Below are 112,264 nucleotides of genomic sequence, written 5' to 3'. Positions count from 1 at the left end.
CATCCAGCCGATGTAGTCCTTGCCCTCGGGCAGGGTCTCGGTGACCGGGACCACCGCGATGCCGTTGTCGGTGGCAGCCTTCTTCAGTTGCTCGGTCTGCGGTCCGCTGGTCTGCTCGTTGTAGACCAGGGCCGCCACTTTCTTGCCGGTGAAGAGGGCGAGCGTCTCGGCCAGGACCTGCGGGGAGACGTCGTCGCCTTCCTCGATGGCCTCGGCGAACTCGTCGGGAGTGAGGTTCTTGAGCCCGGCCGCGTCCAGCAGATAGCCCGGGACGGGTTCGGTGATCGCCACAGCGGTGCCGCCCGCGTCGGCCGCGATCCGCGCCGTGCGGTCCTGCAGAGGCTGGAGCTTCTGCTTGAAGGTGTCGGCGTTGGCGGTGAAGGTGGCAGCGGAGGCGGGGTCGGCCTTGGCCAGGGCCGTGGCGATCTGGTCGGCGATCTTGGCGACGGACGGGAGGTCGTACCAGATGTGCTCGTTGAGCTCCTCGCCGGCGGGGGCCGTACGGCCGGAGACGGTGACGGCGTTGATGAGCTCGACCGAGGTGTTGCCGCTGGCCTTGAGCATGGTGTCGACGAAGTCGTCGTAGCCGCCGCCGTTCTCGACCACCACCTTGGCCTTGGACAGGGCGAGCTGGTTCTGGGTGTTGGCCTCGTAGGAGTGCGGGTCCTGACCGGGGTCGGAGATGATCGAGGTCACCTGGACCCGGTCACCGCCCACCTGCTGGACGATGTCGCCGTAGACGTTGGTGGACGCGACGACCGTGATGGCTTCGGGAGTGGCTGTCGGGGCTCCGGCCGGGGTCGCCGCGGGGGTGGTCGTCCCGCCGCAGGCGGTGAGGAGCAGGGCAAGGGCGCAGAGGGCGGCAGAGCGCAGGGGATGCATGCCGGGCCTTCCTAGATCAATAACGGTTTTCATTCACGACTGGCGCTTCGTTGGACAACCCTGTAGAAAACGAAAACCATTGTCAAGTTCCGAGGTGTCCGACATGCCCGAAATATTGAGATGGCACGTCCGGCTCGGCGAGGCGGGCGTGCGAGCGACCAGAAAACGCGTGCTGGTGCTCGAGGTGCTCGTGACCGAGCCCCGGCCGGTCACCGCCAGGCAGGTGCACGACGAACTGCTACGGCGAGGGGAGGCGGTCGGGCTGACGACGGTGTACCGGGCGATGTCCTCGCTGGTCGAGGCCGGTCTCGTGCATTCGTTCAATCAGGCGGGAGAGGCGACCTACCGGCTGTGCGGCCCGTCCCGGCACCATCACCTGATCTGCCGCGCCTGCGGGCTGGTCCTGGAACAGCGGTCCGAGGACCGCTCGGACGGCTTCGAGGTCGAGGCGGTCTACGGGGTGTGCGCCGGCTGCCCGGAAGGGCTAGCGGTACAGGAGACCGGCTCGGAGCGCCACGAGCCAGGCCGCCCCCGGAAGCGCCATGCACGCACCCAGCACGGGCATCAACGCCGACGGTCCCAGCATGTCGAGGAGGGCCCCGGAGACGACGGCGGAGACACCCAGTGAGGCCGTCGCGGTCGCGCTCCACAACGAGACCACCCGGCCGCGTAACTCGTTCGGGGAGTGGCCGAGCAGGATCGCCATCGACACGGGTCCGTAGACGACGTCCACGCAGGCGGCGGCTCCCCAGAGCACGAGCGCCCAGAGCGCGCTGGACGGCAGGCCCAGCGCGGCGGTGATCAGCCCCTCCCCGAGGCAGGACAGTCCGAGCGCGACCAGTCGCCGTTCCTCGGGCAGCCGCTTCAGCCGGGGCGCGGCGGCGAACAGCACGATCGCCCCGGCCAGGCCCTGCACCGCGTAGAACCAGCCCGTGCCGCCGTCGCCGAGGTCGTACACCTGCACAGCCAGGGCCGTCATGGCCGTGATCGAGCCGCCCAGGCCCAGGCAGAACACCGCCTCCAGGATGAGCAGAGCCGAGACGAGCCGGCTGCGCCGGACCGCGCCCAAGCCTTCACGGAAGGCCCGCAGGCCGCGCGGCGCGTCCGGCCGGGTGTCGCCACGCCGGTCCCCGCGCCGCACCTTGGCGGTGAAGAACAACGACACCAGGAACGACACCGCGTTGACCACGAACGCCCAGCGCCAGCCGGCCAGCGTGACGGCGGCGGCGCCGGCCAGCCCGCCGACGGCCTGGAACAGCAGGCCGTTGACCTGGACCGCCGCCGCGTAGAGAACGTTCTCCTCCGGGCGGACCAGCGATGGCATCCAGGCATTGCGCGCTGCCTGGAAGACGAAGCCCACGGCGGCCGAGGCGAAGGTCAGCGGGTAGGCGAGCCAGACCGTGCCGGGGCTGTCGGCCAGCAGGAAGGCCAGCGCCAGCGCCGCGAGCACTCCGTCGCCGACGAGCATGATCGTTCTACGGTCGAGCCGGTCGGCCAGCACGCCGCCCCAGGTTCCGAACAGGATGCCGGGCAGATAGCGCATGGCCAGTGAGGTTCCCGCCGCCACGGCCGCGCCGGTGTGTTCGTAGAGCATGGCGAAAACCGCGACGGCGGTGAACCAGCCGCCGCAGACACTGACCAGGTTGCCCAGCCACAGCAGCCGGAAGTCCCGGTTTTCGGCCAGCAGCGAACCCAGCCCGGTGGCACTTTGCTCCCTGATGTCGGTCACGCCAGGAACGTACCGTCTGAAGAAAATGAAAACCATCCCCAATGATGTGTTGACAATGAAAATCATTCTCGCCTAGCGTCTCTCCCGGCTCACCCGTCGGGAAGGAGGCGAAACGTGCTGGTTCAGCGGCGAATGCTGGGGTTGGCACGTGGCGCCGTCGGCCCCATGGCGATGACCGCCCTGCTTTCGCTCTCAGCATCGGCGGCGGGGGCGGGGCAGGCGGTCGCGCTCGTCGAGACGGTCCGGCGCGCCCTCATCTCCGGCGCGCCGGATCCGGCCGGTATCGGTGGGCCGCTGGCGGTGACGGGGCTCCTCGTCGTGCTGCGCAGCCTGCTGTTATGGGGCCGCGATCAGTCGGCGAACTGGACGGCGTCCCTCGTCCAGGCATGGTTACGGGCGCGACTGGCCGAGCGGCTGCTCGACCTGGGACCCGGTTACACCGTCACCCGCCCGGCCGGGACGCTGCGCACCACGATCGCCGACGGCGTGGAGGCGATCCGGGCCTACGTGGGCTTCTACCTGCCGCAGGTCGTCGTGAGCGTGGGCGGTCCGTTGGTGATCGTCGCGATTCTGACCTGGCAGGATCCGGTAGCAGGGGCGCTCGCTGGGGTCTGCGTGGTGCTGGTGCCCGCGTCCCGGCCGCTCTGGCGGCGGATCATGGGGACGCGGTCGCAGCGCCACTGGATCGCGTACGAGAACTTCTCCGCCCGGGTGCTGGACGCCCTCCAGGGCATGACCACGTTGAAGGCGCTGGGCGCGACCGGCCTCTACGGCAACCGGCTCCGGCGCGACGCCCTCGCGCTCTACCGCGCCACCATGGGCGACCTCGCCGCCTCCAGTTCCGTCTACGTCATCAGCGCGTTCCTCATGACGGCGGGCACCAGCCTGGCGGTGGTGGTCGCCGCGATCCGCTACTCCACCGGTCACCTCGACGCGGCCGGGCTGCTGCTCATCGCCTGGCTCACCGCCGAGGCATTCCGCCCGCTCCTGGAACTGCAGAATTACTGGCACGAGGGCTTTCACGGCCTGGCCGCCGGCAAGGGCGTCTTCGCCCTGCTGGACGCCGAGCCGCCCGCGCCGGCCGCGCCCACGACGGGCGAACCGGTGACCCGGCCACCCCGCCTGGCCCTGCGCGAGGTCACCTTCACCTATCCGGGCGCCGCCCGGCCCGCCCTGCGCGACGTCAGCCTGGTCGTCGAACCCGGGACGACGCTGGCGATCTCCGGGCGGTCGGGATCGGGCAAGTCGACTCTGGTCAACCTGCTCCAGCGCTACTTCGACCCCGCGACCGGCCGGATCCTCGCCGACGGCACCGACCTTCGTGACCTGGACCGCGACGCGGTCCGCGCGATGACCGCCGTGGTCAGCCAGGACACCTACCTCTTCCACGGCACGATCGCCGAGAACCTGCGCCTGGCGCGGCCGGACGCCGACCTCGCCACCCTCAGGCAGGCCGCCCGCCGCGCCAGGATCTTCGACTTCGTCGACGCACTGCCGGACGGCTTCGACACGGTCGTCGGCGAACGCGGAGCGCGCCTGTCGGGCGGGGAACGGCAGCGGATCGCCATCGCGCGGGCCCTGCTGAAGGACGCGCCGGTGCTCATCCTCGACGAGGCCACCTCGGCCGTCGACGGGGAGACCGAGGCGGCCCTGCGCGAGGCGCTCGCCGAACTGCGCGCCGGCCGCACCACGATCATGATCGCGCACCGCCTGTCCAGCCTGATCGACGCCGACACGGTGGCCGTCCTCGACGACGGCGAACTGATCGAGTACGGCAGCCCCGCCGACCTCGCCGCCCAGTCCGGAGCCTGGTCCGAGCTGGTGGCGGCCCAGAACGGAGGTGCGCCATGACGTCCGCGTCCGAGGCCGTCGCAGCCTGGGAGCACGGCCGGCCCGCCTCGATTCGGGGCGGGGGCACGAGGGGACTGCTGCACGTGCTGGCCGGGCACCTGCGCCCGTTCGGGATCTCGGTGCTGTTCGCGGTCGTCAACCAGGCGGCCGGAATGGCGGCGGTCGTGCTCGCCGCCGCCGCCGTCGGCCAGGCGCTCTCCGGGTCGGCCGGACTGTGGCCCATGTTCTGGTGGACCCTCGGTCTCACGGCCCTGCGCGCGGTGGCCAACTGGGTCGAGTCGTGGATCTCCCACGAGCTGTCCTTCCGCATTCTCGCCCAGGTGCGTCAGTGGCTCTACCAGGCCTTCGCCCGGATCGCCCCCGGTGGACTGGTCCGCAGGCGCGGCGGCGACCTCGTCGTCCGCGCGCTGCGGGACAGCGAGAGCCTGGAGATCTTCTACGCGCACACCTCGATCTACATCGCGGCCGCGCTGCTGGTCACCCCCGGGGCGGTCGTGGCGATGGCGGTGACCGGCGGCGGCTGGGCGGCCGCCGCGCTGGCGCCCTGGCTGGTGGCCTCGCTCGCGCTGCCCCTGGGGCTGCGCCGCGCGGGCCTGCGCCACGGCGGCGACCTCACCCGCGCGCTCACCGAGATGAACGTGGAAGTCACCGACCTGGTCCAGGGCCTGCGGGAGGTCATCTCCTTCGGCCGCGGCCCCGACCGGCTCGACCGGCTGCGGGAGGCCGACCGGCGCCTGGCGTCGGCGCAGCGCAGGCAGACCCTCCGCGCCGGGCTGGAGACGGTCACGGGTGGGATCGCGATCGGCGGCGCGACCCTGAGCGTCCTGGTGGCCGGGCTGAACACCGGGCCGGCCACGCCCGCCCTGCTGGCCTCGGTTGCGCTCGCGGGTGCCGCGTTCACCCCGATCACGATGCTGCTCAACGTCACCCGGGTGTGGGGGATCACCGCCTCCTCCGCCGACCGGGTCTTCGACCTCCTGGAGGAGCCCGCCGCCGTCGCCGACACCGGCGACGGCGCGCTCCCCGACCTGACCGAAGCCCCCGAGGTCGAGTTCGACCGGATCGTCTTCGGCTACGACGAAACACGTCCGGTGCTGCACGGCGTCTCGCTGACCATTCCCGCCGGGACCACACTCGCCCTGGCGGGGGCCACCGGCGCGGGCAAGTCGACCCTGGCCCACCTGCTGCTGCGCCACTTCGACCCGGCGTCCGGCGCCGTCCGGATCGGCGGGACCGACGTGCGGGACCTGCCGGTCGACGACCTGTCCCGGCTGGTCTGCCACGTGCCGCAGGAGGCGTTCCTCTTCCACGAGAGCCTGCGCGCCAACCTGGAGCTGGCCCGTCCCGAGGCGACCGCCGAGCAGATCACGCGGGCCTGCGACGACGCCCAGGTCACCCCGTTCCTGGACAAGCTGCCCGGCGGCCTCGACACCGTGGCCGGCGAACGGGGAGCCGCCCTGTCGGGCGGGGAACGGCAGCGGGTCGCCATCGCCAGGGCGCTGCTGCGCGACTGCCCGGTGCTGGTGCTGGACGAGTCCTCCAGCCAGCTCGACGCCCTGTCGGAGCGCGAGATGCGGGCGGCGCTCGACCGGGTCAGGCACGGGCGCACCACCCTGGTCATCGCCCACCGGCTCTCCACACTCCGGCACGCCGACCTGGTCGCCGTGCTCGACCACGGCCGCATCGCCGACCTCGGCGGACACGCCGAGCTCATGGAGCGGTGCGAGCCCTACCGGCGTCTCGTCCAGGCGCAGGCGGACGCCGCCGCGCTCCTGGGCGAGCGGCCCATCCCGCCGACGACGAAAGGAGGTGATTCGTGATGACCGTGAAGAAGCTGAAGGTCGCCCAGGTCAAGGCGAGCGTGCACTCGCACAACCACTCGACCGTGACCCGGTCCAGCGTGGCCTGGCGCTAGCCGGCCCTGAGCCCGGGCGGGGACGCGCGCGTATCGCGTCCCCGCCCGGGGTCCTCGCAGCGTAGAGCAGGAAGGAAGGCGCATGAACCCCACCAGCCGCTATGCCGGCGGGGTGTCGCTGGTCCCGGTGGAGGACGGCTGGCTGGTGCACACCCCCGGCGAGGACTTCCTCGTCGTGTCCGCCCCCGAGGGCGACCGCCCCGACCGTCCTCCGCTCGACGACCCCGGCTTGATGGAGGCCTTCGCCGAAGAGGGCGTACTGGAGCCGGTACCGGTCCGGCGGCAGGGCACGGTGGCCCTGACGGGCGAGGGGCCGCTGTTCGAAGCGGTCGGCCTCCTGCTCGGACAAACCGGCTTGATCATCGACGACGAGGACGCCGCCGTGCGGATCGCCGTCTCCCCGTGGCTTCGCGACGGCTGGTTCCGGCGGCTCGACGCCGAGGCCAGGGACGCCGGAACCGCGCTCCACCTCGGTTTCGCCGAAGGCCGGCGCTGGTACGCCGGCCCCTTCTGGACAGGCCCCGCGACCGCGTCCTACGAAGATCTGCGGGTACGGCGGCTGGCCGCGTCGCCGTGGCCGGAGGAACTGGCCGCTTACTGGGCGTGGCTCGACTCCGGCGGCGCTCCGGAGACCGGCCCGGAACACGGGGTGGGGGCGCACGTCGCCGCCGCCCTGATCGTCTCGGACGTACGGGCGTACCTCCACGGCGGGCAGGCCCCGGGAACGGGCGTCCAGGCGGGCTTCGACCCGGGGACCGGGCTGCTGCGGCGGCATCTCGTGCTGCCCGTGCCCGGCGGGCTCATGGTGGAGCAGCCGTGATCATGATCGACGTCCCGGTCGGCGGGCTCGTGGCCGACGTCTTCCTGCCGGACGAGGCGCCGGCGCCCGCCGTCGTGGTGCGCACCCCCTACGGGACGGCCGGATTGTGGCCCGAGGCCGCCGCGCTGATGGGCGCGGGCCTGGCCGTGGTGACGCAGGACCTGCGCGGGCGGTACCGCTCGACCGGCGAGTTCGAGGCCGGCGCCGACGAACTGGCAGACGGGCACACCCTCCTGGACTGGGTCGTCGCCCAGCCGTGGTCGGACGGCACCACCTACCTGTACGGCACGGCCTACGAGTCCTACGCCGCCTGGTGCGCCGTCGACCATCCGTCGGTACGGGGAGTCGCGAGCCGCCAGCCCTGGCCGCCGCTGGGCATGGCGGTCGACGAGGAGCTGTGGTGGCGCACCGAGATCGGCGGCGGACGCCACCTGCGCCCCGGGCTGTACGAGCTCGCCCTGGACGCGCCGGAGTGGCCGGTGCCGCTGGGCGCCTGGCCGCCCACGCCGAGCAGCTGGAAGCCGCAGGCCCGCAGGGTGCTGTCCCGCGTCCGCGCCGCGAAGCTGCCGACCCTGCACCTGGGAAGCTGGTACTGCGGTTCGGCGGCCACGACGCTGCGGCAGGCGAGCCTGGCCCGGCAGGCGACCGTGGTGATGGGTGGCTGGGCGTCCCCGCTGACCCACCGGCTCCGGCCGGAGTGCGCGATCGACGTCCCCGTCGCCCCTGACCCCGCCGACGTGGCGCTGTCCTGGCTCGCCGCGATCGCCTCCGGCGGCGAGCCGTCGGAGGCCCTGAACGACGACGCGTGGGGGACCTCCGCCTCGGGTCATCGCTGCCTGGTGCTGGGCGCCAACCGGTGGGAACCGAGGAATCCCCGGCCCTCCACGCGCTCGCCCCTGCGCACGCTGCCCATGGCCGGGGAGCCCGGGTCGATCAAACACGATCCGGCCGACCCCTACCCGTCGCTGGCGCACTCGGCCGACCTGTCGGTCATCGGGCCGCGCGCCGATGTCGTGCGCCTGAGCCTGACCGGCGGGGTCGCCTGGCACGGGGTGGCGCGGGTGCGCTGCCACGTCGAGGCCGATGGGAACGCCGAACTGGTGGCCACGCTCGTGCACGAGACCGCCGCGGGCGTGCGCACCCGGTTGAGCGACGGCACGGCGCCGGTCACCCCCGGCTGCGGGGTGGCGGAGATCCGCTGCGCGCCCGTGGCGGTCGACCTTCCGCCCGGCCACGTCTTGCACCTGGAGCTCACCGTCGGCAGGTATCCCCGGTACACCCCGCCGTCGACGCCGGTCACGGTGACCTTGTCCGCCGTCGAACCGCTGGTTCCGGGGAGCCGTCGATGACCCATCCGTCGACCCATCCGTTGCTGGATCCCCGCACCGGGATCATCACCCGCCTCGACCACGTGGCCGCCGAGCCGTGGTGGCCGTCCGGGCTGAACGTGTGCACGGCCGCGGTCTCGGCGATCTCGGCCCTCCTGCCCTGGCCGGCCGACCGGGTGGCGACCGGAACCGCGTTCCACGACCCCGATCGCGCCGTGCTGCGCGCGGCCGGTGAGGCGACCGAGCGGTACTGCGGCAACTTCGTCCCGGCGGGGTTGCGCCGGGCGACGTTCCGGGAACTGGCCGCCGCCGGAGAAAACGCTCTCGACCCGGCGACCCTCGCGCTGTACTCCGCGAGCCAGTACGCCGAGCCGGGATGTCCCTTCGTGCCCTTCACCGCCGACCTGCCGGTGCTCTGGATCCGGGGCACCACCCTGGACGGGCCCCCGGTGTGGGTGCCCGCGTCCCTCGTCTTCGTCAACTACCTCGTGCCGCCGCGCGAAGCCGAGCCCGCCACGAACTACGCGATGCTGGCCGGTCTGGCGGCCGGCCCCGACCTGCGCTTCGCGCTGACCTCGGGGCTGGAGGAGATCATCGAGAGGGACGCCACCGTCATCTGGTGGGCGAACCGGCTCCCGGCGGCCCCGGTGGACCTGGCCGACGCCCGGCTCGCCCACCTGCTGCGTCCCGCCGCCGACCTCGGCCCCGGCTGGGGGCGTCCGCACGGCGCCACCGGGGACCTGCGCTACCGCGTGGTGCGCATCCCCACGACGTTCGACGTCGCGGTGATCGGCGTCCTGCTCGACGATCCGGCGCTCGGCATCCACACCTTCGGCGTCGCCGCCCGGCCCGACCCGGTCAACGCGGTCGCCAAGGCGCTGGCCGAGGCGGTGACCCTGCGCATCTACTCCCTCGGCCTGCTGGAACCGGGCGGCGCGATCTACCAGGCCGTCGAGGACGGCGTGCTCAGCCAGGACATGCTCAAGCCGCACCGGCCCGACCGCGCCTACGCCCAGTCCTACCGCGGCGACTTCCGCGATGTGGTCGACCTGTCGTGCCACAGCCAGATCTGGCTCGACCCGGCGATGGCCAAAGAACTGGCGCCCATCACCGGCGAGACCGATCCGGTGCGCCTCGACGACCTTCCGGTGATCACCGGCGACGTCCGCCAGGCCTACCTGGACCGGGTCCGGGCGCTCGGACTCGACGCCCACGCCGTCGACCTGACCACCGCCGACGTGGCCGCGACCGGCGCCCGGGTGGTCCGGGTGGTCGTGCCCGGCGCCTACTCCAATCCGCCCGCCGCCTTCCCCTTCCTCGGCGGCGACCGGCTCTACACCGATCCGGTACGCCTCGGGCTGCGCGCCGTCCCGCTCGCGGAGGCCGACGTCAACCTCGTCCCGCTCCCGCACACCTGAGAGATCCGATGGACGTCCTGCTCGACCCCCGTACCGGGCTGGTCACCCGGCTGGTGGCGCGGCGCAGCCACGCCGTGCTCCACACCGTCACCGCCGAACTCGCCGCCACCGGCCGGTTCGCCCACACCCTCGGCAACCCGCTCGCCGGCGGCGCCTCCTTCACCGACCCCGGGCGCGCCCGGCGCAGGGCGCTGGGCGAGGCCGCCGAGCGGTACGCCGGTCACCTGGTCCCGCACGCCCGGCTCCGGCACGCGACCTGGCACGACCTCACCGACGCCGGGGAGGCCGCCGTCGACCCCGACCGGCTGGCCCTCTACTCCCCGGCCCAGCACGCGCGGCCCGGCTTCCCGTTCGCGGGCCTGCGCCGCGACGATTCGCTGGCCTGGGTGATCGGCCAGGCTGACGGCGGACGCCCGGTGTGGGTGCCCGCTTCGCTGGTCTGGCTGGCCCCCGGCGAGCACACGCTGGTCCGGGGCCGCCCGGCCCACCTGCCGATCGCCGCGGGCATCGCCGCCGGCCCCACCCTGGAGGCGGCCAGGCGATCGGCCCTCGCCGAGGTCCTGGAACGGCACGCCCTGGCCACCGCCTGGCACGGCGGAGCCGCCTTCCCCTCGATGGAGGGTCCGGCGCTGCCCGTTCCGGCCGGGGCGGCGCTCGCGTGGCATGCCGTCCCCAACGCGCTGGGCGTCCCGGTGGTGCTGTGCGCGGCGACGACGCCCGGCGGCTTGCTGGGCGTCGGCTGCGCGGCCATGTCGATTGAGCCGGCCAAGTCGGATGGATCGGTCGGATCGGTTGCCTCCCTCGAATCGGCCGGGGCGGCACGATCGGCCGCCGCCGAGGCGCTGCGCTCGCTGGACGCCCTCGCCGAGGTCGCCGGCGGCGTCCCCGAGTGGGAGCGCCCGGCTGGCCCGCTGATGCCGCACCGGGAGGACCGGCGGTATCTCGACTCCTACGCCCCCGACCTGAGTGATGCCACCGACCTGCTGTGCACGCTGCAACTCCTCGCCGACGGGCGCGTCGCCGCGGCCGTCCGGGATCGGCTCGGACGAGGCACCGCCGAGACCCCGTCCACCGCCCTCGACCTTGAGGTGATCACGGTCGACCTCACCACACCCGACCTGGCCGTCCTGGGGCTGCACGTCGCCCGGGTCGTGGTGCCCGGGCTGCGCTCCACCGGACCGGCCGCCTACCCCTTCCTGGGCGCGGGAGCCGAGCCGCTCCCCGGCCACGTGGAGAGATCGCCGGTGCCCCATGTCTAGCCCGTGGAACCTCGACCGGCCCGGCCGGAAGGCGGCCAGGACCGGCACCCACCGCGCCGCCACCCTGGCGGACACCTGGAACCGGCTCCGCCCGGCTCTCAAGGCCTGCGGGGTGACGCGGGTCTCCGACGTCACCGGGCTCGACCTCATCGGCATCCCGGTCGCCACCGCCTACCGGCCCAACGCCCGCAGCCTGTCGGTCAGCCAGGGCAAGGGTCTCAGCCGCGAGGCGAGCCGGGTGTCGGCGGCCATGGAGGCCGTCGAGCACGCGCACGCCGAGGTGATCGACCGCCCGCTGCGGCTGGCCCGGCCAGCGGAACTCGGCACCGGCGCGCTCGACCCCCGGCGCCTGCCCCGGACCGCCGACGGGGTGCTCGACGACGTCACTCCGCTGCTGTGGATCGACGGCGCCGACGTCCGGACCGGCGAGTCGAAGGCGGTGCCGTACGAGGCGGTGAGCCTGGACTTCACGCTGCCGCCCGCCCTGACGGGGCACGGGCTGTCGCGCGACAGCAACGGCCTGGCCGGCGGCAACAGCGCGCTGGAGGCGCTGGTCCACGGGCTGTGCGAACTGATCGAGCGGGACGCGGCGGCCCTGTGGGACCTGCGCGACGGCCTGGCCCAGGCCAAGGCCCGGATCGACGCCGCCACCCTGACCGGCCCCGAGACCGTCGGGCTGCTGGAACGCTACGACCGGGCCGGCGTCGAGGTGGCGCTGTTCGACATCACCTCCGACCTCGGCGTCCCGGCCGTCCTGTGTCACATCGTGGAGGCCGAACCGGACCCGTTCCGGCCGCTGCCCGCCGCGACCGGGCTGGGCTGCCATCCGTGCCCGCCCATCGCGGTCCAGCGGGCGCTGACCGAGGCGGCCCAGTCGCGGCTCATCACCATCTCGGGCGCCCGTGACGACGTCACCCGGGAACGCTACGCGCAGACCACCGACATCGGCGGCATCGAGGAATTCCGCGACGCGCTCCGCGAGAGCCTGCCCTACGCCCGGCCGTTCGAGGTGCCGGGCGCCGACCACGAACTGCTCGGCGACGACCTCGACTGGCTGCTCGATCGGCTGGCAGCGGCCGGGCTCGGCGACGTCACAGCGGTCGACCTGACCCGGCCGTCCCTGGGCATTCCGGTCGTCAAGGTACTGGTCCCAGGGCTGGAAGGGGCCGGGGCGCTGACCGGAGAACCGACCATCCCCGGGCCCAGAGCGCGCGCTTTCGAGGGGGAGTCCGACGATGCCTGAGATCGCCGTCTTCGCCGGCCCGACCGTTCCGGCCGCCGTCATCCGGGACCGCCTGCCGGGCCGCGACGTCGTGGTGCTGCCACCGGCGGGGCAGGGCGACGTGGCCGCGCTGGTCGCCGCCGCACGCCCCCGGGTGATCGCCATCATCGACGGAGCGTACGAGCGGATCCCCGCCGTGTGGCACAAGGAGATCCTCTGGGCGATGTCCGAGGGCGTCGCCGTCGCCGGGGCCGCCAGCATGGGCGCCCTGCGCGCCGCCGAACTCGCCCCGTACGGCATGACCGGCGTCGGCGAGATCTACGAGGCGATCGTCTCCGGCGTACTCACCGACGACGACGAGGTCGCGGTCGCCCATCTGGACGCCGAGGAGGGCTACCGCCCGGTCAACGAGGCGATGGTGTCCATCCGGGCCACGTTGCGCGCCGCCGTGGCCGATGGGGTGATCCCGGACGGGGAGGCGGCCGATCTGGTCGCCGCGGCGAAGGAGCTCCACTATCCCGACCGCCGCTGGCCCTCTCTGCTGGCCGGTCGTGCCGGCCCGCTGCGGGACTGGCTGCCCGCCGGGCGGCGCGACGTGAAACTCGCCGACGCCCTCACGCTGCTCGACCTGCTGGCCGCGGACGGGGTCCGGCCCGCCGAACGCGACTGGCACTTCGAACGGACCTCGCAGTGGCGGGCCGTGCGACCGGCCGGCCGGACCGCGCTCCCGCCCGCCGTCACCGAAGCCGTCCTGGACGGCCTGCGCGCCGAAGGCAGCTACGACGAGCTCGAACGCGCCGCCACCCTGCGCCTGGTGGCCGCCGCCACCGGGGCCCGCCCGCACGGCGACGCCCTCACCGAATGGATCGCCCTCGTGTCCGAACGCGTCCCGGCGGCCGACCTGGCCGACCTCGGCCCCGCCGGACTCGCCGCCTTCGCCGCCGACCAGGCCTGCCTGGTGGCCGCGACGACCGAGGTCGCCGGGGACGTGCCCACCGCGATCCTCGACACCCTGCGCGTCCGCGGCGAGTACGCCGCACGCATCGCCCCCAAGGAGAAACAGTGAAGAAACCCATAGTGTCGCTGGCCGTGATCGCCCTGCTGGCCGGCTGCGGCACGTCCGGCACCGAGGCGTCGGCCCCCGCCCCGGCCGCCACCGCGGCCGCGGCCGCTCCCGGTCCGGTCGAGGTGAGCAACTGCGGCACCGTCTACACCTACGCGCGGCCGCCGGAGCGCATCGTCACCTCCAGCACCGTCGCCACCGAGGTCGTGCTGGCCCTGGGCCTGAAGGACCGGATGGCCGGGACCGTCGCCGCCAACGACATCATGACGGAGTACGCCGCCGACCTGACCGGGATCAAGGTGATCTCCGAGTCGGCCTTCCCGCCGCCGTCCAAGGAGGTCGTCTACTCGGCCAACCCCGACCTGGTGGTGAGCGGTTACCCCGACGACTACGGCCCCAAGGCGATGGGCGACCGCGCCGTCCTCCAGAAGGAAGGCGTCAACAGCCACCTGCTGTCGGCGAGCTGCCCGGGTAACACCGCCAGCGTCGAGCAGACCTACGACGACCTCCGCGCGCTGGGCCGGGTCTTCGGCGTCCAGGACAAGGCCGAGCAGCTCGTCGGCGCGCTCAGGGCCGAGGTCGACGCCGTCACCCCCGTCACCCCCGCGCTGCGCGTCTTCGACTACGCCGGAGGCAAGGACAAGCCGCTGACCAGCGGCGCGAGCACCCTGGTGTACGACCTGGCCCGCCGGGCCGGCGGGGAGAACATCTTCCCCGAGACCAAGGAGTTCGGGCAGGTCTCCTGGGAGGAACTGGTCAAGCGCGACCCGCAGGTGATCATCGTCGAGGACCAGGCCTTCGAACCGGCCGACAAGTCCATCGAGTGGATGCGCTCCTACGCCCCGATCAAGGGCGTCACCGCCGTGAAGGAGAACCGGTTCGTCGTCATCCCCGTCAACGACCTGCAGCCCGGCCTGCGCAGCGGCCGCGCGCTCAAGGCGCTGGCCGAGGGCTTCGCCCCTTGACCGTACGCGTCGCCGCCCGGCGGGTCTCCACCGACCCGCCGGGCCGCCGGGTGACCCTGGCCGGCTCGGTGGCGCTGCTCGGCGTGGTGCTCGGAATCTCCCTGATCGCCGCCGTCGGGCTGGGGCCGGTCGACATCCCGTTCACGGACGTGTGGCGGATCGTCTTCGCCACCCGGGACGCGCCCACGGGGCCACTGGCCGTGATCGTGCGGGACATCCGGCTGCCCCGGGTCCTGCTCGGCGCGATCGTCGGCGCGGGCCTGGCCGTCACCGGCGCGGTGCTCCAGGGGGTTCTGCGCAACCCGCTGGCCGATCCCTATCTGATCGGGGCCAGTTCCGGGGCGTCTCTCGGTGCCGTACTGGCGCTGATGTCCGGTCTGTCGTGGCTGTTGCCGGTGGCGGCCTTCACCGGAGCGATGGTCACCTTCACGGTGGTGCTGCTGCTGGCGCGCAACGGTGGCCAGCTGGGAGTCACGCGGCTGATCCTTTCCGGCGTGGCGGTGGCCGCGCTGGCGGAGGCGGTGACCAACTTCATGGTGCTCAACTCACCTGACTCGCAACTGCGGTCGGCGCTGTTCTGGACTCTCGGCGGCCTGTCCGGCACCCAATGGGGCGATCTGGCCGTCCCGGCGATCGTGGTCGCGGTCTTCGTCGTGTGGTTCTGGCTGCGCTCGGCCGGGCTCAACGCCCTCGTGCTGGGTGAGGAGGGAGCCACGAGCCTCGGCGTCGAGGTGAACCGGCTGCGCATGCGACTGGTCATCGGTTCGGCGATCACGGTCGGCGCTGTCGTCTCGGTCAGCGGCGGAATCGGCTTCGTGGCGCTGATGGTCCCGCACGCCGTCCGCATGATCGTCGGCGGCGACAACCGGTGGGTGGTGCCGTTGAGCGCGCTGGCCGGCGCCCTGCTGATGGTGTGGGTCGACGTGGGGGCACGCCTGCTCAACCAGCCCGACGAGATCCCGATCGGCGTCATCACCGCGATGCTGGGAGCGCCGTTCTTCCTGGTGCTGCTGGCCCGCGCCAACCGGAGGGCGATGTCATGAGCCTGTCCCTGGACATCGAGGACGTCTCCTGGGCGCCGGTGCTCCACGACATCACGCTGTCGGCGGCGCCGGGGGAGATCCTGGGGCTGATCGGCCCCAACGGCGGCGGCAAGTCGAGCCTGCTGCGCTGTGTCTACCGGCGGCAGCGCCCCGACCGGGGCCGGATCACGGTGGACGGGCTGGACGTCTGGACCGCCGGGGCCGGCGAGGTCGCGCGCCGGGTGGCCGTCGTCACCCAGGAGCCGCCCGCCGACCTGGAGAACAGCGTCGAGCAGGTCGTCGCGCTGGGGCGAGTTCCGTACCTGGGCAGCCTGGGACGGCTCACGATCGCCGAGCACGACCTGATCGAGGACGCCATGGAGCGCTGCGCGGTGCGCGCCCTGGCCCGCCGGCCCTACGCCCAGTTGTCCGGCGGCGAACGCCAGCGGGTGCACCTGGCCAGGGCGCTGGTCCAGCAGCCCGGCCTGCTGCTGCTCGACGAGCCCACCAACCATCTGGACCTGCGGCACCAGGTGGAGCTGCTGCGGCTGATCCGATCCCTGGGCGTCACCGTCGTCGCCGCGCTGCACGACCTCCAGCTCGCCGGCGCCGCCTGCGACCGGCTGGCGGTGCTGAGCGGAGGCCGCCTGGTCGCCGACGGCCCGCCCGCGAAGGTGGTCACCACCGAACTTCTCACCGACGTGTACGGCGTGGACGCGGAAGTCACCCACGGTTCGGACGGGCTGCCGAGGATCAACCTGCCACTGGCCCGTCAGTCCGTCCCCTCGGGCAGGGTGTCGGCCATCATGGCGCCGTCACCCGGCAGGCCCGTCAGGTAGACGTGCTGGTGGCCGTTGCCGGCGTCGACGTTGATCTGGTCGAGCTGGGTCGCCGCGACCGACCAGGCCATGACGGAGGCCGACCGCTGCCGGGCGGCCAGATCGAGACACCTCTGCCGCACGTCGGTGGACAGCTCCTGGCAGGAGACGTACGCGTCGAGCGCGATCGACATCGTGTTCACGGCGTTGCGGAACCCACCCCGGGCGACGTTGGTCGCTGTCGTCCCGGACGGGGTCTCCGCATGCCGGTCAACGGCCTGCTTGATCAGTCGCTGCCACTCGGCGACCTCCCCGTCGGCGGGCGGCTGGGCGGCCAGCGCACCGCCGGGCGGAAGCGCCTTGGCCAGTCCCGCCAGCACCTTCTCCAGATCGGCGGCCGTCGTGCGGGCGGTGGACGTCAGCTCGGTGATCTGCCGCACGTCCCGCTTCGCCTCCGCCACGCGCATCTCGGCGATCGCGTTCTCGGTGGCGTCCGGGGCGCCGAACAGGTAGCCCAGGGAGCCCGCCACCAGCACGGCCACCGCCAGCCCTATCGCGGATCGCAGACGGTTCTGGCGGGGCGTGTCCCGGACAGGTGACGGGCGGGGTGATCTGGCGGTCTTGGAGGACATGCGGGAATCTCCGATCGCCCGTGATATGACATGGTCGACTTCTCGCGCGACCGTACAGTCTTGGGTGATTCGCGTCCATAGTGATCCTTCAGGCGATTCTTTGGGTCGAGCTGCGGTCCGCGGCGCCTTCTGCTGCTGACCTGTAAGCCCTGATCGGCGCGGTTCTCCGTGGAACGCGGGTAGCGACCCCGTACAGCACCGGCGTGCGGCCGCAGTTGGTAGGGCGGCCGGAGCCGTTGCTAGGCTCCGGCCATGAAGTGCACGAAGCGGACGATGCGCGGCCTGCGCTCGGCCCTGGTCGCACTCAGCACCACCGTGATCGCGGTCGTGGCCCACGCCGGCCACGGGACGACCCCGCCCCTGCTGGCCCTGGTCCCCGTGGTCCTGGCGGCCTGGGGCGTCGCCTACCTGCTGGCGGGCCGGAGGATCACCCGGTGGGAGCTGCTGGCGCTGCTCGGCGCCGCCCAGTTGGGCATCCACGGCCTCAGCGTCTACCTGGCGGACCCCGGTCACCACGATCCCGGCCACCACGGCGTCGGTGACACCTCGTCGCCGATGGTCCTCACGCACGCGGCGGCCACCGTGCTCACCGCGCTGCTGCTGGAGTACGGCGAGCGGATGTGGTGGGGCCTGCTCTCCCTGCTCGACGTCCGGTACCGCATGGTCCGCGTCCGCGATCTTCCGCCGCCGGTCCGGTGCCCGGTCCCGGTCGCCTCCCGCACAGTCCCCACGCTGACCCGGCTGTGCGCCGGCCCGGTCGGCACGCGCGCCCCGCCCCTCCTCACCCGGATCTGAGCCACCACGGGGACGAGAGGCCCCGCTTCCCCCGAACCGGACCCGAACGGGTTCGGTCATGATCTGTATTGAGGAGACCCCCCATGCGTTCTGCCCTGCGTAACACCCTGCGCGCCACCGCCGTCAGCACCGCCGCCCTCGGGCTGGTCCTGCTCGGCGCCGGCGCGGCGTCGGCCCACGTCACCGTCACCCCCTCCACCACCGCGGCCGGCAGCTACACCGTGCTGACCTTCTCCGTCCCGCACGGCTGCGACGGGTCGGCCACCACCTCGATCGCCATCTCGATGCCCGAGGAGATCATCGCGGTCACCCCGACGGTCAACCAGGGCTGGGATGTCGAGAAGAAGATGGAGAAGCTCGACACCCCGGTCGACGACGGCCACGGCGGCCAGTACACCGAGCGAGTCGACCAGATCGTCTACACCGCCAAGACCCCGCTGCCCGATGCCCTGCGCGACACGTTCGAGCTGTCGCTGAAGCTCCCGGAGAAGGAAGGCGCCAAGCTCGTCTTCCCGGCGGTCCAGAAGTGCGAGAAGGGTGAGACGCCCTGGACCGAGGTCGCCGCGGACGGCGCGGAGGAGCCGGAACACCCCGCCCCGTTCATCGTGCTGACCGCCGCCGAGGGGGAGGGGCACGGCGCGGCCGAGCCCACGCCGTCCGAGACCGCGATGTCGGTCGCCCCGGCGATCGACCCCTCGCGGGCGGCTTCCGACTCGGCGGCGTCCTCCGACTCGGGTGACCCGGGCGTCGTCGGCTGGGCCGGCCTGGTGCTGGGCGCGATCGGCGCGGTCGCGGGCGTGACCGCCCTGATGCGCGGCAGGAAGACCTCTTGACCCGTCAGGTCCGCCGCGGGACGCCGAGCTGGGCGCGGCCGACGGCCGCGCCCAGCTCGGCGGTCCTGCTCCTGGCCGCCCTCCTGGTCCTCCTCCTGCCGGGCACGGCCGACGCCCACGCCGTACTGAAAAGCACCGACCCCAAGGACGGCCAGGTCCTCGCTCAGGCGCCGCGCACCGTCACAGCCACCTTCAACGAGGCGATCAGCCTCGCTCCCAAGGGGAACCAGCTGCTCGACTCGGCCGGCCGCCCCGTCCCCGCCGACATCCGCTCGGTGAACGACACCGTCGTCTACACCCCGGCCTCAACCCTTGCCGAGGGCACGTACATCGTCAGCTGGCGGGTCATCTCCGCCGACACCCACCCGGTCGGCGGTGGGATCAGCTTCTCCGTCGGCAAACCGAGCGCGACCTCTGTCGCCGTCCCCGACCAGGTCGCCGACCGAGAGGTAAACCTGCTCAGGATCGGCTCCGAGGTGCTGCGGTACGGGGGAGTGCTCGGGTTCGCGGGCCTCACCGCCTTCGGCCTGTTCATCGCCGAGCCGAGCGTGCGCCGGTCCGCGGCGTTCGCCCGGAGGGTCCGGCGCACCCGTGACGCGCTGGCCGTTGCGGCCGTGTTCGGCGCCGCGGCCCTGGTCCCGCTGGTCAAGCTCTGGCAGGACGGTGCGGGCGTCGGCGAGCTGTTCTCCGCCTCGCTGTGGCCGGCGGCTCTGTCGGCGGCGCCCGCGGCCGCTGCTGCGCTGCTGGCCGCCGGCACCGCGATGGCTGTGGTCGCGGTGCGCCGCGGACTGCCGGTCGCCGCCGCGGCCGGGCTGGCGCTGGCGCTGGGCTCCCTCGCCGTGGTCGGCCACACCAGGGTGTACGGGCCGGGCTGGCTGGTGCTCGCCGCCGACCTCCTGCACCTGGCCACGGCGGCGCTGTGGTCCGGTGGGCTGCTCGGGTTGTGCCTGCTGTTCGTCCCCGACCGCCACCACAGGGTGGCCGAGGTCGCCTCGGCGGTCGGCCGCTTCTCGGGTGCGGCACTGTGGCTGGTGGCCGGGCTCGGCGCGAGTGCCGTCCTGCTGTGGTGGCGGATCGCCGACAGCGTGGACGGTCTGTGGACGACCGGCTACGGCCGTCTCGTCCTGGTCAAGCTCCTGCTGGTACTCGCCGTCGTCGGCGTCGCCGCCTGGAACCGGTACCGGCTCGTCCCCTCGGTGCTCTCCGGAGCGCGCCGCCAGGCCACCCTGGACGCGCTGCGCCGCACGGTCGGGATCGAGGCGGCGGGCTTGGCCGTGGTGGTGGCCGTCACCGGCGTGCTGGTCTCGCAGACGCCGCGCGAGGAGCCCGCCGCCGCGCCCGCGGCGGCGCCGTCCTCCGCCGGGCCCAAGACGCTCATCGCGGCCCTCGGCGAGGGCAAGGCCACCATGGTGATCAGCCCCGGTAAGCGGGGGGTCAACGCGCTCCAGCTGTCCCTGGTGGACGGCAAGGGTGTGCCGCTGGCGCCGCATGAGACGCCGGAGCTGTCGGTGCGGCTGCCCGCGTACGAGCTGGGGCCGTTCAAGAAGCCGCTGTCCACGACGGGCAAGGGCACCTACGAGGCGACGGTCGACTTCCCGCTGGACGGGACGTGGACGGTGACGCTGGTCGTGCGGCTGTCGGAGTTCGAGAGCCCGGTTGTCTCCCAGAAGGTGGTGATCCCGTGAGATCCGGTGTCTCCCGTGCGGTCCGGGCCGCCGGAGTGGCGCTGGCGGCGGCCGTGCTGGTGCTGCTCCCGGCCGCCCCGGCGCTGGCTCACGTGCTGCTGGAGTCCGCGCAGCCCAACGGGGACGGGTCGGTCACGCTCACCTTCTCCTTCGACCACGGATGCGACGGCGCGCCGACCGAGGCCCTTGTCGTCCGGATGCCGTCCGGGTCCTCGGCGCTGTCGGCCGGCCAGCCGGGCGGGTGGCGCGGCGCGGTGAAGGGGAACACGGTCGAGTGGACCGGCCCGGGGCTCGCCGACGGCACCAAGGCGTCCTTCACCGTGCGGGCGCGCCTGTCGGGGAAGGTCGGCGCGCCGCTGCTCTTTCCGACCACACAGCGGTGCACCGGCGGCAAGGCGTACGAGTGGATCGGCGCCGACGACGCGTCTCAAGAGCCCGCACCCCGGCTGATCGCCACGGCCGCCGTCCTGGACCCGGGCCTCAGCCCGGCCCCGCCCCCGGCCGTGGGCGCGGACGGCGCCGACGACGTTCAGGTGGCCGTGGCGCTGGGCGCCTTCACCGCCCTGGCGGCCCTGACCGCGCACCTGACCCGTCGGCGGCTCCGCCGCCCCTGACCTCGGCCCGATCGCCGCCGCCCGGCCACAAGATCATTGGTAGATCTGCCCTCCTTCGTGTAAAGATGTCGGAAAAGGCGAGCGCGGACGAGGAAACCGGTGCGAATCCGGCGCGGTCCCGCCACTGTGATCGGCGAGCGGACCCCCGAAACGCCACTGCCCCGGCCGGGGTGGGAAGGCGGGGGCGAGCCTCGACCCGAGAGCCAGGAGACTCACGCGGTCGCCTCCTCGAAGAACTGGGGCGGATCTCCCCGGAGAGGAGCGGGTCGGCGTGCCCGATGGGGTCATGAGAGCGCCGCGCGGCCGGGCCGCGCGGTCGCCGCGCCGGCGCATGCCCGGAATCGTGTCCCGGGTCTGTTCCCGCCGTCTTCCGACAGGGCCGCCCCATGGTGCAGTCACTGTGGAAGGAATCATCCATGACGGGCAGACGCCCCCTGTCTCTGCTGCTCGCCCTGTTGTCTGCCGTACTCCTCGCCGGCTGCGGCGGCACCCCCGCTGAGGTCGAGGCTTCCGCCCCGGCCTCCAGTGCCCCGGCCGTCGCCGGGTTCCCGGTCACCATCGACAACTGCGGGGTCACGACCACGTACCAGAAGTCGCCGCAGCGGGCGGTGTCGCTGAACCAGCACGCCACCGAGGTGCTGCTGGCGCTCGGCCTGGAGAAGTCGATGGCCGGCACCGGCTACCTGGACGACAAGATCCTCCCCGAGTACCAGGCCGCCTACGACAGCGTGAAGGTCCTGGCCAAGGAGTACCCCTCCTACGAGGCGCTGCTGGTCGAGGAGCCCGACTTCGTGTACGGCGGCTTCTCCAGCACCTTCGACGAGAAGGAAGGCCGCAGCCGCGACGCCCTGGCCAAGGCCGGCGTCAACACCTACCTCAACATCGAGGAATGCGCCGCAGGCCCAGTGACGATGGACCTGATGGACCAGGAGATCCGCAACCTCGCCAAGATCTTCGGCGTGCCCGACCGGGCCGAACCGCTCATCACCCGGCTGAACGCGACCCTGGACGGGGTGAAGGAGAAGCTGGCCGGCGTCCCCCCGGTCAAGCTGTTCGTCTACGACAGCGGCGACAAGACCGCGTTCACGGCCGGCGGCAAGGGCATCGGCAACGAGATCATCAAGCTGGCCGGGGCGGAGAACCTGTTCGCCGACGTGGACGACGCCTGGGGTGACGTCTCGTTCGAGCAGGTCGCCGAGCGCGCGCCCGAGTGGATCGTCATCTACGACTACGGCGACCAGCCGGTGGCCGACAAGGAGAAGTTCCTGCTGGCCAACCCGGCCCTGAAGGACGTACCGGCGATCAAGGAGAAGCGGTTCGCGGTGCTGCCGCTGTCCTCGGTGGTGCTCGGCGTCCGGGCTCCGTCGGCGGTGGAGTCCCTGGCCAAGCAGATCCACGCCGACCGATTCCAGTGATCGAACTGACCGAGACCGCCGGGGCCGCTCCGGCCGCCGTCCCCGGTCTGCCGTCGCGGCGTCCGGGGCCGCCGTACCCGCTGGTGATCGCCCTGCTCACGCTGCTGCTGGCCGGGGCGGTCACCGCGGGGATCGCGGCCGGGTCGATCAGCCTTCCGGCCGGTCAGGTGTGGGGCATCCTCCTGCACCGCATCCACCCGGCTCTGGCCGACCCGGCCTGGACGTCCGTCCGGGAGACCATCGTCATGGACGTACGGCTGCCGCGGGTCCTGCTGTGCGGGATCATCGGCGCCGGGCTGTCGGTCTGCGGCATGGCGTTGCAGGCCCTGGTCCGCAATCCGCTGGCCGATCCGATGCTGCTGGGCGTCTCCTCCGGCGCCAGCGTGGGCGCGGTGGCCGTGGTCGTGTCCGGCCTGGCCGTCCTCGGAGTCTTCACGCTGCCGGTCGCCGCGTTCGCCGGGGCGCTGGCGGCGCTGGCGGCGGTCTATTTCCTGGCCAGGTCGGGCGGGCGGATGACCACCGTACGGCTGGTGCTGGCCGGGGTGGCGATGGCCGAGGTGCTGTCGGCGGTGGCCAGCTTCCTGGTGGTGGTGTCCGCCGACCCGCACAAGGCGCAGTCGGCCGTGCGCTGGATGCTGGGCGGCCTGGCGGGCACGACCTGGACGATGGTCTGGATCCCCGTCGCCGCCGTCCTGCTCGGCACCGTCGCCCTGCTCGGAGTCTCCCGCCCGCTGAACCTGCTCCTGGCCGGGGAGGAGGCCGCCGCCTCACTGGGCCTGGACGTGCACCGGTTCCGGGCGGCGCTGTTCGTGCTGGTGGCGATCATGATCGGGACCATCGTCGCGGTCAGCGGAGCCATCGGCTTCGTCGGTCTGATCATGCCGCATGCCGTGCGCCTGCTTATCGGCTCCGACCACCGGCGGGCGCTCCCGGCCGCGGCGCTGCTCGGCGCGGCCTTCCTGATCGTCGCCGACCTGGTCGCGCGCACCCTGATCACCCCCGAGGAGATCCCCGTGGGCATCATCACCGCCCTGGTCGGCGGCCCGTTCTTCCTGTGGCTGATGCGGAGGCGGTCGCGGTGACCCTGGTGGTGGAGAACGTGTCGGTCCGCGTCGGCGGCAGGGACCTCGTCAGCGAGGTCTCGCTGGAGGTCGCCGAGGGCGAGGTGCTGGGCCTGGCCGGGCCGAACGGCGCGGGCAAGTCGACCCTGCTCCGCACCCTCTACCGGGCCCGCAGGCCCACCTCGGGCCGGGTGCTCCTGGACGGGCGGGACGTGTGGCGGCAACCCGCCGGCTGGCTGGCCCGCAGGCTCGCCGCGGTGCTCCAGGAGAGCGGCGGCGACTTCGAGCTGACCGTCTACGACGTCGTCGCCATGGGCCGCACGCCGCACAAACGCGCCTTCGACGGCGACAACCACGAGGACAAGGCGATCATCGCCGACGCGCTGGCCCGGCTCGACGTCGCCGGCCTGGCCTACGCCCCCTTCGACCGGCTGTCCGGCGGCGAGAAGCAGCGCGTGCTGATCGCCAGGGCGCTGGCCCAGCGGCCCGCCACGATGGTGCTGGACGAACCGACCAACCACCTGGACCTGCGCCATCAGCTGGACGCGCTGGAACTGGTGCGCGGGCTCGGGGTCACCGCCGTCATCGCCCTGCACGACCTCAACCTGGCCGCGGCCTTCTGTGACCGCGTCTGCGTCATGGACGGCGGGCGGGTGGTGGCCGTCGGCCCTCCCGCGGAGGTGCTCACCCCCGCCCTGCTGGCCGAGGTCTACCGGGTCCAGGCCGAGGTGACGGTGCATCCGGAGACCGGGGTGCCGCAGCTGAGCCTGCGGACGGGAGGGCGCCCCTGACCCTTCCCGAGTGATGACGGCTATTCGGCCATTTCGTCGTGCGATATTCACGAATGGAGCTCGGAGTAATGGAATCGGCATCCCCGGAATCGATCCGTACGGCCCTCGGCGAGATCGCCGCATTCGGTTCCTTCTTCGCCCCGCACATCGGCGGAGACCCCGCCGGATGGCACGACGTGAAATCCGACTATGAGAAAGGATTCACCGATCTCGTCAAGAGCACCGCCGCGCGATACGGCACGAGCGAGATCCGCATCGGGGCCTCCATCGCGCAGCTGAGCCACGCGGCCCGGCTCTGGTCCCCGGTCGTCGGCACCCTGCTCACCCATGGCGTGATCCCCGACCTGGCCCGCCTCGACCGTGCCGACGAGGACTCCAGAATCCGCCTGCCGGCTCTGAACGGCTGGAGCGGCGGCACGGAGAGCCAGGTCACGCGCCTCCTCTATGACATGGTGGTGTGCGGCCACCTCGAATCGCTCGCCCAGGGCCTGCGCGTCAAGATCGCCCCCGGCCTCCTGTACGGCAACGCCGCATCCGCTCTCGCCGAGGCCGGCCGTACGGTGGTGGCCAACCGTCCGGACCTGGCGGAGCCCGCCCTGCGCCTGGTCACCCGCCTGCTGGCACACGGGAAACTGACCGGCAAGGGGGTGATCACCTCTCCGCGACTGGAATTCCGGCGTACCACCTGCTGTCTTTATTACCGGGTCCCGGACGGCAGTAAATGCGGCGACTGCGCATTGGCGGAGAAGTGAATTCTTGAATTCTTGGCGAACACGCGCCGTTCGAGTGGCGTGAGGACGACGACGAGTAGATCCCCGTCCCACCCGGTCCCGGCCACCCCGAGGAGAGGAGTAACCATGATCCGCGAGGTGCGCCGGGACCGGCCCCGCGACCCGGTGGTGCCCAGCCTGGTGTCGTACTCCGCCTTCCCCGCGCGGGGAACCGAGGTGACCGGCGGCGCGGCCCTCGGCGACGACGAGGCGGCACGCCTGGCCGCGATCGGCGAGGCGATCGAACGCCACCGCGCCAACCAGGTGCCCGAGGGGTTGCTCCGGGCCGCCTACCGTGACCTGAAGGAACCCGCCGTCGACCCTCGCGAGTTCGCCCTCTACTCCGAGGCCCAGTACCGCGCGAAGGGCTTCCCGTTCGTCCCGATGGCGCCCGATCTGGAGATCGCCTGGGTGCCCGCCGAGGACATGGGCTCGGGTGGGCGTGTGCTGGTGCCGGCCTCGCTGGTGTACGTCAACTACTTCACCGGCCCCCGCCGCTCGGAGCCCCTGACCAACTACCCCATCCTCGCCGGGACCGCCGCCGCGACCACACCCGAGAAGGCCAGGGAGGCGGCCCTGCGTGAGGTGCTGGAACGCGACGCGGTCACCCGATGGTGGGCCGGAGACACCCCCGCCGCGCCAATCCAGGAACCCGGGAACGGCCCGCTGGCCACGGCCCTGCGCGAGGCGGCCGAATACGGGCTCACGGTCACCTTGCTCCGGATTCCCTCGGAGTTCGGCGCGACGGTCACCGGGGTCTTCGCCGAGGACCGCCAGCGCCGGATCGTCGGCTTCGGCAGCGCCTGCCGGGACACCGCCGAGCACGCCGCCGCCAAGGCGTTCACCGAGGCCGTCGGCACGTACGGGACCGGCCGCGCGCTGCTGCGCCTGGACCCCGGCCCGCCCTACCTGCCGCGCCGCGCCGACCGCCGCTACCTCGACGAACTCAAGCGCGGCTGGCGGGACGTCAACGACGTCCGCCTCCATCCGCAGATCTACCTGGACGATCGCCTCCAGGGTGAAGCCCTGGACCGGCTCCGGCACCCCACCGGCCACCCCACGGCCGCCACCGAGAACTTCCGCGCCTACGCCGTCGATCTCACCGTGCCCGGCGCGGACCTGCACGTCGCCCGGGTGATCGTGCCGGGCCTGTACTGCGACGCCCCGGCAGCCTTCCCGTTCCTCGGCGGAACCCGGCTGCCCGCCTCACCCGACCTCGTACGGCAACCGCTGCCGTTCGCCTGACCCCCGGAGGAACAATGCGGCTCGGACTGGCCATGGGCTACGGCGGAGAACCCATGGAGGAGGTGCTCCCGGTCATCCGGCACGCCGAGAGCATCGGCGTGGACTCGGTGTGGAGCGTCGAGGAGTACGGCCCGGACGCGGTCAGCGTGCTCGGCTACCTGGCCGCCGTGACCGAGCGCATCGAACTCGGCACCGCGATCATGCAGATCCCGGCGCGCACCCCCGCCGCCACCGCGATGGCCGCGATGACCCTCGACGTGCTGTCCCACGGCCGCTTCCAGCTCGGGCTTGGGCTGTCGGTGCCGTGGATCGTGGAAGGCTGGCACGGCCTGCCCTACGAGCGGCCGTTACGCCGTACCCGCGAATACGTCGAGATCGTGCGCAAGGCCGTCGCACGCGAGGAACGCGTCGCCTACGACGGGGAGCTCTACCGCCTGCCCTACACCGGACCCGGCTCGACCGGGCGGGCACGCCCGATCCGCTCGGAGATGACCCCCCTGCGCCCCCGCATTCCCCTCTACCTGGCCGCCATCGGCCCCGGGAACCTGAAGCTCACCGGCGAACTCGCCGACGGCTGGCTCTCGGGCATGTACGCCCCCGAACACGAGACCGCCATCCTCGCCCCGCTGGACGAGGGCATCGCCAGAGCCGGGCGTACCCAGGACGACGTGAAGATCTGCCCCATCCTGTACGTCGCCCACGCCCCCACCGCCGAGGAAGGCCGCGAGAAGCTCCGCCCCCTGTACGCCCACCTGATCGGCGCGGCCGCACCCGGAGTCCGCAACACCTACACCGACGTCGTCATCCAGATGGGCTACGAGGGCCCCGCCCACGACGTCCGCAAACACCTGGCCGAAGGAGACAAGGCCGCCGCGGCGAACGCCGTGCCGGACCGGCTGCTGGACGAGGTGGCGCTGATCGGCCCCATCGAGGCGATGGCCGAACGGCTGGCCGTGTGGAAGCGGTCGCGAGTGGACACGGTCATCCTGCTCGACCGCGACCCGCGGCTCCTGGAAGCGGCGCGGGCCACTCTGTGAGGCGGATGTGGGCGCTGACCGCGCCGCTGCTCGTGGCGGGGCTGACACAGATCATCGTCAACATCGTCGACACGATCATGCTGGCCCGCTACTCCACCACGGCCCTGGGCGCGTTCGCGCTGGCCGCGCCCGTCTACCTGATCGCCCTGGTGGTCGTACGCGGCTGGGCGACCGCGGTGCAGATCAAGGTCGCGCAGGCGCACGGCGCGGCGAATCCCGCAGCCGTGGCGCAGGCCGTCCGGGTGGGCCTGGGCACCTCGCTGCTGGCCGGAGCCGCCATCGGGGTCGTCCTGTACGCCGTCGCCGAGCCGGTGCTGACCGTCCTGGGCGCGCCCGCCGAACTGATCGGCCCGGGGGTCGCCTACCTGCGGGTGCTGGCGTTCGCGGTGCCGTTCGCCGCCGCCTCCTTCACGTTGCAGAGCGCCTGTTCCGGCGTCGGGGTGACCCGGGCATCCATGTACAACGCCTTGCTGGTGAACGCGGTGAACCTGCCGCTGGGCCTGTGGCTGATCTTCTCCGCCGATCTCGGCGTCACGGGAGCCGCGCTCGCCACCCTGGCCGCCACCGCCGCCGGAACCACCTTCCTCCTCCGGTATGCCAGAGCCCGGCTGCCGAAGATCCCCGGCGACGGCCTGCCCGTCGCCGGCACCCTGTGGAGGATCGGCTGGCCGGAGATGAGCGCCATGGGCGTCGGGTACCTCAACGAGGCTCTGATCGCGGGGTTCGCCGCCCGCATGGGCACCCCCGAACTGGCCGCCTACCGCATCGTCGACAACCTGCTGCTCGTCGTCTTCACCGTGATGGCCTCGGCCTCCGCGTCGGTCGCGATCCTGGCCGGACACGAGATCGGCGCGGGCGACCACGCGGCGGCCATCCGATGGCGCGCCACCGGAGTCCGGCTGCTCCTGATCGTGTACGCCGTGCCCTCGGCCCTGGTTCTCCTCGGGGGCACGACCCTGCTGACCCTGTTCACCGGCAACGCCGACGTGGTGGCCCTGGCCTGGCAGGTCGTACCGATCGCCGTGCTCAGCCTCGCGCCGATGGTGCCCGCCATGGCCTACGGCAGCTTCCTGCGCGCCCACGGCGACACCCGCTCCGTGATGATCGCGAGCATCGCCGGGGACTACCTGGTGCTCATCCCGCTGGCCTGGCTGCTCGGCCTCACTCTGGGCTTCGGCCTGACCGGCATCTACGTGGCCTGGATCGCCTTCACCGTCCTCCTGGCCGTGCTGCTCTGGCGCCGGACGAGGGCACATGTCTCCGCTGAGGCGGGACGGCCGGGGACGTGACCGGCCCGAGGCGCGGCTTCGGGCCGGTTCACGGCACCGATCAGACCGCTGCCCGGGCGTTGCGGGCGGCGATGACCATGTTGGCAAGCGCCGCTTCGGTCTCGGGGTAATCGCGTGTCTTCAGCCCGCAGTCGGGGTTGACCCACAAGCGGTCGGCCGGGACGGCCTGGAGGGCGTTGCGCAGGTTGGCCTCGATCTCCTCGGCGGTGGGGACGCGCGGGGAGTGGATGTCGTAGACGCCGGGGCCGATGCCGTTGGCGTAGCCGGCCGCGCGCAGGTAGGGCAGGAGTTCCATGTGGGAGCGGGCGGCCTCGATGCTGGTGACGTCGGCGTCCAGGTCGGCGATCGGGCTGAGGATCTCGCCGAACTCCGAGTAACACATGTGGGTGTGGATCTGGGTGGCGTCGGCTGCGCCGGAGGTGGCCAGCCGGAAGGCTTGGACCGCCCAGGCCAGATAGATCTCCTGGTCGGCTTCGCGGAGCGGCAGGAGTTCGCGCAGCGCCGGCTCGTCCACCTGGATGATGCCGATTCCGGCGTGCTCCAGGTCGGCGATCTCGTCGCGGAGCGCGAGGGCGACCTGGCGGGCGGTTTCGGCCAAGGGCTGGTCGTCGCGTACGAACGACCAGGCGAGCATCGTCACAGGCCCGGTGAGCATGCCCTTGACCGGTTTGGGGGTGAGGGACTGGGCGTAGGCCGTCCACTCCACCGACATGGGCCTGGGGCGGGAGACGTCGCCGTGCAGGATGGGCGGGCGTACGCAGCGGGTGCCGTAGGACTGGACCCAGCCGTGGTCGGTTGCGGCGTAGCCGTCGAGTCGCTCGGCGAAGTACTGGACCATGTCGTTGCGTTCGGGTTCGCCGTGGACGAGCACGTCCAGGCCGAGCCCTTCCTGGAGCCTGATCACACGGGCGATCTCATTCCGCATCGCCGCGATGTAGGCGTTCTCGTCGGTCCGTCCCGCCTTGTGGTCGGCGCGGGCCTGGCGGATCTCCGCGGTCTGCGGGAACGAGCCGATCGTCGTGGTGGCCAGGTCGGGCAGCCCCAGCTTGGCCCGCTGCGCCGCGAACCGGACCGCGCGATCGGAGCGCCGCGCGTCGCCGAGGGCGTCCAGCCGGGCCCGGACCTGCGGATCAGCCGGTACGGCGGGCAGCGGCGTGGCCCACGGGTCCTCCGACCTCAGGTCGGCGGCGAGGGCGACCAGTTCGGTGACCTTCTGCCGGGCGAACGCCAGCCGGGCCCGGACCGCCGGATCCAGGGCCGTCTCACTCTCCAGGTCGACCGGGACGTGCAGCAGCGAACAGGAGCTGCTCAGCTCCACCTTGTCGGCCAGCCCGAGCAGGACCGCGTACGTCGACTTCACCCGCGCCGGGTCGGCCCGCCAGACGTTCCTGCCGTCGACCACGCCCGCGACGACAATCTTGCGGGTCAGCCCGCCGGCCGAGGCCACCGATTCGATGTTGCCGGGCCCGGCGACGAAGTCGAGCCCGATCGCCTCGACCGCGGTGGCGGCGATCGCCCGCAACGACGCCGCGGTGACCGCGCCGAAGTAGGTGGCGAGCAGGATCTTCGGGCGGCTGGACAGTCCGCCGAGCCGCTGGTAGGCCCGCACGAGGGCGTCCGTCTCCCGGCCGCTCAGGTCGCGGGCCAGGACGGGCTCGTCGAACTGCACCCACTGCGCGCCCGCGCCGGCCAGCCGTTCCAGCAGTTCGGCGTAGGTCTCCACCAGGGAGTCCAGCAGGTCGAGCGGGGTGAATCCGTCAGGCGAGTCCGGCTTCGGCTTGGCCAGCAGCAGGTAGGTGAGCGGGCCGACGAGCACGGGCCGCGTCTCGATCCCCAGCTTCCTGGCCTCCACGTACTCGGCCACCGGTTTGGCGGCCGAGCCGTCGGCCAGCTGGAACCGGGCGTCCAGCGCCAGCTCCGGGACGATGTAGTGGTAGTTGGTGTCGAACCACTTGGTCATCTCCAGCGGCGGGAGCTCGGCGGTGCCGCGCGCCATGGCGAAATACCGGTCGAGCCCGGTCAGGTCCCGGTAACGCGCGGGCACGGCGTCGACCATGACCGTGGTGTCGAGCATCTGGTCGTAGAAGGAGAACGTGTTCGACGGGATCGTGTCCAGGCCCGCGTCGCGCAGTTCGGTCCAGACCGAGCCGCGCAGCGACCTGGCGGTCGCCTCCAGTTCCTCCGCGCTGATCCGGCCCGCCCAGTAGTTCTCGGTGGCGAACTTGAGCTCCCGGCGCGCGCCGATGCGCGGATAGCCCAAAATGGTCGTCCTCATGGCAGTTCCCTCGTCTCGCCAGTGTGCGGCAGGCAGGAGGGAGCGGCGCACGCGGAGGGACCCCGGCGGGCGCGTCCCAGGCCCTCCCACGAGGCCGCGGACCACCGCGTGCCGGGTGGCGCGCGGGTGGAGGCAGGTCTTCGGACTCGCGGGCACCATGCCTCAGGCATGACCTACTGGCCGTCGCTTCCCAGGCACGTGGCCCAGTGCTCGATGACGGCGGTCGTTCCCGCTCACCGCTGCGGGGCAGTCCCGGATTCCCACCGGGTTCCCTCTTACGACGCCCGCCCCCCGTGGGAGACGGCCGAACCATCCACACTCGAGAGCTTAACGGCCCGGCGGCCGGCTGTCTCCGCCGCTCAGGCCCGGTCGAGCGGGCGTTCCGCGGGTTGGCGGCGCGAATGACCGCTCTGGTTCCGGGTGATCCGGGCCCCGGGATGAGGGCATACGTCTCTCATGACGCACGACGATCAGGGGTATGCGGTCGCCCTGCCGCCGGAGGTCCGGCGCGTGGTGTCCCTCGTCCCCTCACTGACCGAGTCCGTGGCGGCCACCCGTCCCGGACTGGTCGTGGACGCCACCGACTGGTGCGCGCATCCTCCTGACCTCCAGGTCGTCCGCGTACGGGGAACCAAGAACCCGGACCTGGACCGCGTCCGCGCCCTGAACCCCGACGTGGTCCTGGCCAACTTCGAGGAGAACCGCCCGCAGGACCTGACCGCCCTGCGCGCGGCGGGCATCCCGGTGTGGACCACGGTCATCCGCACCGTGCCCGAGGCGATGGGGTCCCTGCACCGCATGCTGACCGTCGCCTGCCGCCTGCCCCGGCCACAGTGGCTCGACGACGCGGCGCGGGCTTGGGACTTCCCGGCACCGGCAGATCGGCGACGTGCCGCCGTTCTGGTATGGCGACGGCCCTGGATGGTCGCCGGGCGCGACACCTTCGCGGGTGACGTGCTGTCCCGGCTCGGTGTGGACAACGTGTTCGGCGGCCATTCCGAGCGATATGCCAGAGTCACACCTGAGGAGATCATCGCAGCCGGCGTCGACCTCGTCGTCCTGCCTGACGAGCCCTACCGGTTCACCGCAGACGACGGGCCGGAGAGCTTTCCCGGCGTCCCCGCCGCTCTGGTGAGCGGCCGGGACCTGACTTGGTACGGCCCCTCCCTGGTCCGGGCTCCGCGTCTCATGGACGCCTATCCGCCGCGCCGCGGCACCCGGTAGGCGAACTCCGAGAATCCTGGCCGCGGTACGGCGGCCGCTCGCCGATCACAGTGGCGGGACCGCGCCGGATTCGCACCGGCTTCCTCGTCGCCGCTCGCCTTTACATCATGATTACACGGATGGACATCCGGCGTGATCCTCATCTCAGCACGACATATGGGGTGTGACTTTTCCCGCGCCCCTATATATGGTGTCCCCTGCAGTCGGTTCGGCCGTCCATCCAGAACGGCCGAGGCAAGAGGGAACCCGGTGGGAATCCGGGACTGCCCCGCAGCGGTGAGTGGGAACGACCGCCGTCAGGCGCACTGGGCCACATGCCTGGGAAGCGACGGCCAGTAGGAGCGACGTGCCACGCCCACGAGTCCGAAGACCTGCCGCCTGTGCCGTGCGCGAGCGTGCGCACGGCCGCTCCGAGGCCGCGCGGGACGGCCGACGGCACCGGCGCCAGAGCTGAGCGGCGTCCCTGCCGGCGCCTCCTGCGCGCGTTTCGGTCAACGACCGAGTTCGCGAGGAGAGAGCTGTGACGGTCACCGGGGACACAGTGACAGACCTGACCAGTACGGCGCCGGGGACGGAGCCCGCGCCACGGCGCGCGCAGATGCAGGTGCGCAAGCGCAACGGCAGCGCCGAGCCCGTCGACGTCAACAAGATCGTCCGGGCGGTGGAGCGCTGGGCCGACGATCTCACCGACGTCGACCCGCTGCGAATCGCCACCAAGACCATCAGCGGCCTGTACGACGGGGCCACGACAGCCGAACTGGACCGGCTGTCCATCCAGACCGCCGCTGCGATGATCAACGAGGAGCCGCAGTACTCGCGCCTGGCCGCCCGCCTGCTGTCCGGCTACATCGACAAGGAGGTACGCGGCCTGGGGGTCGCCTCCTTCAGCCAGGCCATCCGCCTGGGCCACGAGCAGGGGCTCATCGGCGACGCGACGGCCGAGTTCGTCCACGCCAACGCCCGCAAACTGGACGACGCGATCGACCCGGCGGCCGACCTGCGCTTCGAGTACTTCGGCCTGCGCACGGTCTACGACCGCTACCTGCTGCGCCACCCGTCCACCCGGCTGGTCGTGGAGACGCCGCAGTACTGGCTGCTGCGCGTGGCCTGCGGGCTGGCCGAGAACCCCGCCGAAGCCATCGCCTTCTACCGGCTGATGTCCTCGCTGGCCTACCTGCCGAGTTCGCCGACCCTGTTCAACTCCGGCACCCGGCACACCCAGATGTCCTCCTGCTACCTGGTGGACTCCCCGCGCGACGACCTCGGCTCCATCTACGAGCGGTACGCCCAGGTCGCGCAGTTGTCGAAGTTCGCGGGCGGGATCGGCATCGCCTGGAGCCGGGTGCGCTCGCGGGGCGCGCTGATCCGCGGCACCAACGGGCACTCCAACGGGATCGTGCCGTGGCTGCGCACCCTGGACTCCTCGGTGGCCGCGGTCAACCAGGGCGGGCGGCGCAAGGGCGCGGCCTGCGTCTACCTGGAGCCGTGGCACCCGGACGTGGAGGAGTTCCTGGAACTGCGCGACAACACCGGCGAGGACGCCCGCCGTACCCACAACCTGAACCTCGCCAACTGGATCCCCGACGAGTTCATGCGCCGGGTCGAGGCCGACGGCATGTGGTCGCTGATCGACCCGAACGAGCTGCCGCAGCTGCCCGACCTGTGGGGCGCGGAGTTCGAGGACGCCTACCGCGCCGCCGAGCAGGCCGGCCGCTACGTGCGGCAGGTCCGCGCGCGTGACCTGTACGCGAAGATGATGCGCACTCTCGCCCAGACCGGCAACGGCTGGATGACCTTCAAGGACGCCGCCAACCGGCTCTGCAACCAGGCCGCCGAACCCGGCAACGTGGTCCACCTGTCCAACCTGTGCACCGAGATCATCGAAGTGTCCAGCGACACCGAGACCGCCGTCTGCAACCTCGGCTCGGTCAACCTGGCCGCCCACGTGGCGGGGGACGACCTGGACTGGGAGCGGCTGCGCGCCACCGTGCGCACCGCCGTCACCTTCCTGGACCGCGTGATCGACATCAACTACTACCCGACCGGGCCGGCCGCCGCGAGCAACCCGCGCTGGCGGCCGGTCGGCCTGGGCGTCATGGGACTCCAGGACGTGTTCTTCGCCCTGCGCCTGCCGTTCGACTCCGACGAGGCCAAGGAGTTGTCCACCCGGATCGCCGAAGAGATCTACCTGTCGGCGCTGGAGACCTCCGCCGACCTCGCCGCGCGTTTCGGTGCCCACCCCGCCTACGGCCAGACCTGGGCGGCCCGCGGCAAGCTCCAGCACGACCTGTGGGGCACCCCCGGCACCCAGGACGGCCGCTGGGCCGCGCTGCGCGAGCGGATCGCCGCCCACGGGCTGCGCAACTCGCTGCTGATCGCGGTCGCGCCGACCGCGACGATCGCCTCCATCGCCGGCTGCTACGAGTGCATCGAGCCGCAGGTGTCCAACCTGTTCAAGCGCGAGACGCTGAGCGGGGAGTTCCTGCAGATCAACAACGCGCTGGTGGCCGAGCTGAAGGCGCGCGGCCTGTGGACCGAGCCGATCAGGACGGCCATCAAACAGGCCGAGGGTTCCGTGCAGGGCATCGCGGAGCTGCCCGAGGACGTGCGGCGGCTGTTCCGCACCGCGTGGGAGCTGCCGCAGCGGGCGCTGATCGACATGGCGGCGGCGCGGTCGCCGTACATCGATCAGAGCCAGTCGCTCAACCTGTTCATGAGCGCCCCCACGATCGACAAGCTGTCCTCGATGTACCTGTACGCCTGGAAGTCGGGCCTGAAGACCACCTACTACCTGCGCTCGCGCCCGGCCACGCGGATCCAGCAGGCCACCGTGCCGGTCCAGGCCCCGCCCGCGAGCAAGTCGGAGGAGGCGCTCGCCTGCTCGCTGGAGAACCCCGAATCCTGCGAGGCGTGCCAGTGACCGCCGTCCACCCTGAGGAGAAGCCGATGCTGCTCGACCCGGGCATGAGCCTGACCCTGCGGCCCATGCGCTACCCGCTGTTCTTCGAACGCTACCGGGACGCGATCAAGAACACCTGGACGGTGGAGGAGGTGGACCTGCACTCCGATCTCAAGGACCTGCCCCGGCTGTCGGCCGCCGAGCGCCACCTGATCAGCCGCCTGGTCGCCTTCTTCGCCACCGGCGACACCATCGTGGCCAACAACCTGGTGCTCAACCTCTATCAGCACGTCAACGCCCCCGAGGCGCGCCTGTACCTGTCGCGGCAGCTCTTCGAGGAAGCCGTGCACGTGCAGTTCTACCTGAACCTGCTCGACACGTACGTGCCCGACGAGCAGGAGCGGTTCGCGGCGTTCGCGGCGGTGGAGAACATCCCGTCCATCCGGCGCAAGGCGGAGTTCTGCTTCCGCTGGATCGACTCCATCGGCGACCTGCGGCGGCTGGAGACCCGCGACGACCGGCGGGCGTTCCTGCTCAACCTGATCTGCTTCGCCGCCTGCATCGAGGGACTGTTCTTCTACGGCGCCTTCGCCTACGTCTACTTCCTGCGCTCCCGCGGCCTGCTGAATGGCCTGGCCTCCGGCACCAACTGGGTCTTCCGCGACGAGTCCATGCACATGGCCTTCGCCTTCGACGTGGTCGACGTCGTACGCAAGGAGGAGCCCGGCCTCTTCGACGACGAGATGGCCGCCCAGGTCAGTCAGATGCTGGCCGAGGCGGTCGACTGCGAGGCCCAGTTCGCCGAGGACCTGCTCGGCCAGGGCGTGCCCGGCATGTCCATCGCCGACATGCGCGCCTACCTGGAGCACGTCGCCGACCGGCGGCTGGCCCAGCTGGGCATCGAGCCGCTGTACGGATCGAAGAACCCCTTCGCCTTCATGGAACTCCAGGACGTGCAGGAGCTGGCGAACTTCTTCGAACGCCGCGTCTCGGCCTACCAGGTGGGCGTGACCGGGTCGGTCAGCTTCGACGCCGACTTCTGAACCGGACCGCTTGACAGTCCGCCCCGGAGAGGCGTCTCCTCCGGGGCGGAATCCGGCATCCGGACGCGGTTTTCCCCCGGACACGGTTGGGCCATAGGGTGGGAGCGCAGTCGGTTCGCCCTGCCGGCCAGGCAGGGCGTCGCAAGAGGGAACCCGGTGCGAATCCGGGACTGCCCCGCAGCGGTGAGTGGGAACGACCGCCGTCATCGAGCACTCGGCCTCAGGGCCGGGGAAGCGACGGCCAGTAGGAGTGCGCACGACGCCCACGAGTCCGAAGACCTGCCACTGTCCGCGCGCGTCCGCGCGCGGGAACGTCGACGGCCTCGAGGGCGGGCCGGAGGAGCAGGCGGACGCCGTACATGTGGTCCGTGCTGTGGCCGTGCCTTCGCTTGAGTGCCGCCGGATGTCTTCCGTGACTCGCGAAGGAGAGTTTCGTGACCGAGCGTCCGCTCGCCACCGTGTACGGCTACCCGCGTCAGGGTGCCGGCCGTGAACTGAAGAAGGCCATCGAGGGCTACTGGGCAGGCAAGGTGAGCGCCGACCAGCTGCGCTCCACCGCCGCGCAGCTTCGCCGGACCACCTGGCGTGAACTGGCCGACGCCGGCCTGGACGAGGTGCCCTCCGGCGACTTCTCGCTGTACGACCACGTGCTGGACACCAGCGTCATGGTGGGCGCCGTCCCCGAGCGGCACCGGGCCGCCGTCGAGGCCGACGCCCTGGACGGCTACTTCGCCATGGCCAGGGGCACCCAGGATCTCGCCCCGCTGGAGATGACCAAGTGGTTCGACACCAACTACCACTACCTGGTGCCCGAACTCGGACCCGAGACCGTGTTCACCGCCGATCCCGCCAAGCAGCTCGGCGAACTGAACGAGGCGCTGAGCCAGGGGCACACGCCCCGGCCGGTGCTGGTCGGCCCGGTCACCTACCTGCTGCTGTCCAAGCCCGCCCCCGGCGTCGCCTCGGACTTCGACCCGCTCTCGCTCCTTGACCAGCTGCTTCCCGTCTACGCGGAGGTGCTCACCGCCCTGCGCCAGGCGGGTGCCGAGTGGGTGCAGCTCGATGAGCTGGCATTCGTCCAAGACCAGCCGCAGCCGGCCCTGGACGCACTGGCCGGCGCCTACCAGCTGCTGGGAGGCTTGGCGGAGCGTCCCAAGATCCTGGTCACGAGCTACTTCGACCGCCTCGGCGCGGCCCTTCCCGTCCTGTCCGCCGCGCCCGTCGACGGCCTCGGCCTGGACTTCACCGGCGCGGCGGCGGCCAACCTGGACGACCTGGCCGCCGTCGGCGGCCTGCCCGGCAAGCGCCTGGTCGCCGGGGTCGTGGACGGACGGAACATCTGGATCAACGACTTCGAGCGGTCCCTGGCGACGCTGTCGGCGCTGGCCGGCCTCGCCGGCCGCGTGGACGTCGCCGCTTCCTGCTCCCTCCTGCACGTACCGCACGACGTCGAGCTGGAGAGCGACCTGGACCCGGAGGTCAAGCGCTGGCTGGCCTTCGCCCGGCAGAAGACCGCCGAGGTCGTCACCCTCGCCCGGGGCCTCGCCGGCGGTCCGGACGCCGTCGCCGGACTCGTCGAGGACAACCAGGCGGCCCTGCGGTCGCGGGCGGAGTCGGCGCTGACCCGCGATCCCGCCGTCCGGTCGCGGACGGAGGCCGTCACCGACGCCGACGCCCGCCGCCCGCGGCCGTACGGTGAGCGGGCCGCCGCCCAGCGTGCCAGGCTCAAGCTGCCGCTGCTGCCCACCACGACGATCGGCTCCTTCCCGCAGACCCGCGAACTGAGGGTCGCCCGCGCCGACCTGCGCGCGGGCAGGATCGACCAGGCCGCCTACGACGAGCGCATCGCGGCGGAGATCCGCCAGGTCCTCGCCTTCCAGGAGGAGGCCGGGCTCGACGTCCTGGTCCACGGCGAGCCCGAGCGCAACGACATGGTCCAGTACTTCGCCGAGCAGCTCGACGGGTACGTGGCCACCCAGCACGGCTGGGTGCAGTCCTACGGCACCCGGTACGTGCGCCCGCCGATCCTGGCCGGCGACATCTCCCGGCCGGCGCCGATGACCCTGCGCTGGACCGCCTACGCGCAGTCGCAGACCAGCCGCCCGGTCAAGGGCATGCTGACCGGCCCGGTCACCATGCTGGCCTGGTCCTTCGTCCGCGACGACCAGCCGCTCGGCGAGACCGCCCGCCAGGTCGCCCTCGCCCTGCGCGACGAGGTGGCCGATCTGGAGGCGGCGGGCAGCGCGGTCATCCAGGTGGACGAGCCCGCCCTGCGGGAGACGCTGCCGCTGCGCGCCGCCGGCCGTGCCGCCTACCTGGCGTGGGCGAGCGAGGCGTTCCGGCTGGCCACCTCCGGCGTACGCGACGACACCCAGATCCACACCCACATGTGCTACGCCGAGTTCGGCGAGATCCTGGCCGCCATTGACGACCTGGACGCCGATGTGATCAGTTTGGAGGCGGCCCGCTCCCACATGCAGGTGGCGCGTGAACTGGCCGACGCGGACTATCCGCGCGAGGTCGGTCCCGGCGTCTACGACATCCACTCGCCCCGCGTGCCGGACGTGGCCGAGGTCGCCGCCCTGCTGCGCAAGGGACTCGACGCGATCCCGGTCGAGCGGCTGTGGGGCAACCCCGACTGCGGGTTGAAGACCCGCGGCTGGGAAGAGGTCAGGAGCTCACTGCGGAACCTCACCGCGGCCGCACGCCAGGTCCGGGAAGGCCACCTCGGCTGAGCGATTTCGCGGGGCCCGGCGCCGAGCCGGGCCCCGCGCCCCGGACTGACGGCGAAAGGACGATCGTGCCGCGAACGGCTCCCGGCCCGCGACAGCAGACCTGACGCCGCGCTCATCCGCGCTTTCTGGGCGGCGCGAAGCGATGCAGCTCCAGGACCGCCGGGAGCGGCGCCAGTCCCGGGCCCCCGGCGCGTACCCAGGCCACGATGTCCTCCGTGGCGTCCTCATGGTTGACCAGCGACAGCCACACCGGCCGCCCGCCCGCCACCCGCCCTTCCCGGGTCGGCTGCACGATGACCACGTTGGCCTGATCGCACACATCCAGGCAGTCGGTGACGCGCACCTCGCCGGCTCCGGCCAGGCGGCGGACCTGCTCGTCGTGGTCCAGCCCCGGCGCTTTCCGCAGGCTGCCGCAGCAGCAGTCGCGGCATACGGTGATCTTGTTCACGCGGTCCTTCCGTCCTGGGCCAGTACGCAGTCGCCGCAGATGCCGCCTCCCGGAATCCGGTAGTACAGACAGCAGCTACGCCGCACGAAGAACGGCTCCCCGGCGAACCGCCCGGTTTCCCGCAGCCGGCCGAGCCGGAGCAGCCCGGCGCCCAGGTCCAGAGCCCGGCGGGAACGGGGCAGCATGCGCAGGCTCCCGGCCATCGCCGAAGCCGCGTTTCCCCACACGATGTGCGGCGAGAGCGGGACCACGGCGCGCAGGGTTGCGGCCAGCGGTTCCAGCAGCCCGTCCACGACCTGCGCGTACAGCCCCTCGGCGGACAGCGGGAGGGTCGCGGGCGCGCTCAGCCGCAGCGGCAGCGGACCCGTCTCGACCGGCCGCCACAACACCGTCCGCGGATCCAGGACCAGCAGCAGCCCGTGACCGACCGCCAGGCCGATCGGCGGCGACCAGAACCGGGCGGCCAGTCCCTGGAAGAGGATCGAGGCGGCCACCCGCCGCTCGCCGGTCCCCAGCCGCCGCGCCACCTCATCGACGCGAGCCGCGATCAAGTCGCCGCCGGTCAGCAGGTCACCGAGCGTACGCCAGCCGGCTTCGGGAGGGCCTGTTTCCACCGCGAAATAGCCACCGAGCCCGGCCAGTTCGCGCACCGGCGACCATCCTCTCCCGGGGAGATCCGCCCCGAAGCGCCGAGGGGCGACCGCGTGAGTCTCCTGGCTCCCGGTTCATCACTCCTCCCGGCCTTCCCACCCCTGGCGGGGCAGTGGCCTGTGGCGGGATTCGCTCGCCGGTCACAGTGGCGGGACCGCACCGGATTCGCACCGGTTTCCTCGTTCCGCCGTCGCCTTTCGGGCATCGTCTCACACCCGCCGCAAACGGGAACATATGCCCATGGCGTACGGCGAGGCGCCCGCGCCCGCGAGACTCAGCGGCGCCGCAACAGATAGGTGTCCATGATCCAGCCCTTGCTCTCCCTGGCCCGGGCTCGCGCCTCCCTGATCCGAGGACCCGCCTCAGCCACCGGGCCCGCGATCAGGATTTCGTCGGGTGTGCCGAGGTAGGCGCCCCAGTAGATGTCGAAGTCGTCCAGCCCGTCGAAGGCGTGCCGGGCGTCCAGCATGATCACCATATCGTCGGCGGTGGGGCCCTGTTCGGCGAGCCGCCGCCCGGTGGACAGATGTACGGGCCGGGCGACCCGGGTCAGGCTGATGCGGTGGCGGGCGGTGAGCGCCGACATCGCGCTGATGCCGGGAATGACCTCGATCTCGAAGCCCGTACGAGGCAGCATCTCCAGGCTGGCCAGAGTGCTGTCGTAGACGCCGGGGTCACCCCAGATCAGGAACGCTCCGGTCTGCCCTTCGCCGAGAGCTTCGTCGATCATCTCGTGATAGAGCGTGGCACGGCGTTCCCGCCAGTCCTCCACCGCTTCGGCGTAGGCCGGAGTCAGCCTGTCCCGCTCCGGGTCCGGGGCTGTGACGATGCGGTAGGGCTGCCGGCCATGGTCCTTGATGAACTGGTGGCGGAGGTCGGTCAGGTCGCGTTTCTCCTCTCCCTTGTCGACGACGAAGAAGACGTCGGCGGCCGCGATGGCCTTGACGGCTTGGAGCGTGAGATGGCCGGGGTCGCCGGCGCCGATTCCGATGAGCAGTAACCGCTTCACGGACAACGAGTGTGGCAGAGGACTACTCGACCAGTTCGACGCCGCCCTGCCCGCACTGTGGCCTGGCGTCAAAGCGAGTGCACAGCCGCTACCGGCGCAGGATCGGCGACACCGCGATCGGCGGCCGGGAAACGGTCATCCACCTGCGGGTCCGCCGGTTCTTCTGCCTCAACGCCGGCTGCGAGAAGACGATCTTCGCCGAGCAGGTGCCCGGCGTGACCGTCCGGCACGGGCCGGCGTAGCCCGGGACTCGGCGCGGCGCTCACCGCGCTGGCGCCGGCCGTGGGCGGCCGGGCAGCAGCCCGCCTGTCCGCCCAGCTGTCCAGCGCGGTCAGCGCGATGACCCTGCTGCGGCTGATCGCGCCCTGCCCCAAGGCGCTACCAAGCACTCAGGGGTTGACGCTGAACAAGTAGGACTCGCTCCAAAGGGTGTCTCCGTCACGGTCGAGTGCCTCGACAAGGAGAACGTGATGGTCGGGCGCGGCCGGGGTGATCTTGACGGTGGTGGTGCCGTCCTGGGCGGGAACCCTGACCCATTCCTCGTAATGCCCGTCGGGCGGCACCAGGCGGTAGGCGTACTCGGCGATGAGATCGGCAAGTCCGTTGCCGGTGAAGGTGAACTCGCCGGGAACGCCCACGCCGCCGCCGTACTGGGATTCCGGATAGGCGTCGGAGCTGATCGTCGGGAGCGGCACCTCGTTGACGGTGTAGGAGTAAACGGTGTCCGGGCTGGGGTTCCCCGCGCCGTCGTATGCCGTGAATTGCCGGGTTTGCGGGCCCGCCGTAAGCGGTTTGATCAGGACCGCCGTTTCCGTGGTGATGCTGTGGTCGCCGTCGCAACAGTAGAAGAAGATGTCGGGTACCCCGTTGGGGTCGATGACGAACGTGCCGGGCTGCTCGATCCTTCCAGCGACCTGGCCTTCCGGGTAGTCGGCCGACGAAACGATCGGGGCCTTGTCGGGTGCGGTCATGTCGATCGTGAAGTCGTACCAGTCGCTCCACGGGCTGAGCGTCGTGCCGTCGTCGGTGCGTACCCGCCACTGGTATTTTCCGCTTTCTACCAGTTGCTCTGCCGGTACCGTCACGCACTGTGGCCGATCGGCCGGACGGAATGCGGATTTCTCAGCAGCGATCGGAACGCCGTCGGCGGTACGCCACTCGAAATGGGCCCGCAGGGCCTGCCCGTTGTCGCGATCGGTGAGCAGGGCGTTGAAGGTCGGCGTCAGCACATTCGTGGCCGGCAGCTTCTCCGGCACGCCGTGGGTGAACCCGCACTGATCGTGCCATGGTAGCCACAGTCGCACAGGTTTGTCCGGCTTGGTGTTGTTGACCTGAATAGCACCCGTACCCGCCCGGATTACGGCGATTGTCCCGGTAGCCTTCTCGTCGGCCAATCGCAGCCCCACCGTGATCTTCTTCTGGTCGAGGAACCGGGTCATCGACCACTCCGCGATCTGCTCGCCGCAGTTGTCCGTGAACTGTAGCGTGGCAATCTTCTTCTTCCATTGCGGTTGATTCCGCCATGTCGTCTTCGGCGTGATATTTCCGGTTTCCCATAACTCCACGTCGGCGGGGCATCCGCCGACGCCGAGCAGGACATTTCTAAACCATCCGGTCCTGACCCGATCCCGGATGCCAGACAGGTCGAACTGGTAGAACGCCCGGGTGAGCCCGTCGGGCGTGTGCCCGGTGAGGAGGTACGGCGTCGTGTTCCAGAAGCCCTGGTCGGGAAGGCCCTTCGCTACGTACGTCCAGGCCTGAGCGGGAACGACCGAACCGGTCGCGGCGCGTGCGGTTTCCGGTAGCCCGACCAGGGTGAGGGATAAAAGCAGGGTGGTGAGGAGGAATATCCGTATGCTACGAGATCGCATCTGTGCCTCCGGGCACGTTGGGCGGATCGTGCGACATCGGGAAATCGGCTGATCACAGCGCGCCATGAATCCCCGTTATGGCAGACCGCCCGCCTTGGCTCTCCCCAGAGCCCCCGTTTCACGGCGTCGACGATCGGCCGTATGGCCGCACTTTACTCTCCCCTTGGCCCTCCGCGGCAAGGCCGTATATTTCGTGATTCACATGCTTTGCCCTCTTCGCGCACAATAACACTGTCATGTTTATTCATCGACAGGAAGTGCGCGATGGGACACGCCGTCGTCCTCGGCGCGAATATGCGCTGGCGCAGCAGGTCAGATTCGTCGTCTCCGGTCACCGCCTGGTCCGCGACCATCGCGGTCCCACCATGCTCCAGCTTCCATGGCCTGCGAGGGCGACCGCTGGCTGCTCACCGTCGCGGGCATGGCCGGCGACCATCCGCCCACCGACCCGGACGAACTGCTCGCCAACACCAAGACCTGCGCCCCGCCGGACGTCTACGACGTCCTCACCAATTCCGAGCGACTCTCCGACACGATCACCCACCCGTTCCCGGCCGGCCTGCGCCGCCGCTGACTCGCGAGGTGCTGCGCCAGGCCGAGCCCGATCTCGAACGCGGAGCCTCTTCACTATGCGGTCTGCGGATGCGGGCCGCAAGCGACATATACGCGACGTTGACGGGTTCACTGTAGAGAACGCATCAATGGCCGTCAGAAGGCGCACCGGCTGCGTCAACATCGCGTGAGTATTCGCGCGCTCCGCGTCCGGATCCCGTATCGGGGCTTATCGTCACCACATCCGCCTCCTCCAGGTGGAGAACGATGATCGACTCTGCCAGGAAGGCAGCCTGATGTGCATGGTTCAGCAGGACCGCGCCGGACTGATTCCCTGATTACAGGGAGCGCCTCGGGAAACGATAATCAGGGTTTGCGGCCGAGGCGATGCAGAATCGTCAGGGCAGTAGCCACACAGTGTCGGCAGAAGGCGGCGACGCGCCCTTCCGCGCACGAGCAGTACCAGCGCAGACCGGCTTCGGTGACGGCGAGTTCGACGCGGGTCGCGGGTCCCTCCACCTCGGCGACGACCGAAGCCGGGGTGAAGCGCAGAACCTGCACGTGGCCGGCTCTTTCCAGGTCACCTCCTTGCGAACGCGCCTCCTGGGTTGCGTCGATGACCTGTAACTCGGCCAGATCAACCAGTGATCGCATGGAGGCCTCCCGGTCTTTCCACGTCAACGCGCACCCGCGAAGCTGAGGTTCCTTCTGGTCTGATCCTCTACGCGAGCCGAGACATCAGTGACAGATCTTGACGTTTTCCATACGCGTCCCCTGCGTGCATGTTCCGCCGGAGCCGATGAAGCGCTCGATGTCACGCCAGGCCGAGGCCGAGGGGGAACGCCGCGCCCGCGTGATCACCGCGGACGGTGAATTCCAGGTGCGCAGAAGCTCGCCGACGCTTCGGCGATCATGTCCGAGACGCCGGGAGCCCTGCAATTGCGGCTGTTGCAGACCGTGGTGGAGGTCGCGGCCGAGAAGAACTCCACCCTGGTCATGTCGTTCCCGGTCGAGATGCTGCGATTCTTCGACCGGATCACGCAACCCGCACGGGCCGCGGAGGCGTCATCGCCGGGTGATTCGGCTGAACCCGAGTCGCCTCCGGGGGAGGACGGCCCCCGAGCCCTCACCGAGGCCGCCGAAGGTCAGGGCGGCGGCGAGGAACTGCGCGCGGTCCCCGCCTCGCGTACCCGTCTGTACCGTGATAGCGGGCTGGGACAGCTTTCGTGATCTGGTCGGACATGGTGTCGGCTCTCTGCTGTACGGCCTGCCCAAGCAAGTCGCCGACGGCACCGAGATGGCCGGGGCGATCATGCTGGTCTACGCCTCCTGGGGCGGTCAAGCGAGCACCCTTGCTCCGGCCGTTCCGGATGACGACACCCAGGCTCGCGGGCGCGCCCGTGACGCCACCGGCTGGTCGTCTCATCCGTGCCGAGTTCTCCAGAGGACGCTAGGGCGACCCCGGCTGGGTAGAGGTAGTGCTGTGACCTCGGCAAACATGTGGTGGTTGACCGCGTCACAGCCCAGCTCACCGAGCTGCTGCACCTGCGCGGCTGTCGGTTCGAGTACGGCACCCTGATCAGCCATCCCCTCGCCTGGAACAGGATGGCACCGTGATCTGGGGCCGCAAACGCTGGAACGTCGAGACGTCAACCGTTACGGCCGTTCGCGGAAACGCCGAGTAGACGCCTGATCTCAGCCGGACCTGACGAAGGCCCCCGACGTGCTGGCGAGCTCGGTCGCGTTCCGCCGCCGTGATGGTATTGCAGAGCGATCAGCCGGCGTCCGCACTCTGGCCGACGTTGGCCGAGGCCACACGAGCTGTTGAAAGGGCCTTGCGTACGCGATCCCGTCACAATCCCTGGCCGTGGTCATGATGTGGACGTGAAAGGCGCCACTCCAACCCGGCGAGGAGAGTGTGGAGTCCGAACTCGAAAGGATCCCCGGGCGGGGCTGCGATGGCGGGGCTGATGCGGGCTCGCAGGCGGGGGAAGGCCTGGGCGATCTCGAGTATTTCCGCGGTGACGTCCTGGAGTTCCTTGTCGGTATCGGCACCGCTCCGTCGCAGATGGGCCCGCCAGGCCGCCTGCGCCGCCTCGCCCTGTGCGGCGCCGATCACGAACATGAGGACGGTGGCAGCCGCCTGATCGGCCCCGTCTTCGGTGAAGCCGGCCGACTCGTAGACCGTCAGGGACCGCTCGTCGAAGCGGGCCTTGTTGGGCCCGTAGATCAGGTGCGTGCTCATCGCCGGGATCAGCCAGAAGTGCCGTACGACCATCGCATACGCGCCGCGCGCCAGCGACGCCGCGGCTTCCCGCCATCCGACCCTGGGCGTGTCGGGCATCACTATCTCGCCGAACACGTGGTCGGCGGCGAGAACCACCAGCTTGTCCTTGTTCTTCACGTGGTGGTACATCGCCGAGGGAGCCGACCCCAGATGTGCGCCCAAACGGCGCAGGTTGAGCCCGTTCACTCCTTCGGTGTCGAGCACCTCGACAGCGGCCTGAACGATCTGCTCCTTGGTCAGCATGCCGCTCAGCCTAGTCGGCGTTGAACTTAGTTCAGGCCGTGAGCTACGGTGTTGAACTAAGTTCAAACCGTCCGATGGGAGAGCCGCCCGTGCTTACCGTTGCCGTCCTTCAGTTTCTGCTGGCCCTGACCTATCTGGCTGTCCCGCTCGTCGGTCATCGCCACGGCGTCGCCGCCCAGCGCGCAGCCGACACCGAGATCCGGCGCCAAGGTCACGATCCCGCCGTACTGGTCAAGCACGGTCTCGACTTCACCGCGAGCACCGCCAGCGTGATGGTGTCCGTGGCGATCGCCGCGGGCCTGGCGGCGACCGCCGTGCTGAACCTCGGCGGTCAGCCGCTGCCGACCTGGATCCTTCAGCCCATCCTGCTGATCGCCGGGGGCTTCATCACCACGGCCCAGGTTTTCGTCGGCCGGTACGTACAGGCAGCTCTCCACAAGTCCGGCACGCTGGACATCGACACCCAGGCGCTGCTGGGGGCGGCTGAGGCGGCCTTTCCCGGCTGGTTCCGCCCGCTTGTCGTGACGCGCTTTCTCCTCACGACTGCGGGCTCGCTGGTCATCCTCCTCGTACTGGCTGTCTCCTGACCTGGCAGTCGGCACGTACTGGGTGCGTACGCATGCCCGGGCGTAGAGATCCGGCGCCTGGGCGTGAAGATTGCGTCAAGAGGGGTTGTACCGATCTTCCCGAAGGTTTTCCATGTAGCACGTCATTCTTGTGAAATAACTTCGGTGAAAATCGTGAATGTTGAAAATATTATCTGCCTGTTGGTCGCGGTGGCACTACTCGGCTACCTGATCCTGGCCATCCGCTTCCCGGAGAAGTTCTGATGGCCGTCGAGACGCCCGTGCGACCGGGCTCCATCGATCCCGAAACACCGCAGCGCCGCCGGATCGCCGCCGGGCTGCTCGACCCCCGGCAATTCTGGCAGGCGCTGCCCGAAGCATTGCGCAAGCTGGATCCCCGGACGATGTGGCGCAACCCGGTCATGTTCGTGACTGAGATCGGCGCGGTCCTGACCACCTGGCTGGCCATCCGCACCCCGTCCGGCTTCGGCTGGCTGATCACCGCCTGGCTCTGGCTGACGGTGATCTTCGCCAACCTGGCCGAGGCGATCGCCGAGAGCCGGGGGCAGGCCCAGGCCGACACGCTGCGGCGTACTCGGCGGCAGACCACGGCGCGACGCCTGGGCGAGGAGCGCGTCTGGGAGGCGGTGCCCGCCGATCGGCTGCGCAAGGGCGATGTGGTCGCCGTGGAGGCCGGAGAGATCATCCCGGGCGACGGCGATGTGATCGAGGGGGTCGCCAGTGTCGACGAGTCGGCGATCACCGGCGAGTCGGCCCCCGTCATCCGCGAGTCCGGCGGCGACCGGTGCGCCGTGACCGGAGGCACCCAGGTGCTGTCCGACCGGATCGTGGTGCGGATCACCCAGCAGCCGGGGGAGAGCTTCCTCGACCGGATGATCGCCCTGGTGGAGGGCGCGAAGCGCCAGAAGACGCCCAACGAACTCGCCCTCAACCTGCTCCTCGTCGCGCTGACCTTCATCTTCCTGGTGACCACGGTCACCCTGCAGCCCATGGCGATCTACTCCAAGGAGGTGATGGCCGCCGCGCCCGACACCCTGGCGATCACCGGTACGGGCATCGCCGGGATCGTCCTGGTCGCGTTGCTGGTCTGCCTCATCCCGACCACGATCGGCGCGCTGCTGTCGGCCATCGGCATCGCCGGCATGGATCGCATGGTGCAGCGCAACGTGCTGGCCATGTCGGGCCGCGCCGTGGAGGCCGCCGGCGACGTGCACACCCTGCTGCTGGACAAGACCGGGACCATCACCTTCGGGGATCGGCAGGCCCACGCCTTCATCCCGGTCGGCGGCACCGGCGCCGAGGACCTGGCCGAGGCCGCGCTGCTGGCCAGCCTGGCCGACAAGACCCCGGAGGGCCGCTCCATCCTGGCCCTGGCCCGGCAGAGGACAGGTACGGCCCACGGCGCCGAGGTCGGCGGCGACTGGGTGCCGTTCTCGGCCGCCACCAGAATGTCCGGGGTGGACCTCGGCTCCCGCAGCCTGCGCAAGGGCGCGGTCGCCGCGGTCTCCGCCTGGGTGCGCGGACACGGCGGCGCCGTCCCGGACGAACTCGACGGGATCGTCGAGGCGATCGCGACCTCGGGCGGCACCCCGCTCGCCGTGGCCGATCAGACCCGGGTGCTGGGCGTCATCCAGCTCAAGGACGTGGTCAAGCCCGGCCTGCCGGCGCGCTTCGCCGAGATGCGCCGGATGGGCATCCGCACGGTGATGATCACCGGTGACAATCCGGTCACCGCCAAGGCCATCGCCGAGGAGGCCGGGGTGGACGACTTCCTGGCCGAGGCCACGCCCGAGGACAAGCTCGCGCTGATCAAGCGGGAGCAGGAGGGTGGCCGTCTGGTCGCCATGACCGGGGACGGCACCAACGACGCGCCCGCGCTCGCCCAGGCCGACGTCGGGGTGGCGATGAACACCGGCACGAGCGCCGCCAAAGAGGCGGGCAACATGGTCGACCTCGACTCCGACCCCACGAAGATCGTGGAGATCGTCGAGATCGGCAAACAGCTGCTCATCACCCGCGGCGCGTTGACCACGTTCTCGATCACCAACGACATCGCCAAGTATTTCGCGATCCTCCCGGCGATGTTCGGCGGGATCTACCCGGGGCTGGCGCAGCTCAACATCATGCAGCTGAACTCACCGCTCTCGGCCATCCTGTCCGCGGTCATCTTCAACGCGATCGTCATCGTCGCGCTGATCCCGCTGGCCCTGCGCGGCGTGCGTTACCGGCCGTCCAGCGCATCCACCCTGCTCACCCGCAACCTGTGGGTCTACGGCCTGGGCGGCGTGATCACCCCGTTCGCGGCCATCAAGGCGATCGACCTTCTCGTCCAGTTCATTCCAGGAATCGGATCATGATACGTGTACCCCAGTGGGTCGCCCAGCATCTGGCCGCCCTGCGGGTGGTGCTGGTGCTCACCCTCACGGTCGGCCTGCTCTACCCGCTGGCGATGACCGGAGTCGCCCAAGCCCTCTTCAACCACCAGGCCGACGGCTCCCGGCTGGGCGAGCACGGCAGCGAGCTCATCGGCCAGGACTTCCTGGGCCGCCGCGAGTACTTCCAGAGCCGCCCGTCGGCCGCCGGTGACGGCTACGACCCGGGCGCGACCGCGGCGGGCAACCTCGGCGCCGAGAGCGTCGTCGACACGCTGCCCGCGCCAGACGGTTCGCGGGAGGGAAAGCAGTCGTTGCTCACCCAGGTCTGCGCCCGCTCCAAGGAGGTCGGCGAGCGGGAGGGCGTCAGCGGCGCCAGGCCGTACTGCACGGGCGACGGCGTCGGAGCGGTGCTCGGGGTCTTCCGCGCGGACGGGCTCACCGGCGCGGCCACCCGGGTGGTCAGCCTGAACCAGGCCTGCCCGGCCGCCCCGTTCGTCGCCGTCCACGAAGGCGTGAGAGTGGAATGCGCCACGCCGGGCGAGGACTACGCCAAGGCGCTGGTCGTCCCCATCCGGGGTGAGGTCACGAAGGTCATGGTGCCGGGGGACGCGGTCACCGTCAGCGGCGGCGGCCTCGACCCGCACATCTCCGTGGCGTACGCCCTGCTCCAGGCTCCGCGTGTCGCCAGGGAGCGCGGTCTGAACCCGGCCGACCTGCGCCGGCTCATCGACCGGAACACGACAGGACGTGCCCTCGGCTTCCTCGGCGAACCCGGCGTGAACGTCCTGAAGCTCAACCTCGCACTCGACGGGAAGGCCTGATCATGTACGGCTGGTTCCAGGCGCTGTCCATCCTGTCGCTCCTGCTGATCCTGCATGTCCCGCTCGGCGACTACATGGCCAAGGCCCTGGACGGCGGGCGCCACCTGAAGGTCGAGCGCGCCCTCTACCGGGTCTGCGGCGTCGACCCCGACCGCGAGCAGGACTGGCGCCGCTACCTGCTGGCGCTGGTGGCCTTCTCCACGGTGGGCGTCGCGGCGCTGTTCGCGCTGTTCACCACGCAGGGCATTCTGCCGTGGTCGCTCGGCCACGGCGGCATGCCGTGGGAGCTGGCGCTGCACGCCGCGGTCAGCTTCACCACCAACACCAGCTGGCAGAACTACGCGGGGGAGTCCACCACCGGGCACCTGGCGGTCATGGCCGGCCTCGGCGTGCAGGGCGTCGCCTCCGGCGCCGTCGGCATGTGCGCGGCGCTTGCGCTCACCCGCGGCCTGGCCCGGCGCGGTGGCCTCGGGCTGGGCAATTTCTGGGTGGACCTGGTCCGTAGTGTCTTCCGGGTCTTCCTGCCGTTGGCGGTCGTCTTCGGGGTGGCGCTGATCGCCATGGGCGTACAGCAGAACCTGGACGGCGCGCAGACCGTGAACACCCTCGCGGGCGGCACGCAGACCGTCATCGGCGGCCCGGTCGGCTCCTGGGAGCCGATCAAGCTGATGACCGGTGACGGCGGCGGCTTCTTCAACGCCAGCAGCGCCCACCCCTTCGAGAACCCCACGGCGCTCAGCAACGCCCTGCAGATCCTCATCATGCTGCTGGTCCCGACCGCGTTCATCCGTACCTTCGGCCGCATGACCGGCAACCTGAAGCTGGGCTGGACCCTGCTGGTCGTGGCCGGCATCCTGTTTGCCCTGCTGCTGACCGCGGGCACCCTGGCGCAGAGCGCCACCACCGGCGGCACCGTGGCGCAGGCGGTCGGCGGCCAGCTGGAGGGCACCGAGACCCGCATCGGCGTCCCCGGGAGCACGCTGTTCGGCGTGGCCGCGACGGCCAGCGCGGACGGCGCGCTCAACTCCTCCTACGACAGCTTCGCCAGCCTGGGCGGCGGGGTGCTGCTCGCCGCGATGATGCTGGGCGAGATCGCCCCCGGCGGCACCGGCTCCGGTCTGTACGGCCTGCTCATGGTGGTCCTGGTGGCCGTCTTCCTGGGCGGCCTGATGGTCGGCCGCACCCCGGAGTTCCTGGGCAAGCGCATCGCCTTCGCCGAGATGCGATACGTGGTGCTCTACTCGCTGGTGGCGCCCACGATGATCCTGGGCCTGACCGCGCTGGCCATCGCCCTGCCCGCCGGCCGCTCGTCCATGGGCAACGCGGGAGCGCACGGCCTGACCGAGATCCTGTACGCCTACACCAGCAACGTGAACGGCAACGGCAGCGCGATGGCCGGGCTGAACGGCAACACCGTGTTCTACAACCTCACCATGACGCTGGGCATGCTCGTCGGCCGCTACCTGCCGATCGCGTTCGTCCTGGCGCTGGCCGGGCGGCTGGTCCAGCAGCGGCCTGTGGCGGCCACGGCCGGCACTCTGCGCACCCAGGGCGTCAACTTCGTGGTCCTGGCCACCGGCGGGGCGCTCATCCTGGCACTGCTCAACTTCCTGCCCGCCCTCGCCCTCGGCCCGCTGGCGGACGGACTCCTGGGCTAGCCACGTCACCGGCCGATCCCGGCGTGCTGATCATTGGTATGCTGGGATCCAGGTGCGCCGGGAAGTCTGGTCGGCATGTTCTGTTTCCTCTGGTGAAGCGAAGGATGTGCCCTGGATGCGCGCCCGAGACCTGCTGGCTGTCTCCCCCGTCGTGGGCCTGGATTCCCCCGTCATCGATGCCGCCCGGCTGCTGGCCGAGCAGGATCTGCCCGGTCTGATCGTGGTCGCCGCCGACGGAGCGCCGGTGGCCATCCTGCCCGGCACCCAGGTGCTGCGCCTGGCGGTGCCGGGATACTGCCAGGATGATCCGGCGCTGGCCCGGGTGGTGGACGAGGCACACGCCGACACCCTGTTCGACGACCTGCACGGCCGGACCGTACGCGAGGCGCTTCCCCGCCAGGGCCGTGAGCTCCCGGTCACCGACCCGGACGCCACGGCGCTGGAACTCGCCGCGCTGATGGCCCGTACCCGCAGCCCGCTCGTGGCGATCGTCGAGCACGGCCGGCTGGTGGGCGCGGTGACCCTGCAGGCGCTGCTGGACCGGATGCTCGGCTCGTGAGCGTACTCGCATGGGCGAGTACCGCGGTGTTCCTCACGGCCTACGCGCTGATCGCCACCGAGAAGATCAGCCGGGTCGCGGTCGCGCTGGGCGGCGCCGGGATCATGCTGGCCCTGCACGCCACCGACGCGCGCGCGGCGTTCTTCGCCGAGCACACCGGCGTCGACTGGAACGTCGTGTTCCTGCTGCTCGGCATGATGATCATCGTGGGCGTGCTGAAGGAAACCGGCCTGTTCGAGTACCTGGCGATCTGGGCGGCCAAACGCGCTCGCGGGCGGCCGTTCCGGCTCATGGTCCTCCTGGTGATCATCACCGCGGTCGCCTCGGCGTTGCTGGACAACGTCACCACGGTACTGCTGATCGCCCCGGTTACGTTCCTGGTCTGCGCCCGGCTGGCGCTGCCGGTGGCGCCGTTCCTGATCAGCGAGGCGTTGGCCTCCAACATCGGCGGAGCCGCCACCCTGGTGGGCGATCCGCCGAACATCATCATCGCCAGCCGCGGCAATCTCAGCTTCAACGACTTCCTGGTCCACATGGCCCCGATGGTGATCCTGCTGATGGTGGTCTTCATCGGGCTGTGCTGGCTCCTGTGGGGCCGCCGGCTGCGCTACGACTCCGTCCGGGCGAGCGAGATCATGACGCTGGACGAACGGGAGACGATCGCCGACCGGAAACTGCTGTGGCAGGGGCTGGCGGTCCTCGCCGCGGTGACGGCCGTGTTCGTGCTTCATCCGATCCTGGGGTATGAGCCGTCGGTGGTCGCGCTGCTGGGCGCCGGTGTCCTGGTCGCCGTCACCCGGGTTACCACCGAACAGGCCCTGGCCGAGGTGGAGTGGCCCACGCTGGTGTTCTTCGCAGCGCTGTTCGTCATGGTCGGCGCGTTGGTGGAGACCGGCGTCATCGGGCAGCTCTCGCAGGCCGCGGTGGACGCCACCGCCGGGCGCCCCGGCCTGACCGCGATGGGCCTGCTGGGCGGCTCGGCCGTGCTGTCGGCCATCGTGGACAACATTCCCTACGTGGCCACCATGAGCCCCATCGTGGCGGAACTGGTCAACTCCGGCGGCGGTCAGGTGCAGTGGTGGGCGCTGGCCTTCGGCGCCGACCTGGGCGGCAACGCCACTGCCGTGGGCGCGGCGGCCAACGTGGTCATCCTGGGCATCGCCGCCCGCAACGGCACTCCGATCGGCTTCTGGCAGTTCACCAAGTACGGCCTGATCGTGACGGCGGTCACCGTCACGCTGGTCGCCCCCTACCTGTGGCTGCGCTACCTACTGTGACAGGAGTGCCGCGCCGTCAAGAACCCGTATGAATTCCAGCGTCCCGCGTCGGATTCTCGTATCGAATGCCTTATTCCTCAGAGCCATCGCCGAGAGTGGGATTTATCGGCATATGCGTTCCTGAGGAGGAGTAATGGCGGTGCGCCTTCCCCAGCGTAGTGAGCGGCCTTCTGATACGGATGCGGGTCCTGGCAGGGGCATGGAACAGTTCCACCATCCGCGGCCTGTGTGCACCGGGCGCGGGTCACGACTGCGTCCCACCTCACAACGCGGACAGTTGCTGGCCGGACTGAGCGGGCGGGTCCTGGAGATCGGTGCCGGCGACGGGGTGAAGCTGTTCTGCTATCCGTCGGAGGTGACTGAGATCGTCCTGGTCGAGGCCGACCCCTTCCTGCGGGCCGCCGCCGGAATCACGGCCGCGGAAATGGCCATCCCCGTCCACGTGGCCCAGGGTGACCTGGCCCGGTTGCCGGTGCCGGACGGCTCCTGCGACGCGGTGGTCTGCTCACTCGTCCTGTGCAGCACACAACGACCGGAAGAGGCGCTCGCCGAGGCGAGGCGGGTCTTGCGCCCGGGGGGAGAGTTGCGCTTCTACGAGCATCACCGCTCCGGCAACCCTCTCTGGGCCGCTCTGCAGCGCCTGGTCACGCCCCTCTGGTCTCGCGTGGCCGGCGGCTGCCGTCCCGCCTGCGACCCCCTCTCCACCATTGAGCGATCGGGCTTCCGCATCGACGTCGTGAGCCGTTTCTCCTATTGCCAGGTCGGTCATGTCCTCGGTATCGCAAAGCCTGCGGTCGATGACGAAATTCATACGTTTTGACGGCGCTCATTGTTGTTTTCTTGATGTCGCCGTAAATTGCGCGTAGTTGTCGTAAATAATACTTGCCACGGCATTCTGGGGTCCGGAATAGTAAGGCGCACAAGTCGGGCAAGCGGTCGGGGGAGGGCAGATGACGCGCAAGTCGCACGTCCTCTCCTAGCATTCCCGATGTCGCGTTCCCTGACGGGGACAGCACCGGAGACGGCCGCCAAGACCGTCCCGGATATATCGCACCCGCGACAGCGCGGTGCGCGGCCCCCCGGACGCGACCAGAGCCGATGACAAGCCGGCCGATACCTGTCGGCGCGGACACTCACCTTGCCTTCCGCTCCCTCATCCGGGGGGCCTTTCTCATCGATGGAGAAAGGTCCGATGACGACATCTCAGCCCTTCGCCCCCAGCTCTGTGGGCACCGCATGGAAGGAACTGTTCCTGCTGGCGGCGCGTGACCTGGTCACGCCCGGGGCGTACGAGCCGGGTGACCGCCTCGCCCTGCTGGCCGGCGCGCTCGCCGAAGACGAACCCTGGATGCGCGCCTTCCTCGGCTGGACCCGCGAGCAGCACGCGCTGCGCTCGTTCGGTCTGGCCGTCACCCTCGAATTCGTCGCGGCCCGGCTGACGGCCAAGCTCACCACCGCGGCCGACGCGAGACGAATGATCGACGCGGCCATGGTCCAGGCCGACGAACCGGGCCTGCTGCAAAGCGCTTTCGCCGGCCTACGCGATGAACTTCCCGGCCGGGAACTTCGGCATCGCCTTCTTCGCCCTGGCCGCCATCGTGCTCGCGGTCACCGGTGCCGAGGCGCTCTCCTCAACCGCGGCAAGCAGACCGCGCCGCTGGCCATGCGGGCCAATGTCGAGCACAACCACGTCCGGCACGACAACGTCATCATCATGTCGATCGAGACCGAACCCGTGCCCCGCGTTCCGGCCGGCGAGCGGATCACCGTCGACGACCTCGGCTACGCCGACGACGGCATCATCCACGTCACAGCCAGGTTCGGCTACATGGAGACACCCGACGTGCCGGGCGCGCTGGCCGCCCTCGACCCGGTCAAGGCCGAGGGGCGATCGCAGCTTGACCAGGCGTCCTATTTCCTCTCCAAGATCGAGCTCCGGCGCGGAACCGCACCGACGATGGCCCCGTGGCGGAAACGGCTGTTCATCGCCACCTCCCACATCACCGCCGACGCCGCCGAATATTTTGGCCTGCCCCGCGACCGCACGGTCATCATGGGTTCGCATATCGAGGTCTAGGTGGGCCGGTCCACTCCCGCTGGCATGATTCAGCCGACGATCATCGTGGTCTCGGGGAGCTCGTAGCGGCGCGTACGCTCCCTGAGGGCGAGGGCGGAGCCGAGGGTGAGCGGGCCGACCCGGCCGGCGAACATGAGCGCCGCCAGCAGCAGGTGCGCGGTGGCAGGCAGGTCGGCGGTGATGCCGGTGGACAGGCCCACCGTGGCGAAGGCGGAGACGGCCTCGAATAGCACCTGGTCGAGCCGGTGCGGGGTGAGCACCAGGAGCAGGTAGGTCGCAGTCGTGACCAGGCCGCCGCTGAGCAGGGTCAGCACGACGGCCTGCCGCTGGGTGGCGGCGGGCAGGCGGCGGTGCCCGATGTTGACCTGCGGTTCGCCGCGCAACTGCGCCCAGGCGATGAAGGCCAGCATGCCGAGGGTGGTGACCTTGATGCCGCCGGCGGTTCCGGCGCTGCCGCCGCCGATGAACATGAGTACGTCGGTGGCCAGCCAGCTTGAGTGGTGCATCTGGGCGATGTCGAGGCTGTTGAAGCCGGCGGTACGGGGCATCACCGCGGTGAAGAAGGCGGCCAGCAGCTTCCCCGGATCGTGCAGCGGGCCGAGCGTGGCGGGGTTGTGCCACTCGGCCGCGAGGAAGACCAGCGTCCCGGCCGCCAGCAGGATGATCGTGGCGACGACGGTGATGCGGGTCAGCATCGTCCAGTGCCGGGGCCGCCGCCAGCCGCGTAGCAGTTCGAACGCCACCGGGAAGCCGAGTCCTCCGGCGATGACCGCGGCGGCGATGGTCAGGCAGATCCACGGATCGGTGACGAACCGCATCAGGTTGTCGGGCCACAGCGCGAATCCGGCGTTGTTGAAGGCCGATATCGCGTGGAAGACGCCCAGGTAGATCGCCCGCCCTGGCGGCTGGTCGTAGGCGAGCATGAACCGTCCCGTCAGCACGAGGGCCGCCGCGGACTCGCAGACCAGACTGAACAGCAGGACGTTGCGCACGATGCGGGGGAGGCCGGTCATGGTCGCGGTCTTGGTCTCGGCCTGGGCCGACAGCCGTGCCCGCAGTCCGATGCGCCGGGAGACCATCAGGGTGAGCAGGGTGGCCACGGTCATGATGCCCAGGCCGCCGATCTGGATCAGCACCGCGATCAGGATCTCTCCGAAGACCGACCAGTGGGCGGCGGTGTCGACCACCACCAGGCCGGTGATGCACACCGCCGAGGTGGCGGTGAACAGCGCCGTCACCAAGCTCACCGGTTCCGTCGAAGCACTGGCGGCCGGCAGCATGAGCCCGGCCGCCCCGGCGGCCACCACCAGGGCGAAGCCGGACACCACCGCCCGCGCCGGATGCCGGAGCAGAGCGGACGCACCGATGGTCATGACGGTGGTGATGCCCGAGACCACGCTGGCGCGCCTCACCGCCCCCGCCCCGCACGGGCATCGGCCGGACCGGGCTTACGCGGGGACCGATTTCCACGATCTCCATGCCGGCGGTCGGCCGATCGGCTCCGTAATCTGCTCCAGGCCATGGCAAAAACACCGTCCCGGAAGGTGGAAGAGGAAAAGGGGCTGGACGAGACCGGCTGGCGGTATCACCTGACCTGCTGGGGTGCAGGACCCGAGGCGAGACGATATCGGGCTACTGCCGCGAATCTGCGTATCTTGACGCGTTCTTGACGCCATCCCCCTTTTGTCTGAGCCGCGTGTGCCGGAGTGGCCTGGCATGGATCTGCCACCGGGCCAGACGGCACCGGGGCACGCGGGTCAGCGGGTGTGATCGGCTACGCGCCACCAGGTGGTGGTGGCCAGGGCGCCGGCCGCGGCGGTGGCCAGCACCAGGGCGAACCCCACCGGTCCTGGCCGATCCTGGCCCGGACCGGCCAGACCGGCGTACAGGGCAGGGACGGACCAGGGGAAGTACGCACCGAATCCGAGGGCGGCGATCACCTGAGCCGAGAATACGATGACGAACATGACGCCCACGGCCGGTAGGTAGCCGCGCCCGAGGCTGGCCGCCAGCGCCAGCGGAGTCGTCAGCAGACTGCTCAGCGCACCCGTGATCACAATCCGGCCCAGGCCGTACGCGATGGCGGGGGTCGTCCAGCCGGGCAGGCCGAGCGCCACGCCGATGATCAGCCCGAGCACGCACACCCAGACGGCCAGCAGCAAGGCCCAGCAGGCGGCGAGGGCGAACTTGGCCGTCACGATGGCGGTGCGGGAGGTGGGCAGGGCGAGCAGGTCGGTGGCGGTGCGGTCGCTGAACTCGCGGCCGAACAGCCAGATGGCGGTGATTCCGTACAGGATGAGCCCGCCGACGCCGACGGCCTGGGCCAGCAGGGCCAGGTAGCCGGGCCAGCCGGGATCGGCCCCGGACAGCTGGGCCTTGTCGCCGAGCAGGCCGAGCGCGCGGGCGCGGGCGGGGTCGGCGAGGATGAACATGAACAGCCCGCACACCGCGGCGACGACGGTGAAGGCCAGGAGGGTGAGCCAGGGCAGGCGGCTGCGGCGGATCTTCAGCAGTTCCGACCAGAGTGCTTCACGCATGATCGGCTCCGACGATGCGCAGGAAGTAGCTTTCCAGGTCCTCTTCCACGGTCACGAGCCGCGTCGGCGGCACGCCGCCGTGGACCAGGACGGTGGCCACCTGCTCGGGTAAGGAGAGGGCCCGCTCGTCAGCGAGCCGCAGCCCGGTCCCATCGAGGTGGGGATCGTAGCCGTGGGCGCGCAGCACGTGGCTGGCGGCGGTGTCGTCGCGGGTGGCCAGGCTGAGGTGGCGGTGCCGCTGCCGGTCCAGCTCGTCGGCCCGGTGCTCCGCGCGCAGGCGGCCGTGGTGGAGGATTCCGATGCGGGTGGCCAGGCGGGCGATCTCGGCCAGCAGGTGGCTGGCGAGCAGCACGGTGGTGCCGTGCTGCTGGGCCAGGCCGGCCAGTAGGGTACGGATCTCCACGACGCCCGCCGGGTCCAGGCCGTTCACAGGTTCATCGAGAATGAGCAGGTCAGGGCGGTGGATGAGGGCTTTGGCCAGGGCCAGCCGTTGCAGGTTGCCCAGCGATAAAGTGCGGGCTCGGCGGTCGGCATAGGGGGTCAGGGCCAGCTGGTCGATGACGTCGGCGGCCCCGCTCGGCAGCCGGCGCAGTCGGCGCACGAGTTCGAGGTTTTCCCGTACGGTCAGCTCCGGGTAGGCGGCGGGCGCTTCGACGAGGGAGCCGACCCGGGCCCAGGCTGAGCGGTCGCCCGCGGAGACGGCGGCGCCCAGGACGCGTACGGATCCGCGGGTGGGGGCGATCATGCCGAGCAGCATGCGGATCAGTGTCGTCTTGCCGGCGCCGTTGAGGCCGAGCAGGGCGTAGATCTCGCCCGGGCCCACCCGCAGGCTGACCTCGTCGACCGCGGTCACGTCGCGGTAGCGCTTGACGACCCCGTCGACCTCGATGACCGGCTTTGCTCCACCAAGTCCAATCATTCAGAGGCCCGTTGCGGGTCGGTGAGCAGGACCGCGCGTATCTTCGCGGCGATGGCGGGGTAGTCGGAGCCGAACCAGATCAGGTGGCTATCCGCGCGGCTTTCGACCAGTTCGGAGCGTGTTATCGCCGCGGCCAGGGACCGGGCGTGGGCGAAGGGCACCGCGCGGTCGTTTCGGGTGGCGACGATCAGGGTGGGCTGGACGACGCGGGCGGTGCAGTCGGCCAGGGGGAGCAGGTCGGCGGCGAAGCCACGGCCCGAGCGCATGGAGGCGTACAGGCCGGTCAGCGTGGTGCGGTCGGCGGGGGTCAGCCTCGCCAGCACCTGGCCGACGGGAAGCAGGGACAGGTCGCGGGTGAGCAGCCGCAAGGCCGACCCCGGTGCGAAGTGGATCGTCGTGCGCACCAAGGCCCAGGTGAGGGCTTCGATCCCGGGATGGAACACGATTCGCCCGCCCAGGCGGGTGCGCCGGTCGGGCCAGGGCAGGAACCCGACCGGGCTCAGCAGGATCACCCGCCGTACCAGGCCCGGATGGCGGGCCGCCATGGTCAGCGCCGTACGTGCGCCGGCGGAGATGCCGACCACCGCGGCGACCTGGTCGAGGCCACAATCCCGGCACAGACGGGCGACGGCATCGGTGAAATCCGCCACCGTGACATCCGCGGAACCCGGGACCAGCGGAGTGCGCCCGTAGCCGGGACGCGAGGGCACCAGCACCCTGAACCCCGCCTCGGTGAAGACGTCCTCGCCCAGGGCCAACTGCGCCCGCATGTGACCGCCGTGGAACACCACGACCGTCCCGGAACCGTGGGGCCGGCCGCCGCGCATCCGGTACTCCACCGTTGCCGCTCCTGAGCGGGCCAGGATCAGGTCCCGCTCTCCCGCAGAGGCAAGCCCAGTGGTCCTGCCCGCAGTCTCCGCCGCCCGGTGCTGTCGCGGGGAACCGGTCATCTGGGCCTCCGGGGCTGAGCTGATCATCACATCAGACCTTTGCCGACCAGGCTTCCCGGCGCACCGCTGCCGACGTTACTCTCAGCCAGTGGGCGGCACCAGAGCTCCCGGCCCATGGTGACCGTCATCGGAAACCCCCTCGTGTCGGCCTCTGGCTTCACCTTCGCCGGACGCGGGCGGCGCTTCATCAATCGGAGGTCCCCGATCGACGGGATCAAGGTCCTCTCAGCGATACAGGCCGGAAGTTCCGCGGACGCGGCCCTTCGCCCCTATGGGCGAGCGCGGGCGTCGCCGGACGATCGGCGCGGAGACCGTAGAGAGGAATCACGACGAGAACGCGTACACGGGCGACCAGCGGCTGCGCGACGGGCCGCACAAGGACCCCCGCCGGGCCCGTTCGGCCGCCGTGAACATCGTCCCCACCACGACCGGCGCCGCCCGCATGGTCGGTGAGGTCCTGCCCGAGCTCAGGGGCAGGCTCGACGGCATCGCCCTGCGAGTCCCGGTCGTCGACGCTCCGCTGACACAGGTGGACGGGACGCTGGTGAAGTCTTCGGCTGGTACGACAACGAGTGGGGTTACGCCAACCGCCTCGTCGAGACAGCCGCCCGGATCGCCGACGAGTAGACGTCGTCGGAAAGAGATGAACACGTCCTCGGTGTGTTCCTCTGATTTCTGAGAACGACTGCGACACCATGTGTGATCTCGTCGCACAGGATCCCGGCGAGGCGGTCTCGCGCCGGCGCCGCGACATGGGATCCTCGGGCCCCGCAGCTACTGGTTCCGCTCAGACTCGCGCTGCTGGTAGTCGCGCGGAGACAGTCCGTGGAAGCGGGAGAAGGCGGCGCTGAACGTGGGTAGGTGGGCGTACCCGACCCGGCGCGCGACGGCGCTGGGCGGGGCACCCCCGGCGAGCAGGTCGCGAGCGATGCGCATGCGGGCGGCATAGCGCCAGCGACCCAGTGTCATACCTGTCTCGTCGCGGAAGGCACGGTGGATCTCAGCGCGGACATCAAGATCATGTGTCCCGCCAGGCTCGCCGATACGGCGCAAGCACTCCATCGCGACAGCACGCGCGCGCGGATTGGTGGGCATCGGCACCGACAGCGCTCGCTGCGCGGCGACCTGTTCCGCGAACAGGTCGAGGATGCGGTGGGGGTTGTGGTCGTCGGGACGCAGTCCGGACCGGGCACTGATCGAGCAGAACATCAAGTAGTCGTCCCACGCAGGCGAGAACCGCACCTGCAGCGGCACTGTCAGTTGGAGGTCGCCGGTGCTCGCGTTGCCCAGCGGCAGGGAGACGGAGTTCTCGCGGAGGCCGGTGACATGCTCCATTCCTGCGGGGATCCAGGTCGCTACCCCTCGCTCCCGCTCGTAGCGCTGGTCGCCGATGTCCAGGTACCCGCTGCCTCGATACATCCAGCTGAGGACGTGGATGTCGTTGGTATGCGACGGCGTGCTGGCCGCGGGCAGCATCTCAGGCGCAGCGGGAGCGTCCATCTTGCGCATCATCCGGATCAGGTCGCCGGTCTGCCGCGCCGCCGCTGCCCGTTGCGTCAGCCCACCGGCGCCGGGTCGGGCGGAGAGCTCCCGTCCGAACTCGTGGGGGGTCAGTCCGAACCGTCCCTTGAAGGCCCGCGTGAGGCCGTTGCGGCTGGCGAAGCCCACTCGAGCGGCCACCTGGTCCATGTCGTAACCGGCGGCGAGGAACTTCACGGCGGCGCCGAGTCGGCAGAGCAGCCGCCACCGCTCGAACGTGAGCCCGGTGTCGGCGAGGAAGTCACGGCGAAGAGTGCGCGCGCTGGAGAGCACCCGCGACGCCCATTGCTCGACCGTGAGGTCAAGCGCGGGGTCGCGAATCAGTTCCTCGGCGACTGCTCTGGCGCCGCGGGCTCGTGGCATCGCCGGCGAGGCGAATCCCTCTGAACTCGAATTTCGCCCGACCTCGACGGGCGCCGGCGAGCGCGAGCCAGGACGCCGAAGGAGTTCCTCGATCACCTCGGGGGAGTATCCGCGCCCGCTGAACGGAGTGACCTGCAGGTTGAAGAGCTGGATCAACCAGTCCTGCCAGCCACTGGGAACGTCGAACCGCGTCAGTTCCGACAACCCCCAAGCGCCGACGCTGGCGTGGGGCCACAGCGGGAAGGCGACAGTGCCTGGCTCAGTGGTGATCGCCCGCTCTGCCCAGCCGTCTGCGGGAATCCAGGCGCCTTCGCCGGCCTTGAGGTGGAGCACCGGCCCGCCGTCGAGGCGCACGTGCGCCGCGCCAGTGCGAACCCAGAGCAGCAGCGGTCGAACGGGCGCGTCTGCCGAACGCAACCGCGCGCCCGGAATCGGCGGCGGGTCGCCGGCGCCCGCGGCGAACGACGAGGGCACCACCACGTCCTAACCATACGGCAGTCTGCGCACACCATTGCAGGTAAGGTTAACCTAACCTTACCTGTGCGCGCCCTCCCGATGCAGGCGTGCGGCTCCTGCCCTCGAAACGACCGGAAAGTTCGGTTCCCGCATGCCCAAGACCTCGCGCCGGCTCACCGTGCACCCGCCGACCCTGCGTGAGGTCGAGGTGGTCCGGACTGTCGACATCACCCCGGGGATGCGGCGGGTCACGCTGAGCGGCGAACAGTTGCGTACCTTCACCACTGCGGACGGCTTCGCGCGGCCAGCCTTCGAGTCCTCGGGCTTCGACGACGACCTCGGGATCTACTTCCCGTACCCAGGTCAGCGCGATCCGGTGCTCCCGGTCCAGGGTGAGGCCAAGTTGATCGTGCCCAGGAACCCTCGACCGCTGTCGAGGGCCTACACGGTTCGCCGGTGGGACCCCGAGGCCGGCGAGCTGGACGTGGACTTCGTCAAGCACGGGGTGGGCGCGGGAACGACGTGGGCCTATCGCGCCCAGCCGGGTGACCGGATCCACCTCAGCGGCCCGAGCACGTCCAAGGCGTTCCCGGCCGGCGCCGACTGGTTGCTCGTGGCAGGCGACGACACCGCGCTCCCCGCGATCGGCCGCCTGCTCGACGAGCTCCCGCCCGACGCCCGGGCGCAGGTGTTCATCGAGATCGCCGAGGACGCCCACCGCCAGGAGCTGCGCGAGCTGCCCGGGGTGGACGTGACGTGGCTGGTCCGCCGCGGCGTAACTGCCGGGACCGTGTCGCCGCTCACCGAGGCCGTCCGCGGTGCGGAGTGGTGGTCGGGCCAGGCGTTCGCGTGGCTGGCCGGCGAGCACACGGCCGTACGGGACATCCGCCGGCACCTGGTCGAGGACCGTGGCGTGCCCAAGGAGGACATCGACTTCGCCGGCTACTGGCGTCGCTCCGAGGTCGTCGTCCTGGAGACCGACGGGGCGGTGCCCGACCCGGAGCGGACGGTCACCCCGTTCCAGAAGCTCCACGACCTGACCGAGCTTGTCGCGCCGATCGCGATCCGTACCGCCGTCGAGCTGGGCGTTCCCGATCTGATCTCCCGCGGCGTGACCAGTGTGACCGAACTGGCCGCCAAGGCCGGCGCCGACGAGCGCGCTCTGGGCAAGCTGCTGCGTTACCTGCACGCCCTGGACGTGGTGACCGAGACAGAACCGTGTCACTACGCCCTGACGCCGATCGGTGACGTCCTCACTCTCGAGTTCATCGCCGACCGGCTCCACTCCGCTGGGGTGGTCGGTCGCGAGATGCTCGGGATCCACGGCCTCACGGAGTCGGTCCGCACCGGCCGGCCCGCCTACGCCTCGGTCACCGGCCAGACCTTTGCCGACGTGCGAGCCGAGCAGGACTACGAGGACCGTCACCTGGAGCGCCTGGCGAAGTTCCAGCCCGCACTGGCCGAACCGATCGCCACGTCCGACCTGCTCGCCGGAGTCCAGCACCTGGTGATCCACTCCGGTGGTGCCGGCGCCCACGCCCGTGAGTACGTCGCAGCCCACGAAAGCCTGCGCGTGACGATCTGCGCCCTGCCCGCCCAGGCCGACTGGCTACGCCGCGACCTGCCCGCCACGATTCCCGACGAGCGGCAACGCACGCGGGTCAGCGTGCTGGAGCAGTCCGTCTTCGAGCCCAGCCCAGCAGCCGACGCCGTGCTCATCAGCCGCGCCTTCAAGACCCTGCCCGACGCCGACGCCGCTCACGCACTACGCCGGGCAGCCGAGAACCTCGCCCCCGGCGGCCGAGTGCTGCTGATCGAGGAGGTCTTCGACATTGACGACCTCGACGAGCACGACGGCGAGGAAGACCTGATCGGCCTGGTATGCCACGGCTCCGGCCTTCGCACCGCGGCGGAGCTGGACGCCGTCATCGCCCGGGCCGGCCTCACGCGCAGGTCGGCGCAGACCGTCGGCCTGGGCGCCACCGTCCACGAACTCCTCCGCTCCACCGCCGGCTGAACCTCTCCACCCCGAGAAGAAGAGAAAGAAGAGAACACCCCATGAGCAACACCCCCTTGATGAGGCGCGGCGCAGCCCTTGCCGCCGCGCTGATGAGCGCGTCGCTCGCCCTCACCGCCTGTGGCGGTGACGGCGACGACACCGGCGTCAAGGCCGCGGAGACCCGCAGCGTCAAGGCCGCCGAGACCCGCAGTGTGAAGGCCGAGAACGGCACCATCGAGGTTCCCGTCGACCCCCAGCGGATCGTCACGATCGGCAACACGAACCTCCCCTTCATCGATCTGGGTGGCGAGCCAGTGGGCGTCACCGAGGTGTCTGCCTCCGACCTCGACGTGCTGCCGGAGGGACAGAGAACTGTGTACGAGGCGGCCGAGATTGTCGGCAGCAGCGGTGGTGAGGTAGACCTCGAGAAGCTCGCCGGCCTCAAGCCGGACCTCATCCTGGTCCAGTTCCACTCAAGTGACTGGGACAAGGTCGGCAAGCGACTCGAGGCGATCGCCCCGACCGTGTTCTGGGGGCTCGACACCGAGTGGAAGGCCTTCGCCGACGCGATCGCGGAGGCCGGCAACGTCGCGGATGCGCTCAGCCGGCAGAAGGCGGAGTTCAAGGAAAAGGTCGCCAAGATTCAGGCGGCCTACGGCAAGATCATCGACGGCACCTCGTTCGTCGACGTCTCCCGCGGAGACTGGAGCGATCCCGGAACGTTCTACATCGCGGACATCGGTTGCTCCGAGATTGCCCGGGACGACGTCGGCCTGGACCTCCCCGAGGCGGCCGAGGGCAAGGACCCCTTGGCCTACGAGTCCTTGCCGTTCGAGCAGATCGGTGAGCTGTCCAAGTACGACGTGATCACCTACCCCGTCGACGCCGAGGGCCAGCCGACAGAGCCCTTCGTGCCGGTGGTCGAGACCAACACCTGGAAGGCGCTGCCTGCCGTGAGCTCCGGTCGCGCGCTGGGAGTCTTCTGCCCCGGCAACAACTCCTACGGGCCCGTCATCCGGTACCTGGACTCGCTCGACAGCGCGCTGGCGACCCTCCCAGCCGAGAAGTGACAGCCCTCGCTCTGCGGCAGGACGGTCCGGGCACCGAGACGGCGCCCGGACCGCGTCGTCGTCTGTTCGGCCTGGTCGTCGCGCTGGTGGTGCTGGTGGTCCTGCTGGTGCTGAGTGTCATGATCGGGTCGACGGCGATCGCGCCGTCAGTGGTGTGGGACGCGCTGTTCCACTCCTCGGCCGACATCGACCAGTTCGCCATCCGCGACTTCCGGCTGCCGCGCACGATCGCGGGTCTGGTCGTCGGCGTCGCCCTCGGTTTGTCCGGCGCGTTGATCCAGTCGCTCACCCGCAATCCCCTGGCCGATCCGGGTGTCCTCGGCGTCCACGCCGGTGCGTCCTTCGCGGTGACGGCCGCCGTGGGCTTGCTCGGCGTCCGCGACGCCCAGGGCTACATGTGGTTCGCGTTCGGGGGGGCACTGATCGTCACGCTCCTGGTGCTCGCCCTCGGGTCGACACGGCAGGGCTCCTCGCCGGTGGTCATGGTGCTCGCCGGGGTCTGCGTCGGCGCCGTGCTCGGCGGCGCCAGAGAGGCGCTCCAGCTGACCAACCCGGACGCCTTCGACGCGATGCGGTACTGGAACGCCGGGTCGATCGTGGGTCGCCCACTCGAGGTCGTGTGGCCGATCCTGCCGTACTTCGCGGTGGCACTCATCCTGGCCTTCGCGGTGTCGGGCCCGCTCAACGCTCTGGCTCTGGGTGACGAGCTGGCGGTCGCCCAAGGGGTCCGGGTGGTACGCACCCGTGTGCTCGCGGTGATCGCACTCACTCTCCTTGCCGGTGGCGCCACCGCGATCGCCGGACCCATCGGATTCGTCGGACTCATGGTGCCGCACGTGGCCCGCTGGATCGTCGGCCCGCACCAACGCTGGATCTTCGCTTACAGCATCCTCCTCGCCCCGAGCCTGCTGCTGGTCTCCGACATCCTCGGGCGGGTCGTGATGCGGCCCGCCGAGATCCCCGTGGGTGTCGTCACCGCCTTCGTCGGCGGTCCCGTTCTCGTCGCGCTGGTGCGGCGGAAGAAGGCGAGCGGACTGTGAGCACGCGCATTCCCCAAGTGGACTTCGGGCGGCGGGTGCTGGTGCTGCGGCGCCGGCGGATCGCGGTACGGCTCCAGTGGCGCTCGGTCGTCGTCTGCGCGGTGCTCGCGGTCGCGGTCGCCGGTACGGCGGTGCTCGCGCTGATGACCGGCTCGTACCCGCTGAGTCCCGGGCAGGTGCTCTCCGCGCTGACCGGCCGGGAGACCGGCATCGTCCACGACATCGTCGTCGAGTGGCGGCTGCCCCGGGTGGCCGCGGCGCTGGTGTTCGGCGCGGCTCTGGGGGTGAGCGGGGCGGTCTTCCAGTCACTGTTGCGCAACCCTCTCGCCGACCCCGGCATCATCGGGTTCTCCCACGGCTCCTACACCGGCGCGCTGATCGTGATCCTGGTCGTCAACGGCACCTACGTGCAGCTGGTCGGCGGGGCGTTGCTGGGCGGGATGGCCACCGCCGTGGCCGTGTACGTGCTCGCCTACCGGCGAGGGGCGCAGGGGTTCCGGCTGATCATCGTCGGCATCGGCGTCTCGGCGATGCTCGGGTCGCTCAACACCTGGCTGATCCTCATGGCCGACCTGGACCAGGCGATGTCCGCGGCCGCGTGGGGCGCCGGGTCACTCAACGGCGTGTCCTGGGACCAGGTCGTCATCGGCGGCGCCTGCATCGCCGTACTCCTGCTGCTGGCCGGGATGTTGAGCCGGCCGATGCGGCAGATGGAGCTGGGTGACGACGCGGCCGCCTCGCAAGGGGTACGGGTCTGGCCCGCACGCCTCGGCCTGATCCTGGTGGGAGTGGCGCTGACGGCGACGGTCACGGCCGCGTCGGGGCCGATCGCGTTCATCTCCCTGGTCACCCCGCAGATCGCACGCCGGCTCGCCCGCACCGCCGGGATCACCCTCGCCCCCGCCGCCTTCGTCGGCGCGCTGCTGTGCCTGGCGTCGGACTACCTCGCCCAGCACGTCGCTCCCACCCCGCTGCCGGTCGGCATCATCACCGTCGTGCTCGGCGGCGGCTACCTCGGATACCTGCTGTTCACCGAAGCCAGGAGACGCCTATGAGCGCGACCCCGCCTGACACCGCGCGCCTCCGTGTGGAGTCGGCGACGATCGGCTACGACAAGCGGATCATCTCCGAGCATCTCTCGGTGGCGATCCCCGACGAGTCGTTCACGGTCATCGTCGGCCCGAACGCGTGCGGCAAGTCCACCCTGCTGCGCGGCCTGTCCCGGCTGCTGAAGCTGTCGGCCGGGCAGGTCGTCCTCGACGGCGCCGACATCAACTCCTACAAGACCAAAGAGGTGGCGCGGCGGGTCGGACTGCTGCCGCAGACCTCGATCGCCCCGGACGGGATCACCGTCGCCGACCTGGTGGCCCGGGGACGGTACCCCCACCAGGGGTTCATCCGGCAGTGGACCGAGGACGACGAGCAGGCCGTGCTCAGGGCGATGCACCAGACCTCGGTCACCGACCTGTCCGGGCGCCTGGTGGACGAGCTGTCGGGCGGGCAGCGCCAGCGCGTGTGGGTGGCGATGGCGCTCGCGCAGCACACCGGCATCATGCTGCTCGATGAACCGACCACCTTCCTCGACATCACCCACCAGATCGAGCTGATGGAGCTGTTCACCGACCTGCACCACGTCGGCCACACCCTGGTCGCCGTACTGCACGACCTGAACCACGCTGCCCGCTACGGCACCCACCTGATCGCCATGAAGGACGGCGCCGTGGTGGCCGAGGGCACTCCGGAGGAGGTCGTCACGGCCGAACTGGTCGAGGAGGTGTTCGGTCTGCGCTGCCTGGTGCTGCCCGACCCGGTGGCCGGCAGCCCGCAGGTGGTGCCGCTCGGCCGCGAACGAACCCGACAGAGGTCCGCTGACAACACCGACGTGGAGAGCGCGAGAAATGGCTGATCCGTTTGTCGAGAAGCTGTCGACCGATGAGTGGAGCCCGGAAAGGTTCAGACGACATCTCGAGGAGACGGGTGCACCGCTTGTCGAGCGGGTTTCCGCGGACGAGGTGGAGGTGACGTTCGTCGACGAGCCCGGAGACGACACGACGGTCACCCTCTCGGTGGTGATCGGCCCCAGAATCGGCTTCAACCCGATCGACACGGAGTTCGCCTCGGTGGCGGGGACGCCGTTCCGCGTTCTCACCCTGCGGATGCGTTCCGACCTGCGCTTCTCGTACGTGTTCGCACGACGTGGGCCGACGGGTGAGGGCGAACGGGTTCCGGACCCGTTCAACCCGCCACCGAGGTTCTCGGAGTGCTCGGTGGAGCGGTTCTCCGGGGCCTCGGTGGCGGTGCTGCCCGACGCGGTGCCGTTGCCCTGGCTCGATCAGGCCGAAGCGCGGCCAACCCCGGCAGTGGAAAACGCCGTGCTGGCGAGCGAGTTCCTGGGAGACGAGCGCCGCATCTGGGTCTCGATGCCCCCGGGGGAGTTCTCGGACGAGAGCGCACTGCCCTTCGTGATCCACCTGGACGGTACGCCGGACCACAGCGCGCCGAGCGTTCGTGACGCCCTGGTCCGGGCGGGACTGGTCCGGCCCTGCGTGGTGGTCCTCGTCGGTCAGCCCGCGCCGCGGCGCGACAAGGAGCTGCTCTGCAACCCGGCGTTCTCCCAGATGCTGGTCCAGGAACTGCTGCCGTGGCTCCACCACCGGTATCCGCTCTCGCGGGACCCCGGTGACGTTGCGCTGGCCGGCGAGAGCTTCGGCGGTCTGTGCGCCGGCTGGACAGCGCTCCACCACCCGGCGACGTTCGGCAACGCCATCCTCCAGTCCCCGTCGTGCGGGTACCACCCTGACCTCACGTGGGGCACCGGGTCAGGTGAGCTGCTGCGCCGCACTCCCGTACCGACACTGATCGCCGACTACCTGGCCGCGGAGACGGCACCGATCCGCATCTTCCACGACGTTGGTGAGCTGGAGAGCTCCAACACCCACAGTCGCTGGCTGGACCACGTGCTCACCGGGAAGGGCTACGACACCCTCTACAGAGAGTTCGCCGGCGGACACGACTACGCATGGTGGCGAGGAATCTTCGCCGATGCCCTGCTCTGGTGCTTCCCGCTCAGGAGCAGGGACCGGAGCCAGGCGTGAGGAACTCCTCGCGTTTCTCGGGCGCCGACACCGCAGGACTGGGGCGAGGACCGCTGACCCGCTGGCTGCCGGTGCTCCTGCTTGCTCCCGCCGAGCCGGTCGGGGCTCGGCCGTTCGAGTCCGGGCCGGGGATCACCCCGGGCCGGTTCCTGCTGCGCGTGATCTTCTCGGTGCGGCGGGCCAGCGTTCCCGCGATGCTACTGGCGATCGTGTGGCAGGTGGGCGAGTCCGCGGTCCCGGTGGTGATGGGACTCGCGATCGACCGGGCCCTGGCGACCGGGGATGCGGGACAGCTGGTCCTGTGGCTCGGCGTGCTGGTGGCCCTCTACGCCGCGCTGACGTCGGCGGCGAGGCTCTCGCTGCGGCTGACCGCCTTTGCGGTGCAGGTACTGCAGCACCGACTCCGCGGCACCCTCTCCACGGCTGTGCTGCACCCGGTCGGCGGCACCGCCCGTGCGCCGGACGGCAGCGTGGTCTCGGTGATGACGAACGACGTCGCGCGCCTGTCCAACGCGGTGATCCTGACGATCATCCCGGTCTCGAGGATCACGGCCATCGGATTCATCGCGGCATCGCTGCTGGCGACGCACTGGCTGCTCGGACTCGTGGTGCTGTTCGGGGCGCCTGTCGCGGTCTGGTCGATGGGCGTGCTCAGCGAGCGGCTCTCCCGGGACACCCGCGAGTACCAGGAGCTGCTGGCCTCCACGGTCGGACAGGCCACGGACCTGGTCGCCGGCTACCGGGTGATCAAGGGGATGCGTGCCGAGGCCGAGGCGACCAGCCGGTACCGGCAGGCAAGCCAGGAGACCCTTGTCGGCGCCAGGCGCAACGCGGGCCTGCTGGGGAGGTTCCTGGTGGGCTCGGGCGTGGTCAGCGGCACGTTCGTCGCCGCGGTGATGGGGCTGGCTGGCTGGTTCGCCGTGGACGGACAGCTCAGCATCGGCGGGCTGATCACCGCCGTCGGCCTCGCCCAGGCGCTGCTGCCGCAGATCCAGGCGATCGCGAGCACGTCCATCCCCAACCTCGCCGGCGCCCGCGCCTCGTCCGCGCGTGTCCTCGACGTGCTGCGGGACAACGCCACGTCGACGGCCGGGCCCGATGACGCGACCCGGCGGGAGGTCACCGCGCTGCCGGAGCTGGACGTGGTCGTGCCGAGCGTCTCCGGCCCCGGCGTGACGATCCGGGTCGAGCCCGGCGAGCTCGTGGGCGTGCGCGCCGGCGACCGGACCGCCGCCCGTCTCGTCGAGGCGCTGCTGGACCCGCGGGCCGAGGGAGGGGTCGAGGCGCGGCTGGACGGGATCGCGGCGCGGGAGCTGTCCCCGGTCGAGTACCGCTCCCGGGTCACCGTCGCGCCGCACCGCGCCACGCTGTTCAGCGGCACCCTCCGCGACAACGTCGCCGTGATCGCGGGCGCGCCCGAGCGGGTGGACGCCGCGGTGCGAGCCGCCGCCTGCGACGACTTCGCGGCCGACCTCGACGTCCCGGTCGGCGAGGGCGGCAACCGGCTCTCGGGCGGTCAGCGCCAGCGGGTCGCGCTCGCCCGCGCCCTGGCGAGCGACGCGCCGGTGCTCGTGCTGCACGACCCGACCACCGCGGTCGACTCGGTCACCGAGCACACGATCGCAGGCCGGCTTTACGGTGTCCGGGCAGGCCGCTCGACGCTGCTGATCGCCTCGACCCCGGCGCTGCTCGCTGCCTGCGACCGCGTCGTCGAGCTGCCTGACGACGTACCCGCGCCCTCAAGGACGGCGCGGTGAGCGGCGCCTCCGCCGTGCCCGAGACCGCGGCTTCCGATGCCGGGCTGCCCGGGCTGCCGGTCGCGAGCGGCCGCGAGACGGTCAGGGAGGTGTGGCGGCTCAGCCACGGGTACCGGCTCCGGCTCGCCGCGACCGGGGTGCTGGGGATCGTCAGCACCGGCGTCGACCTGATCGTTCCCGGGGCGATCGGATTCCTCGTCGACCGCGTGCAGGCCGGCACCGCGGACCTCGCCACCGTGCTGACGGTCACGGTCGTCATGGCGCTCTCGGCAGTCCTCGGTGCTGCGGGCACCGCGCTGACGATCGTGCTGGCCACCCGCGTCTACCACGCCATCCTCGCCGCGCTGCGCGAGCAGCTCGTGGGCCACGCGATGACGCTCCCACAGCACCTCGTCGAGCGCGCCGGCACCGGAGACCTGATCTCGCGATCCAGTGACGACGTCACCGCGGTCGCCGACGCCGCCCCCGCCGTGATCCCGGTGCTCACCGTCACCGCCTTCACCATCGTCGTGTCGCTGGGCGGGCTCGCGGCACTGGAATGGCCCTACGCGGCCGCCTTCGCCGTCGTGCTGCCGGTCTACGTGCTGGCCGTGCGGTGGTACCTGCGCATCGGACCAGGGGTCTACCGCACCGAGCGCACGGCGATGAGCGCGCGTGCCCAGCAGATCCTCGAGTCCCAGCGCGGCTACGCCACCGTGCTCGGCTTCGGGCTCGCCGAGCGACGGCACCGGGCGGTGATGACGGACTCCTGGCGCGTCGCGGGGCAGTCGCTACGCGCACGCACCGTGCTGAGCATGCTCAATGCCCGGCTCAACCTCGGGGAGTGCCTGAGCCTGGCCGCCGTACTCGTCGTCGGTTTCGTCCTCATCGACCACAACGCATCGACCGTCGGCGGCGCCACCACCGCCATGCTGCTCGTGCTACGCCTGCTCGGACCGGTCAACCAGCTGCTGCTGGTCATCGACACCCTCCAGTCCGCCCTCGCATCGGTGAGCCGCATGATCGGGGTCGTCACGATTCCGTTCAGCGCGTCGGATGTCCCAGCGCGGGCCGCGAGCACCGCCGTACAGCTCGACGAGGTCTCGTTCCGTTACGGCGAGGGGCCACGGGTGCTCGACGACATCACCCTCGACATCCCGTCCGGTCAGCGCGTGGCCGTCGTCGGCGTGTCCGGGGCAGGCAAGACCACGCTCGCCGGCGTGGTCGCCGGCACCCACCTACCCGAGGCAGGGAAGGTGACTCGCCCCAGCCGTACCGCGATGATCACCCAGGAGGTCCACGTCTTCGCGGGCACCCTGCGCGACAACCTCACCCTCGCCGCCCCCGGGGCCACCGACCGCGACCTCCATGCGGCGCTGGAAGCCACCGGCGCCGCATCGATCCTCGATGTTCTCCCCGACCGGTTGGACACCCTGCTGGGCGTCGGCGGACACCCGCTCACCGACGCGCAGGCGCAGCAACTCGCCCTCGCCCGCCTGCTGCTCACCGACGCCGATCTGGTGATCCTCGACGAAGCGACCGCCGAGGCCGGCTCCACCTACGCCGGACAGCTCGACCGCGCTGCTGATGCCGTCCTCGCCGGGCGCACCGCGGTCGTAGTCGCGCACCGTCTCTCCCAAGCGGCGACCTGCGACCGGATCATGGTGATGGAGCACGGCCGGATCATCGAGACCGGCACCCACGGAGAGCTGGTTGACGCCGGTGGTGTGTACGCCGGGTTGTGGACGGCCTGGGAGGCCGCTCAGTGACAACAGCACGACCAGGCCAGGATTCGCCGCAGTCGCGGAGCTTGTCGTCCTGGTCGACATGAGCCGACCAGGCAAGCTGTTGAGTGTCAGGAGAACGTCAGCGAGCCGCGACACTAATGTCAGTAGCAGAGTGTGATCAGGCAGTCAGACGGCGAGTCTCGATGAACAGCGACATCGAGGGCGTCACTCTGGCGGACTGGGTGGCCAAGGCCGGCCGCTCGGAGAAGTACGTCCGCAACTTCTGGCGTCCCCAGGATGGCTTCCCCCGCCCGATCGGGCGACGGCCGACACCGCACACCATCGGTCCCGACCCGCACAGCCGACGCCGTACCCGATGCTGGGGCCTGCCGCAGAAGATCACCAGGTCAGCCCGGCTGTCAGTTAACCGCGAGTATGGCGCCACGATCTCAAGCCCATGCCGCGTCTGGTGGCCCCGCTCGAGCCTGATCGAGCAGCGCGTCGGAGCGCTATCGGCCTTGAGAAGGGTCATTGGCCTCTTTCCACCAGGCCAGATCGCGGCTTGCGGGAACATCGTTCCGCAAGCAGGCTGGCGGTTTCGTCTGGAAACGGGCGGGGTTGAAGCCCAGCGTCAAAGGCCCTGTAACAGGGGGAGCGACAGTGCGGCCGTAGCGTGAAGCGAAGCCTGCGGCGTCGTTACTCAGCCTGCCTTCGGGTGGGGACCAGGGAGTGCCGGGGACCATACCCACGCCTCCAGGCGGATTGATCGCCCGGAACGACATGGCAGGACGCTACGATCTTCCGCATGTTGGACGACACGACAGGAAACGCCCACTCCTTCCAGGTTGACATGCGAGGGCTCGTCGATCTCCTGTCGCACCACCTTTACTCCAGCCCACGCGTCTATCTGAGAGAGCTGCTGCAGAACGCGGTCGACGCGGTGACAGCGCGGCAGCGGGTAGAACCGACGGCACCCACCGCCATCCGGATCAGTCTGGACGAGGCGGGGCTGCGGATCGATGACCCGGGCATCGGCTTGACCGAGGCGGACGTCCATCGTTTCCTCGCGACCATCGGCCGTTCGTCCAAGCGCGATGACCTGGAAGGGGCTCGCCAGGAGTTCCTCGGCCAGTTCGGCATCGGCCTCCTCGCCTGCTTCACCGTCGCCGAGCAGATCCGGGTGCTCACCCGTTCTGCCACTGCCTCGGAGGCACCGGGCGTTGAATGGCTGGCCACGTCCGACGGGACGTACTCGGTCCGGCGGCTTGCGCCGCATGAGCGCGCCGTTTCCGGGACGACCGTTTACCTGACGCCACGAGCCGGGGCCGAGCGGTGGTTCGCCCCGGACCTGGTCATCGAGCTCGCCCGCGACTTCGGTTCGTTACTGCCATACGAGGTGACGGTCGACACGAACGGGCGGACGATCCGGACCACGGACAGCCCGCCGGTATGGAACCGCGCCTACGATTCGGCCGCCGCACGCCGGGCCGCGCTGATCGAGTACGGCGAGCGAGTGCTCGGCTTCACCGCGCTCGATGTCGTCGAACTCGACGTGGAGCTTGCCGGGATCAGGGGCGCAGCCTACGTATTGCCGCAGGCGGCGAATCCGGCCGACAGGAGCCGCCACCGCGTCTACCTGAAGGGCATGCTGCTCAACGACGCGACCACCGGCCTGCTCCCGGAATGGGCGTTCTTCGTCCGCTGCGTGATCGATACGGACACGCTACGCCCAACCGCCTCACGCGAAGGTCTGTACGAAGACGAGACGCTTGTCGCGGTCCGCGAGGCGCTGGGCGTCCGGCTGCGGGACTGGCTCACCGGACTGGCCGCACAGGAGCCGCAGCGCCTGGCCGCGTTCCTTTCTGTGCACAGCCTCGGGGTGAAGGCGATGGCCAGGCATGACGCCGAATTGTTCCGGATCATGCTGCCGTACCTTATGTGGGAGACGACCGACGGTCGGGTCACGTTGGCCGAGTTCGCCAGGAAACACCCTGTGGTCCGGATCACGCCCACCGTCGAGGAGTTCCGGCAGATCGCGACGATCGCGTCCGCCCAGGGCGTCGGGGTCATCAACGGGGGTTACACCTACGACAGCGAACTGGTCGCCCTGCTCCCTGGTGTCATGCCGGGGGTGGTGGTCGAGAAACTCGGTTCGGACGTGGTCACCGCTTCGCTCGACCCGGTTGACGGTGCGGACGAGCTGGCCCTGGCCGGGTTCATGGCGACGGCACGATCCACGCTTGATCCGCTGGGCTGCGATGTGATCCTTCGCGCGTTCTTTCCGGCCTCGGTGTCCGCTCTGCATCTGGACTCCCGCGCGGTACGCAACGAACAGACCCGCGCGGAGATCGCCGCCGACGCGGACGACCTGTGGGCCGAGATTCTGGGCGCCCTCAAGTCCACGGAACCTCGCGCCCAACTCGTCCTCAACCACCGTAGCCCGGTGGTCCGCCGGCTCGCGACGATCCGCGACCGCGCGTTGCTCGTCACCGCCATCGAGGCGCTGTACGGCCAGTCGCTGCTGATGACGCATCGTCCCCTGCGGTCGGTCGACACCGCACTGCTCAACCGTGCCTTCGACGAACTGCTCGGCTGGGCCTCCCAGAACGTGACCGGATCCGCTGAAGGGAATGGGAAGGCATGAACGTCGCCGAGATCCAGGCCGCGCTGGGTCAGATCTACGCGCTGCCGAACGGACGCCAGAAAGCCGAACGCCTGGAACTGCTCGCCACCGCGGCCAAGGCGGTCGAGGACCGGTCGCTGGAAGCCGAGGTGCTGCTCACCCTCATCAGGGCCTACGAATACAGCGCCGAACGTGACCGCATGCCGGTCGTGTTCGGACGGCTCCTGCGGATCCACGACGACTTCCCAGCCGAGGTGGGCCCGCTCAGCCATACCATCCACTGGACGCTCAAGTGGATGAGCTACAGCCTCGTCTGCAACCCGGCCGTGCCGCTGGCGACCACATACCGCTGGCTCGACGAGCTGCAGAACCGCTATCGCCAGCGCGGATTCAGCCCGCGCCCGGTGCTCGGCCTGCGCGCACTGCTGGCGCAGAACCTCGGGGACCAGGAGGCGGCTGCGGCGGCGATGGAGTCGTCGATCTCAGCTCCACGCGACGAGATGGCCGACTGCGACGCCTGCGAGCGCAATGACTGGGGCACGTGGCGCGCCAGAGCAGGTGACGATGCGGGGGCGTTGGACTTCTGGGCACCGGTGATCAGCGGCGAGCGGTCATGTGCGGAGGAGCCGCACCGGGTTCTGGCCAAGGCGCTGCTTCCCCTGCTGCGCACCGGGCGAACCGAGGACGCTCGCAGCGCCTTCCTCAGGGGATACTCGCTGGTCCGCCACAATGTCAGCCTGCGCGAGTCGGTCGGTCATCACATCGAGTTCTGCGCCCTGACCGGCAATGAGGCGCGTGGCCTGGAATTGTTGAACGAGCACGCGTCCTGGCTCACGGAAGAGCACGAAGAAGTCTCGCAGCGGGTCGGCTTCGTGAGTGGCGTCATCGTGCTGCTCCGCCGCCTGGCCATGCTGGGCTACGGCGGCATCCTGATCGGCGACCGGACTCTTGGGACGACTCTCGCCAGGCTGGAACAGGAGATCGGTGAGCTGTGCGCCCGGTACGACGCACGCAACGGTAGCACCGTCTTCAGCGAGCGCGTTGCCAAGCGCCTCGCCCAGGAGCCGTTGGTGAACCGGCTGCCGCTGGGCATCCCGGCGACGCTGCCGCAGCCGGCCGGCCATACCGTACCGGCCCCGCCGAAGCGCACCGATGCGACGCTCGACGACTTGGTCGTAGAAGCGCGGCGCCTGTCCGAGACTCGTCATCCCCACGCCGACGGAGCGTGGGAACGGGTCGCGGCCAGTGCGGGACCGCTTCCCGAGACCGTTGCCGCGGAAGTCGAGCACAGCAGAGCGATCGCCCAGCTCAACTCGGACCCCGGCGCGGCCTACGACGCGCTGCTAGCGGTTGCCGACAGATTTTCAGGGCTCGCCGACACGGCCAAGGCTCTGGCAGCCCGCGCTGCCGCGGCTCTGGCGCGCTTTCAGACCGGGGACCGGACCGGAGGCGAGGCGTTGGCGGAGAGCGTCACGGCGCAGGCCGGGAGCGCGTACGCGGCCGGGGAGCTCACCTCGGGCGAATACCTGACCGTGCGAAGAGCCGGTCCCCTCATCGCGATGGCGGCGCTGGGGCAGCGGGAGAACCCGGCTGAGGCCGAGCTCAGGGCAACTCGTGCGCTGGTGGAGGCCGAACTCGCCGTGGCGGAAGAGCTCGCGGTGACCGAGCGCACGGCCATGTATCACGACCTGCTGGCCCGGATCTTCTTCGCGCTCGGCGACGCGGATGGGGCGCGTGCTCATCTGAAGGCGGCCGTGACGGATTATGTCGAAGCCGGGCAGCCGTGGCGCGCCGCGGATCCCGCCGCCCTACTCGGTGAGCTCGCCCTCCGGGACGACGATCCGAAGGCGGCCGAAGATTTCGCCTCGAAGGCAGTCGCGTACGGTGGCGACCTTCTCCCGCACGACCAGGCCGCCCAGCTGAGCTCCCTGCTCGTCGAGGCCATCTCCCGGCAGCCCGGCCGTGAACGCGACCTAGTCGGCGCTGCGCTGTCTGCGGCGGCCCGCTGGGACGGCCTGTCCGAACCCGACACCCTGCACACCACGTTCACGGCGGCGCGCGCCTATCACAATCTCGAGCGGCATGCCGAGGCAGTGGCACTGTTCGAGGACGTAATGCCGAGGGTGGAGATCCCTTACGATGCGCCGGTCATCGCGATGACCCGGAAACAGTACGGAGCATCGCTGCGCGAGCTAGGTCGCCACCGCGAGGCCGCCGAGCAGTTTCTCAAAGGTGCGGAGCTGGTCCAGGACAATTCGGATGAACGGGTCATGTACGCCGAGCTGGCCTGGTCCGCCGCTCAGGCACTGCAGTATTCCGGACAGACCGTGGAGGCAATGGCCGCCTATCAGCGGGCGGCGCTGCTGTGGACCGAGCTCGGCCAGCTCACCCCGCGCGTACGGTGTCTTCGGTCAGCGGCCTGGTTGCTGCGCTGGATGGGAGAGCCGGATTCGGAAGAGCATCGGGAGTCGGAACAGCCGGGCATCGCCGAGATGCGGGCAGTGCTCACCGAACTGGAGGGGCTGGCCGAGCGCAGCCCGTCCGAGGAGGTGTTGGCGGAGCTCGCGGAGACGCGGGAGCAGCTTGAGCAGCTGATCGAGTACGACGACTACGACTATGACGACTACGACGACGAGAAGGCGGACGAGTAGTGGTCTTCTCCGAGCAGGCGGCGCGCTCGCGACGGCCTGTGCCGCTCGAAAACCGCCAGTTGGGTGGCCCAGGCACCTGTCGGGTGGGCAGGCCCTGTCCGGTATCGGCAAAGCCGCCGACCGCCTGACGGGCAGCGGCGAGTCCGAGCAGGAGTCGGAGCACCTGCGCCGTTACAACCTCCAGGCCCGATGCCTGGCGGGCGCATTCCTGGGGAGCGTCTGGAAGTCCCTCCACCGTCCTACGCGTGATTGGCGGAAATTCCTCGACGCCATACGCGGTACCGGAGACGACATGAGGTCCACGGGGGAGCGATGGCACGGCACGGGCCGCGGCATCGTGTACTGGGTGAAGCGGGGATTCACGAAGCCGTCCCCCGCACGATGCAACACCTGGACCGCCGCCGGGACGCTGGTCGCCTGACTCGACGCCCGGCGGGTCCATCAGTTCAGTCGTCTTGAGCGATGTGCAGCAGTTGGCGCCACAACGCGACGACGAAGACCGCCGACCCGGCGAAAGCGAACCAGAACGGTGCCGTGACCCCCATGTGCGTGGCCAGGACGCCGCCGATCAGCGAGCCGACCACCAGTCCCGCGTACACACAGACGGTGTTGACGCTGCCCACGCGGCCCTGCAGTTCCGGCGGGACCGCGCGCTGGCGGACGGTCACTGAGGTGGTGCCCCAGATGAATGCGTGCGCGCCGAAGAGGAGGAAGATGCCGCCCGCGACCCATGGCGAGTGGGTCAGGGCCAGGCCCAGGTGGGTGAGCGTCTCGATGACGAGGCCGACGCGCATCAGGGCGCCGAGGCTGACCTTGCGGGTGATGGCGCCGTAGAGGCCGGTGCCGATCAGGCCGCCGATTCCGCCGATCGTGGTCATCAGGCCGAAGCCGACGGCGCCGAGGCCGAGCTGTTCCTGGGTGTAGAGCACCAGCACCGACCAGGCGGCGCCGAACGTGAAGTTGAAGATCAGGACGGTGAGGGACAGGGTGCGGACCGCGGGGTGGTGCAGTGTCCAGCGGAAACCGGCGATCAGTTCGCTCATGGCGTTCGGCTTGGCGGCGGTGTCCTCGCGGGGCGGCAGGGTGATGCGCGAGACGAGCACGATCGCGGCGGCCACCAGCAGGAGCTGACCGGCGAACGGCCAGGCCAGGCCCAGGCCGAAAAGGGCCGCGCCGATCGGCGGGCCGGCGAGCTGGTTGAGGGTGATGAAACCGGTGCCCAGGCGGGCGTTGGCGATGACGAGGTCGTCGCGGGGAACCATCATCGGGGTCAGGGTGGTCGTCGCGTTGTCGGCGAAGACCTCGGCGACGGCTCGGAGCGCGAGCAGCGCCAGCGCCGTCACCACGGTCACCGTGCCGGTGACCATCAGGGCGACCAGCGCCACCAGGATGAGGGCGCGTACCGCGTTGGCGACCAGGACGATCCGGCGCCGGTCGTGACGGTCGGACAGGATGCCCGCGTACAGGCCGAAGACCAGCGGCGGCGCCCAGGCTACCAGCGCCGAGAGCGAGATCAGCAATGGGTCACTGGTCAGTGAGGCGATCAGCAGCGGGCCCGCCGCTGCCGCGATGCCGTCGCCGAGGTTGGTCAGCCAGCTTGACGCCAGCAACCACCGGAACCCGCGCCCGAGCCGGGCGGGCAGCACTCTCTCCACGACTGTGACCACGGGCGCAAGACCATATACGTGCAAACCGCACTAAACAACGCGTTTTCTTGGGTACGTGCTGCGGGAGCCCGGCCGCGGGTGCTGGCCAATCGCTACCGCGACAGCCGGGGCACGAGCGCGCTGGCGCCGAAGCTCCGAGCCGAGCTGCCGACTGCTGGGAGACGGCCGTCGAACGGGATCCGAGTGCGGTGCGGACGGCCTTCCGGCGGCTGAGCCCGGCGGACCGGGAGTTGCTGAGCCTGGTGGGCTGAGAAGGACTGGGCGTCAGCGAGATCGCCGAGGTGCTGGGGCGGCCGCCGAGTGCAGTGCGGCTGCGGCTTCATCGGGCGCGCAAGCGCCTCGCCAAGGAACTCGACTCGGCGGAACCCGATGGACGTGGTGCGCGATGGGGCTGCTACGTCATCACGGTTGAGGATCTTTTCGCCGATCCCGAGCGGTATCGGGCGCAGTTGCGGGCGCTCGGGCCGGCCGGTGGGTCGAACAGCCGCCTGCTTATCGCCTGATCACGCTTCGGTTCTCGTCGTACCCGGCTCCAAGTACGTTCAGCAGAGCCAGAGCCTCGGCGCTGGGGGATCCCGGCGGCGCGCTGTAGAGCACGAGGTGCTGGTCGCGGTCGGTGAGCGTGAGCGAGTCGCAGTCGACGGTGATCTCCCCGACGACCGGGTGCCGGAAAGTCTTCGTGAGCATCGGCGCAGTCTGCACGTCGTGCCGCTCCCAGAGCCGGGCGAACTCGGGGCTGGCGTCGCGGAGTTCGCTGATGAGTCCGGTCACCGCGGGGTCGGACGGGTACCGGGCGAGGGTGGATCGCAGCTCCCTGACGACGTGGTGCCGGAATTCCGTGGCGTCGGAGACCCCGTACAAGGGTGCATCGGCGCGCGCCGGCCCGAGGAAGGCCCGGCGCGCGAGGTTGCGGTCCTTCGGGGCGAGCGCGGAGAAGTCCTCCATGAGCGCGGCCGTGAGATCGTTCCACGCGAGTACCTCGAACGCGGCGGACGTCACGAAAGCGGCCGTCTGCGGCAGCCGCTCCAGCAGCGCGAGAATGCTCGGGCGGACGTCGCGCCGATGCAGTCCGGTACGGCTCGGCGCAGTGCCCGCCAGGACGTGCAGGTGATCGGACTCGGCGTCCGTGAGCCGTAGCGCGCCGGCGATCCCGGCGAGGACCTCGCCCGACGGTCGCGGCGCCCTGCCCTGCTCGAGCCGGACGTAGTACTCCGTGGAGATGTAGGCGAGGACCGCGACCTCCTCGCGGCGAAGACCCGGTGTCCGGCGTCGCGAGCCCGAGGGGAGGCCGACGTCCTCCGGTCGGAGCCGCTCGCGACGGCTACGGAGGAACGCCCCAAGCTCCTGCTTGTCCATACCTCCAGTCTGCACGCTGCGCGGCGACGGATCCTGGTACTGCCTGTGCCTGCATCCGGATCCCGGGCCGGTACGACGCTGTCGGCATGACAGACCACATCGACACCACCCCCATCGGCCTGCTCACCGGCAAGGTCGTATTCATCACCGGCGCCAGCCGCGGCATCGGCGCGGCCGCGGCCCGGCTCTTCGCACGGGAGGGCGCCGCGGTCGTGCTCGCCGCCCGCAGCACCGACGCCCTCGACCGCGTTGTCCGGGAGATCCGCGCCGATGGAGGCGTCGCCGACGCCGTCGCCCTGGACCTCGCCGACCGCGCAGGCATCCGCGCCGCCGTCGACCGCGTCGAAGAGCTGCACGGACGGCTCGACGGTGCCTTCAACAACGGCGCGGCGATCCAGCAGCCCGGCCCGCTCGACACCACGACCGACGAGGACATCGACGAGCAGTTCACGGTGAACTTCCGGGCGCACTGGACCGCGATGACGGCCGAGGCGGCACTGATGCGGCGCAACGGCGGTGGGGCGATCGTCAACACGTCGAGCATCGGCAGCCGCCGCGCGAACCCGCCGCTCCCCGCGTACTCCGCGATGAAGCGGGCGCTCAACAGCATCACCGAGACCGCCGCGGTGAGCTGGGCCCGTGATGGCATCCGGGTGAACGGCATCACTCCCGGTGGCACCGCCACGGAGATGATCAACGCGTGGGAGGCGGCGACGCCCGGAATCGTCGAGCGATTGAAGGCATCGATCCCCCTCGGACGCATGGCCGAGCCCCACGAAGTCGCCGAGGCGGCCGCATGGCTGCTCAGCGACCGGTCCTCGATGGTGACCGGCGCGATCGTGCCGGTGGATGGCGGCGCCGGCGCCTGAAAGGGAGTCTTCGATGGTCGCAAGGCATGTCGGTGACGTGCCTTGGATCGACCGGTCTGAGTGCGGGCCGGAGTGGGCGATCAACCAGGTGACGTTCTTGAGGGCCCGGCTGACGGAGGGTGGCTTGTCCGGCAGCCGGCCGCCGTCAGTACAGCCGCCCTCTGCGACGGACGGCCGATCCGGTTGATGGGGATCCGGATGCCGTCCAGGATCGCGTAAGCCGGAGGGATGCTCGTGCCACCGCGGTGTGCAGATCATCGGCGAGGTTGCGGCCAGGTGGTGGTCCCTCGCTGCCGGCTGGGTGGTCGGGCGTCCGTGCTGGGTGGCGGTGGGGATTCTGTCGGGCAGGCTGGGCTGGTCATGGGTCAAGCGAGCGCTCCGCGCCGGTTGCGGCCGGCGGGTCGCGGGTCGCTCGTGGATCTGGGTGGGCGACTCCCGTGGGGCGGTGGGCTGCTGGGGTTTGACTGGTAGCGTGCGTGAATCATGGGCTTTCCTGGTTGGGAGCGCGGCTGGTGAGCGGGCGTACTTCGGCGCTCGCCGTCGATGGTGTGCTGGGGGCCGGCTTTCTGGTGGCGCTGCTGGTTGAGCGGTTCATGCTCGACGCGACGCCGGCGTCCGGGTGGGATGCCGCGGCCGGGGTGGTGGCCGGTGTGGGGCTCGCGGTGGCGGTGGCGTTGCGGCGGCGGGTTCCCTTCGGCGCCTTTGTGTTGAGCGCGGCGGCGCTTTGTTTTGAGGTGTTCGTCGCGTCGCCTAGCTGGCTGGCGCCGTACGCGAATCTGCTTGGGGTCTTCTCGGTGGCGCTGTATGCCGGTCGCCGGCAGGCGTGGTGGGGGCTGGGGGTTCTGCTCGGGTGTATCGGTGTCTACTTTGCCGCCCGCGACGTCACGGCGCCCACCCAGCCGGCGGGGGTTCTGCTGGTGTGGCTGGCCATGTGGTCGGTGGGCTATGCGATGGCGCGGCGGCGCGAGGAGCAGCAGACCGCCCGGCGGCTCATCCAGGAACGGGCGGTGGCCGGTGAACGGGCCCGCATCGCCCGTGAGCTGCACGATCTCGTCGGCCACACGGTCAATCTCATGCTCATGCAGGCGGGGGCGGGACGGCGGGTGCTGGACAAGGATCCGGCGAAGGCGCGGGAGCTGCTGAGCGATCTGGAGCGGGCCGGGCGGGACGCCCTCACCGAGCTCGATCGGGTGCTCGGGGTTCTGCGCAGCGACGACCCGGACGGGGATCGGCCGGCGGATGCGTCCGGTGTCGCCACGCTGCCCGACCTCGCGCAGCGGATGAGCCAGGCGGGGCTGCGGGTGACCGTCCAGGTCGGGGGCGGTCTCGACCTGCCGCGCAGCCTCGACCTCACGGCGTACCGGATCGTCCAGGAGAGCCTGACCAACGCGCTGAAGCATGCCGACGCCAGCGGCGCCGACGTCACGCTGCGCCGGGACGGGCCGTGGCTGGAGGTGGTGATCCGGGATGACGGGCGCGGGCCGGCGGTCGGCTATCGGCCTGGCCGGGGGCTGCTCGGCATCCGGGAGCGGGTTGCCCTCTTCGACGGCACGGTGACCTACGGTCCGGCCGGTCGTGGGGGCTTTCAGGTGCATGCCCGGCTGCCGCTGACCGCGGTCACGACCGCTGTCGAGGAGCCGGCTCGATGACCGTACGCGTGTTGCTCGCCGACGACGACGCGTTACTGCGGGCGGGGGTGGCCGTCGTGCTCGGCACTGCCGAGGGCATCGAAGTCGTGGGTGAGGCAGCCGACGGGTTGCGGGCGGTCGCGCTGTGTCGGTCCCTCCGGCCGGACGTGGTCGTGATGGATGTACGGATGCCGGGGATCGACGGCATCGAGGCGACCCGGCGGATTGTCGCGGCCGGGTTCCCGACCCGGGTGCTGGTGCTGACGACCTTCCACCACGACGAGTACGTGTGGGGGGCCCTGCAGGCCGGGGCCAGCGGGTTTCTGCTCAAGCGCGCCTCGCCGGAGCGGCTGATCGACGCGATCCACACCCTCGCCTCCGGGGACGCGCTGATCGACCCGGCGGTCACCCGCGAACTGGTCGGGCAGTTCGTCACGCGATCGTCCGCCGGCCGTACGGAATCGCCGGAGTCGCGACGCTTGGCCCAGCTCACCGGGCGTGAGCGGGAGGTGCTGAAGCTGGTCGCCGAAGGCTACTCCAACGCGGAGATCGCCGACCTGCTCACCATCGCGGAGTCGACCATCAAGACGCACGTGAAGCGGATTCTCGCCAAGATCGATGCGCGGGACCGGGCCCAGGCGGTCGTGGTCGCCTACCGCGGCGGCCTGATGTAGGACTCGGGGGGCGTACCCCAGCTGGGGTACGCGCACTGTCCTCCCCGGAGGGACGTCCGGACGGCCGCGCATTTCTAGGTTTCGGGCATGACAAAGCGAACTGTTGCCCGCACCATCGCCCTCACGGTCATCGGCATCCTCGTTCTCGCCCTCGCCTACCTGAACCTGCTGCCGGAGGACACCCTGGCGGTTCCCGCCGGCGCGCGGCCCGGTTCGCTCACCATGGAGCCCTGCGACTACGACACGGAGGCCGGGACCGTACCGGCCGACTGCGGCACGCTGATCGTGCCGGAGAATCGGCGCGACCCGGCGACCGACCTGATCGCCCTGCCGGTGATCCGGATCCGGGCGACCGGGCCCAGTCCGGGGGAACCGATCTTCCGGCTCAACGGGGGGCCCGGTGCCAGCAACCTGAAGTTCCCGCAGGCGAGCCGGCTGACCGGCAACCACGATGTGGTCCTGGTCGGATACCGCGGGGTCGACGGGTCGCGGCGGCTCGACTGTCCCGAGGTGACCGAGACCCTGCGGTCGGCGGCCGACCTCGCCGGTGCCGAGTCGCTGCGCGCCGCCACCCGGGCCTTCGAGACGTGCGCCGGCCGGCTGACCGGCGACGGCATCGACCTGACCGGCTACTCGATCCCGCAGCGGGTCGACGACCTGGAGGCCGCGCGCACCGCGCTGGGCTATTCGCGGATCAACCTGATCAGCTCGAGCGCCGGCACGCGGACCGCGATGATCTACTCCTGGCGCTACCCGCGGTCGCTGTTCCGCTCGGCGATGATCTCGGTGAATCCGCCCGGCCACTTCGTCTGGGAACCGCGGATCACCGACCAGCAGTTCGCCCGGTACGCGGAACTGTGCCGCGCGGACGCCAAGTGCTCCACCCGTACGGAGGATCTCGCGGCCTCGATGCGCAGTGCCGCCGCCGGCATCCCGGCCCGCTGGGGACCACTGCCGATCAAGGAGGGCAACGTCCGGATCGCGGGCATGTACGGCATGTTCCAGAACGGCAAGGGCTCCGCGCCGCTCAACGCGCCCGCCCTGATCGACGCCTACCTGCGCGGCGACGCCGGCTCCTTCTGGGCACTGTCGACGATCGCCGACCTGGTCGTGCCCGGCTCATTCGTATGGGGCGAGTTCGCCTCGTTCGGCATGATCGACGCGCCGGCCGCCCGGCGCTACTACGACGCCGGCGGGGACCCCGGCTCGATCCTCGGCAACGCGGCCACCGACCTGCTCTGGGGCGGCCCGTCGGGCTTCCACCAGGTGTGGCCGGACAGCCCCGACAACGCCGAATACCGTACGGTCCGCGAGAGCGACGTCGAGACCCTGCTGATCGGCGGCACCGTCGACTTCTCCACTCCCGCCGAGCTGGCCACCAAGGAGCTGTTGCCGGCGCTGTCCAGGGGCAAGCAGGTGACCCTTCCCGAGCTGGGCCACACCGGCGACTTCTGGGAGCATCAGCTGGAGGCCGGCCGGCACTTGCTGACCACGTTCTTCGACCGGGGCACGGTGGACTCCTCGCGGTTCGGCCTGCGTCCCGTCGACTTCGAGCCCGCGATGAGCATGTCGGCCATCGGCAAGATCCTGGCCGGCGGGGCCGCCGGCGGTGCGCTGCTCGCCGTGCTCCTGTTCTTGGCGATGGCCCGGCACGCCCGCCGCAACGGCGGCTTCCGCCGGCGGACCGGCGTCTGGCTGCGGGTCCTCATGCCGCTGCCGTTCGGCCTCGGCGGATGGTTGCTGGCCGTGCTGCTGGTCTGGGCGATCCGGCCGCAGGTCTTCGTCGGCAGCGCGGCGCTCGCCGTGCCCTCGGTCGGCCTGGCCGTGGGGCTCGGCGCGTACGCGGCCTGGACCCGGCGGGGCGGGCCGGCCTGGATCCGGCGTGCGGGCCTGGCCGCGGCGGTCGGCGGGGCCCTGCTCGGCGCGGCCCTCGGCTTCGGCGCGGCGTCGGATCTCGCGTCGCTGCTCACCACGATCGTGGGCGCGGCCGCGGTGGGGAACCTCGCGCTGCTGGCGCTCGACGCGTACATCCACCGGCAGCCGAGCGACGCCCGGCATGACGAGCCGGTGACGGCGCCGGCCGTACCGGCCTGACGCCGACCAGGAACAGTGTCGCCCGGAAGATCTCCCGGGCGACACTACCGTTCGTCAGTTCTTGACCACCCGGTGCGGAGATGCGCACGTCTCGGCTCGTACGACGGGATCTGCTGTCGCTTGCGCTTGATCCGGCAGAAGCCGGGACCGATCCGCCGGCATGCTCGGACGACGCCGTGTACCGCGATCATCAGATCGGTCGGCCGCCACCTGTTCATGTGTGGCTCCTGGCCTCCGGGTCGTGGGCGAGTACCGTACGACCGCCGTCGACCGGGATGGTCGCGCCGTTTTTCGCGCACTGAGGAATGGTCCCGGCCGCGATGGGCTCCGACAGGCGGTGTGTCTGTGCTTCCCGCATGCGGGATGGTCCCATGCTCACCCCCGCCGCTTGCTCCCGCGCACGCGCGCGTGGCTTCAGGCGTCGTAAGTCCACACGACTGGGGTGGCCTGGTGATCAGGACTGGCTTTGGCAGCCGCAGCCCGCCTGCGTCTTGGCCTGGCTCACGGTGAGCGCATGGATCTCGGCTGACTCGGCCGAGGTGCAGCAGGCCGTCACCCCGCAGCAGGAACCGGCTTCCTGCGCCGTATCGGCGGGGACGACGCGGGTGGGTTTGATGGCGCGGATGATCGCTGAGTGCATGCCGTCAGCGACCTCGTGGGTCGCGGTGATGGTGACCCCGGTGAATCCTGCGGCCTCGAGTCCCAACCGGTATTCGCGGCAGGACAGCGCGCCCGCGATGCAGCCGGCGTAGTCGCCGCGTTCGGCGCGCTGCTCGGGGGCCAGTTCATCGTCGGCGACGATGTCGGAGACACCGATTCGCCCGCCCGGGGCAAGGACGCGGAAAGTTTCGGCGAAGACCGCGCTCTTGTCGACCGACAAGTTGATCACGCAGTTGGAGATGACCACGTCGATGGTGGCGGCGGGCAGCGGGATGGCCTCAATGGTGCCTTTGAGGAATTCGACATTGGTCGCGCCGGCCTTACGCGTGTTGGCCAGCGCAAGCGCGAGCATCTCCTCGGTCATGTCCAGGCCGTAGGCCTTGCCGGTCGGCCCGACCCGGCGGGCTGAGAGCAGCACGTCGATGCCGCCGCCCGAGCCCAGGTCCAGCACCCGCTCGCCGTGCCGCAGTTCGGCCACTGCGGTGGGGTTGCCGCAGCCCAGGGAGGCCGCCACCGCCTGCGGGGGAAGCGCGTCCCGCTGGTCGGCCTCGTACAGCCCGGCGCCGAACCGGTCGTCGACTTCCACGGCCTGGGACGGCCCGCAGCAGACGGTGCCTCCGGTGGTGACTGCGACGGCGGCCGCGGCGTACCGTTCCCGTACCTGCTCCCGCAGTTCTGCGGACTGATTGCTCATCGGGCTCTCCTTCTCTTCCGGCCCAGGGCGAGCCCACCTTGATTTGATGCCTGTCGAATCAAAGGCTGATGGTTGATTAGAAGACTGTCAATATAGAAAACTACCTAATCGGCTCCCGATCTCGTCCTCCCGCAATCAGGCCGGCGACCAGTTCCTGCCCCGGAGTCCAGCTTGCTCCGGATGCGCGAACTGGCAGGGCCGGCGAGCGGGCAGTCACGTCCCAGGAGTGGAGTGGCGGCCTATCTTGACTGCCGAGATGAGCAGCATGGCGGACAGCGCGGGGATGAGGATCAGGCCGGGGATCACGCCTAGCGGCAACCCGCCTAGCAGGGCACCGGTGATGGAGCCGGCGGCCATGACCAGGGTAAAGCGCAGGATGGCGAAGCTGCCGTCGCGGCTGTAGCGGGCGAAGGCCACCAGCAGCGACAGGCTTCCGGCGGTCTTCATGTCGATCGCGTACAGCAGCACGATCGTGGGAATCAGCAACTCACCGCCAGCCACGCCCATGATCGCGGCCACCACGCCGATGCCGGACCCAGCCACGACCCCAGCGGTGGACCGCACCGGGCCGGGCAGCGCCAGGGGGCTTAAAGCGGTGGTGTGAGTGAGGACCAGGGCTGCCGCCATGAGCACGATCAGGGCCGAGGACGCGGCGGCCGGCGACTGTCGATGAACGCCGGGCACAGCGGTCCGGCGTCCGCCCATCCTTTGTCTTGTTGGCATCGCTATGGGTCGGGCGGGAAAGCGCGGCAGCTTCCGAGGTGTACGCACAACGCCATCGGGATCGGTGGCTGACTCCTTGCTGGGTAGCTTTGAAGGAGAGCGGTTGAGGCTTCGGCCCGGCTCGATTCCACAGGGCGCCGCGACATGGGTCATGCCGATCATCGGTGCTCGGCGGGGTGCGATGCCTCCCGCCCGCTACCAGCGAAGGGCCATTGTGATGTCTAGTCCTTGGGAGATCAGACGCCGGTTGAGCGAAGCGATCAACGCTCACGATCTGCACAGGGTGCTTGAGTTCTACACCCCGGATGCTGTCCTGGTCACCCCGGCAGGCATTGCAGAAGGACGTGAGCAGATCGGCTGTTTCTACGAGCAGTTCTTCAAGGCGTTTCCGGACTATCGTCAGACGGCGTGGCTGGAGGTTCCCGGCGACGATCCCATGGTTACGGAATGGACGTTTACGGGCACTCACCTGGGGCCCCTGCTTCTGCCTGACGGGCGTGAGCTGGAAGGGACCGGTCGTCATATCACCGTCCGCGCGTCGTGTATGGCCTCCGTCGTTGACGAGATGATCGTTACGCACCGGGACTACTACGATCAGCTGGAGCTGTACAGCCAGCTCGGCTTCGGCCTGACTGAGCTGCCCGCTGAGTAGTGCTGGTGTGTCTCCGGGCGTTACCGGGGCAAGGGCGGTGCCGCGCGTGGGGACGGCTCGCTCGCCGCATCGAATGATCTTGGCCTGGGCCTGCACCCGGGTTTTCGCATCCCCACACCCGCGGCGAGGTGCCGGACGATCATGTAAAGCAGGGACCACACCATGGTCTGCAACCATGACAGACCACCACCTTTGATCACCGCATAGTCGCAGGTAGCACCCCAGGTCGAGTTTCCGCATCCCACAAGGGCCGGCGGCCGGCGGCCCGTGGTCGACGACGACGAACGCGCCGTGATCTCGCCCGCCGCGAACGCGGAGAATCCATCCGCACCATCGCCGTCGGGGTCGACGTCTCCATCTGCGTCGTCACAAACTCTCGCAGACGCCACTGCCTCGTAGGCCGCCGGGGCAGGGCGCGGTGGGGCGAGAACGCACACCACGACCATCCGCCCAGTCCAAACGGGGTCGGCTCGGCCATTGTCAAGTGTGCTTGACATCGCGTCGGGCACCTTCTACCGTGTCAAGTGTACTTGACTTCTCGCCACAAGAAGGGCAACTCGTGCAGGCACACAACGCGACCGGGGCCTATGGGGACTCGATCAAGACAACCGTTCGACTCGTACTCTGGACACTCGCCTGGGTAGCGACCCTTGCCTTGGCCAGGTTCGGTCCCGACCTTTTATGGGATTCGCAGCAATCGGTGGCGAGCTGGACCGCAGTTGCCGCCAATCTTGTCGTCGGCATCGGATGGATCGTCGCCTTCGCGCGCTTTCTCCGTGGACTCGATGAGTTGCAACGGAAATTCTTACAGGATGCGCTGGAGGTCACCCTGGGTGTGGGGTGGGTCGGCGGATTCGCCTACGTCGTCGCGGACGCCGCCGGCCTCATCGCCTACGACGTCAATATCGCACTATTCCCCGTGCTCCTGGGAGTCGTCTACTCGATCGCCTTCGTCGTCGGCAAGATCAGATACCGATGAAGAACCGCATCAAAGAACTTCGGACCGAACGCGCCTGGACGCAGGCTGACCTGGCGCAGCGTGTCGGCGTGTCAAGGCAGACAATCAACGCGATCGAAACAGGGAAGTTCGACCCGAGCCTTCCATTCGCCTTCCGTCTCGCCAAGCTGTTCAACCTGACGATCGAAGAGCTCTTTCTCGACGATCAATGAAGCGCCTCGGGCGTAGCCGGCACGAGCCGACAGACATAGTCGCGAAGCGTGCCACGCTTGACGGTTCCGGGATCGAGGACACCGATGTCGGACACCCAAGCAGCAGATGCAGGTTCAGTGGGTAGCGAAGCCACAGAGACCTCAGGGAACCCAAAGCTCACCTTACACAGAGGCGCGCAACCCACCCGCTGGACCCACGTGCGTACCTGCCGATAGAGACACCGCATCTACACCTGATCATCCCGGCCGGAAGAGACCAGGCCAGCGTCCGGACATGACCGCAGCACGTCGCGGCTGGCGACAGGGCATCACCGGTCGGGTGCGAGGGCTCAAGACCTCGTTTCCCTGTGCGAGGTAAAGGAAGCCTTCCATGTTAAAAATTCCCTCTTCCAAGGAAATCGACAACATCCGTGCTTCTACCTGGAGGTATCCGTGCGATTAGGTCTGACAGTGCTCATCGGTGGGGTCACGATGGCCACCGTGGCGGCGGGCGCGCCGACCGGCCTGCGTGCCCTGGCCGGCCCGCCCGAGCCGGTGGTCGCCGAAGCCCGGACTGCGGCCCCCGTCTGGGGCGAGTGCACGATGCCGCCGCAACCTGGCATCGAGCGCGACCCACGCCAGCAGTGCGCGACCTTGAAGGTGCCGCTGGACTACCGTGCCCCACGCGGGCGGACCATCGAGATCACGATCTCCCGCATCGCGACCGCGCAACCCGGGACGCGCCGCGGGATCCTGCTGTCCAACCCCGGCGGTCCCGGCGATCAAGGCCTCGACCTGCCCAGCGCGCTGGCGACCGTGCTGCCGCCGGAAGTTTTGGATCAGTACGACCTGATCGGGTTCGATCCGCGAGGAATCGGCCACAGCACCCCGATCACCTGCGGGATCGACCCCGCGACCCCCCGGTCGCATGTGCTGCCCTACCCGGCGCCGGACGGCGGCATCCAGCGCAATGTCACCTTCGCGCGAACCACCGCCGCCGCATGCGCCGAGCACTCCGGTGATGTGCTTCGGTTCATCACCACGGCCAACACCGCCCGGGACATGGACCGCATCCGAGCCTCGATCGGCGAGCCGAAACTCTCCTACTACGGCACCTCCTACGGCACCTACCTGGGAGCCGTCTACCTCTCGCTGTTCCCCGGCCGCAGCGACCGGATCGTGCTGGACAGCGCCGTCGATCCGGGCCTGGTGTGGCGGGACATGTTTCGGACCTGGAACGAGGCGGTCGCGCTGCGCCTGCCCGACTTCCTCGCCTTCGCAGCCGAGCGGGACGCCGTCTACCACCTCGGCGCGACACCGGATGAGGTGCGGCGTACCTACGACCGGCTGACCGCGGCCCTCGACGAGCAGCCCCTGCCGAACCCGGGCGGCCCGGAACTCGACGGCAACGTGCTGCGCGAGATCACCCGATGGTTGCTCTACTTCGACTTCGCCCTGCCGAGCCTGGCCGAATCCTGGCAGGAAGTCGCGGCGGCCGTCTCCACGGGATCAGCCGTGGACGCCGCCGCCGTGGCGCGCCGGGCCCGGCTGGGATCCGCCGGGGGTGTCACGGCCGGCGACCGAGCCGGGACGGCGGACGTACCGGCGGACAACCGCATCGCCGCTCTCTACGCCGTGGTCTGCGATGACGTCGCCTGGCCGCGCGACGTGGCGTTGTACGCCCGGCAGGTCGCGGCGGACCGGCAGGCGTGGCCCGTGACGGCGGGCATGCCGCCGAACCTCTGGCCGTGCGCGGCCTGGCCGACCCGGCCGGTGGAACCGCCGGTGACGGTCACCGGCAACGGGCCGCGCAATGTGCTGATCCTGCAGAACACCCGCGATCCGGCCACGTCGCTGCGCAGCGCACGCGGCCTGCGCGCCGCGCTCGGACGGCGGGCCGCCATGATCACCGTCGACCAGGGCGGCCACGGCGTGTTCGGACTGGGCAGCTGCGCCGACGAGGCGACGAACACCTTCCTTGCCACCGGGATACTGCCGGCGCGGGACCGCTTCTGCCCGGCTCCGTCACCGGCCGGCGACACCGTGCGCTCCGCGACCGTTCCGTTCATACCTCCTGCGTGGCCGCTCTAGCGGGCGTTCGGTCATGAGGGCGCAGGTCAGCGGGCAAGACCATCGTCCGCTACGGCCGCTACGATCTGCTTTGCCTGGACGAACTCGGCTACATGAAACTCGACGAGCGCGGGCCAACCTGCTACTTCAGGTCCTCACCGAACGAGAAGAGCTGGCCCGCATCGCCATCGCCTCCAACGAGTCCTTCGCCGGCTGGACCAAGACCTTCACCGAGCCGCGGCTCTGCGCCGCGATCGTCGACCGCCTTACCTTCAACGCCGCCATCATCGACACCGGCACTCGCTCCTACCGACTCGCTCAGGCTGAAGCCCAGCACTCCATTTCCGGCTGAGGACGGTCATCTAGTCGTTCGATGCGCACGCCAAGCCGGGGTTCGGGGACGGCAGTCCCCGAGTCCACAGACGGGCTGAATCGACCCCCCGTTCGGGTCCGCGTCACCAGTCGCAGGGTAACTCCGAGTAGCTGCCGTCACTTGGTGTGGTCGCGAGACTGGCCGTCTCAGGGAAGGCTGAATGCGCCGCGCGGCTGATCGCCTCACCCACCGGATCGCCGGGGCGGCTGATCGCGGCTCGGGGGCAGGCCAAGAGGTGCGGCCGAGGGACGGTCCACGGCCTGGCTGGCCCGCCGCAGCAGGTGCCGGCCCTTGGCCCACTGGCGCAGCAGGATCCGGGCCTTGATCGATATTAAGAAACCGCAGGTCAGTGGTTTGTGAAGAGGGGGTCCAGAAACGCGTTCCCCCTCTGCTCTGGGAACTCATCGGACGTTCTGCGGGTCAACCAATGCGGTGCCGCCGACGCGGCGCCAAGATATCAGACTTTACTTATATAAGCGTAGGCCGGTACAATCTCCGTCGTGCACGCGTTCGACATCCTCGGCGACCCTGTGCGCCGGCGCATTCTGGAGCTGCTCGCCGACGATGAGCAGACCTCCGGGGCGATCACGGACGTCATCCGGGCCGAGTTCGCCATCTCCCAGCCGGCTGTCTCCCAGCATCTGCGTGTACTGCGTGACAGCGGGTTCGCCTCGGTGCGGGCTGAGGGTGCTCGGCGGTTCTACGCTGTCGAGCCCGCGCCGCTGCGCGAGGTCGACGCGTGGCTGGACCGGTTTCGCCGGTCCTGGGAACAGCGCCTCGACGCCCTGGGGACCGAGCTGGCCCGGGGCAGGCGTGTACGCCGGCCCCGGGCCAGTGGGGAACCCGCCCGGCAGGCCGGGTCCGGCACCGATACGGGCAAAACTGATCCACCACCGACAGAGGAATGACATGAAAGATGTACTGGACGAGCTGGCCGCCGTGCACCGGGCGATGGGCAACAGCAGCGTGCCCGCTGGCGAGGCGTACACCGTGGAGCTGCGGCGTCGATACGACGCGGAGATCGACGACGTCTGGGACGCCATCACCAACCCCGAGCGGCTGCGCCGCTGGTTGAAGCCGGTCACCGGGGACCTTCGGCTTGGCGGAAAGTTCGAGTTGGACGGCGGTGAGCACGGCGACATCCTCCGGTGCGAGCCGCCGCGTCTGCTCAAGGTGTCCTGGCTCTACGGACTGGACGCCGACGCCTGGCCCGGCACGAGCGAGGTGGAAGTGCGCCTGGTCCCGGGACCCGCCGGCGACACGGAGTTCGAGCTGATCCACGCAGCGTTCATTGGGGAGCCCTCCTTCCCCACCTACGGCCCAGGCGCCGGCGGCGTCGGCTGGGACCTGGCTCTGCTCACCCTGGCCCGGCTCTTGGCCGGTGGTGAGATCGCCGACCACGAGGAGTTCGAGAAGTCGCCCGAAGGGCGCGAGTTCAGCCGGCGCAGCGCCGCAGCCTGGGGCCAGGCTCATTTGGCCGCCGGTGGCCAACCAGAGCACGTCGCGGCCGCGGTCGAGGCCACCACCCAGTTCTACGCACCCGACCCGGCCTGACATTCCTACTGCGGTGAGCTGACCGGCGCCCTCGGTGCTCGCACCCACGATGAGGATTACGAATCGCCAGGCGGAGGGCCGCCCCCACATCGCGCAAGCGCACCAACGCGCACCGAGATTGTGCAGAACGCATCCTCTGGCACCCAACGCAGATCACACGTCTGCCCTTTACAAGTACAAGAGCACGTTATCCCAAAGGAAAGAATGGTGCGCCCTATGAAATACACCGTTTCCATCGAGATCGCTCTGCCGCGGGAGAAGGTGGCCCAGCTGCTCGCCGACCCGGCACACCTGCCGAAATGGCTGCGGGGCCTGGTGTTGCACGAGCCGCTGAGCGGGGAGCACGGGCAGCTCGGCACCAAGTCGCGGGTCGTGATGCAGATGGGCCAGCGGAAGATCGAGGGCACCGAGACCATCACACGCCGGGAACCGGCAGATCTGCGCGAGATCCCGAGAACGAGCGTCGTTCACTTCGACCGCGAGATCATCGTCGAGGGCATGTGGAGCGCCGGGCGCGAGCGGCTGACCGAAGCCAGCCCGGAAACGACGCTCTGGGAGAGCGAGAACGAATACCGGTTCAGCGGCTTTCTGATGAAGCTGGTGGGACTTCTGATGCCCGGCGCCTTCCGCAAACAGTCGCAACAGCACATGCAGGACTTCAAGGCGTTCGCCGAGCAGGGAAAGGACGTCCGCGAAGCGACGAACTGATCTGCCGTAACTGGTCAGGCGTCTGACGGCGTGGCGTGTTGACCTTCCCTTCGTTCGTAGATGACCGCTGGGGCAAGCTCCACCGGCGCTGCGGCGCGGCTCCGCAGCCATCCAGGCATCCGACCCACCAGCCTGCTGGATGGGCTCAACGTCGCCGTCCTGCCGATCGCCGATGGTGAGCTGTTTCCCCGCTGCCGAGGGGCTCTCTGGATTGTTCTTGGGCAGTCCGGTACCCGGTGACGTTGTCCGCTATGAAGGCGGCCGGACGTTGCCACGGCGGCGTCCGACCGCGGATGGTCGCCATGTCGTTGAGGTTGAGCGTGACTCAGTACGAGTCTCATACCACCGTGGTTTTGACCGGTGAGTTGGACGCCAACACGGAGCCCCTGTTGTCCCGGGTCGTGCAGGCCGCGCTCGACAGCGGCCACCGAAGCCGAGCACGCAGCCAACCCTCGCAACGACGGCACGCCAGGGATCAGCCGATGGGTCTGACCACCGTCGATCCGCAATCCTGCCAGAGCGCGTCCGTGACGGCCCGGGTCGCGCCGCTGCCACGCAGGTACGGCTCGGCGCCAGCCAGCCAGTCGGGGCGGCCCACCAGCACGCCCGTGCCGAACGGCGCGTACAGCTCGTGGCCGGAGAAGGCGACGTAATCGAGGTCCAGCGCGGTCGGATTGAGCCGCGGCGCGGAACGAACTGCGCCGCGTCGGCGAAGATGCGCGCCCCGTGCCGGTGCGCGATGTGCGGCGCATTCAGCCTTCCCTGAGAGGGCCAGTCTCGCGACCACACAAAATGACAGTAGCTCCTCAGCGTTACTTTGCGGCTGGTGACGCGGACCCGGGCGGGGGCCGAATCCTGGGGACTGTCACCTGACGCTGGTGGGTGGTCGGGTGCCGTCACGGTTGGTGGTGTGGGGGATTACGTGTGCCGGCATGGCATTTCGAAATCCAGCAGTCGTAGAACGGCGCGATCGTTTCTTACGGACGAGTGCCGTCCGTCTACTTGGTCCGGGTGGCGTAGGGGAGCAGCGCCATCTCGCGGGCGTTCTTGATGGCGCGGGCGAGTTGGCGCTGCTGCTGAACGGTGACGCCGGTGACGCGGCGGCTGCGGATCTTGCCGCGGTCGGAGATGAACCTGCGGAGGAGGTTGGTGTCCTTGTAGTCGATGGAGGTGACGCCGATCAGCGGGTTGGCCTTCTTGCGGGTAGGGCGGTGGCCTTTCACGCGGGGATCTCCTTGAGGTCGAGGACGAAGGCGAAGGGGTCGTCGTAGCCGGTCCAGACGTCGGATCCCGCCATGGCTTCCTCCTCGGTGAGCAGGCAGGAGTCGAGCAGGGCGTGGATCTGGTCGCGGTCCAGGTCGGGCCCGGTGAAGGCGAGGTGCTGGACGCGGTCGCCGATGATGTCGTTCCAGTCCAGGGCGGCGGAGATGCGCCGGGCGGGAGGTTCCATCTCCCAGGCCGCTTCGGGAAGGGCGGCCAGCCAGGGTCCGGAGTCCTCGATGGAGATGACACCGGCGACGGCGTCCCAGGCGAGGAGCCGGTCGGGCCGGTTGGCCAGCCAGAACCGGCCTCGGCTGCGTACGGTCTGGGTGACGAGTTCGTCGATGGCGTCGAAGAGCCGCTGGGGGTGCAGCGGTCGCAGCCGGTGCCAGACGACGGTGACGACATCGCCGGTCCGGGCGTCGCAGGGGAGCTGCGCGGTGGCCGGGTCGACCCGGGCGGCCAGCATCTCCACGTCCACCGCCGCGCCGGTCACCTCCGGCGGCGCGAGGACATCGGCGGGGCTGGCCGGGGCAAGGTGCTGGAGTACAGCCAGGGCCAGTTCCACGTCCTCCTCGTCGATGCCGGACACGATGATCGCGGTGGCGTACTCGATCTGCCGGGCGAGTACCTCGGCGAGGTAGCGGTCGTCACCTGCCGCCGCCTGTTTGCCGCACGCGGCGAGTCGCTGGTCGCGGCACAGGTCCTCGGTGAGTCCTTCGGCGTCCACGGCCGTGAGCACGCCGGTCAGCCGCAGGGCGTGGACGGTCGCGGCGTTCCCGGCGAGTGCCTCGGCGACGGTGCGCGGCTCGACCGAGTCCCACAGTTCGGCGATCAGCAGTGGCGCGGTCGCGGCTCTGGACAGCAACTCGGGGATGAGGTCTTCGCGGACGGTGCAGGTGACGCATCCGTGCGCGAGCCGGATCTGTTCGCGGTCCAGCACGCCGGTGGTGTCGCGGACGACGCGTTCCACCCCGCCGGTGGTGACATCACGCAGGTCGTGGTGGATTGCGACGGAACCGGGATGCTCGGCGAGCAGGCGGGCGACCAGGGCCGACCGTGCCTCTGCGTGCAGTCCTGAGACCAGGACGACGGGGACGGACATGACAGCTCCTCTCGGTCGGAGTTGCCGGGGACCTGGGCGGTCCCCGGCACTCTCACGGGGTGATGAGACCGCGCTGGTAGGCGCGGACGAGCCGGCGGGGAACCAGGAGTTCGCGGCCGCCGACGGTGATGGGTACCAGGTCGGGGACGGTCGCCTTCCACTGCGCGCGGCGGTGCCGGGTGTTGCTGCGCGAGGTTCTGCGCTTGGGTACGGCCACGGCTACCAGCTCGCCTTCGTGATGCCGGGCAGTTCGCCCCGGTGGGCCATCTCGCGGAACCGGATCCGGGAGATGCCGAACCTGGTCAGGTGGCCGCGGGGGCGGCCGTCGACGGAGTCACGGTTGCGGATCCGGGTGGCGCTGGCGTCACGTGGCTGGCGGTTGAGTTCTCGTACGGCGGCGGCCCGCTCCTGCGGGGTGCCGGTCCGGACGGTCTCCTTCAGTACGGCCCGGCGCTCGGCGTAGCGCAGCACGACGGCCTTGCGGCGCTCGTTGGCGGCGATCTTGCTCTTCTTGGCCATCAGACCTTCTCTCCCCGGGCCCGGATCCGGGCCACGGCCGCCTCGACGCCGATCTTGTCGACGGTCTTGATCGCGCGGGCGGTCAGCGTCAGCCGGACGAACCGGCCTTCGCTTTCCAGCCAGTAGCGCCGGTGCTGAATGTTGGGGTTCCATCGCCGGCGAGTACGCCGATGGGAGTGGGAGACGTTGTTACCGAACACCGGTTTGGTCCCGGTGAGCTGGCAGTGCGCCGACATCACGGCCTCCCGTAGCGCTGCTTGAACCGCTCCACCCGTCCGGCGGTGTCCAGCACGCGGGTCTTGCCGGTGTAGAAGGGGTGGCTGGCGGAGGAGACGTCCACGTCCACCAGTGGGTAGGTGTTGCCGTCCTCCCATTCGATCCGCTTGTCGCTGGTGACGGTCGAGCGGGTGAGGAAGGCGAAGTCCGCGCTCGGATCCCGGAAGACCACCGGTCGGTAGTCGGGATGGATGTTCTTCTTCATGGGGTCAGCGGTCCTCTCGGAACAGCACGTGCCTGCGCACGATCGGGTCGTACTTCTTGAGGGTCAGCCGGTCGGGGTCGTTGCGGCGGTTCTTGCGGGTCACGTAGGTGTAGCCGGTGCCCGCGGTGGACCGGAGCTTGATCACGGGGCGTACGTCGTTTCTGGCCAAGGTGTCCCTTCCGATGGCGAGGAACATGATGATAGCGATAATCATTTTCACTAGCGACTTCGGGGTACGCCTCCGGCGAGAACCTGGTGTGGATCGAGACGTAGCCGTCCGAGCCAGGGCCTAGCGGAGTGCCGGTTGGGTCCGCCCCACCGCGCGACGAGTCGCAGGCCCGCCGGCTCGGCCATGAGATCCGTCTAGGGGAGCGGGACATCGCGGGCCTGTGCCCGAGAGAGGCGGATGCAGTTCCGAGTGGCACCTGCGCGCTGGCCCGACCGGCCCGCCGGAAGCGGCCCCGGCCGGCTTGACGAACACCGCCGGCCGGCTCAGGGTCAACGCCCGGGCGGCGAGGACTGACCCTCTCGGCTGATCGCACGGGCTACCAGGTCAGCCGCACTCAGCTGCCCAGCCAGCCGGCAGGGTCCACACTGTCGTTCACGGCCATCGCTTTCGTCTCCTCCGATCTTGGTTTCGCAGACCGGAAGGACACGCGATGGCCGTCCTCATGTCACGACGCCATGCCTGCTACCAGCGGAAACTCGTACACCACCGCCGTGGGCGCAACCTCCGGGTTCCCTACTGAGCAGGCACGCTTCATTCGTTGGATCGATCACGGTCACCACGCGTTCTTCCCGAAGGCCCATGGTCTGGTCCGTACGGGCAAATACGGAGGCGGCTATGGGTCACCAGCATCACCACCATCACGACCACGAGTATGTTCACGATCACGCGGGTGACACGTCCGTGCCGGATCAGGAGTTGGAGCCGGGCGAGTTGAACCGGCGGTCGTTGATGCGGCGGGCGGGTCTGCTCGGGGCGGCGGCCGTGGCCGCGGGAGCGGTGGCCAACCCCATGGCAGCGGCTGCGACGCCGCGGCATCCGGGGCGGGAGCCGCGCCACGGTTACCAGTGGCTGGCGGGGGATCACCACATCCACACCCAGTACAGCAGCGACGGTTACTACCGGGTGGTCGACCACGTCCGGCACGCCAACGCGTACGGCCTGGACTGGATGGTCATCACCGACCACGGGGGCGCCACCCACGCCAAGATCGGTGTGGAGAAGGTCAACCCGGACATCGTGCAGGCCCGCGAGGCATACAAGGATGTGCTGCTCTTCCAGGGTCTGGAGTGGAATATCCCGGCCGCCGAGCATGCCACCGTGTTCGTGCACCCGGGGCGCAACGAGGTCGCGGTGCTGAAGGAGTTCGAGAACTCCTACGACGGCTCGGTCAAGAACGCCGGGGACAGCACCCCGGACAACGAGGCGCTGGCCGTGGCGGGGATCGCGTTCCTGGGCGAGCAGGTGCGCCGCCGCCGCATTCCGGACGCGCTGTTCTTCGCCAACCACCCGGCGCGGCGCGGCGTCGACTCGCCACACGAGATTCGCGCCTGGCGTGACTCCGACCCGTCGATCGCGGTCGGCTTCGAGGGCGCGCCCGGCCACCAGGCGGCCGGGATCAAGGTGCCGCTCGGCCCGGGCAGCGGGCGCGGCTTCTACAGCGGCAGCCCGAGCGCGGCGTCATTCCCGGAATATCCGGTTGAGAGCTACCGCACGTTCGGTGGTTTCGACTGGATGACGTCCACCGTGGGCGGCCTCTGGGACAGCCTGCTCGCCGAGGGCAAGCCCTGGTGGATCACCGCCAACTCGGACTCGCACGCCGTGTACGGGGACACCGCCCAGCGCGGCCCGAACAGCGACTTCGACGCCAACGGGCGCTACAACGACCCCGTCTACGGGCAGCCCACACAGGTGGCCGCGGGCGACTTCTGGCCTGGCTTCTACAGCCGCACCAGCGTCGGCGCCGAGGACTTCTCCTACGCGGCCGTCATGCGCGGCCTGCGCGCGGGCCGCGTCTGGGTCGACCACGGCGGCCTGATCTCGGGCCTCAACGTGCGCGCCCGCGTGGCCGGAAACCGCAGGGACCCGGGCATCACGCTGGGCGACACGCTGGAGGTCCGCAAGGGCACGCCGGTCGAGCTGGTCGTCGAGATCGACCTGGCCGCCGAGCCGAACTGGGCGCAGTTCGTGCCGGTGCTGGCCCGGGTGGATGTGATCCAGGGCGACGTGACCGGCCCGGCCGCCAACCCGGACGTGTTCACCACGCCGACCACCAAGGTCGTCAAGTCGTTCGAGGTCACGCCGGGCGCGAAGGGTTCCGTGCGGTTCGTGTACGGGATCGGGCCCGTCGATCGGCCGATCTACCTGCGGGTGCGCGGCACCGACGGCAAGCGCTCCGAGGCGGGCCTGCTCGGGTCGGGCGTGGACCCGGCCGGGCCGAAGATGGACGTGCTCGGCGACGCCGACCCGTGGCTCGACCTGTGGTTCTACAGCAACCCGCTCTGGGTGCGGCCGCGCGGATGACCGTTCTGGGAGTCGACGCCGGCAGCGCCGACGTCGCGGCGGCCGAGCACCTGATCCAGGACCTGGTGACGGTGCTCGGCCCGCCCGTCCTGGCCTGTACGCACTTCGTGCGCAACGGCCGCCCGCACGTCGCGGTCACCCTCGTGCTGGAGCCCGCCGAGGTTCCGGACGGGTACGGCGTGGCCTGGGGCGACAGCCGTACCGGGCCGGAGGAGCTGGCGGCGGGGGCCGGGCAGGCCGTCGCCGAGTTCGAGGCGGGCGGCGGCCGGGCGGTCGTGTTCGGCGGGTCCGCCGGTTTGAGCGGGGTCGTAACGGTGGCGGATCTGCTCGGGCGGTCGGCCATCGAGCGGGTCTCGGTGCTGGCCTCGCCGTACCCGGCCGAACCGCACGCCGTGCTGGACACGCGCGGGTATCTGCGGCCTGAGCGGAGGGACGGTGTGCTGACGTTGGCGACAACGCCGGGATTGTTGCCGGACGGCTCGATCGGGTTGGTGCCGTTCGAGATTCTGGATCCGCAGGCGTGCTGCGGAGGGCACTAGGTCAGGCAGCGGGTGCTCCTATAGCCGCCAAGCGGTCCGAGCAAGATCCTTTCGGGTGGTGCAGGTTTTCGGTAGAGCTCGCGGGCAAGGCGCACAGGTCGGGGTTGTCGCCGCAGGTGGACAGCAGCCGCGTAGCGCCCTCCACGCCGACACCCGTAGTGCAAGCAGGTCGGGGCGGGCTCGGGTGACCCAGGCGGCGAGCCGGGCGTGCGGGTTGGCGATCTCGGCGTCCAAGTCCTGCCGGCGCACGGCCAGGCGGTGCGGCGCATACCGGATGCCATGGGCCGGGTCGGCCGAATCCCCATCGGGCCGCAGGCCGGCGCATGCCCGGACGAGCCTTACACCCGACGGACCACGGCCGTCGCGGGATTGATCGATCAGCACCGGCGGACTCGCGGGCGGCCTTCGGGAGTTCAGGCCGATACCCGCAGGCATGCTCGGACGACGCCGTGTACCGCGATCATCAGATCGGTCGGCCGCCACCTGTTCATGTGTTGCTTCTGGCCTCCGGGTCGTGGGCGAGCACCGTACGACCGCCGTCGACCGGGATGGTCGCGCCGGTGATGAAGCCGGCCTCGGGCGACAGCAGGAAAGTGATGGCCGAAGCGATCTCGTGCGCGTCCGCCACGCGGCCCAGCGGGTGTAAGGCCGACATCCGCTCCTTGATCCGAGCGGCGGCTTCCGGGCCTTGAGCGGCCAGGTAGTCGATGTAGCGCTCGGTGCGTACCGAGCCGGGCGCCACCGCGTTCACGCGGATGCCCCGCGGGCCGTACTCAACGGCCAGCGCCCTGGTCATCCCCTCGATGGCCGCCTTGGCGGTTGCGTACGGCATTGAGCCGGGGACTGCCTGGCGCGCCTGATGGGAGGAGACATTGACAATCGCCCCGGGGGATCCGGCAGCGAGGAACCGGCGTACCGCGGTCGTGCAACCGACCACGGCCACGTCCAGGTTCAACGCGATCAGTGCACGTATTTCCCGGGCGGAGGATGAGTGCACCGATGCGTCGCGGAAGATGGCGGCATTGTTGACCCAGCCGACTAGGGGCGCCGTGGCCTCGGCCGCGTCGGCGGCCTGCTCAGCGACACGGTCATCGGTGGCGTCGCCCGCAAGCCCGATCAATCGCGCCGCTCCCGGATGATCTTTCATCCAGGCCAGGCCCGCCGGATCGCGCTCGACGGCCACCACCGTGCCGCCTGCGGCGACCAGCCGTTCGACCACGGCTCGGCCGATACCTCGGCCACCACCCGTTACCACGTACGAACCGCTCATACTCCACCCTCGATCCTCGATATCGTCGCCCGCCAATGGGCCAGGCCACAGCGCCCCCTCGGCATCCAGTCGGCGCGCGGCGAAAGGTCAGTGCGTCCCCGGATGCCTGATTCACCCGCTGGGCCTCCCGTGTACTCTCCCGTCTCGCTCACTGGCCCCCCGGTCGATCCGGTAGTGCTGACTCAGCCCGACTTGCCGAGGCTGCTCCCACCCTTCCCGGTGATTCCCGGATCAGGCTGCCCTCGGCTCACCTGGCGAGCGTCGCTGCCGACCCGCCGGTGCCGACCCGCCGGATGCCGTACTCGATCAAGAACAGTACGTGGCACCGGCGCGGGAACGCCGTGTCCACGTGGAAGAAGTCAATCGCCGCGATGGTCTTGGCCTGCGCGGTCGGAAACTGCGCTCAGCTGGGCCCCGCCCTGGTCGGTGCGGGATCGACGCGACAACTTCATGTACGAGTCGTTCGTGCTCGGAGCCGGCGGCGCTCTGTTCCGCTACGCCGGTCTCGCGGCCGACCTCACCGTACAGATCTTCGAAGCCGCCAGGGACGGCCGCCACGCGCGGGCCCAGCGGCTCAACCGCGAGCGGATGCAGCCGCTGGCCGAGGTGCTGTTCGGCGCGCCGGTGCGCAACTCCCGGGCGCGGATCAAGGAAGGCCTGCGGCTGCTCGGCGTGATTGACGAAGTGGCCGTGCCCCCCGCTGCTCGCCCTTGTCGACGCGGGGTCGTCGGCGCGCACTGGGCCTGGTCGCCCCGGCTGCAGGAGATGGCGCGACAGGAGCTGATCGAGGCCTACTGCCTGCCGCAGGGCGTGGTGTCTCACCTGTCGCGCGTCATCGCCGGCGGTGGCCCGGGCCTCGTCAGCCACATCGGGCTCGGCACGTTCGTCGACCCTCGCCTCGATGGGGGGCGACTCAACCGCTCGTCGAGCTAATCGAACTGCGGGGCCGGGAGTGGCTGCACTATCACGCGTTCCCGATCGACGTCGCCATCATCCGCGCCGGCGTCGCCGACGAGCAGGGCGATCTGGTGATGGACGACGAAGGGCTCTACGCCGAGACCCTGTCGGCGGCGCAAGCGGTCAAGAACAGCGGCGGCGTGGCCCTGGCGTAGGTCGAGGGCGTCGCCGAGCGCGTCGACCCCCGCCGCGTCAAAGTGCCCGGCGTCCTGGTGGACGCGGTCAGGGTGCATCCAGGCCAGCGTCTGTCGCTCGCAATCGAATTGACCGGAAAGGGGATTGACCCCTCCAATTTCATGTCCCACTATCGAGACATGAAATTGGAGGGGTCTCGTCCGTATCGGATGACGGTGCGGGCGGAGACTGCGGCCCGAACCGGCGAGCAGATCGTGTCGGCGGCGCTCGCGCTGTACCACGAGCTGTGGCTGGACGAGATCACCGTCGAGCAGGTGGCCGCGCGCGCGGGCGTATCGAGCAAGACGGTGCTGCGTCGCTACGGGAGCAGGGACGGTCTGCTGGCCTCGGTCGCGAGCCAGCTCGCCGCGGATGTGGCCGAGCAGAGGTTCGCGGCGCGAGTCGGGGACTTCCACGACGCCGTGAACAACCTGATGGTGCACTACGAGCGAAACGGACGTCTCGCTCTGCGAAACCTTGTGCAGGCTCAGCGTTCGCCCTGGATCGCCTCGCTCGTCGACAACGCCCGTACCGAGCACGCGCAGTGGGTGTCGACGATCTTTGCCCCGTTCCTCGCCCGGGTCGACGGCGCCGACCGGGAACTCTTGCGGGTCCAGCTGACCGCCGTGATGGACATCGCAATGTGGAACGTGCTCCGTAACGAGCTGGGCCTATCCCCGGCCCGTACCGAACAAGCCATCGCCGGCCTCCTGCGCGGCCTCCTGGGAGAGGACCACCCATGACCCGCTTCCTGTTCTACCTGAGTCCGCAGACCGGGCACCTGTTTCCTCACGTGCCCGCGTGGCAGGAGCTGATCAGCCGCGGCCACGAGGTTTCCGTGCGATGCCAGCCGCAGCACATCCCCTTGCTCGCCGAGTTGGGGATCGCGGCCGAAACGGTCGCGCCGGCCATCATCGCTCGCGAACAGGACGACTGGAAGGCGCGCAGCCCGCTCGAGGCGTTCGAACGTTCGATGCGGACCTTCCTCGACCGCGCCAAGCTCGAAATCGACGACCTGCGTCGATCGCTCGAGGAGACAAGCCCCGACGTAGTAGTCGTCGACGGACTGTGCTGGGGAGCCGGCGCGGCCGCCGAGGCATCCAGCCTGCCTTGGGCCTGGACCGCGACGTACCCTCTCGCGGTCGAATCCAAGGATCTCCCCCCGCCCGGACTCGGGCTCACACCGCGAACCGATCTCATCGGCGCACTGAGAGATGCCGCGGTCGGTGCCGTCACACGCCGCTTCTACCGGCCGTTCCTCGCCGAACTCAACGAACTGAGGACCAGGCTGGGGGTGTCGACCGTTGCCGATCTGACCGAGATGTGGACGACGCGTGCGCCGCTCACGATGATCTGGGTCGCCGAGCCGCTCGAGTACCCGCGTTCGGACTGGCCGCCGACCGTGTCCCTCGTCGGCCCGGGCGTGTGGTCCCCTCCGGCACCCGAGCCCGGCTGGTTGGCCGCGATCGACGTCCCGCTCATCCTCGTGAGCTGCTCGACCGAACGCCAAGCCGACGGCCGGCTGGCGACCACTGCGCTGGGGGCGCTGGCAGACCGGGACGTCTTCGTCGTCATCACCGCGAGCGCCGCCGACATCGAGCTCGGGCCGTTACCTCGCAACGCGCGCGTCGAGCGCTTCGTCCCCCACGGCCCCCTCATCCGCCGAGCGGCCTGTGTGATCTGTCCGGGCGGCATGGGCACCGTCCACGCCGCCCTGCTCGCCGGCGTCCCACTCTGCGTGGTGCCCTTCGGCCGGGACCAACCCGAAGTGGCCCGGCGCGTCGAGCGCGCCGGCGTCGGGGTCAGGCTGCCGGCTGGCCGACTGAACGCGAAGCGACTCCGCCGAGCCGTGGACAACGCGCTGGAAATGCGCCGGCGCGCCGCCGACGTTGGGCGGCAACTTGCGCACGCCTCAAACCCCGCCAACGCGGCCGACGCTCTCGAAACACTCAAGCCCATCCTCGACAGCCACACCTGACCACACGTCCACATGACCGTACGTCCTCGCAAGCGAGGCCTTACGCATGCACAGCCCGGCCTGGCAGCGCGGGTTTCTGGGGTCAGGTAGACCGGCGTCACCACGTCTCCCCATGTGATGACGGCCACGTGTCCTTCGCCCGGATGGGTGAGGACATCGAATCCCAGGAGGGCACCGTTCACGGGTTCCTTGGCATCAAAAGACGCCTCGCGACGATCAGATGGAAAACGTCGAGCGGCGGCACCGCACAGTGATGGTGATCAAGGCGTGAGTCTTGGAGGTTGACTCGGGTCTAATTGATCGACGGATTCTGGTGACATGTGCGGACCCGGGGATCGTCGCCGTCGAATGGCGCGTTCCGATAGTCCGCCGCTGCGTCGGCCGCCAAGTCCCCGGCCGAGTACTCCTCCGGGGCCAGCCCCTTAAGAATGAGGCACTTCGCGACCAGGTCTCGCGGGTCCGCCTTGGCCGGATTGGTGACCATGCCCGTATAGATCGGTTCGATCAGGAGGGTGGTGCCGCGCTGGCATCGGGGGTTTATCGTATTGTGGTCCGGGCTGGTCGGGGTCTCGACGTAAACGTAATAGCCGAGTCCCTGATCGACGGCTTCGAAACCGATGCCGTTCGCTTGCATGCACGCCACGTAGCGGCGCACGGCCTCCTCGTATTCCGCCCGTGTGATGCGCCGGTCGGTGAGGACCTGCCGTTCGAAGTCGGATGTCGCCTGGCTCAGCGCCCGCCGTAGATCGCCGTCATAGGGATCCGCCGGTTGCGCACATGCGGCGCAACCGGCGATCAGGGCAAGCAGTACGGCTGCGATGGCCTCGACGCACCGCGAGCGCCGCTCAACCATCCGCGGTCGCCTCAGAAGTAGATCCAGGACGACCACTGCGGTCCGCTGCCACCGGCGACGAGGAACCTGGCCGCGTTGCCGATCAGGGTTCCGTCGGAAGCGGTGACTGACGACACGGCGGCTTGCGGGCCGTAGTACGACCGCGGCAGGCCGGCGTAGTAGCGGTCGATGCGCGCCTGTGTGCTCTGACAGCCCCCCATCCACGAGGTCGTGGATGTCGAGGTCTTCGACGCGCCGCCCCCGCAGGGAAAGTCGGCTGCCGATGCGGGTGCGGGTGCGGTGAGCGTGACGGCCGTAACGAGAATCGTCGCGCCCATGATGCCGAGCGCCCGATTGCCTCTCACCGATTTTGTGATCATCTGTGGCTCGTCCCTTCTGTTTTCCGGGCCACGTATCACCTGGGTTTCTAACGCGTGGAAGGGTTGTCCAGCGGACGCCCCGGCCGATGGCGGACAACGCCAGACAACGCGCTCAGCTGGACAACTTTTGCCCGCCCTAATCCAGTCCGAAGAGCCTGATCTCGTCCGCGGTCGGTGTGCGTGTGGTCTCGGCATTGGCCTTGCCCGTGACCTCCGGCCAGCGGAGTCATGCGCGGTATCGATCGCCTCCCCCAGTTCGGAGGCCGGCAAGCTCTCGTCGTACAGGGATTGCCGGTCATCATGTGCTCATGCGGGTACGCGTCGGTGACCGGTTCAAGGGCGACACCCGGAAATTCGTCCGCGCGCCGCCGAGCGTCCGGGCTCGGCGGCGGTGTGCTTTCGGTGACGGACGCTCAACTCGGGATGCGACCGACGTACACGTCGTAAGCGCTCGGCGTGGTGTTCAGCGCGTAGCTGAACAGGCTGCCATCGGCGCGGATGTCGCCGGCGAACACGTCCGCGGCGAAGTCGAAGGTCGCGATCGCGGTTCCGGTCGCGGCCGTTGACAGCTTCAGGGATCGGCGCGGTGCGGCCCAACGGCCCGAGAGGATCAGCGTGTCGTCGTTGGACACGTCGGACACCGAGTCGTACTCCTGCAGGGTCACGCTGCGGGTGATCGCGCCGGTAGGCACGCTGACCAGCCGCAACAGGGTCGGGCTCGCATAGGCGACTGTCGTCACCCAGAGTCCCGCGCCGAGGCCGGACCAGCGCAGCACCTGGCTGTTGTCGGCGAGGGTGAGCACCGACGTCCAGTCCGAGGTACGGAAGACCCGGACGCCACCGACGAATCGGCCCGCGACAGTGAACCGGTCGTTGACCGCAAGCTGGCGACCGTCTGCGGAGAAGCGCACCGCGGCCGTCGTCGCCGGCACGGTCAGCAGCGCGACGTTGGTACCGTCGGCGATCCGGTGCACGTGGACGTTGCCGCCCGTGCTGTAGTTTCTGGGGTCGGCTGCGGCCACCAGCGTCGCGTCGGGGGAGATGTCGACGCTGGTGATGTCCCTGGTCGCGGCCGTCGCAATGGAGCGCACCAGTGCACCGTCGGCGATCCGATACGCCCGCAGCACACGAACCGGCAGCCCGGATCCGGTGTCGGTCAATGCTGCGATCACGGTCTGGTTGTTCGGGGCCAGGACCGCCGCAGTGAACCTGATCGGGCTGGTTATGGCTCGGATCAGCGCGCCGGTGCCGGCGTGACGTACCTCCAGGCGACCACCGGCGGATGAGCTGCTGGTCAACGCCAGACTGCCGTCTACGGAGAATGACGAGCCCGACATGCCCGGAGCGGTCCACACTGTTGCCGGCGTTGCGGCGGACGCCGGGGCTGCAGTGGCCAGTGCCGCCACCGTGCCTAAGACGATCGTGAATATCGAATACCTTCGCAACATGGGTGAATGCTCAGCGATTCGGCGGAACCGCCGCTACCCCGGTCACGTAACGGCCAGGCGAACATCGAAGAAGCGCGCCACGGGATGCGCAGCCATGCCTTGGTTCATCGCGCAAATCGGCGCGCACATATTGGCGAAATAGTGTCACCTAATGCGATCTGGAATACTCGTGGATCAGTCCGCCGAGGCGATCGCGGCGGAGTACTCGCGTGGTGCCCAGATCGGTAACCGGTGGGCAAGTTGCTCGGCCGTTGGGCGGTATTTGATTCAGTGACCGATGCGGTCGTCAGCCAGTGTAGTGATCGATGTATTCGGTCAGGACGGCGTGCAGATGTCGCCGCCCGGTAATCAGCATCCGGTCGAGGCATTCGTGGCCGGACGCTCAAGATCCATCGTTCGGCGATGGCGTTGGTTCGCGGTGCCCGTATCGGGATGAATATCACGCGCAATGCCGATCGCCGTGAACATCACATCGAAGTCCGCCGTCGCCCGTAACGTCGGCCGAGGCGGTATGCAGCCCGCTGTGCTGCTGGGCGCGTTCGCGCAGGACCCGCTTGACCAGCCAGTGCATCAGTACGGTGCGGTTGTCCTCGGTCGGGAGTTCAGCGAGGTGCCGGTTAGTTCGGCCAGTAGGAGAACCTGTCCGGTGCCGGTGGGGCAGTGAACCACGGCCTGGGCCGCAGATGTCGGGTCGCTGCGTGCATGCCTCAGGCGTGGGCTTTGATCGCGATGCTGATGAGAGCGAGGAGGAGTTCGAGGTCGGTCGTGGTCGTCAGGTGGAGGGTGATCCATCCGGAGTCGGTGGGGGAGGAGGGCCGTTCGGGTGTGGGGAGGAGATGGTGGAGCCGTTCGATGGCGGGGCGGGTGAGGTGGAGGTGGGCGGTGCTGGGGCCGGTGAGGCGGAGGATTGCTGTGCCTGCCGCAGTGAAGGTGGTCTCGCCGGGATTCGTGCTGATCGTGAGCGCGGGCCAGGTGCGCAGCAGAGCCACGGCCTGATTCAGCAGGGGCGATGCGCAGTCGGGAGGACTCGGGGATGCCGCCACGGATCCATGTTGCTCCCAGTTCCTTGATGGGACGCCTGTTGTTCTCCGGGCGTTGCGCATCGTTACAGCGCCGTGGTCGTCCTGTGATGCGCCTCGGACGGGCAGGTGGATGCGCGAAGTGCGTGCATTTGGGGTAGGTCGTGGGGCCAGTAAGGAGGGGCTCATGGCCGGCGACAGCGAGGATCAAGAGCAGTTGGCGGAAGAGCGGGAGCAGGCGGCGATCGCCCGATTGAGCCCGCGGTGAGGGATTTGTGCGGCCTCCGGCAGTCGCACACTTGGGCGGTGATGGAAGTGACACCCGGTTGGCCGTCAGGTGAACTCCGTGGAATGCGCGTCCTTGAGGGATTAGCGCCATAGCCCCGGGTCATGGGGGACGCCATGGACGCGGACACCTTGCTACTGGCGGTGGTCGTCGCCACCGCGCTAGTTTTCGACTTCACCAACGGCTTCCACGACACGGCCAACGCGATGGCGACGTCCATCGCCACCGGCGCCTTAGGACCGAGGGCGGCGGTGACGCTGTCGGCAGCGCTGAACTTCGCGGGTGCCTTCCTGTCCCTGGAGGTCGCGGCAACGATCGCGACCGGCATCGTCGAGACCGGTGCCATCACGCTCACCGTGGTGTTCGCGGGACTCGTAGGCGGCTTGGCCTGGAACCTGCTGACCTGGTATTTCGGCATCCCGTCGAGTTCGTCGCACGCCCTGATCGGCGGCGTGGTGGGAGCGACGCTGATCGCGGCGGGGACGTCGGCGATCAAGATCGGTGAGATCGTCGGCAAGGTTCTGCTGCCCGCGGTGCTCGCGCCGCTGACCGCCATCGCCGTGGCCACACTCGGCACGTATCTGGTCTACCGGCTGACCCGGTCGGTGCCGGAGCGAGCGCGCGAGCGCGGGTTCCGCCTCGGGCAGATCGGGTCGGCCTCGCTGGTGTCGCTGGCGCACGGCACCAACGACGCGCAGAAGACCATGGGGGTCATCACCCTGGCCATGATCGCCGCCGGAACTCTCGGCGAGGACGCCGGCACGCCGCTGTGGGTGATCGTGGCCAGTGCCGCCGCGATCGCGCTCGGCACGTACGTGGGCGGCTGGCGGGTGATCCGGACCTTGGGCAAAGGGCTGACCGACATCGAGACACCGCAAGGCTTCGCGGCCGAAAGTTCGTCGGCGGCCGTGATCTTCGCCTCGTCCCACTTCGGATTCCCGCTGTCGACCACGCACGTGTGCACCGGTTCGGTCGTCGGCGCGGGACTGGGCAAGCGGCTGGCGCAGGTGCGCTGGGGGCTGGCGGTCCGGATGGGGGCGGCCTGGCTGGTCACCCTGCCTGCCGCGGCCGCGGTGGGAGCGCTGGCCTGGGCGGGGGCCAGCAGTATTGGGGGAGTCTTGGGGGTCGGTGTGGTGTTCGCGGCGGCACTCTTGCTGTCGGGCCTCCTCTACCTGGCCGCGCGCCGGCGTCCGGTGCACGCGGGCAACGTTAACGACGAGTGGAGCGGCGGGCTCGTCCCCGCTCGCCTGTGAAGGACGGGATCGGCATGAACGAATTCCTCGACCTGGACGCGCTCTGGAAAGTGCTGGTGACCTCGCTGGTGGCCGGAGTGGGCCTGGCGACGTTGTTCTCCCTGGCCCTGGTGGGCCTGTCGAGCGGCCGGGTGTCCGGCCGCGCCGGCGCCGGCGCATGCCTGCTGCTCGTCGCCGCCGGGATCGGCCTCGGCCTGTACACCATGCTGGCCGCGTGACCGCCCGGTACGGCGAGCATCCGCCCGTCATGCAACCGCAGGTCGCGGCAGAGCACAGCGAACTGCTCGACACCACGCCCGGGCTGTGGGTCGACGACCGCGACGACGATCCGGTGCTGCTGCGCGCCGATGGGCGGCCAGTGGACACCTGGCGGCAGCACTACCCGTACGAGGAGCGCCTTCCCCGTGACGAATACGAACGTGACAAACGGCTGCTCCAGATCGAACTGCTGAAACTGCAGTACTGGATCAAGGGCTCAGGACGACGTCTCGTCGTGTTGTTCGAGGGACGCGACGCGGCGGGCAAGGGCGGCACCATCAAACGGTTCACCGAGCACCTCAACCCCCGCGGAGCCACGGTGGTCGCCCTGGAGAAACCCAGCGAGCGCGAGCGCAGCCAGTGGTACTTCCAGCGGTACATCGCCCACCTGCCCGCCGACGGGGAGATCGTGCTGTTCGACCGCTCCTGGTACAACCGGGCCGGGGTGGAGCGCGTCATGGGCTTCTGCGATGAACACCAGTACCTGGAGTTCATCGAACAGGCGCCCCGCGTGGAGAGCCTGCTGGTGGAGTCCGGGCTGCACCTGGTCAAGCTCTGGTTCTCGGTCTCCCGGGCCGAGCAGCGCACCCGCTTCATCATCCGCCAGGTCGACCCGGTGCGGCAGTGGAAGCTGTCCTCGACGGACCTGGCCTCGCTGCACAGGTGGGACGACTACACGCAGGCCAAGGAGGACATGTTCCTGCACACCGACACCGAGGCGGCGCCGTGGACCGTCATCAAGAGCAACGACAAGAAGCGCGCACGGCTGGAGGCCATGCGCCACGTCCTCAGCCTCTTCGAGTACGACGACAAGGACCACGAGGTCGTCGGCGTTCCCGACCCGCTCATCGTGATCTCCGCGGCTGACATCTTCGACGAAGACCATACGGCGGCCGGCCAGCCCTGATCTCCGGATTCCGGGTCAAACTCCGGTGCGAACCGGGACGGCTGCCGCCGCTTGGGGGATTCGGGGTCAGCCGCGATGCCGTGATGGACATCTTGGGCCAGTCGTGCGGCATCGCCTCTCGGATCACCGTGGCCGCCAGCATGGGCCGTCCAGGGAGGGGCCGCAACTGAGTTCGGCGGGGCAGACGTTCGGGCTCGACACACCTGTGGGACGCCGCCTGGCCAGGGGTGGTGCGTTCCTGGAGCGGATCAGCCTGGACGCTCTGGCGTCGGCCGAACGCTGGCGTGACCTCCCGCCGTGATCAGACCGCAGGGGTTGCCCCGGATTTCAGAGTCTTAGTCGTCGTCGCAATGGATCTCGGGTGGGGTCGGAGGCCCGGGGAGCGGCGCGGCCATGAGCACGTCACATTCCAGTGACGAGAGGGCGTCACATGCTGGCGATG

General features: G+C 70.1%; 105 protein-coding genes, 2 pseudogenes and 6 riboswitches (1 of these 113 cut by a window edge). Of the genes and pseudogenes, 74 read left to right on the top strand and 33 right to left on the bottom strand.

Annotation, left to right across the window (positions count from 1 at the left end; all coding sequences use genetic code 11):
* On the bottom strand, window positions 1-882 hold the 5' portion of the coding sequence (locus Aph01nite_RS09515) for a metal ABC transporter solute-binding protein, Zn/Mn family (RefSeq protein WP_204040409.1). It extends 42 nt beyond the left edge of the window; the window shows 882 of its 924 coding nt (coding positions 1-882); its start codon is at window positions 880-882; its stop codon lies off the left edge, out of view.
* Here Aph01nite_RS09515 and Aph01nite_RS42430 point away from each other — a divergent pair.
* Window positions 764-1,285, top strand: a pseudogene (locus Aph01nite_RS42430) (Fur family transcriptional regulator); the annotation flags it as partial. The gene Aph01nite_RS09515 and the pseudogene Aph01nite_RS42430 overlap by 119 nt on opposite strands.
* Window positions 1,286-1,366: 81 nt before the next feature.
* On the opposite strand, the gene Aph01nite_RS09510 reads toward Aph01nite_RS42430, so the two are convergent.
* Complete coding sequence (locus tag Aph01nite_RS09510; protein WP_204040408.1) at window positions 1,367-2,611, bottom strand: MFS transporter; 1,245 nt, start codon at window positions 2,609-2,611, stop codon at window positions 1,367-1,369.
* Window positions 2,612-2,725: 114 nt separating this feature from the next.
* Here Aph01nite_RS09510 and Aph01nite_RS09505 point away from each other — a divergent pair, with 114 nt between their 5' ends.
* The 11 genes from Aph01nite_RS09505 (at window position 2,726) to Aph01nite_RS09455 (ending at window position 16,313) form a co-directional block, all read left to right on the top strand.
* The gene (locus Aph01nite_RS09505; RefSeq protein WP_204040407.1) at window positions 2,726-4,462 is read left to right on the top strand and encodes an ABC transporter ATP-binding protein/permease; all 1,737 of its coding nucleotides are present in this window, start codon (window positions 2,726-2,728) and stop codon (window positions 4,460-4,462) included.
* A complete protein-coding gene (locus Aph01nite_RS09500; RefSeq protein WP_204040406.1) occupies window positions 4,459-6,282 on the top strand; it encodes an ABC transporter ATP-binding protein in 1,824 nt (607 codons plus the stop codon). Before Aph01nite_RS09505 ends, Aph01nite_RS09500 begins: the two co-directional genes overlap by 4 nt.
* 177 nt (window positions 6,283-6,459) lie before the next feature.
* Complete coding sequence (locus Aph01nite_RS09495; protein WP_204040405.1) at window positions 6,460-7,197, top strand: hypothetical protein; 738 nt, start codon at window positions 6,460-6,462, stop codon at window positions 7,195-7,197.
* 2 nt (window positions 7,198-7,199) lie between these two features.
* Window positions 7,200-8,546, top strand: coding sequence for a CocE/NonD family hydrolase (locus tag Aph01nite_RS09490; RefSeq protein WP_239161530.1), 1,347 nt, complete (start codon window positions 7,200-7,202; stop codon window positions 8,544-8,546).
* Complete coding sequence (locus Aph01nite_RS09485; protein WP_204040403.1) at window positions 8,543-9,943, top strand: YcaO-like family protein; 1,401 nt, start codon at window positions 8,543-8,545, stop codon at window positions 9,941-9,943. Before Aph01nite_RS09490 ends, Aph01nite_RS09485 begins: the two co-directional genes overlap by 4 nt.
* A gap of 8 nt (window positions 9,944-9,951) precedes the next feature.
* On the top strand, window positions 9,952-11,202 hold the full coding sequence (locus tag Aph01nite_RS09480) for a YcaO-like family protein (protein ID WP_204040402.1): 1,251 nt from the start codon (window positions 9,952-9,954) through the stop codon (window positions 11,200-11,202).
* Window positions 11,195-12,445, top strand: coding sequence for a YcaO-like family protein (locus tag Aph01nite_RS09475; RefSeq protein WP_204040401.1), 1,251 nt, complete (start codon window positions 11,195-11,197; stop codon window positions 12,443-12,445). The genes Aph01nite_RS09480 and Aph01nite_RS09475 overlap by 8 nt, the downstream gene beginning before the upstream one ends.
* Entirely contained in the window at window positions 12,438-13,490 is a 1,053-nt protein-coding gene (locus Aph01nite_RS09470; protein WP_204040400.1) for a TfuA-like protein, read from the top strand. Before Aph01nite_RS09475 ends, Aph01nite_RS09470 begins: the two co-directional genes overlap by 8 nt.
* Complete coding sequence (locus Aph01nite_RS09465) at window positions 13,487-14,452, top strand: ABC transporter substrate-binding protein (RefSeq protein WP_204040399.1); 966 nt, start codon at window positions 13,487-13,489, stop codon at window positions 14,450-14,452. Before Aph01nite_RS09470 ends, Aph01nite_RS09465 begins: the two co-directional genes overlap by 4 nt.
* Window positions 14,449-15,495, top strand: coding sequence for a FecCD family ABC transporter permease (locus Aph01nite_RS09460; RefSeq protein ID WP_204040398.1), 1,047 nt, complete (start codon window positions 14,449-14,451; stop codon window positions 15,493-15,495). Before Aph01nite_RS09465 ends, Aph01nite_RS09460 begins: the two co-directional genes overlap by 4 nt.
* On the top strand, window positions 15,492-16,313 hold the full coding sequence (locus Aph01nite_RS09455) for an ABC transporter ATP-binding protein (protein ID WP_204040397.1): 822 nt from the start codon (window positions 15,492-15,494) through the stop codon (window positions 16,311-16,313). Before Aph01nite_RS09460 ends, Aph01nite_RS09455 begins: the two co-directional genes overlap by 4 nt.
* Here the strand turns inward: Aph01nite_RS09455 and Aph01nite_RS09450 are convergent.
* Window positions 16,247-16,924 (bottom strand): hypothetical protein, encoded by a 678-nt coding sequence (locus tag Aph01nite_RS09450; protein WP_204040396.1) that lies wholly within the window; start codon window positions 16,922-16,924, stop codon window positions 16,247-16,249. The genes Aph01nite_RS09455 and Aph01nite_RS09450 overlap by 67 nt on opposite strands.
* A gap of 252 nt (window positions 16,925-17,176) precedes the next feature.
* Here Aph01nite_RS09450 and Aph01nite_RS09445 point away from each other — a divergent pair, with 252 nt between their 5' ends.
* From Aph01nite_RS09445 to Aph01nite_RS09395, 11 genes are all read left to right on the top strand, one after another.
* Complete coding sequence (locus Aph01nite_RS09445) at window positions 17,177-17,719, top strand: hypothetical protein (RefSeq protein ID WP_204040395.1); 543 nt, start codon at window positions 17,177-17,179, stop codon at window positions 17,717-17,719.
* Between the two features lie 83 nt (window positions 17,720-17,802).
* On the top strand, window positions 17,803-18,552 hold the full coding sequence (locus Aph01nite_RS09440) for a YcnI family copper-binding membrane protein (protein ID WP_204040394.1): 750 nt from the start codon (window positions 17,803-17,805) through the stop codon (window positions 18,550-18,552).
* On the top strand, window positions 18,549-20,237 hold the full coding sequence (locus Aph01nite_RS09435; protein WP_204040393.1) for a copper resistance protein CopC: 1,689 nt from the start codon (window positions 18,549-18,551) through the stop codon (window positions 20,235-20,237). Before Aph01nite_RS09440 ends, Aph01nite_RS09435 begins: the two co-directional genes overlap by 4 nt.
* Window positions 20,234-20,851 (top strand): DUF1775 domain-containing protein, encoded by a 618-nt coding sequence (locus Aph01nite_RS09430; RefSeq protein ID WP_204040392.1) that lies wholly within the window; start codon window positions 20,234-20,236, stop codon window positions 20,849-20,851. The genes Aph01nite_RS09435 and Aph01nite_RS09430 overlap by 4 nt, the downstream gene beginning before the upstream one ends.
* A gap of 34 nt (window positions 20,852-20,885) precedes the next feature.
* A riboswitch (cobalamin riboswitch) is annotated at window positions 20,886-21,085 on the top strand.
* A 182-nt stretch (window positions 21,086-21,267) separates the two neighbouring features.
* On the top strand, window positions 21,268-22,266 hold the full coding sequence (locus Aph01nite_RS09425) for an ABC transporter substrate-binding protein (protein ID WP_204040391.1): 999 nt from the start codon (window positions 21,268-21,270) through the stop codon (window positions 22,264-22,266).
* The gene (locus Aph01nite_RS09420) at window positions 22,263-23,348 is read left to right on the top strand and encodes a FecCD family ABC transporter permease (protein WP_307836769.1); all 1,086 of its coding nucleotides are present in this window, start codon (window positions 22,263-22,265) and stop codon (window positions 23,346-23,348) included. Before Aph01nite_RS09425 ends, Aph01nite_RS09420 begins: the two co-directional genes overlap by 4 nt.
* Window positions 23,345-24,118, top strand: a complete 774-nt coding sequence (locus Aph01nite_RS09415) for an ABC transporter ATP-binding protein (protein WP_204040449.1) — start codon at window positions 23,345-23,347, stop codon at window positions 24,116-24,118. The genes Aph01nite_RS09420 and Aph01nite_RS09415 overlap by 4 nt, the downstream gene beginning before the upstream one ends.
* 68 nt (window positions 24,119-24,186) lie before the next feature.
* Window positions 24,187-24,870 (top strand): (2Fe-2S)-binding protein, encoded by a 684-nt coding sequence (locus tag Aph01nite_RS09410; RefSeq protein ID WP_204040390.1) that lies wholly within the window; start codon window positions 24,187-24,189, stop codon window positions 24,868-24,870.
* A gap of 105 nt (window positions 24,871-24,975) precedes the next feature.
* Window positions 24,976-26,133 carry a YcaO-like family protein gene (locus Aph01nite_RS09405; RefSeq protein WP_204040389.1) on the top strand — a complete coding sequence of 386 codons (1,158 nt, stop codon included), beginning with the start codon at window positions 24,976-24,978 and terminating at the stop codon, window positions 26,131-26,133.
* A 14-nt stretch (window positions 26,134-26,147) separates the two neighbouring features.
* A complete protein-coding gene (locus tag Aph01nite_RS09400; protein ID WP_204040388.1) occupies window positions 26,148-27,170 on the top strand; it encodes an LLM class F420-dependent oxidoreductase in 1,023 nt (340 codons plus the stop codon).
* A gap of 5 nt (window positions 27,171-27,175) precedes the next feature.
* Window positions 27,176-28,459, top strand: a complete 1,284-nt coding sequence (locus Aph01nite_RS09395; protein WP_204040387.1) for an MATE family efflux transporter — start codon at window positions 27,176-27,178, stop codon at window positions 28,457-28,459.
* A gap of 40 nt (window positions 28,460-28,499) precedes the next feature.
* On the opposite strand, the gene metE (Aph01nite_RS09390) is transcribed toward Aph01nite_RS09395, so the two are convergent.
* On the bottom strand, window positions 28,500-30,734 hold the full coding sequence (metE, locus tag Aph01nite_RS09390) for a 5-methyltetrahydropteroyltriglutamate--homocysteine S-methyltransferase (protein WP_204040386.1): 2,235 nt from the start codon (window positions 30,732-30,734) through the stop codon (window positions 28,500-28,502).
* A 114-nt stretch (window positions 30,735-30,848) separates the two neighbouring features.
* Window positions 30,849-31,064: riboswitch (cobalamin riboswitch) on the bottom strand.
* Window positions 31,065-31,190: 126 nt separating this feature from the next.
* On the opposite strand from metE (Aph01nite_RS09390), the gene Aph01nite_RS09385 reads away from it, so the two are divergent.
* The 4 genes from Aph01nite_RS09385 (at window position 31,191) to metE (Aph01nite_RS09370) (ending at window position 38,635) form a co-directional block, all read left to right on the top strand.
* Window positions 31,191-31,958, top strand: coding sequence for a helical backbone metal receptor (locus tag Aph01nite_RS09385; protein ID WP_204040385.1), 768 nt, complete (start codon window positions 31,191-31,193; stop codon window positions 31,956-31,958).
* A 9-nt stretch (window positions 31,959-31,967) separates the two neighbouring features.
* A riboswitch (cobalamin riboswitch) is annotated at window positions 31,968-32,044 on the bottom strand.
* A gap of 101 nt (window positions 32,045-32,145) precedes the next feature.
* A riboswitch (cobalamin riboswitch) is annotated at window positions 32,146-32,351 on the top strand.
* Window positions 32,352-32,478: 127 nt separating this feature from the next.
* Window positions 32,479-34,878 (top strand): ribonucleoside-diphosphate reductase subunit alpha, encoded by a 2,400-nt coding sequence (locus Aph01nite_RS09380; protein WP_239161524.1) that lies wholly within the window; start codon window positions 32,479-32,481, stop codon window positions 34,876-34,878.
* On the top strand, window positions 34,869-35,900 hold the full coding sequence (locus tag Aph01nite_RS09375; RefSeq protein WP_239161523.1) for a ribonucleotide-diphosphate reductase subunit beta: 1,032 nt from the start codon (window positions 34,869-34,871) through the stop codon (window positions 35,898-35,900). The genes Aph01nite_RS09380 and Aph01nite_RS09375 overlap by 10 nt, the downstream gene beginning before the upstream one ends.
* Window positions 35,901-35,993: 93 nt before the next feature.
* Window positions 35,994-36,201, top strand: a riboswitch (cobalamin riboswitch).
* Window positions 36,202-36,334: 133 nt separating this feature from the next.
* Window positions 36,335-38,635, top strand: coding sequence for a 5-methyltetrahydropteroyltriglutamate--homocysteine S-methyltransferase (gene metE, locus Aph01nite_RS09370; protein ID WP_204040384.1), 2,301 nt, complete (start codon window positions 36,335-36,337; stop codon window positions 38,633-38,635).
* 112 nt (window positions 38,636-38,747) lie between these two features.
* Here the strand turns inward: metE (Aph01nite_RS09370) and Aph01nite_RS09365 are convergent, their stop codons facing one another.
* From Aph01nite_RS09365 to cobF, 3 genes are all read right to left on the bottom strand, one after another.
* Window positions 38,748-39,083, bottom strand: a complete 336-nt coding sequence (locus Aph01nite_RS09365; protein ID WP_239161522.1) for a (2Fe-2S) ferredoxin domain-containing protein — start codon at window positions 39,081-39,083, stop codon at window positions 38,748-38,750.
* Window positions 39,080-39,733 carry a (2Fe-2S)-binding protein gene (locus Aph01nite_RS09360; protein WP_204040383.1) on the bottom strand — a complete coding sequence of 218 codons (654 nt, stop codon included), beginning with the start codon at window positions 39,731-39,733 and terminating at the stop codon, window positions 39,080-39,082. Before Aph01nite_RS09360 ends, Aph01nite_RS09365 begins: the two co-directional genes overlap by 4 nt.
* A 56-nt stretch (window positions 39,734-39,789) precedes the next feature.
* A riboswitch (cobalamin riboswitch) is annotated at window positions 39,790-39,915 on the bottom strand.
* A 93-nt stretch (window positions 39,916-40,008) separates the two neighbouring features.
* Window positions 40,009-40,743: a precorrin-6A synthase (deacetylating) gene (gene cobF / locus Aph01nite_RS09355; RefSeq protein WP_204040382.1), complete on the bottom strand. Its 735-nt coding sequence runs from the start codon at window positions 40,741-40,743 to the stop codon at window positions 40,009-40,011.
* Between the two features lie 11 nt (window positions 40,744-40,754).
* On the opposite strand from cobF, the gene Aph01nite_RS09350 reads away from it, so the two are divergent.
* Together Aph01nite_RS09350 and Aph01nite_RS42070 are read left to right on the top strand one after the other, a co-directional pair.
* Window positions 40,755-40,985: a transposase family protein gene (locus tag Aph01nite_RS09350; RefSeq protein WP_275418917.1), complete on the top strand. Its 231-nt coding sequence runs from the start codon at window positions 40,755-40,757 to the stop codon at window positions 40,983-40,985.
* Between the two features lie 40 nt (window positions 40,986-41,025).
* Window positions 41,026-41,157: a hypothetical protein gene (locus Aph01nite_RS42070; RefSeq protein ID WP_275418915.1), complete on the top strand. Its 132-nt coding sequence runs from the start codon at window positions 41,026-41,028 to the stop codon at window positions 41,155-41,157.
* On the opposite strand, the gene Aph01nite_RS09345 is transcribed toward Aph01nite_RS42070, so the two are convergent.
* Window positions 41,133-42,614 carry a hypothetical protein gene (locus tag Aph01nite_RS09345; protein WP_204040380.1) on the bottom strand — a complete coding sequence of 494 codons (1,482 nt, stop codon included), beginning with the start codon at window positions 42,612-42,614 and terminating at the stop codon, window positions 41,133-41,135. The genes Aph01nite_RS42070 and Aph01nite_RS09345 overlap by 25 nt on opposite strands.
* 379 nt (window positions 42,615-42,993) lie before the next feature.
* Here Aph01nite_RS09345 and Aph01nite_RS09340 point away from each other — a divergent pair, with 379 nt between their 5' ends.
* Window positions 42,994-43,188, top strand: coding sequence for a hypothetical protein (locus Aph01nite_RS09340; protein WP_204040379.1), 195 nt, complete (start codon window positions 42,994-42,996; stop codon window positions 43,186-43,188).
* 344 nt (window positions 43,189-43,532) lie between these two features.
* On the opposite strand, the gene Aph01nite_RS09335 is transcribed toward Aph01nite_RS09340, so the two are convergent.
* Window positions 43,533-43,820 carry a hypothetical protein gene (locus Aph01nite_RS09335; protein WP_204040378.1) on the bottom strand — a complete coding sequence of 96 codons (288 nt, stop codon included), beginning with the start codon at window positions 43,818-43,820 and terminating at the stop codon, window positions 43,533-43,535.
* A gap of 258 nt (window positions 43,821-44,078) precedes the next feature.
* Between Aph01nite_RS09335 and Aph01nite_RS41250 the strand changes: the two genes are divergently transcribed.
* A complete protein-coding gene (locus tag Aph01nite_RS41250; protein ID WP_239161521.1) occupies window positions 44,079-44,396 on the top strand; it encodes a hypothetical protein in 318 nt (105 codons plus the stop codon).
* Window positions 44,397-45,018: 622 nt separating this feature from the next.
* Here Aph01nite_RS41250 and Aph01nite_RS09325 read toward each other — a convergent pair.
* A complete protein-coding gene (locus Aph01nite_RS09325; protein WP_204040377.1) occupies window positions 45,019-45,696 on the bottom strand; it encodes a TetR/AcrR family transcriptional regulator C-terminal domain-containing protein in 678 nt (225 codons plus the stop codon).
* Window positions 45,697-45,785: 89 nt separating this feature from the next.
* Between Aph01nite_RS09325 and Aph01nite_RS09320 the strand changes: the two genes are divergently transcribed.
* The 9 genes from Aph01nite_RS09320 (at window position 45,786) to Aph01nite_RS41245 (ending at window position 55,050) form a co-directional block, all read left to right on the top strand.
* Window positions 45,786-46,283, top strand: a complete 498-nt coding sequence (locus Aph01nite_RS09320) for a hypothetical protein (RefSeq protein ID WP_204040376.1) — start codon at window positions 45,786-45,788, stop codon at window positions 46,281-46,283.
* Window positions 46,284-46,427: 144 nt separating this feature from the next.
* Window positions 46,428-46,526, top strand: a complete 99-nt coding sequence (gene kdpF / locus Aph01nite_RS09315) for a K(+)-transporting ATPase subunit F (RefSeq protein ID WP_204040375.1) — start codon at window positions 46,428-46,430, stop codon at window positions 46,524-46,526.
* Window positions 46,526-48,640 (top strand): potassium-transporting ATPase subunit KdpB, encoded by a 2,115-nt coding sequence (kdpB, locus tag Aph01nite_RS09310; protein WP_204040374.1) that lies wholly within the window; start codon window positions 46,526-46,528, stop codon window positions 48,638-48,640. The genes kdpF and kdpB overlap by 1 nt, the downstream gene beginning before the upstream one ends.
* The gene (locus Aph01nite_RS09305) at window positions 48,637-49,479 is read left to right on the top strand and encodes a potassium-transporting ATPase subunit C (RefSeq protein ID WP_204040373.1); all 843 of its coding nucleotides are present in this window, start codon (window positions 48,637-48,639) and stop codon (window positions 49,477-49,479) included. Before kdpB ends, Aph01nite_RS09305 begins: the two co-directional genes overlap by 4 nt.
* A 2-nt stretch (window positions 49,480-49,481) precedes the next feature.
* Window positions 49,482-51,137, top strand: coding sequence for a potassium-transporting ATPase subunit KdpA (gene kdpA / locus Aph01nite_RS09300; protein WP_204040372.1), 1,656 nt, complete (start codon window positions 49,482-49,484; stop codon window positions 51,135-51,137).
* 115 nt (window positions 51,138-51,252) lie between these two features.
* Window positions 51,253-51,696 (top strand): CBS domain-containing protein, encoded by a 444-nt coding sequence (locus Aph01nite_RS09295; RefSeq protein ID WP_204040371.1) that lies wholly within the window; start codon window positions 51,253-51,255, stop codon window positions 51,694-51,696.
* A complete protein-coding gene (locus tag Aph01nite_RS09290) occupies window positions 51,693-52,973 on the top strand; it encodes an ArsB/NhaD family transporter (protein WP_204040370.1) in 1,281 nt (426 codons plus the stop codon). The genes Aph01nite_RS09295 and Aph01nite_RS09290 overlap by 4 nt, the downstream gene beginning before the upstream one ends.
* 277 nt (window positions 52,974-53,250) lie before the next feature.
* Entirely contained in the window at window positions 53,251-53,793 is a 543-nt protein-coding gene (locus Aph01nite_RS09285) for a class I SAM-dependent methyltransferase (protein ID WP_239161520.1), read from the top strand.
* 372 nt (window positions 53,794-54,165) lie between these two features.
* Window positions 54,166-55,050 carry a KUP/HAK/KT family potassium transporter gene (locus Aph01nite_RS41245; RefSeq protein WP_239161519.1) on the top strand — a complete coding sequence of 295 codons (885 nt, stop codon included), beginning with the start codon at window positions 54,166-54,168 and terminating at the stop codon, window positions 55,048-55,050.
* 29 nt (window positions 55,051-55,079) lie between these two features.
* Here the strand turns inward: Aph01nite_RS41245 and Aph01nite_RS09270 are convergent, their stop codons facing one another.
* The 4 genes from Aph01nite_RS09270 to Aph01nite_RS09255 all read right to left on the bottom strand — a co-directional run bounded on the left by Aph01nite_RS09270 (window position 55,080) and on the right by Aph01nite_RS09255 (window position 59,345).
* Window positions 55,080-56,462 (bottom strand): TrkH family potassium uptake protein, encoded by a 1,383-nt coding sequence (locus Aph01nite_RS09270; RefSeq protein ID WP_444978684.1) that lies wholly within the window; start codon window positions 56,460-56,462, stop codon window positions 55,080-55,082.
* A 345-nt stretch (window positions 56,463-56,807) separates the two neighbouring features.
* The gene (locus Aph01nite_RS09265; RefSeq protein WP_204040368.1) at window positions 56,808-57,587 is read right to left on the bottom strand and encodes an ABC transporter permease; all 780 of its coding nucleotides are present in this window, start codon (window positions 57,585-57,587) and stop codon (window positions 56,808-56,810) included.
* A complete protein-coding gene (locus Aph01nite_RS09260) occupies window positions 57,580-58,506 on the bottom strand; it encodes an ABC transporter ATP-binding protein (protein WP_204040367.1) in 927 nt (308 codons plus the stop codon). The genes Aph01nite_RS09265 and Aph01nite_RS09260 overlap by 8 nt, the downstream gene beginning before the upstream one ends.
* Window positions 58,503-59,345, bottom strand: a complete 843-nt coding sequence (locus tag Aph01nite_RS09255) for an alpha/beta fold hydrolase (RefSeq protein ID WP_204040366.1) — start codon at window positions 59,343-59,345, stop codon at window positions 58,503-58,505. The genes Aph01nite_RS09260 and Aph01nite_RS09255 overlap by 4 nt, the downstream gene beginning before the upstream one ends.
* Before the next feature lie 445 nt (window positions 59,346-59,790).
* Here Aph01nite_RS09255 and Aph01nite_RS09250 point away from each other — a divergent pair.
* Window positions 59,791-60,083, top strand: a pseudogene (locus Aph01nite_RS09250) (type I glyceraldehyde-3-phosphate dehydrogenase); the annotation flags it as partial.
* 147 nt (window positions 60,084-60,230) lie between these two features.
* Here Aph01nite_RS09250 and Aph01nite_RS09245 read toward each other — a convergent pair.
* On the bottom strand, window positions 60,231-61,838 hold the full coding sequence (locus Aph01nite_RS09245) for an AraC family transcriptional regulator (protein ID WP_204040365.1): 1,608 nt from the start codon (window positions 61,836-61,838) through the stop codon (window positions 60,231-60,233).
* Window positions 61,839-61,965: 127 nt separating this feature from the next.
* On the opposite strand from Aph01nite_RS09245, the gene Aph01nite_RS09240 reads away from it, so the two are divergent.
* The 11 genes from Aph01nite_RS09240 (at window position 61,966) to Aph01nite_RS09190 (ending at window position 78,176) form a co-directional block, all read left to right on the top strand.
* Window positions 61,966-63,831, top strand: a complete 1,866-nt coding sequence (locus Aph01nite_RS09240) for a siderophore-interacting protein (RefSeq protein WP_204040364.1) — start codon at window positions 61,966-61,968, stop codon at window positions 63,829-63,831.
* A gap of 41 nt (window positions 63,832-63,872) precedes the next feature.
* Window positions 63,873-64,883, top strand: coding sequence for an ABC transporter substrate-binding protein (locus Aph01nite_RS09235; RefSeq protein WP_204040363.1), 1,011 nt, complete (start codon window positions 63,873-63,875; stop codon window positions 64,881-64,883).
* A complete protein-coding gene (locus Aph01nite_RS09230; RefSeq protein ID WP_239161518.1) occupies window positions 64,880-65,923 on the top strand; it encodes a FecCD family ABC transporter permease in 1,044 nt (347 codons plus the stop codon). The genes Aph01nite_RS09235 and Aph01nite_RS09230 overlap by 4 nt, the downstream gene beginning before the upstream one ends.
* Window positions 65,920-66,978, top strand: a complete 1,059-nt coding sequence (locus Aph01nite_RS09225) for a FecCD family ABC transporter permease (protein WP_204040362.1) — start codon at window positions 65,920-65,922, stop codon at window positions 66,976-66,978. The genes Aph01nite_RS09230 and Aph01nite_RS09225 overlap by 4 nt, the downstream gene beginning before the upstream one ends.
* The gene (locus Aph01nite_RS09220; RefSeq protein WP_204040361.1) at window positions 66,975-67,829 is read left to right on the top strand and encodes an ABC transporter ATP-binding protein; all 855 of its coding nucleotides are present in this window, start codon (window positions 66,975-66,977) and stop codon (window positions 67,827-67,829) included. The genes Aph01nite_RS09225 and Aph01nite_RS09220 overlap by 4 nt, the downstream gene beginning before the upstream one ends.
* A 112-nt stretch (window positions 67,830-67,941) precedes the next feature.
* Window positions 67,942-69,018, top strand: a complete 1,077-nt coding sequence (locus Aph01nite_RS09215; RefSeq protein ID WP_204040360.1) for an alpha/beta hydrolase — start codon at window positions 67,942-67,944, stop codon at window positions 69,016-69,018.
* Complete coding sequence (locus tag Aph01nite_RS09210) at window positions 69,015-70,775, top strand: ABC transporter transmembrane domain-containing protein (RefSeq protein WP_204040359.1); 1,761 nt, start codon at window positions 69,015-69,017, stop codon at window positions 70,773-70,775. The genes Aph01nite_RS09215 and Aph01nite_RS09210 overlap by 4 nt, the downstream gene beginning before the upstream one ends.
* Window positions 70,772-72,523 (top strand): ABC transporter ATP-binding protein, encoded by a 1,752-nt coding sequence (locus tag Aph01nite_RS09205; RefSeq protein ID WP_204040358.1) that lies wholly within the window; start codon window positions 70,772-70,774, stop codon window positions 72,521-72,523. Before Aph01nite_RS09210 ends, Aph01nite_RS09205 begins: the two co-directional genes overlap by 4 nt.
* A 763-nt stretch (window positions 72,524-73,286) precedes the next feature.
* A complete protein-coding gene (locus Aph01nite_RS09200) occupies window positions 73,287-75,125 on the top strand; it encodes an HSP90 family protein (RefSeq protein WP_204040357.1) in 1,839 nt (612 codons plus the stop codon).
* On the top strand, window positions 75,122-77,755 hold the full coding sequence (locus Aph01nite_RS09195) for a tetratricopeptide repeat protein (RefSeq protein WP_204040356.1): 2,634 nt from the start codon (window positions 75,122-75,124) through the stop codon (window positions 77,753-77,755). The genes Aph01nite_RS09200 and Aph01nite_RS09195 overlap by 4 nt, the downstream gene beginning before the upstream one ends.
* Window positions 77,721-78,176 (top strand): neutral zinc metallopeptidase, encoded by a 456-nt coding sequence (locus Aph01nite_RS09190; RefSeq protein ID WP_204040355.1) that lies wholly within the window; start codon window positions 77,721-77,723, stop codon window positions 78,174-78,176. Before Aph01nite_RS09195 ends, Aph01nite_RS09190 begins: the two co-directional genes overlap by 35 nt.
* Window positions 78,177-78,201: 25 nt before the next feature.
* Here the strand turns inward: Aph01nite_RS09190 and Aph01nite_RS09185 are convergent, their stop codons facing one another.
* Entirely contained in the window at window positions 78,202-79,422 is a 1,221-nt protein-coding gene (locus tag Aph01nite_RS09185; protein WP_204040354.1) for an MFS transporter, read from the bottom strand.
* Between the two features lie 257 nt (window positions 79,423-79,679).
* On the opposite strand from Aph01nite_RS09185, the gene Aph01nite_RS41240 reads away from it, so the two are divergent.
* Window positions 79,680-79,925, top strand: a complete 246-nt coding sequence (locus Aph01nite_RS41240) for an RNA polymerase sigma factor (protein WP_373872279.1) — start codon at window positions 79,680-79,682, stop codon at window positions 79,923-79,925.
* Here the strand turns inward: Aph01nite_RS41240 and Aph01nite_RS09175 are convergent.
* Complete coding sequence (locus tag Aph01nite_RS09175; protein ID WP_204040353.1) at window positions 79,915-80,778, bottom strand: helix-turn-helix transcriptional regulator; 864 nt, start codon at window positions 80,776-80,778, stop codon at window positions 79,915-79,917. The genes Aph01nite_RS41240 and Aph01nite_RS09175 overlap by 11 nt on opposite strands.
* 86 nt (window positions 80,779-80,864) lie before the next feature.
* Here Aph01nite_RS09175 and Aph01nite_RS09170 point away from each other — a divergent pair, with 86 nt between their 5' ends.
* From Aph01nite_RS09170 to Aph01nite_RS09155, 4 genes are all read left to right on the top strand, one after another.
* A complete protein-coding gene (locus tag Aph01nite_RS09170; protein ID WP_204040352.1) occupies window positions 80,865-81,647 on the top strand; it encodes an SDR family NAD(P)-dependent oxidoreductase in 783 nt (260 codons plus the stop codon).
* 512 nt (window positions 81,648-82,159) lie between these two features.
* The gene (locus Aph01nite_RS09165; RefSeq protein WP_204040351.1) at window positions 82,160-83,296 is read left to right on the top strand and encodes a sensor histidine kinase; all 1,137 of its coding nucleotides are present in this window, start codon (window positions 82,160-82,162) and stop codon (window positions 83,294-83,296) included.
* A complete protein-coding gene (locus Aph01nite_RS09160) occupies window positions 83,293-83,949 on the top strand; it encodes a response regulator (protein WP_204040350.1) in 657 nt (218 codons plus the stop codon). The genes Aph01nite_RS09165 and Aph01nite_RS09160 overlap by 4 nt, the downstream gene beginning before the upstream one ends.
* An 87-nt stretch (window positions 83,950-84,036) precedes the next feature.
* A complete protein-coding gene (locus Aph01nite_RS09155; RefSeq protein WP_204040349.1) occupies window positions 84,037-86,043 on the top strand; it encodes an alpha/beta hydrolase in 2,007 nt (668 codons plus the stop codon).
* Window positions 86,044-86,497: 454 nt separating this feature from the next.
* Here Aph01nite_RS09155 and arsM read toward each other — a convergent pair whose 3' ends face one another.
* Both arsM and Aph01nite_RS09145 read right to left on the bottom strand, forming a co-directional pair.
* Entirely contained in the window at window positions 86,498-87,397 is a 900-nt protein-coding gene (arsM, locus tag Aph01nite_RS09150) for an arsenite methyltransferase (protein ID WP_204040348.1), read from the bottom strand.
* Between the two features lie 213 nt (window positions 87,398-87,610).
* Complete coding sequence (locus Aph01nite_RS09145) at window positions 87,611-88,024, bottom strand: hypothetical protein (RefSeq protein WP_204040347.1); 414 nt, start codon at window positions 88,022-88,024, stop codon at window positions 87,611-87,613.
* Window positions 88,025-88,367: 343 nt separating this feature from the next.
* Between Aph01nite_RS09145 and Aph01nite_RS09140 the strand changes: the two genes are divergently transcribed.
* From Aph01nite_RS09140 to Aph01nite_RS09105, 8 genes are all read left to right on the top strand, one after another.
* Entirely contained in the window at window positions 88,368-88,772 is a 405-nt protein-coding gene (locus tag Aph01nite_RS09140; protein ID WP_239161516.1) for an ester cyclase, read from the top strand.
* Between the two features lie 559 nt (window positions 88,773-89,331).
* Window positions 89,332-89,751 (top strand): hypothetical protein, encoded by a 420-nt coding sequence (locus Aph01nite_RS09135; protein WP_204040346.1) that lies wholly within the window; start codon window positions 89,332-89,334, stop codon window positions 89,749-89,751.
* Window positions 89,748-89,942: a helix-turn-helix transcriptional regulator gene (locus tag Aph01nite_RS09130; protein ID WP_204040345.1), complete on the top strand. Its 195-nt coding sequence runs from the start codon at window positions 89,748-89,750 to the stop codon at window positions 89,940-89,942. The genes Aph01nite_RS09135 and Aph01nite_RS09130 overlap by 4 nt, the downstream gene beginning before the upstream one ends.
* Before the next feature lie 432 nt (window positions 89,943-90,374).
* Window positions 90,375-92,012 carry an alpha/beta hydrolase gene (locus Aph01nite_RS09125; protein ID WP_204040344.1) on the top strand — a complete coding sequence of 546 codons (1,638 nt, stop codon included), beginning with the start codon at window positions 90,375-90,377 and terminating at the stop codon, window positions 92,010-92,012.
* Window positions 92,013-92,025: 13 nt separating this feature from the next.
* Entirely contained in the window at window positions 92,026-92,343 is a 318-nt protein-coding gene (locus Aph01nite_RS09120) for an ATP-binding protein (RefSeq protein ID WP_275418892.1), read from the top strand.
* Between the two features lie 521 nt (window positions 92,344-92,864).
* The gene (locus Aph01nite_RS09115; protein ID WP_204040343.1) at window positions 92,865-93,272 is read left to right on the top strand and encodes an ArsR/SmtB family transcription factor; all 408 of its coding nucleotides are present in this window, start codon (window positions 92,865-92,867) and stop codon (window positions 93,270-93,272) included.
* Window position 93,273: 1 nt separating this feature from the next.
* On the top strand, window positions 93,274-93,918 hold the full coding sequence (locus Aph01nite_RS09110) for an SRPBCC domain-containing protein (protein WP_204040342.1): 645 nt from the start codon (window positions 93,274-93,276) through the stop codon (window positions 93,916-93,918).
* A gap of 216 nt (window positions 93,919-94,134) precedes the next feature.
* On the top strand, window positions 94,135-94,626 hold the full coding sequence (locus tag Aph01nite_RS09105) for an SRPBCC family protein (RefSeq protein WP_239161515.1): 492 nt from the start codon (window positions 94,135-94,137) through the stop codon (window positions 94,624-94,626).
* A gap of 475 nt (window positions 94,627-95,101) precedes the next feature.
* On the opposite strand, the gene Aph01nite_RS09100 is transcribed toward Aph01nite_RS09105, so the two are convergent.
* The 8 genes from Aph01nite_RS09100 to rpmG form a co-directional block, all read right to left on the bottom strand.
* Window positions 95,102-95,413: an aminotransferase class V-fold PLP-dependent enzyme gene (locus Aph01nite_RS09100; protein ID WP_373872277.1), complete on the bottom strand. Its 312-nt coding sequence runs from the start codon at window positions 95,411-95,413 to the stop codon at window positions 95,102-95,104.
* Window positions 95,414-95,624: 211 nt separating this feature from the next.
* The gene (gene rpsR, locus Aph01nite_RS09095; RefSeq protein WP_239161514.1) at window positions 95,625-95,849 is read right to left on the bottom strand and encodes a 30S ribosomal protein S18; all 225 of its coding nucleotides are present in this window, start codon (window positions 95,847-95,849) and stop codon (window positions 95,625-95,627) included.
* A complete protein-coding gene (locus tag Aph01nite_RS09090; RefSeq protein ID WP_204040340.1) occupies window positions 95,846-96,991 on the bottom strand; it encodes a CobW family GTP-binding protein in 1,146 nt (381 codons plus the stop codon). Before Aph01nite_RS09090 ends, rpsR begins: the two co-directional genes overlap by 4 nt.
* 52 nt (window positions 96,992-97,043) lie before the next feature.
* Window positions 97,044-97,208, bottom strand: a complete 165-nt coding sequence (gene rpmF, locus Aph01nite_RS09085; protein WP_204040339.1) for a 50S ribosomal protein L32 — start codon at window positions 97,206-97,208, stop codon at window positions 97,044-97,046.
* Window positions 97,209-97,210: 2 nt separating this feature from the next.
* Window positions 97,211-97,510 carry a 30S ribosomal protein S14 gene (gene rpsN / locus Aph01nite_RS09080; RefSeq protein ID WP_204040338.1) on the bottom strand — a complete coding sequence of 100 codons (300 nt, stop codon included), beginning with the start codon at window positions 97,508-97,510 and terminating at the stop codon, window positions 97,211-97,213.
* The gene (gene rpmB / locus Aph01nite_RS09075; RefSeq protein ID WP_204040337.1) at window positions 97,510-97,746 is read right to left on the bottom strand and encodes a 50S ribosomal protein L28; all 237 of its coding nucleotides are present in this window, start codon (window positions 97,744-97,746) and stop codon (window positions 97,510-97,512) included. The genes rpsN and rpmB overlap by 1 nt, the downstream gene beginning before the upstream one ends.
* The gene (locus Aph01nite_RS09070) at window positions 97,746-97,991 is read right to left on the bottom strand and encodes a type B 50S ribosomal protein L31 (RefSeq protein ID WP_204040336.1); all 246 of its coding nucleotides are present in this window, start codon (window positions 97,989-97,991) and stop codon (window positions 97,746-97,748) included. The genes rpmB and Aph01nite_RS09070 overlap by 1 nt, the downstream gene beginning before the upstream one ends.
* A 4-nt stretch (window positions 97,992-97,995) precedes the next feature.
* Window positions 97,996-98,160, bottom strand: coding sequence for a 50S ribosomal protein L33 (rpmG, locus tag Aph01nite_RS09065; RefSeq protein WP_204040439.1), 165 nt, complete (start codon window positions 98,158-98,160; stop codon window positions 97,996-97,998).
* A gap of 675 nt (window positions 98,161-98,835) precedes the next feature.
* Between rpmG and Aph01nite_RS09060 the strand changes: the two genes are divergently transcribed.
* Both Aph01nite_RS09060 and Aph01nite_RS09055 read left to right on the top strand, forming a co-directional pair.
* Window positions 98,836-100,521, top strand: coding sequence for a PHP domain-containing protein (locus Aph01nite_RS09060; RefSeq protein ID WP_204040335.1), 1,686 nt, complete (start codon window positions 98,836-98,838; stop codon window positions 100,519-100,521).
* Window positions 100,518-101,060 carry a hypothetical protein gene (locus Aph01nite_RS09055; protein ID WP_204040334.1) on the top strand — a complete coding sequence of 181 codons (543 nt, stop codon included), beginning with the start codon at window positions 100,518-100,520 and terminating at the stop codon, window positions 101,058-101,060. The genes Aph01nite_RS09060 and Aph01nite_RS09055 overlap by 4 nt, the downstream gene beginning before the upstream one ends.
* Before the next feature lie 487 nt (window positions 101,061-101,547).
* Here Aph01nite_RS09055 and Aph01nite_RS09050 read toward each other — a convergent pair whose 3' ends face one another.
* Complete coding sequence (locus tag Aph01nite_RS09050) at window positions 101,548-102,330, bottom strand: SDR family NAD(P)-dependent oxidoreductase (RefSeq protein WP_275418884.1); 783 nt, start codon at window positions 102,328-102,330, stop codon at window positions 101,548-101,550.
* A gap of 450 nt (window positions 102,331-102,780) precedes the next feature.
* On the opposite strand from Aph01nite_RS09050, the gene Aph01nite_RS09045 reads away from it, so the two are divergent.
* On the top strand, window positions 102,781-103,263 hold the full coding sequence (locus Aph01nite_RS09045; protein ID WP_204040333.1) for a hypothetical protein: 483 nt from the start codon (window positions 102,781-102,783) through the stop codon (window positions 103,261-103,263).
* Here Aph01nite_RS09045 and Aph01nite_RS09040 read toward each other — a convergent pair.
* A complete protein-coding gene (locus tag Aph01nite_RS09040; RefSeq protein ID WP_204040332.1) occupies window positions 103,260-103,520 on the bottom strand; it encodes a hypothetical protein in 261 nt (86 codons plus the stop codon). The two genes, Aph01nite_RS09045 and Aph01nite_RS09040, sit on opposite strands and share 4 nt — an antisense overlap.
* An 81-nt stretch (window positions 103,521-103,601) precedes the next feature.
* Between Aph01nite_RS09040 and Aph01nite_RS09035 the strand changes: the two genes are divergently transcribed.
* Entirely contained in the window at window positions 103,602-104,204 is a 603-nt protein-coding gene (locus Aph01nite_RS09035; RefSeq protein WP_204040331.1) for a TetR/AcrR family transcriptional regulator, read from the top strand.
* Window positions 104,201-105,439: a nucleotide disphospho-sugar-binding domain-containing protein gene (locus Aph01nite_RS09030; RefSeq protein ID WP_204040330.1), complete on the top strand. Its 1,239-nt coding sequence runs from the start codon at window positions 104,201-104,203 to the stop codon at window positions 105,437-105,439. Before Aph01nite_RS09035 ends, Aph01nite_RS09030 begins: the two co-directional genes overlap by 4 nt.
* 292 nt (window positions 105,440-105,731) lie before the next feature.
* Here the strand turns inward: Aph01nite_RS09030 and Aph01nite_RS09025 are convergent, their stop codons facing one another.
* The 3 genes from Aph01nite_RS09025 to Aph01nite_RS09015 form a co-directional block, all read right to left on the bottom strand.
* Complete coding sequence (locus tag Aph01nite_RS09025; protein ID WP_204040329.1) at window positions 105,732-106,292, bottom strand: hypothetical protein; 561 nt, start codon at window positions 106,290-106,292, stop codon at window positions 105,732-105,734.
* 11 nt (window positions 106,293-106,303) lie between these two features.
* Complete coding sequence (locus Aph01nite_RS09020; RefSeq protein ID WP_204040328.1) at window positions 106,304-106,651, bottom strand: hypothetical protein; 348 nt, start codon at window positions 106,649-106,651, stop codon at window positions 106,304-106,306.
* A gap of 413 nt (window positions 106,652-107,064) precedes the next feature.
* Window positions 107,065-108,099: a WD40 repeat domain-containing protein gene (locus Aph01nite_RS09015; protein ID WP_204040327.1), complete on the bottom strand. Its 1,035-nt coding sequence runs from the start codon at window positions 108,097-108,099 to the stop codon at window positions 107,065-107,067.
* Window positions 108,100-108,547: 448 nt separating this feature from the next.
* Here Aph01nite_RS09015 and Aph01nite_RS09010 point away from each other — a divergent pair, with 448 nt between their 5' ends.
* Window positions 108,548-108,763, top strand: a complete 216-nt coding sequence (locus tag Aph01nite_RS09010; RefSeq protein ID WP_204040326.1) for a hypothetical protein — start codon at window positions 108,548-108,550, stop codon at window positions 108,761-108,763.
* A gap of 43 nt (window positions 108,764-108,806) precedes the next feature.
* Here Aph01nite_RS09010 and Aph01nite_RS09005 read toward each other — a convergent pair whose 3' ends face one another.
* A complete protein-coding gene (locus Aph01nite_RS09005) occupies window positions 108,807-109,088 on the bottom strand; it encodes a luciferase domain-containing protein (RefSeq protein ID WP_204040325.1) in 282 nt (93 codons plus the stop codon).
* Between the two features lie 420 nt (window positions 109,089-109,508).
* Between Aph01nite_RS09005 and Aph01nite_RS09000 the strand changes: the two genes are divergently transcribed.
* The 3 genes from Aph01nite_RS09000 to ppk2 are packed head-to-tail and all read left to right on the top strand — an operon-like array spanning window position 109,509 to window position 111,822.
* A complete protein-coding gene (locus Aph01nite_RS09000) occupies window positions 109,509-110,657 on the top strand; it encodes an inorganic phosphate transporter (RefSeq protein WP_275418880.1) in 1,149 nt (382 codons plus the stop codon).
* Between the two features lie 14 nt (window positions 110,658-110,671).
* The gene (locus tag Aph01nite_RS08995) at window positions 110,672-110,875 is read left to right on the top strand and encodes a hypothetical protein (protein ID WP_204040324.1); all 204 of its coding nucleotides are present in this window, start codon (window positions 110,672-110,674) and stop codon (window positions 110,873-110,875) included.
* Entirely contained in the window at window positions 110,872-111,822 is a 951-nt protein-coding gene (gene ppk2, locus Aph01nite_RS08990) for a polyphosphate kinase 2 (protein ID WP_239161512.1), read from the top strand. Before Aph01nite_RS08995 ends, ppk2 begins: the two co-directional genes overlap by 4 nt.
* Window positions 111,823-112,264 lie beyond the last annotated feature (442 nt).

Source organism: Acrocarpospora phusangensis (assembly GCF_016862995.1).
Taxonomy (GTDB): domain Bacteria; phylum Actinomycetota; class Actinomycetes; order Streptosporangiales; family Streptosporangiaceae; genus Acrocarpospora; species Acrocarpospora phusangensis.
This window is presented reverse-complemented; position numbering and strand designations above follow the sequence as displayed.

What these genes read in the sequence shown, in the direction of transcription:
- Aph01nite_RS09190 (WP_204040355.1), top strand. Translation starts at nt 77,721, where the DNA reads ATGACGACTACGACGACGAGAAGGCGGACGAGTAGTGGTCTTCTCCGA.
- Aph01nite_RS09445 (WP_204040395.1), top strand. Translation starts at nt 17,177, where the DNA reads ATGAAGTGCACGAAGCGGACGATGCGCGGCCTGCGCTCGGCCCTGGTC.
- Aph01nite_RS09440 (WP_204040394.1), top strand. Translation starts at nt 17,803, where the DNA reads ATGCGTTCTGCCCTGCGTAACACCCTGCGCGCCACCGCCGTCAGCACC.
- Aph01nite_RS09480 (WP_204040402.1), top strand. Translation starts at nt 9,952, where the DNA reads ATGGACGTCCTGCTCGACCCCCGTACCGGGCTGGTCACCCGGCTGGTG.
- Aph01nite_RS09410 (WP_204040390.1), top strand. Translation starts at nt 24,187, where the DNA reads ATGGAATCGGCATCCCCGGAATCGATCCGTACGGCCCTCGGCGAGATC.
- Aph01nite_RS09490 (WP_239161530.1), top strand. Translation starts at nt 7,200, where the DNA reads ATGATCGACGTCCCGGTCGGCGGGCTCGTGGCCGACGTCTTCCTGCCG.
- Aph01nite_RS09485 (WP_204040403.1), top strand. Translation starts at nt 8,543, where the DNA reads ATGACCCATCCGTCGACCCATCCGTTGCTGGATCCCCGCACCGGGATC.
- Aph01nite_RS09010 (WP_204040326.1), top strand. Translation starts at nt 108,548, where the DNA reads ATGCCGATCGCCGTGAACATCACATCGAAGTCCGCCGTCGCCCGTAAC.
- Aph01nite_RS41250 (WP_239161521.1), top strand. Translation starts at nt 44,079, where the DNA reads ATGTCCGAGACGCCGGGAGCCCTGCAATTGCGGCTGTTGCAGACCGTG.
- Aph01nite_RS09025 (WP_204040329.1), bottom strand. Translation starts at nt 106,292, where the DNA reads ATGGTTGAGCGGCGCTCGCGGTGCGTCGAGGCCATCGCAGCCGTACTG.
- Aph01nite_RS09120 (WP_275418892.1), top strand. Translation starts at nt 92,026, where the DNA reads ATGAGGGCGCAGGTCAGCGGGCAAGACCATCGTCCGCTACGGCCGCTA.
- Aph01nite_RS09050 (WP_275418884.1), bottom strand. Translation starts at nt 102,330, where the DNA reads ATGAGCGGTTCGTACGTGGTAACGGGTGGTGGCCGAGGTATCGGCCGA.
- Aph01nite_RS09450 (WP_204040396.1), bottom strand. Translation starts at nt 16,924, where the DNA reads ATGTCCTCCAAGACCGCCAGATCACCCCGCCCGTCACCTGTCCGGGAC.
- rpsN (WP_204040338.1), bottom strand. Translation starts at nt 97,510, where the DNA reads ATGGCCAAGAAGAGCAAGATCGCCGCCAACGAGCGCCGCAAGGCCGTC.
- Aph01nite_RS09090 (WP_204040340.1), bottom strand. Translation starts at nt 96,991, where the DNA reads ATGTCCGTCCCCGTCGTCCTGGTCTCAGGACTGCACGCAGAGGCACGG.
- Aph01nite_RS09060 (WP_204040335.1), top strand. Translation starts at nt 98,836, where the DNA reads ATGGGTCACCAGCATCACCACCATCACGACCACGAGTATGTTCACGAT.
- Aph01nite_RS09395 (WP_204040387.1), top strand. Translation starts at nt 27,176, where the DNA reads ATGTGGGCGCTGACCGCGCCGCTGCTCGTGGCGGGGCTGACACAGATC.
- Aph01nite_RS09030 (WP_204040330.1), top strand. Translation starts at nt 104,201, where the DNA reads ATGACCCGCTTCCTGTTCTACCTGAGTCCGCAGACCGGGCACCTGTTT.
- Aph01nite_RS09260 (WP_204040367.1), bottom strand. Translation starts at nt 58,506, where the DNA reads ATGATTGGACTTGGTGGAGCAAAGCCGGTCATCGAGGTCGACGGGGTC.
- Aph01nite_RS09200 (WP_204040357.1), top strand. Translation starts at nt 73,287, where the DNA reads ATGTTGGACGACACGACAGGAAACGCCCACTCCTTCCAGGTTGACATG.
- Aph01nite_RS09070 (WP_204040336.1), bottom strand. Translation starts at nt 97,991, where the DNA reads ATGAAGAAGAACATCCATCCCGACTACCGACCGGTGGTCTTCCGGGAT.
- Aph01nite_RS09105 (WP_239161515.1), top strand. Translation starts at nt 94,135, where the DNA reads ATGAAATACACCGTTTCCATCGAGATCGCTCTGCCGCGGGAGAAGGTG.
- Aph01nite_RS09145 (WP_204040347.1), bottom strand. Translation starts at nt 88,024, where the DNA reads ATGGCGGCAGCCCTGGTCCTCACTCACACCACCGCTTTAAGCCCCCTG.
- Aph01nite_RS09475 (WP_204040401.1), top strand. Translation starts at nt 11,195, where the DNA reads ATGTCTAGCCCGTGGAACCTCGACCGGCCCGGCCGGAAGGCGGCCAGG.
- Aph01nite_RS09400 (WP_204040388.1), top strand. Translation starts at nt 26,148, where the DNA reads ATGCGGCTCGGACTGGCCATGGGCTACGGCGGAGAACCCATGGAGGAG.
- Aph01nite_RS09110 (WP_204040342.1), top strand. Translation starts at nt 93,274, where the DNA reads ATGAAAGATGTACTGGACGAGCTGGCCGCCGTGCACCGGGCGATGGGC.
- Aph01nite_RS09305 (WP_204040373.1), top strand. Translation starts at nt 48,637, where the DNA reads ATGATACGTGTACCCCAGTGGGTCGCCCAGCATCTGGCCGCCCTGCGG.
- Aph01nite_RS08995 (WP_204040324.1), top strand. Translation starts at nt 110,672, where the DNA reads ATGAACGAATTCCTCGACCTGGACGCGCTCTGGAAAGTGCTGGTGACC.
- Aph01nite_RS09405 (WP_204040389.1), top strand. Translation starts at nt 24,976, where the DNA reads ATGATCCGCGAGGTGCGCCGGGACCGGCCCCGCGACCCGGTGGTGCCC.
- Aph01nite_RS09500 (WP_204040406.1), top strand. Translation starts at nt 4,459, where the DNA reads ATGACGTCCGCGTCCGAGGCCGTCGCAGCCTGGGAGCACGGCCGGCCC.
- Aph01nite_RS09130 (WP_204040345.1), top strand. Translation starts at nt 89,748, where the DNA reads ATGAAGAACCGCATCAAAGAACTTCGGACCGAACGCGCCTGGACGCAG.
- Aph01nite_RS09160 (WP_204040350.1), top strand. Translation starts at nt 83,293, where the DNA reads ATGACCGTACGCGTGTTGCTCGCCGACGACGACGCGTTACTGCGGGCG.
- Aph01nite_RS09195 (WP_204040356.1), top strand. Translation starts at nt 75,122, where the DNA reads ATGAACGTCGCCGAGATCCAGGCCGCGCTGGGTCAGATCTACGCGCTG.
- kdpA (WP_204040372.1), top strand. Translation starts at nt 49,482, where the DNA reads ATGTACGGCTGGTTCCAGGCGCTGTCCATCCTGTCGCTCCTGCTGATC.
- Aph01nite_RS09220 (WP_204040361.1), top strand. Translation starts at nt 66,975, where the DNA reads ATGAGCGCGACCCCGCCTGACACCGCGCGCCTCCGTGTGGAGTCGGCG.
- kdpB (WP_204040374.1), top strand. Translation starts at nt 46,526, where the DNA reads ATGGCCGTCGAGACGCCCGTGCGACCGGGCTCCATCGATCCCGAAACA.
- Aph01nite_RS09155 (WP_204040349.1), top strand. Translation starts at nt 84,037, where the DNA reads ATGACAAAGCGAACTGTTGCCCGCACCATCGCCCTCACGGTCATCGGC.
- Aph01nite_RS09340 (WP_204040379.1), top strand. Translation starts at nt 42,994, where the DNA reads ATGGCCTGCGAGGGCGACCGCTGGCTGCTCACCGTCGCGGGCATGGCC.
- Aph01nite_RS09495 (WP_204040405.1), top strand. Translation starts at nt 6,460, where the DNA reads ATGAACCCCACCAGCCGCTATGCCGGCGGGGTGTCGCTGGTCCCGGTG.
- Aph01nite_RS09035 (WP_204040331.1), top strand. Translation starts at nt 103,602, where the DNA reads ATGAAATTGGAGGGGTCTCGTCCGTATCGGATGACGGTGCGGGCGGAG.
- arsM (WP_204040348.1), bottom strand. Translation starts at nt 87,397, where the DNA reads ATGAGCAATCAGTCCGCAGAACTGCGGGAGCAGGTACGGGAACGGTAC.
- Aph01nite_RS09265 (WP_204040368.1), bottom strand. Translation starts at nt 57,587, where the DNA reads ATGCGTGAAGCACTCTGGTCGGAACTGCTGAAGATCCGCCGCAGCCGC.
- Aph01nite_RS09235 (WP_204040363.1), top strand. Translation starts at nt 63,873, where the DNA reads ATGAGCAACACCCCCTTGATGAGGCGCGGCGCAGCCCTTGCCGCCGCG.
- Aph01nite_RS09240 (WP_204040364.1), top strand. Translation starts at nt 61,966, where the DNA reads ATGCCCAAGACCTCGCGCCGGCTCACCGTGCACCCGCCGACCCTGCGT.
- Aph01nite_RS09015 (WP_204040327.1), bottom strand. Translation starts at nt 108,099, where the DNA reads ATGTTGCGAAGGTATTCGATATTCACGATCGTCTTAGGCACGGTGGCG.
- Aph01nite_RS09470 (WP_204040400.1), top strand. Translation starts at nt 12,438, where the DNA reads ATGCCTGAGATCGCCGTCTTCGCCGGCCCGACCGTTCCGGCCGCCGTC.
- Aph01nite_RS09325 (WP_204040377.1), bottom strand. Translation starts at nt 45,696, where the DNA reads ATGCTGACCAAGGAGCAGATCGTTCAGGCCGCTGTCGAGGTGCTCGAC.
- Aph01nite_RS09020 (WP_204040328.1), bottom strand. Translation starts at nt 106,651, where the DNA reads ATGATCACAAAATCGGTGAGAGGCAATCGGGCGCTCGGCATCATGGGC.
- Aph01nite_RS09170 (WP_204040352.1), top strand. Translation starts at nt 80,865, where the DNA reads ATGACAGACCACATCGACACCACCCCCATCGGCCTGCTCACCGGCAAG.
- Aph01nite_RS09175 (WP_204040353.1), bottom strand. Translation starts at nt 80,778, where the DNA reads ATGGACAAGCAGGAGCTTGGGGCGTTCCTCCGTAGCCGTCGCGAGCGG.
- Aph01nite_RS09000 (WP_275418880.1), top strand. Translation starts at nt 109,509, where the DNA reads ATGGGGGACGCCATGGACGCGGACACCTTGCTACTGGCGGTGGTCGTC.
- Aph01nite_RS09335 (WP_204040378.1), bottom strand. Translation starts at nt 43,820, where the DNA reads ATGCGATCACTGGTTGATCTGGCCGAGTTACAGGTCATCGACGCAACC.
- Aph01nite_RS09040 (WP_204040332.1), bottom strand. Translation starts at nt 103,520, where the DNA reads ATGCACCCTGACCGCGTCCACCAGGACGCCGGGCACTTTGACGCGGCG.
- Aph01nite_RS09055 (WP_204040334.1), top strand. Translation starts at nt 100,518, where the DNA reads ATGACCGTTCTGGGAGTCGACGCCGGCAGCGCCGACGTCGCGGCGGCC.
- Aph01nite_RS41245 (WP_239161519.1), top strand. Translation starts at nt 54,166, where the DNA reads ATGACGACATCTCAGCCCTTCGCCCCCAGCTCTGTGGGCACCGCATGG.
- metE (WP_204040386.1), bottom strand. Translation starts at nt 30,734, where the DNA reads ATGAGGACGACCATTTTGGGCTATCCGCGCATCGGCGCGCGCCGGGAG.
- Aph01nite_RS09295 (WP_204040371.1), top strand. Translation starts at nt 51,253, where the DNA reads ATGCGCGCCCGAGACCTGCTGGCTGTCTCCCCCGTCGTGGGCCTGGAT.
- Aph01nite_RS09045 (WP_204040333.1), top strand. Translation starts at nt 102,781, where the DNA reads ATGTACGAGTCGTTCGTGCTCGGAGCCGGCGGCGCTCTGTTCCGCTAC.
- Aph01nite_RS09345 (WP_204040380.1), bottom strand. Translation starts at nt 42,614, where the DNA reads ATGCGATCTCGTAGCATACGGATATTCCTCCTCACCACCCTGCTTTTA.
- Aph01nite_RS09425 (WP_204040391.1), top strand. Translation starts at nt 21,268, where the DNA reads ATGACGGGCAGACGCCCCCTGTCTCTGCTGCTCGCCCTGTTGTCTGCC.
- rpmB (WP_204040337.1), bottom strand. Translation starts at nt 97,746, where the DNA reads ATGTCGGCGCACTGCCAGCTCACCGGGACCAAACCGGTGTTCGGTAAC.
- Aph01nite_RS09455 (WP_204040397.1), top strand. Translation starts at nt 15,492, where the DNA reads ATGAGCCTGTCCCTGGACATCGAGGACGTCTCCTGGGCGCCGGTGCTC.
- Aph01nite_RS09385 (WP_204040385.1), top strand. Translation starts at nt 31,191, where the DNA reads ATGACGCACGACGATCAGGGGTATGCGGTCGCCCTGCCGCCGGAGGTC.